At 66.7% G+C, this 113,904-nt stretch carries 109 protein-coding genes and 1 tRNA gene (1 of these 110 only partly in view); 73 read left to right on the top strand and 37 right to left on the bottom strand.

Features of this window, described 5'->3' with window-relative positions; genetic code table 11:
• From U5798_RS27090 to lpxC, 5 genes are all read left to right on the top strand, one after another.
• Nucleotides 1-471, top strand: partial view of a cell division protein FtsQ/DivIB gene (locus U5798_RS27090; protein ID WP_006477014.1) — the 3' portion only. Its footprint begins 282 nt before the window's first position; 471 of the gene's 753 nt are visible here — the last part of the coding sequence; its start codon lies off the left edge, out of view; it ends in the stop codon at nt 469-471.
• Between the two features lie 26 nt (nt 472-497).
• The gene (gene ftsA, locus U5798_RS27085; protein WP_006487138.1) at nt 498-1,730 is read left to right on the top strand and encodes a cell division protein FtsA; all 1,233 of its coding nucleotides are present in this window, start codon (nt 498-500) and stop codon (nt 1,728-1,730) included.
• A 111-nt stretch (nt 1,731-1,841) separates the two neighbouring features.
• Nucleotides 1,842-3,038: a cell division protein FtsZ gene (ftsZ, locus tag U5798_RS27080; RefSeq protein WP_021159911.1), complete on the top strand. Its 1,197-nt coding sequence runs from the start codon at nt 1,842-1,844 to the stop codon at nt 3,036-3,038.
• A 188-nt stretch (nt 3,039-3,226) separates the two neighbouring features.
• On the top strand, nt 3,227-3,733 hold the full coding sequence (locus U5798_RS27075; RefSeq protein WP_175876567.1) for a peroxiredoxin: 507 nt from the start codon (nt 3,227-3,229) through the stop codon (nt 3,731-3,733).
• A 240-nt stretch (nt 3,734-3,973) separates the two neighbouring features.
• Nucleotides 3,974-4,891, top strand: coding sequence for a UDP-3-O-acyl-N-acetylglucosamine deacetylase (gene lpxC, locus U5798_RS27070; protein WP_309290043.1), 918 nt, complete (start codon nt 3,974-3,976; stop codon nt 4,889-4,891).
• Between the two features lie 81 nt (nt 4,892-4,972).
• Here lpxC and U5798_RS27065 read toward each other — a convergent pair whose 3' ends face one another.
• Nucleotides 4,973-5,449, bottom strand: coding sequence for a DUF721 domain-containing protein (locus U5798_RS27065; protein WP_124455312.1), 477 nt, complete (start codon nt 5,447-5,449; stop codon nt 4,973-4,975).
• A gap of 256 nt (nt 5,450-5,705) precedes the next feature.
• Here U5798_RS27065 and secA point away from each other — a divergent pair, with 256 nt between their 5' ends.
• The 4 genes from secA to U5798_RS27045 all read left to right on the top strand — a co-directional run bounded on the left by secA (nt 5,706) and on the right by U5798_RS27045 (nt 11,221).
• Nucleotides 5,706-8,507, top strand: coding sequence for a preprotein translocase subunit SecA (gene secA, locus U5798_RS27060; RefSeq protein ID WP_124455313.1), 2,802 nt, complete (start codon nt 5,706-5,708; stop codon nt 8,505-8,507).
• Between the two features lie 143 nt (nt 8,508-8,650).
• The gene (gene argJ, locus U5798_RS27055) at nt 8,651-9,892 is read left to right on the top strand and encodes a bifunctional glutamate N-acetyltransferase/amino-acid acetyltransferase ArgJ (RefSeq protein ID WP_124455314.1); all 1,242 of its coding nucleotides are present in this window, start codon (nt 8,651-8,653) and stop codon (nt 9,890-9,892) included.
• A gap of 19 nt (nt 9,893-9,911) precedes the next feature.
• Nucleotides 9,912-10,781, top strand: coding sequence for an ATP-binding protein (locus U5798_RS27050; RefSeq protein ID WP_124455315.1), 870 nt, complete (start codon nt 9,912-9,914; stop codon nt 10,779-10,781).
• Nucleotides 10,778-11,221 carry an NUDIX domain-containing protein gene (locus U5798_RS27045; RefSeq protein WP_039353126.1) on the top strand — a complete coding sequence of 148 codons (444 nt, stop codon included), beginning with the start codon at nt 10,778-10,780 and terminating at the stop codon, nt 11,219-11,221. Before U5798_RS27050 ends, U5798_RS27045 begins: the two co-directional genes overlap by 4 nt.
• Before the next feature lie 60 nt (nt 11,222-11,281).
• Here the strand turns inward: U5798_RS27045 and U5798_RS27040 are convergent, their stop codons facing one another.
• The 9 genes from U5798_RS27040 to U5798_RS27000 form a co-directional block, all read right to left on the bottom strand.
• Nucleotides 11,282-11,482, bottom strand: coding sequence for a DNA gyrase inhibitor YacG (locus U5798_RS27040; protein ID WP_059506884.1), 201 nt, complete (start codon nt 11,480-11,482; stop codon nt 11,282-11,284).
• A 28-nt stretch (nt 11,483-11,510) separates the two neighbouring features.
• On the bottom strand, nt 11,511-12,266 hold the full coding sequence (zapD, locus tag U5798_RS27035; RefSeq protein WP_034186363.1) for a cell division protein ZapD: 756 nt from the start codon (nt 12,264-12,266) through the stop codon (nt 11,511-11,513).
• Between the two features lie 109 nt (nt 12,267-12,375).
• On the bottom strand, nt 12,376-12,984 hold the full coding sequence (gene coaE, locus U5798_RS27030; RefSeq protein ID WP_124455316.1) for a dephospho-CoA kinase: 609 nt from the start codon (nt 12,982-12,984) through the stop codon (nt 12,376-12,378).
• 1 nt (nt 12,985) lies between these two features.
• Entirely contained in the window at nt 12,986-13,897 is a 912-nt protein-coding gene (locus U5798_RS27025) for a prepilin peptidase (RefSeq protein ID WP_124455317.1), read from the bottom strand.
• A gap of 46 nt (nt 13,898-13,943) precedes the next feature.
• Nucleotides 13,944-15,155, bottom strand: a complete 1,212-nt coding sequence (locus U5798_RS27020) for a type II secretion system F family protein (protein WP_322083771.1) — start codon at nt 15,153-15,155, stop codon at nt 13,944-13,946.
• Nucleotides 15,152-16,429, bottom strand: a complete 1,278-nt coding sequence (locus U5798_RS27015) for a GspE/PulE family protein (RefSeq protein ID WP_322083770.1) — start codon at nt 16,427-16,429, stop codon at nt 15,152-15,154. Before U5798_RS27015 ends, U5798_RS27020 begins: the two co-directional genes overlap by 4 nt.
• Nucleotides 16,430-16,512: 83 nt before the next feature.
• Nucleotides 16,513-17,805: an HlyC/CorC family transporter gene (locus tag U5798_RS27010; RefSeq protein ID WP_124455320.1), complete on the bottom strand. Its 1,293-nt coding sequence runs from the start codon at nt 17,803-17,805 to the stop codon at nt 16,513-16,515.
• Nucleotides 17,806-17,947: 142 nt separating this feature from the next.
• Nucleotides 17,948-18,024 (bottom strand) — tRNA-Pro (locus U5798_RS27005).
• 148 nt (nt 18,025-18,172) lie between these two features.
• Nucleotides 18,173-19,168, bottom strand: coding sequence for a polyprenyl synthetase family protein (locus U5798_RS27000; RefSeq protein ID WP_069247066.1), 996 nt, complete (start codon nt 19,166-19,168; stop codon nt 18,173-18,175).
• 210 nt (nt 19,169-19,378) lie between these two features.
• Between U5798_RS27000 and rplU the strand changes: the two genes are divergently transcribed.
• The 4 genes from rplU (at nt 19,379) to proB (ending at nt 22,487) form a co-directional block, all read left to right on the top strand.
• Nucleotides 19,379-19,690, top strand: a complete 312-nt coding sequence (gene rplU / locus U5798_RS26995; protein ID WP_006025184.1) for a 50S ribosomal protein L21 — start codon at nt 19,379-19,381, stop codon at nt 19,688-19,690.
• A gap of 24 nt (nt 19,691-19,714) precedes the next feature.
• Entirely contained in the window at nt 19,715-19,978 is a 264-nt protein-coding gene (gene rpmA, locus U5798_RS26990; protein ID WP_006476999.1) for a 50S ribosomal protein L27, read from the top strand.
• A 187-nt stretch (nt 19,979-20,165) separates the two neighbouring features.
• Nucleotides 20,166-21,278 (top strand): Obg family GTPase CgtA, encoded by a 1,113-nt coding sequence (obgE, locus tag U5798_RS26985; protein WP_124455321.1) that lies wholly within the window; start codon nt 20,166-20,168, stop codon nt 21,276-21,278.
• A 90-nt stretch (nt 21,279-21,368) separates the two neighbouring features.
• The gene (gene proB, locus U5798_RS26980) at nt 21,369-22,487 is read left to right on the top strand and encodes a glutamate 5-kinase (RefSeq protein ID WP_124455322.1); all 1,119 of its coding nucleotides are present in this window, start codon (nt 21,369-21,371) and stop codon (nt 22,485-22,487) included.
• A gap of 106 nt (nt 22,488-22,593) precedes the next feature.
• Here the strand turns inward: proB and U5798_RS26975 are convergent, their stop codons facing one another.
• Together U5798_RS26975 and U5798_RS26970 are read right to left on the bottom strand one after the other, a co-directional pair.
• The gene (locus U5798_RS26975; protein ID WP_124455323.1) at nt 22,594-23,202 is read right to left on the bottom strand and encodes a CNP1-like family protein; all 609 of its coding nucleotides are present in this window, start codon (nt 23,200-23,202) and stop codon (nt 22,594-22,596) included.
• 13 nt (nt 23,203-23,215) lie between these two features.
• Nucleotides 23,216-23,863 carry an RNA pyrophosphohydrolase gene (locus U5798_RS26970; protein ID WP_124455324.1) on the bottom strand — a complete coding sequence of 216 codons (648 nt, stop codon included), beginning with the start codon at nt 23,861-23,863 and terminating at the stop codon, nt 23,216-23,218.
• 228 nt (nt 23,864-24,091) lie between these two features.
• Here U5798_RS26970 and U5798_RS26965 point away from each other — a divergent pair, with 228 nt between their 5' ends.
• The gene (locus tag U5798_RS26965; protein WP_322083769.1) at nt 24,092-25,828 is read left to right on the top strand and encodes a proline--tRNA ligase; all 1,737 of its coding nucleotides are present in this window, start codon (nt 24,092-24,094) and stop codon (nt 25,826-25,828) included.
• A 21-nt stretch (nt 25,829-25,849) separates the two neighbouring features.
• On the top strand, nt 25,850-26,452 hold the full coding sequence (locus U5798_RS26960) for a MarC family protein (protein ID WP_047899741.1): 603 nt from the start codon (nt 25,850-25,852) through the stop codon (nt 26,450-26,452).
• 92 nt (nt 26,453-26,544) lie between these two features.
• Here the strand turns inward: U5798_RS26960 and U5798_RS26955 are convergent, their stop codons facing one another.
• Nucleotides 26,545-27,096, bottom strand: a complete 552-nt coding sequence (locus tag U5798_RS26955) for a hypoxanthine-guanine phosphoribosyltransferase (protein WP_124455326.1) — start codon at nt 27,094-27,096, stop codon at nt 26,545-26,547.
• Nucleotides 27,097-27,190: 94 nt separating this feature from the next.
• Nucleotides 27,191-28,558: a signal recognition particle protein gene (gene ffh, locus U5798_RS26950; RefSeq protein ID WP_322083768.1), complete on the bottom strand. Its 1,368-nt coding sequence runs from the start codon at nt 28,556-28,558 to the stop codon at nt 27,191-27,193.
• 89 nt (nt 28,559-28,647) lie between these two features.
• Between ffh and U5798_RS26945 the strand changes: the two genes are divergently transcribed.
• From U5798_RS26945 to U5798_RS26915, 7 genes are all read left to right on the top strand, one after another.
• A complete protein-coding gene (locus U5798_RS26945; RefSeq protein WP_059236271.1) occupies nt 28,648-29,541 on the top strand; it encodes an inner membrane protein YpjD in 894 nt (297 codons plus the stop codon).
• A 13-nt stretch (nt 29,542-29,554) separates the two neighbouring features.
• The gene (locus U5798_RS26940) at nt 29,555-29,872 is read left to right on the top strand and encodes a PP0621 family protein (protein WP_124455328.1); all 318 of its coding nucleotides are present in this window, start codon (nt 29,555-29,557) and stop codon (nt 29,870-29,872) included.
• Nucleotides 29,869-30,459, top strand: coding sequence for a 1,6-anhydro-N-acetylmuramyl-L-alanine amidase AmpD (gene ampD, locus U5798_RS26935; protein ID WP_124455329.1), 591 nt, complete (start codon nt 29,869-29,871; stop codon nt 30,457-30,459). The genes U5798_RS26940 and ampD overlap by 4 nt, the downstream gene beginning before the upstream one ends.
• Before the next feature lie 451 nt (nt 30,460-30,910).
• Nucleotides 30,911-33,907 carry a ribonucleoside-diphosphate reductase subunit alpha gene (locus tag U5798_RS26930; RefSeq protein ID WP_124455331.1) on the top strand — a complete coding sequence of 999 codons (2,997 nt, stop codon included), beginning with the start codon at nt 30,911-30,913 and terminating at the stop codon, nt 33,905-33,907.
• Between the two features lie 365 nt (nt 33,908-34,272).
• The gene (locus U5798_RS26925; protein ID WP_014898151.1) at nt 34,273-35,484 is read left to right on the top strand and encodes a ribonucleotide-diphosphate reductase subunit beta; all 1,212 of its coding nucleotides are present in this window, start codon (nt 34,273-34,275) and stop codon (nt 35,482-35,484) included.
• Nucleotides 35,485-35,567: 83 nt separating this feature from the next.
• Nucleotides 35,568-35,894: a hypothetical protein gene (locus U5798_RS26920; protein WP_124455333.1), complete on the top strand. Its 327-nt coding sequence runs from the start codon at nt 35,568-35,570 to the stop codon at nt 35,892-35,894.
• Nucleotides 35,895-35,922: 28 nt separating this feature from the next.
• Entirely contained in the window at nt 35,923-36,573 is a 651-nt protein-coding gene (locus U5798_RS26915) for a histone H1-like DNA-binding protein (protein WP_124455334.1), read from the top strand.
• A 214-nt stretch (nt 36,574-36,787) separates the two neighbouring features.
• Here the strand turns inward: U5798_RS26915 and U5798_RS26910 are convergent, their stop codons facing one another.
• The 10 genes from U5798_RS26910 to U5798_RS26865 form a co-directional block, all read right to left on the bottom strand.
• Nucleotides 36,788-37,261: a glycine zipper 2TM domain-containing protein gene (locus U5798_RS26910; RefSeq protein WP_006476977.1), complete on the bottom strand. Its 474-nt coding sequence runs from the start codon at nt 37,259-37,261 to the stop codon at nt 36,788-36,790.
• A gap of 19 nt (nt 37,262-37,280) precedes the next feature.
• Nucleotides 37,281-38,219, bottom strand: a complete 939-nt coding sequence (locus U5798_RS26905; protein WP_124455335.1) for a carbohydrate kinase family protein — start codon at nt 38,217-38,219, stop codon at nt 37,281-37,283.
• Nucleotides 38,220-38,304: 85 nt separating this feature from the next.
• Nucleotides 38,305-38,808 carry a thiol peroxidase gene (tpx, locus tag U5798_RS26900; RefSeq protein ID WP_034182673.1) on the bottom strand — a complete coding sequence of 168 codons (504 nt, stop codon included), beginning with the start codon at nt 38,806-38,808 and terminating at the stop codon, nt 38,305-38,307.
• Between the two features lie 71 nt (nt 38,809-38,879).
• Nucleotides 38,880-40,256 (bottom strand): DUF3426 domain-containing protein, encoded by a 1,377-nt coding sequence (locus tag U5798_RS26895; protein ID WP_322083767.1) that lies wholly within the window; start codon nt 40,254-40,256, stop codon nt 38,880-38,882.
• Between the two features lie 45 nt (nt 40,257-40,301).
• Nucleotides 40,302-41,204 carry a 50S ribosomal protein L11 methyltransferase gene (prmA, locus tag U5798_RS26890; RefSeq protein ID WP_124455337.1) on the bottom strand — a complete coding sequence of 301 codons (903 nt, stop codon included), beginning with the start codon at nt 41,202-41,204 and terminating at the stop codon, nt 40,302-40,304.
• Nucleotides 41,205-41,206: 2 nt separating this feature from the next.
• Complete coding sequence (accC, locus tag U5798_RS26885) at nt 41,207-42,574, bottom strand: acetyl-CoA carboxylase biotin carboxylase subunit (RefSeq protein WP_124455338.1); 1,368 nt, start codon at nt 42,572-42,574, stop codon at nt 41,207-41,209.
• Between the two features lie 85 nt (nt 42,575-42,659).
• Complete coding sequence (accB, locus tag U5798_RS26880; protein WP_124455339.1) at nt 42,660-43,133, bottom strand: acetyl-CoA carboxylase biotin carboxyl carrier protein; 474 nt, start codon at nt 43,131-43,133, stop codon at nt 42,660-42,662.
• A 66-nt stretch (nt 43,134-43,199) separates the two neighbouring features.
• Nucleotides 43,200-43,652: a type II 3-dehydroquinate dehydratase gene (gene aroQ, locus U5798_RS26875; protein ID WP_011350880.1), complete on the bottom strand. Its 453-nt coding sequence runs from the start codon at nt 43,650-43,652 to the stop codon at nt 43,200-43,202.
• Nucleotides 43,653-43,846: 194 nt separating this feature from the next.
• Nucleotides 43,847-44,398, bottom strand: coding sequence for a TlpA disulfide reductase family protein (locus U5798_RS26870; RefSeq protein WP_322083766.1), 552 nt, complete (start codon nt 44,396-44,398; stop codon nt 43,847-43,849).
• A gap of 7 nt (nt 44,399-44,405) precedes the next feature.
• The gene (locus U5798_RS26865) at nt 44,406-45,050 is read right to left on the bottom strand and encodes a UDP-N-acetylmuramate--alanine ligase (RefSeq protein WP_124455341.1); all 645 of its coding nucleotides are present in this window, start codon (nt 45,048-45,050) and stop codon (nt 44,406-44,408) included.
• Between the two features lie 247 nt (nt 45,051-45,297).
• On the opposite strand from U5798_RS26865, the gene mpl reads away from it, so the two are divergent.
• The 17 genes from mpl (at nt 45,298) to pyrF (ending at nt 63,906) form a co-directional block, all read left to right on the top strand.
• Nucleotides 45,298-46,683: a UDP-N-acetylmuramate:L-alanyl-gamma-D-glutamyl-meso-diaminopimelate ligase gene (gene mpl, locus U5798_RS26860; RefSeq protein ID WP_322083765.1), complete on the top strand. Its 1,386-nt coding sequence runs from the start codon at nt 45,298-45,300 to the stop codon at nt 46,681-46,683.
• Complete coding sequence (locus tag U5798_RS26855) at nt 46,680-47,249, top strand: YqiA/YcfP family alpha/beta fold hydrolase (RefSeq protein ID WP_043191364.1); 570 nt, start codon at nt 46,680-46,682, stop codon at nt 47,247-47,249. Before mpl ends, U5798_RS26855 begins: the two co-directional genes overlap by 4 nt.
• Before the next feature lie 80 nt (nt 47,250-47,329).
• Nucleotides 47,330-49,417 (top strand): RNB domain-containing ribonuclease, encoded by a 2,088-nt coding sequence (locus tag U5798_RS26850; RefSeq protein WP_124455343.1) that lies wholly within the window; start codon nt 47,330-47,332, stop codon nt 49,415-49,417.
• Complete coding sequence (gene aroE / locus U5798_RS26845; protein ID WP_124455344.1) at nt 49,414-50,280, top strand: shikimate dehydrogenase; 867 nt, start codon at nt 49,414-49,416, stop codon at nt 50,278-50,280. Before U5798_RS26850 ends, aroE begins: the two co-directional genes overlap by 4 nt.
• 14 nt (nt 50,281-50,294) lie before the next feature.
• The gene (mtgA, locus tag U5798_RS26840) at nt 50,295-51,032 is read left to right on the top strand and encodes a monofunctional biosynthetic peptidoglycan transglycosylase (protein WP_124455345.1); all 738 of its coding nucleotides are present in this window, start codon (nt 50,295-50,297) and stop codon (nt 51,030-51,032) included.
• 426 nt (nt 51,033-51,458) lie between these two features.
• Nucleotides 51,459-53,069: a S10 family serine carboxypeptidase-like protein gene (locus tag U5798_RS26835; RefSeq protein ID WP_322083764.1), complete on the top strand. Its 1,611-nt coding sequence runs from the start codon at nt 51,459-51,461 to the stop codon at nt 53,067-53,069.
• Between the two features lie 84 nt (nt 53,070-53,153).
• A complete protein-coding gene (locus U5798_RS26830) occupies nt 53,154-53,555 on the top strand; it encodes an EF-hand domain-containing protein (RefSeq protein WP_124455346.1) in 402 nt (133 codons plus the stop codon).
• Nucleotides 53,556-53,904: 349 nt separating this feature from the next.
• Entirely contained in the window at nt 53,905-54,804 is a 900-nt protein-coding gene (locus U5798_RS26825) for an IclR family transcriptional regulator (protein ID WP_124455347.1), read from the top strand.
• The gene (locus U5798_RS26820; RefSeq protein WP_322083763.1) at nt 54,801-55,826 is read left to right on the top strand and encodes a 2-dehydro-3-deoxygalactonokinase; all 1,026 of its coding nucleotides are present in this window, start codon (nt 54,801-54,803) and stop codon (nt 55,824-55,826) included. Before U5798_RS26825 ends, U5798_RS26820 begins: the two co-directional genes overlap by 4 nt.
• A gap of 22 nt (nt 55,827-55,848) precedes the next feature.
• On the top strand, nt 55,849-56,526 hold the full coding sequence (locus U5798_RS26815; protein ID WP_124455349.1) for a 2-dehydro-3-deoxy-6-phosphogalactonate aldolase: 678 nt from the start codon (nt 55,849-55,851) through the stop codon (nt 56,524-56,526).
• On the top strand, nt 56,526-57,305 hold the full coding sequence (locus U5798_RS26810; RefSeq protein WP_124455397.1) for an SDR family oxidoreductase: 780 nt from the start codon (nt 56,526-56,528) through the stop codon (nt 57,303-57,305). Before U5798_RS26815 ends, U5798_RS26810 begins: the two co-directional genes overlap by 1 nt.
• Before the next feature lie 103 nt (nt 57,306-57,408).
• Nucleotides 57,409-58,404, top strand: coding sequence for an arabinose ABC transporter substrate-binding protein (locus tag U5798_RS26805; RefSeq protein ID WP_124455350.1), 996 nt, complete (start codon nt 57,409-57,411; stop codon nt 58,402-58,404).
• 73 nt (nt 58,405-58,477) lie between these two features.
• Complete coding sequence (araG, locus tag U5798_RS26800) at nt 58,478-59,989, top strand: L-arabinose ABC transporter ATP-binding protein AraG (protein WP_124455351.1); 1,512 nt, start codon at nt 58,478-58,480, stop codon at nt 59,987-59,989.
• Between the two features lie 88 nt (nt 59,990-60,077).
• Entirely contained in the window at nt 60,078-61,094 is a 1,017-nt protein-coding gene (araH, locus tag U5798_RS26795) for an L-arabinose ABC transporter permease AraH (RefSeq protein ID WP_089434525.1), read from the top strand.
• Nucleotides 61,095-61,117: 23 nt separating this feature from the next.
• Nucleotides 61,118-61,927 (top strand): SDR family oxidoreductase, encoded by an 810-nt coding sequence (locus tag U5798_RS26790; RefSeq protein ID WP_322083762.1) that lies wholly within the window; start codon nt 61,118-61,120, stop codon nt 61,925-61,927.
• Between the two features lie 50 nt (nt 61,928-61,977).
• On the top strand, nt 61,978-63,039 hold the full coding sequence (locus U5798_RS26785; protein ID WP_124455353.1) for an aldose 1-epimerase: 1,062 nt from the start codon (nt 61,978-61,980) through the stop codon (nt 63,037-63,039).
• A 39-nt stretch (nt 63,040-63,078) separates the two neighbouring features.
• The gene (gene pyrF / locus U5798_RS26780; protein ID WP_322083761.1) at nt 63,079-63,906 is read left to right on the top strand and encodes an orotidine-5'-phosphate decarboxylase; all 828 of its coding nucleotides are present in this window, start codon (nt 63,079-63,081) and stop codon (nt 63,904-63,906) included.
• 161 nt (nt 63,907-64,067) lie between these two features.
• On the opposite strand, the gene U5798_RS26775 is transcribed toward pyrF, so the two are convergent.
• The 3 genes from U5798_RS26775 to thiL are packed head-to-tail and all read right to left on the bottom strand — an operon-like array spanning nt 64,068 to nt 66,133.
• Complete coding sequence (locus U5798_RS26775) at nt 64,068-64,568, bottom strand: CinA family protein (protein WP_124455354.1); 501 nt, start codon at nt 64,566-64,568, stop codon at nt 64,068-64,070.
• A gap of 31 nt (nt 64,569-64,599) precedes the next feature.
• On the bottom strand, nt 64,600-65,145 hold the full coding sequence (locus U5798_RS26770) for a phosphatidylglycerophosphatase A (protein WP_124455355.1): 546 nt from the start codon (nt 65,143-65,145) through the stop codon (nt 64,600-64,602).
• Nucleotides 65,135-66,133: a thiamine-phosphate kinase gene (gene thiL / locus U5798_RS26765; protein WP_322083760.1), complete on the bottom strand. Its 999-nt coding sequence runs from the start codon at nt 66,131-66,133 to the stop codon at nt 65,135-65,137. The genes U5798_RS26770 and thiL overlap by 11 nt, the downstream gene beginning before the upstream one ends.
• Before the next feature lie 134 nt (nt 66,134-66,267).
• Between thiL and U5798_RS26760 the strand changes: the two genes are divergently transcribed.
• The 5 genes from U5798_RS26760 to U5798_RS26740 all read left to right on the top strand — a co-directional run bounded on the left by U5798_RS26760 (nt 66,268) and on the right by U5798_RS26740 (nt 71,826).
• Nucleotides 66,268-68,610 carry an NADP-dependent malic enzyme gene (locus U5798_RS26760; protein ID WP_311767312.1) on the top strand — a complete coding sequence of 781 codons (2,343 nt, stop codon included), beginning with the start codon at nt 66,268-66,270 and terminating at the stop codon, nt 68,608-68,610.
• 375 nt (nt 68,611-68,985) lie between these two features.
• Nucleotides 68,986-69,417, top strand: coding sequence for a ribonuclease domain-containing protein (locus U5798_RS26755; RefSeq protein ID WP_124455358.1), 432 nt, complete (start codon nt 68,986-68,988; stop codon nt 69,415-69,417).
• Between the two features lie 16 nt (nt 69,418-69,433).
• Nucleotides 69,434-69,997, top strand: coding sequence for a barstar family protein (locus U5798_RS26750; RefSeq protein ID WP_124455359.1), 564 nt, complete (start codon nt 69,434-69,436; stop codon nt 69,995-69,997).
• A 198-nt stretch (nt 69,998-70,195) separates the two neighbouring features.
• On the top strand, nt 70,196-70,939 hold the full coding sequence (locus U5798_RS26745; RefSeq protein WP_322083759.1) for a hypothetical protein: 744 nt from the start codon (nt 70,196-70,198) through the stop codon (nt 70,937-70,939).
• A gap of 65 nt (nt 70,940-71,004) precedes the next feature.
• The gene (locus U5798_RS26740) at nt 71,005-71,826 is read left to right on the top strand and encodes a hypothetical protein (protein ID WP_322083758.1); all 822 of its coding nucleotides are present in this window, start codon (nt 71,005-71,007) and stop codon (nt 71,824-71,826) included.
• A gap of 6 nt (nt 71,827-71,832) precedes the next feature.
• On the opposite strand, the gene U5798_RS26735 is transcribed toward U5798_RS26740, so the two are convergent.
• The 3 genes from U5798_RS26735 to speE all read right to left on the bottom strand — a co-directional run bounded on the left by U5798_RS26735 (nt 71,833) and on the right by speE (nt 74,010).
• A complete protein-coding gene (locus U5798_RS26735) occupies nt 71,833-72,600 on the bottom strand; it encodes a 16S rRNA (uracil(1498)-N(3))-methyltransferase (protein ID WP_124455362.1) in 768 nt (255 codons plus the stop codon).
• A 17-nt stretch (nt 72,601-72,617) separates the two neighbouring features.
• On the bottom strand, nt 72,618-73,034 hold the full coding sequence (locus tag U5798_RS26730; RefSeq protein ID WP_124455363.1) for a VOC family protein: 417 nt from the start codon (nt 73,032-73,034) through the stop codon (nt 72,618-72,620).
• 118 nt (nt 73,035-73,152) lie between these two features.
• A complete protein-coding gene (speE, locus tag U5798_RS26725) occupies nt 73,153-74,010 on the bottom strand; it encodes a polyamine aminopropyltransferase (RefSeq protein WP_124455364.1) in 858 nt (285 codons plus the stop codon).
• A 217-nt stretch (nt 74,011-74,227) separates the two neighbouring features.
• Here speE and tkt point away from each other — a divergent pair, with 217 nt between their 5' ends.
• Entirely contained in the window at nt 74,228-76,300 is a 2,073-nt protein-coding gene (gene tkt, locus U5798_RS26720; RefSeq protein ID WP_124455365.1) for a transketolase, read from the top strand.
• 87 nt (nt 76,301-76,387) lie between these two features.
• A complete protein-coding gene (gap, locus tag U5798_RS26715; RefSeq protein WP_014898111.1) occupies nt 76,388-77,398 on the top strand; it encodes a type I glyceraldehyde-3-phosphate dehydrogenase in 1,011 nt (336 codons plus the stop codon).
• A 77-nt stretch (nt 77,399-77,475) separates the two neighbouring features.
• Here the strand turns inward: gap and U5798_RS26710 are convergent, their stop codons facing one another.
• Nucleotides 77,476-78,366, bottom strand: a complete 891-nt coding sequence (locus tag U5798_RS26710; protein WP_124455366.1) for a LysR family transcriptional regulator — start codon at nt 78,364-78,366, stop codon at nt 77,476-77,478.
• A 151-nt stretch (nt 78,367-78,517) separates the two neighbouring features.
• Here U5798_RS26710 and U5798_RS26705 point away from each other — a divergent pair, with 151 nt between their 5' ends.
• Both U5798_RS26705 and U5798_RS26700 read left to right on the top strand, forming a co-directional pair.
• Nucleotides 78,518-79,291: an SDR family NAD(P)-dependent oxidoreductase gene (locus U5798_RS26705; RefSeq protein WP_322083757.1), complete on the top strand. Its 774-nt coding sequence runs from the start codon at nt 78,518-78,520 to the stop codon at nt 79,289-79,291.
• A 13-nt stretch (nt 79,292-79,304) separates the two neighbouring features.
• Complete coding sequence (locus U5798_RS26700) at nt 79,305-80,363, top strand: L-idonate 5-dehydrogenase (protein WP_124455368.1); 1,059 nt, start codon at nt 79,305-79,307, stop codon at nt 80,361-80,363.
• Between the two features lie 108 nt (nt 80,364-80,471).
• Here U5798_RS26700 and U5798_RS26695 read toward each other — a convergent pair whose 3' ends face one another.
• Nucleotides 80,472-81,671, bottom strand: a complete 1,200-nt coding sequence (locus U5798_RS26695) for an MFS transporter (protein ID WP_322083756.1) — start codon at nt 81,669-81,671, stop codon at nt 80,472-80,474.
• 295 nt (nt 81,672-81,966) lie between these two features.
• Here U5798_RS26695 and cynR point away from each other — a divergent pair, with 295 nt between their 5' ends.
• Nucleotides 81,967-82,857, top strand: a complete 891-nt coding sequence (gene cynR, locus U5798_RS26690) for a transcriptional regulator CynR (RefSeq protein WP_124455370.1) — start codon at nt 81,967-81,969, stop codon at nt 82,855-82,857.
• 37 nt (nt 82,858-82,894) lie between these two features.
• Here the strand turns inward: cynR and U5798_RS26685 are convergent, their stop codons facing one another.
• Nucleotides 82,895-83,617, bottom strand: coding sequence for a FadR/GntR family transcriptional regulator (locus U5798_RS26685; RefSeq protein ID WP_185658227.1), 723 nt, complete (start codon nt 83,615-83,617; stop codon nt 82,895-82,897).
• A gap of 212 nt (nt 83,618-83,829) precedes the next feature.
• Here U5798_RS26685 and U5798_RS26680 point away from each other — a divergent pair, with 212 nt between their 5' ends.
• The 3 genes from U5798_RS26680 (at nt 83,830) to U5798_RS26670 (ending at nt 86,810) form a co-directional block, all read left to right on the top strand.
• On the top strand, nt 83,830-85,149 hold the full coding sequence (locus tag U5798_RS26680) for a C4-dicarboxylate transporter DctA (protein WP_124455372.1): 1,320 nt from the start codon (nt 83,830-83,832) through the stop codon (nt 85,147-85,149).
• 105 nt (nt 85,150-85,254) lie between these two features.
• Nucleotides 85,255-86,262, top strand: a complete 1,008-nt coding sequence (alc, locus tag U5798_RS26675) for an allantoicase (protein WP_124455373.1) — start codon at nt 85,255-85,257, stop codon at nt 86,260-86,262.
• Between the two features lie 14 nt (nt 86,263-86,276).
• The gene (locus U5798_RS26670; RefSeq protein ID WP_322083755.1) at nt 86,277-86,810 is read left to right on the top strand and encodes an ureidoglycolate lyase; all 534 of its coding nucleotides are present in this window, start codon (nt 86,277-86,279) and stop codon (nt 86,808-86,810) included.
• Between the two features lie 108 nt (nt 86,811-86,918).
• Here U5798_RS26670 and fur read toward each other — a convergent pair whose 3' ends face one another.
• A complete protein-coding gene (fur, locus tag U5798_RS26665; RefSeq protein ID WP_006400349.1) occupies nt 86,919-87,347 on the bottom strand; it encodes a ferric iron uptake transcriptional regulator in 429 nt (142 codons plus the stop codon).
• A 141-nt stretch (nt 87,348-87,488) separates the two neighbouring features.
• Here fur and U5798_RS26660 point away from each other — a divergent pair, with 141 nt between their 5' ends.
• The 11 genes from U5798_RS26660 (at nt 87,489) to U5798_RS26610 (ending at nt 98,709) form a co-directional block, all read left to right on the top strand.
• Nucleotides 87,489-88,289: an outer membrane protein assembly factor BamE gene (locus U5798_RS26660; RefSeq protein WP_124455375.1), complete on the top strand. Its 801-nt coding sequence runs from the start codon at nt 87,489-87,491 to the stop codon at nt 88,287-88,289.
• A 64-nt stretch (nt 88,290-88,353) separates the two neighbouring features.
• Nucleotides 88,354-89,151, top strand: a complete 798-nt coding sequence (dapB, locus tag U5798_RS26655) for a 4-hydroxy-tetrahydrodipicolinate reductase (RefSeq protein WP_124455376.1) — start codon at nt 88,354-88,356, stop codon at nt 89,149-89,151.
• 17 nt (nt 89,152-89,168) lie between these two features.
• A complete protein-coding gene (locus U5798_RS26650; RefSeq protein WP_124455377.1) occupies nt 89,169-89,837 on the top strand; it encodes a MotA/TolQ/ExbB proton channel family protein in 669 nt (222 codons plus the stop codon).
• Nucleotides 89,838-89,861: 24 nt separating this feature from the next.
• Nucleotides 89,862-90,320, top strand: coding sequence for a biopolymer transporter ExbD (locus U5798_RS26645; RefSeq protein WP_322083754.1), 459 nt, complete (start codon nt 89,862-89,864; stop codon nt 90,318-90,320).
• Between the two features lie 181 nt (nt 90,321-90,501).
• Nucleotides 90,502-93,096 (top strand): leucine--tRNA ligase, encoded by a 2,595-nt coding sequence (gene leuS / locus U5798_RS26640; protein ID WP_124455379.1) that lies wholly within the window; start codon nt 90,502-90,504, stop codon nt 93,094-93,096.
• Nucleotides 93,097-93,134: 38 nt separating this feature from the next.
• Nucleotides 93,135-93,686 carry an LPS assembly lipoprotein LptE gene (gene lptE / locus U5798_RS26635; protein ID WP_322083753.1) on the top strand — a complete coding sequence of 184 codons (552 nt, stop codon included), beginning with the start codon at nt 93,135-93,137 and terminating at the stop codon, nt 93,684-93,686.
• An 18-nt stretch (nt 93,687-93,704) separates the two neighbouring features.
• Nucleotides 93,705-94,799, top strand: coding sequence for a DNA polymerase III subunit delta (gene holA / locus U5798_RS26630; protein WP_124455381.1), 1,095 nt, complete (start codon nt 93,705-93,707; stop codon nt 94,797-94,799).
• A 167-nt stretch (nt 94,800-94,966) separates the two neighbouring features.
• Complete coding sequence (locus tag U5798_RS26625) at nt 94,967-96,238, top strand: glutamate-5-semialdehyde dehydrogenase (RefSeq protein ID WP_322083752.1); 1,272 nt, start codon at nt 94,967-94,969, stop codon at nt 96,236-96,238.
• Nucleotides 96,239-96,259: 21 nt separating this feature from the next.
• Nucleotides 96,260-97,657, top strand: a complete 1,398-nt coding sequence (locus tag U5798_RS26620) for an AAA family ATPase (RefSeq protein ID WP_322083751.1) — start codon at nt 96,260-96,262, stop codon at nt 97,655-97,657.
• Nucleotides 97,654-98,283, top strand: coding sequence for a hypothetical protein (locus U5798_RS26615; protein ID WP_124455384.1), 630 nt, complete (start codon nt 97,654-97,656; stop codon nt 98,281-98,283). Before U5798_RS26620 ends, U5798_RS26615 begins: the two co-directional genes overlap by 4 nt.
• 3 nt (nt 98,284-98,286) lie before the next feature.
• Nucleotides 98,287-98,709 (top strand): CopD family protein, encoded by a 423-nt coding sequence (locus U5798_RS26610; protein ID WP_014898091.1) that lies wholly within the window; start codon nt 98,287-98,289, stop codon nt 98,707-98,709.
• Between the two features lie 94 nt (nt 98,710-98,803).
• On the opposite strand, the gene U5798_RS26605 is transcribed toward U5798_RS26610, so the two are convergent.
• Nucleotides 98,804-99,652, bottom strand: a complete 849-nt coding sequence (locus U5798_RS26605) for a MurR/RpiR family transcriptional regulator (protein ID WP_059535300.1) — start codon at nt 99,650-99,652, stop codon at nt 98,804-98,806.
• A gap of 294 nt (nt 99,653-99,946) precedes the next feature.
• On the opposite strand from U5798_RS26605, the gene edd reads away from it, so the two are divergent.
• The 4 genes from edd (at nt 99,947) to U5798_RS26585 (ending at nt 104,546) form a co-directional block, all read left to right on the top strand.
• Nucleotides 99,947-101,803, top strand: a complete 1,857-nt coding sequence (edd, locus tag U5798_RS26600; protein WP_322083750.1) for a phosphogluconate dehydratase — start codon at nt 99,947-99,949, stop codon at nt 101,801-101,803.
• A 19-nt stretch (nt 101,804-101,822) separates the two neighbouring features.
• Complete coding sequence (gene eda, locus U5798_RS26595) at nt 101,823-102,449, top strand: bifunctional 4-hydroxy-2-oxoglutarate aldolase/2-dehydro-3-deoxy-phosphogluconate aldolase (protein WP_124455386.1); 627 nt, start codon at nt 101,823-101,825, stop codon at nt 102,447-102,449.
• A gap of 218 nt (nt 102,450-102,667) precedes the next feature.
• Nucleotides 102,668-104,029, top strand: a complete 1,362-nt coding sequence (locus tag U5798_RS26590; protein ID WP_124455387.1) for a GntP family permease — start codon at nt 102,668-102,670, stop codon at nt 104,027-104,029.
• A 13-nt stretch (nt 104,030-104,042) separates the two neighbouring features.
• Nucleotides 104,043-104,546 (top strand): gluconokinase, encoded by a 504-nt coding sequence (locus U5798_RS26585; protein WP_322083749.1) that lies wholly within the window; start codon nt 104,043-104,045, stop codon nt 104,544-104,546.
• A gap of 73 nt (nt 104,547-104,619) precedes the next feature.
• Here the strand turns inward: U5798_RS26585 and U5798_RS26580 are convergent, their stop codons facing one another.
• Nucleotides 104,620-105,267 carry a TetR/AcrR family transcriptional regulator gene (locus U5798_RS26580; protein ID WP_322083748.1) on the bottom strand — a complete coding sequence of 216 codons (648 nt, stop codon included), beginning with the start codon at nt 105,265-105,267 and terminating at the stop codon, nt 104,620-104,622.
• Nucleotides 105,268-105,544: 277 nt separating this feature from the next.
• Between U5798_RS26580 and U5798_RS26575 the strand changes: the two genes are divergently transcribed.
• Entirely contained in the window at nt 105,545-106,966 is a 1,422-nt protein-coding gene (locus U5798_RS26575; RefSeq protein WP_322083747.1) for an FAD-dependent oxidoreductase, read from the top strand.
• A 76-nt stretch (nt 106,967-107,042) separates the two neighbouring features.
• On the opposite strand, the gene purB is transcribed toward U5798_RS26575, so the two are convergent.
• On the bottom strand, nt 107,043-108,431 hold the full coding sequence (purB, locus tag U5798_RS26570) for an adenylosuccinate lyase (RefSeq protein ID WP_124455391.1): 1,389 nt from the start codon (nt 108,429-108,431) through the stop codon (nt 107,043-107,045).
• A gap of 251 nt (nt 108,432-108,682) precedes the next feature.
• Between purB and U5798_RS26565 the strand changes: the two genes are divergently transcribed.
• The 5 genes from U5798_RS26565 to gltK all read left to right on the top strand — a co-directional run bounded on the left by U5798_RS26565 (nt 108,683) and on the right by gltK (nt 113,834).
• Complete coding sequence (locus U5798_RS26565; protein WP_124455392.1) at nt 108,683-109,636, top strand: LysR substrate-binding domain-containing protein; 954 nt, start codon at nt 108,683-108,685, stop codon at nt 109,634-109,636.
• Nucleotides 109,637-109,918: 282 nt separating this feature from the next.
• Nucleotides 109,919-111,205, top strand: coding sequence for a Glu/Leu/Phe/Val family dehydrogenase (locus tag U5798_RS26560; RefSeq protein WP_124455393.1), 1,287 nt, complete (start codon nt 109,919-109,921; stop codon nt 111,203-111,205).
• 233 nt (nt 111,206-111,438) lie between these two features.
• Nucleotides 111,439-112,332, top strand: coding sequence for a glutamate/aspartate ABC transporter substrate-binding protein (locus U5798_RS26555; RefSeq protein ID WP_185658228.1), 894 nt, complete (start codon nt 111,439-111,441; stop codon nt 112,330-112,332).
• A gap of 84 nt (nt 112,333-112,416) precedes the next feature.
• Complete coding sequence (locus U5798_RS26550) at nt 112,417-113,157, top strand: amino acid ABC transporter permease (RefSeq protein ID WP_027788374.1); 741 nt, start codon at nt 112,417-112,419, stop codon at nt 113,155-113,157.
• Entirely contained in the window at nt 113,157-113,834 is a 678-nt protein-coding gene (gene gltK, locus U5798_RS26545) for a glutamate/aspartate ABC transporter permease GltK (RefSeq protein ID WP_006483854.1), read from the top strand. The genes U5798_RS26550 and gltK overlap by 1 nt, the downstream gene beginning before the upstream one ends.
• Nucleotides 113,835-113,904: the final 70 nt, after the last annotated feature.

Genomic DNA, 113,904 nt, shown 5'->3' with positions numbered 1-113,904 from the left:
TGGCCGAATGCGCTGGCTGTCACGCTGGAGGAGTACAAACCGCTCGGGACCTGGGGCAGCGATCAGCTGGTGAGCGTCGACGGCGAGCTGTTCACCGCGAACCAGGGCGAGCTGGAGCAGGAGCTGCCGGCGTTCGACGGCCCGGAAGGCAGTGCGAAGGAAGTCGTCACGCGGTATCGCGACTTCGGGAAATGGTTTGCGCCGCTGAAGGCGGCGCCGGAAGAAGTGACGCTGTCGGCGCGGTACGCGTGGACGGTGAAGCTGTCGAACGGCATGCAGGTCGAGCTGGGCAAGGAACGCAACAGCGACACGCTGCATGACCGGAGCCAGCGCCTGGTTGCCGCCTGGCCGGCCGTCACGGAGCGTTGGGGCAACGACATCGAGTACGCGGACCTGCGTTATCCGAACGGATTCGCGATTCGCGCGGCAGGCATGCGGTTCCTGACCGATACCGACAAGCGCAAGAAGTAACGAGAGATCACACGCAAGAGCACTTTATGAGCAAAGACTACAAGGATCTGCTGGTTTCCCTCGACATCGGCACGTCGAAGGTGGTGGCCATCGTCGCCGAGCTGAAGGGCGAGGGTCACTACGAGGTGATCGGTCTCGGCCAGAGCGAGTCGAAGGGTCTGAAGAAAGGTGTGGTGGTCAACATCGAGGCCACCGTGCAGTCGATCCAGCGCGCGCTCGAGGAAGCCGAGCTGATGGCCGACTGCAAGATCACCAACGTGTTCACGGGGATCGCGGGCAGCCACATCCGCAGCTTCAACTCGAGCGGGATGGTCGCGATCAAGGACAAGGAAGTCACGCAGACGGACGTCGCGCGCGTGATCGAGACCGCGAAGGCGATCAACATCCCGACCGACCAGCAGGTGCTGCACATCCTCACGCAGGAATTCATCATCGACGGCCAGGAAGACGTGCGCGAGCCGATCGGGATGAGCGGGATCCGCCTCGAAGTGAAGGTGCACATCGTGACGGGCGCGGTGAGCGCCGCGCAGAACATCGTCAAGTGCGTGCGCCGCTGCGGGCTGGAAGTGAACGACCTGATCCTGCAGCCGCTCGCGTCGTCGCTGGCGGTGCTGACCGAAGACGAGAAGGATCTCGGCGTGGTGCTGGTCGACATCGGCGGCGGCACGACGGACATCGCGATCTTCGCCGAAGGCGCGATCCGCCACACCGCGGTGATCCCGATCGCCGGCGACCAGATCACGAGCGACATCGCGATGGCGCTGCGCACGCCGACGCCGGATGCGGAAGACATCAAGGTCGGCTACGGGATCGCGAAGCAGGCGCTCGCCGATCCGGACGAAATGGTCGAAGTGCCGGGCCTCGGCGAACGCGGCCCGCGCACGCTGTCGCGCCAGGCGCTCGCGGCCGTGATCGAGCCGCGCGTCGAGGAACTGTTCTCGCTCGTGCAGCAGGTCGTGCGCGAGTCGGGTTACGAAGAACTCCTGAGCTCCGGCGTGGTCATTACCGGCGGCGCGTCGATGATGCCCGGCATGGTCGAGCTCGGCGAAGACATTTTCCTGAAACCGGTGCGCATCGGCGCGCCGGAATATGCAGGCGGCCTCTCCGACGTCGTGCGCAATCCGCGCTACTCGACGGCGATGGGGCTGCTCGTCGAAGGCAGTGCCCAGCGCATGCGCGGCCGCAAGGTCGCCGTGCAGTCCGGCAACGCGGGGCAGGTGTTCTCGCGGATGAAGGAATGGTTCCTGAGCAACTTCTGACGAATCGAATCGAAATTCGCGCTGGTGCCGGCGGCTGGCGCGCGACAGGGGGTTGCCCGATCTCCTGCCGAATAACGGCCGAGTAGCAGTTATTCTCTTGACGGAGGCAACATGGAATTCGAAATGCTGGAAACCGAAACCAACGGCACCATCATCAAGGTGGTCGGCGTTGGCGGCGCTGGCGGCAATGCCGTTCAGCACATGATCAACCGCGGCGTGCAGGGCGTCGACTTCATCGTGATGAACACGGACGCTCAAGCGCTGTCGCGTTCGCGTGCATCGTCGGTGATCCAGCTTGGCAACACGGGCCTCGGCGCCGGTGCGAAGCCGGAAATGGGGCGTGCGGCAGCGGAAGAAGCGCGTGAGCGCATCGCCGACGCACTGCGCGGCGCGCACATGGTGTTCATCACCGCCGGCATGGGCGGCGGCACGGGCACGGGCGCGGCACCGGTGGTCGCGCAGATCGCGAAGGAGATGGGCATCCTGACGGTGGGTGTCGTCAGCAAGCCGTTCGAGTTCGAAGGCGGCAAGCGCATGCGCGTCGCTGAAGCAGGCTCGCAGCAACTGGAGGATCACGTCGACTCGCTGATCGTCGTTCTGAACGACAAGCTGTTCGACGTGATGGGCGACGACGCCGAGATGGACAAGTGCTTCCAGTGCGCGGACGACGTGTTGAACAACGCGGTGGCAGGCATCGCGGAAATCATCAACGTCGACGGCCTCGTGAACGTCGACTTCGAAGACGTGAAGACGGTGATGGGCGAGCAGGGCAAGGCGATGATGGGCACGGCGACGGTTGCCGGCGTCGATCGCGCACGCCTCGCGGCGGAACAGGCCGTGGCGAGCCCGCTGCTCGAAGGCGTCGATCTGTCGGGCGCGCGCGGCGTGCTGGTCAACATCACGTCGAGCCGTTCGCTGCGCCTGTCGGAAACGCGCGAAGTGATGAACACGATCAAGAGCTACGCGGCGGAAGACGCGACGGTGATCTTCGGTGCGGTGTACGACGACGCAATGGGCGATGCGCTGCGCGTGACGGTCGTGGCAACGGGTCTGGGCCGTGCGGCGAAGAAGCAGCAGTCGGCACCGATGACGCTGCTGCGCACGGGTACGGACAACCAGCCGGTCAGCGCGGTGTCGCACGGCTATGCACCGGCTCATCACGTCAGCACGGCGGACTACGGCGCGCTCGATACGCCGGCAGTGTGGCGCAATTCGCGCGAAACCGCGGCATCGCACGTGCAGGCGCTGCAGGAGAAGGGTGTCGACACGTACGACATCCCGGCTTTCCTGCGCAAGCAGGCTGACTGACGCAAACACAGGCGAAGCCGCGGCGAAACTGCCGCGGTATCGCCGGCGTGACGGATGCTACGGACCACGACAGGCCGCGTCGGCTGCGACGCCGGGCCGGGAAACGTGCCCTCTTCGCTCAGGCGGGGCGGGATGGGCCGTGCTGTCCGCAACACGCTGAAAAACCGTATCGCTATGAGGGACCAGCCATGATTCAAGTGGGCGACGCGCTGCCCGACGCGCAATTGTTCGAGTTCATCGACGACGCGCGCGAAGGGTGCACGCTGGGGCCGAACGCCTTCAGCGTGCGCGACCAGGTTGCGGGAAAGCGGGTGGTGATCTTCGGATTGCCGGGCGCGTTCACGCCGACCTGCTCGGCGCAGCATGTACCGGGCTATGTCGAACACGCCGAGCAACTGCGCGCGGCGGGTATCGACGAGATCTGGTGCGTGTCCGTCAACGACGCATTCGTGATGGGCGCATGGGGACGTGATCTGCACACCGCGGGCAAGGTGCGCATGATGGCGGACGGCAGCGCGGCTTTCACTCATGCGCTGGGGCTGACACAGGATTTGTCCGCGCGTGGCATGGGAATTCGTTCCCTGCGCTACGCGATGGTGATTGACGGCGGTGTGGTCAAGACGCTGGCCGTCGAGGCGCCAGGCAAATTCGAAGTGAGCGATGCGGCGAGTGTTCTCGCGACGTTGACGTCCTGATCGTGCGGTGCGCCGTTGCCTGCCGGCAACGCTGCTCACCGGCCTCAGGGCAGTTGTAACACGGGCTGATGACCGGAAACGCCTCCGTTCCGGACATCGGCCCGTCCCGTATCGGCGCGGGTAAACTGTCGAAACAGATTGATACGCAGTTTCAAACAGCGTTGAATAGGGAATTACGCTATAATCCCGCCTATCGAATATAACTCCTGATTGATGTTTTCAATCAAGACGAAGAACACCATGTTGAAGCAGCGCACCATCAAGTCCATCGTCAAGACCGTGGGTATCGGTGTCCACTCGGGTCACAAGATCGAGTTGACGCTCCGTCCCGCCGCACCTGGCACGGGCATCGTCTTTTCACGTGTCGACCTGCCCACGCCGGTCGACATTCCCGCATCGGCGATGTCGATCGGCGATACGCGGCTCGCGTCGGTGCTGCAGAAGGATGGCGTGCGCGTGTCGACCGTCGAGCACCTGATGTCCGCGTGCGCGGGCCTCGGCATCGACAACCTGTACGTCGACGTGACGGCCGAGGAAATCCCGATCATGGACGGCAGCGCGGCCACGTTCGTGTTCCTGATCCAGTCCGCCGGCATCGAGGAGCAGAACGCGCCGAAGCGCTTCATCAAGGTGAAGAAGCCGGTCGAAATCCGTGACGGCGACAAGTTCGCGCGTCTCGATCCGTATTTCGGCTTCAAGCTGAAGTTCTCGATCGATTTCCGCCACCCGGCCGTCGACAAGACGGGCCAGGAGCTCGAAGTCGATTTCGCGACCACGTCGTACGTGCGCGAGATCGCGCGTGCGCGTACGTTCGGCTTCGCGCACGAAGCCGAGATGCTGCGCGAGATCGGCCTGGCGCGCGGCGGCAGCATGGACAACGCGATCGTGCTCGACGAGTACCGCATCCTGAACAACGACGGGCTGCGCTACGACGACGAATTCGTGAAGCACAAGATGCTCGACGCGATCGGCGACCTGTACGTGATCGGTCATCCGCTGCTGGCGTCGTACACCGCGTACAAGTCGGGCCACGGCCTGAACAACGCGTTGCTGCGCGAGCTGCTCGCGCACGAAGACGCGTACGAGATCGTGACGTTCGACGATCCGCAGGCTGCGCCGAAGGGCTTCGCGTTCGACGCGCAGACCGCCTTCGCGTGACCGGCGTTCAGCGCAAGCGATGAAGAAAGCGACCCTCGGGTCGCTTTTTTGTTGGCTGGCCGCCGCCTGCGGCCGGTGTCGTCAACGCGGCTTCGCGCCGTGCCGGGCGGCCATGCGCGCAAGCGCGTCCTGCAGCGGCGACGGTTCGAGGTGATCGGCGAGATCGCGCAACGCGGCGGCTCCGACCGAGGTCATCCGCGCCTGCTTCACGTGCGGCGGCTCCGGCGCGTCCTTCGGCCGCACGCGTACGCGCAGCGTCGCGACGGCCCAGCCGCGCTTCTGGAGATCGCCGAGCAGCCGCGGCTCGACCTGCCGCAACCGGGCAGCCAGTGCATTGTGCGCGGCAAAGAGGGTCAGGGTCCCATCCTTGATGAAGCCCGGTTCGACATGATTCGCGAGGTATTCGGGCAGGAGCGCGGCGAGGTCGCGCTGCAGCGACGCGATCTGCTCGACGCCGGCGCGCAACGCCGTGAACGCGTCGGTGCGGCCGAGCACTTCCGACACGGGTTGCGGGCGATAGGCGGCGAGCGGGCCGAAACGCTTGGAAAATCGGTTCATCGAGGCTTTCTTCGGGCGCGCACGCGCGCGGAGGTTGCTGCCGATTGTACCCGCGCCGGCCCGTGCCCGGGCGGCTTTCGCCCCGCCGGCCCAGCCCTCGCCGTGCAGCGCCGGTCCCGCCGAGACACGGGCGCATGCTTCCCCGCGTGCTAAAATTCACCGTTTGAGTCCACTAATTCGCTAAGCCGCCGAGGCTCGGGCGCCGGGGCGCGCAACACGCGCCGGGCGCCGGTGCTGCGACGCAGGATCCGATCCGATGACAACCGGTTTTCTCCAGAAAATTTTTGGCAGCCGCAACCAGCGGCTCGTCAAGCAATACCAAAAGACCGTCACGACGATCAATGCGCTCGAAACGCAGATCGAGAAGCTGACGGACGACCAGTTGCGCGGCAAGACGGACGAATTCCGCCAGCGGGTCGCGGCCGGCGAGTCGCTCGACAAGCTGTTGCCCGAGGCGTTCGCGGTCTGTCGCGAGGCCAGCCGTCGCGTGCTGAAGATGCGGCACTTCGACGTGCAGATGATCGGCGGCATGGTGCTCCACTACGGCAAGATCGCGGAAATGCGCACCGGCGAGGGCAAGACGCTCGTCGCGACGCTGCCCGTGTACCTGAATGCGCTGGCCGGCCGCGGCGTGCACGTCGTGACCGTCAACGACTACCTCGCGCAGCGTGACGCCGAATGGATGGCGCGCCTCTACAACTTCCTGGGTCTGTCGGTCGGCATCAACCTGTCCGGCATGGAGCATGACCAGAAGCAGCAGGCCTACGCGGCGGACATCACGTACGGCACGAACAACGAGTTCGGCTTCGACTACCTGCGCGACAACATGGTCTACGAGACCGACGCGCGCGTGCAGCGGGCACTGAATTTTGCAGTCGTCGACGAAGTGGACTCGATCCTGATCGACGAGGCGCGTACGCCGCTGATCATTTCGGGCCAGGCCGAGGATCACACCGAACTGTACGTGCGGATGAACGCACTGCCGCCGCTGCTCGAGCGCCAGATCGGCGAAGAGAAGGCCGACGGCACGGGTGTCGAGAAGCCGGGCGACTACACGCTCGACGAGAAGGCACGCCAGGTGTTCCTGACGGAATCGGGCCACGAGAAGGCCGAGCGCCTGCTCGCCGAATGGGGCCTGATCGGCGAGGGCGAGAGCCTGTACGCGCCGCAGAACATCACGCTGATGCACCACGTGTACGCGGCGCTGCGCGCACACACGCTGTTCCACAAGGATCAGCACTACGTCGTGCAGAACGGCGAAGTGGTCATCGTCGACGAATTCACGGGCCGCCTGATGGCCGGCCGCCGCTGGTCCGACGGCCTGCACCAGGCCGTCGAGGCGAAGGAACACGTGAAGATCCAGAGCGAGAACCAGACGCTCGCGTCGATCACGTTCCAGAACTACTTCCGGATGTACGCAAAGCTGGCCGGCATGACCGGTACCGCGGACACCGAGGCATACGAATTCAACGAGATCTACGGTCTCGAGACGGTCGTGATCCCGACCAACCGTCCGCCGAAGCGGATCGACAAGCAGGACCAGATCTACAAGACGGCCAAGGAGCGCTATGACGCGGTGATCCGCGACATCCGCGACTGCTACGAACGCGGCCAGCCGGTGCTGGTCGGCACGACGTCGATCGAGAACTCCGAGCTGCTGTCGCACCTGCTGAAGCAAGCAGGGCTGCCGCACGAAGTGCTGAACGCGAAGCAGCACGAGCGCGAAGCGGCGATCGTCGCGGAAGCCGGCCGTCCGAAACGCGTGACGATCGCGACCAACATGGCCGGTCGCGGTACCGACATCGTGCTCGGCGGCAACGCCGAGAAGCAGGCTGCGTTCATCGAGGCCGACGAGGCGATCCCGGCCGACGAAAAGGCGCGCCGCATCCAGCAGCTGCACGACGAGTGGGAAACGCTGCACGAGCAGGTGAAGGCCGCCGGCGGCCTGCACATCATCGGCACCGAGCGCCATGAATCGCGCCGGATCGACAACCAGCTGCGCGGCCGTGCGGGCCGCCAGGGCGATCCGGGCTCGTCGCGCTTCTACCTGTCGCTCGACGATCCGCTGCTGCGCATCTTCGCGGGCGACCGCGTGCGCTCGATCATGGATCGCCTGAAGATGCCGGAAGGCGAGGCGATCGAGGCCGGCATCGTCACGCGGTCGATCGAATCGGCGCAGCGCAAGGTCGAAGCGCGCAACTTCGACATCCGCAAGCAGCTGCTCGAATACGACGACGTGTCGAACGACCAGCGCAAGGTGATCTACCAGCAGCGCAACGAGCTGCTCGAAGCGCACGACATCACCGAGACGATCACGGCAATGCGTCACGGCGTGATCACCGAAGTCGTCCGCCAGTTCGTGCCGGAAGGCAGCATCGAAGAGCAGTGGGACGTGCCCGAGCTCGAAGAAGCGCTGCGCAACGACTGGCAGCTCGACCTCGCGATCCAGGAAATGGTGAACGAGTCGTCGTCGATCACGGCCGAGGAAATTCTCGATGCCGTGATGACGGCCGCCGACGAGCAGTACGAGAGCAAGGTCGCGATGGTCGGCCGCGAATCGTTCAGCGCGTTCGAGCGCTCGGTGATGCTGCAGACGGTCGACCGCCTGTGGCGCGAACACCTCGCGGCACTCGACCACCTGCGCCAGGGCATCCACCTGCGCGGTTATGCGCAGAAGAATCCGAAGCAGGAATACAAGCGCGAGGCGTTCGAACTGTTCGCCGCGATGCTCGAGGCGATCAAGCAGGAAGTCACGCGCGTCGTGATGAACGTGCAGATCCAGTCGCCGGAGCAGCTCGAGGAAGCCGCCGAGCAGATCGAGGAGCGCGGCGCCGGTCATCTCGAAAACGTCGAGTACCAGCATGCCGACTACGCGGAATCCGGTGCGCCGGTGGCGAACGTCGCGGCTGCCGCGGCGGCCACGGCAACGGCCGACATGGTCGGCAGCGCGATGACGCACAGCGGCCCCGGCGGCGAAATGCCGAAGGTCGGCCGCAACGACCCGTGCCCGTGCGGCAGCGGCAAGAAGTACAAGCAGTGTCACGGGAAGCTGTCATGATCGACGGCGGCGCGCGTCACGCGTGCCGCTTCGCTGCAGCTTCGAGTGACTGACGTGAGTTGCGGCGGCCCGCGCGTGCGGCCGCCGGTTCTTCCAATCGATGCCGGCACATGCCGGCATTTTCCATCCGGCAGGTGTGCCCCATGGCTGTCAATTTTCCGTCGATCGATCCCGCCCAACTGCATCCCGTCGCCGGCGTCACGCTCGGCTGGGCGGAAGCGAATATCCGCAAGCCGAATCGCAAGGACGTGCTGGTCATCTCCGTCGACGAAGGCGCGACGGTCGCGGGCGTGTTCACCGAAAACCGTTTCTGCGCCGCGCCTGTCACGGTTTGCCGCGAGCATCTGGCGAAGGTGCGCGCGGGCGGCGCGGGCATCCGCGCGCTCGTCGTGAATACGGGCAATGCGAACGCGGGCACCGGCGAGCCGGGCCTCGTGAACGCCCGTGAAACCTGCACGGGGCTTGCCCGCCTCGCAGGCATCGAGCCGGCGCAGGTGCTGCCGTTCTCGACCGGCGTGATCCTCGAGCCGCTGCCGATCGACCGCCTGAAGGCCGGCCTGCCTGCCGCGCTCGCGAACCGCAAGGCCGCGAACTGGTTCGATGCCGCGCAGGCGATCATGACGACCGACACGCTGCCGAAGGCCACGTCGCGTCAGGTGACGATCGACGGCCACACGGTCACGCTCACGGGCATCAGCAAGGGCGCGGGCATGATCAAGCCGAACATGGCGACGATGCTCGGCTTCCTCGCATTCGACGCGAACGTCGCGCAGCCGGTGCTCGACACGCTCGTGAAGGAAGTGGCCGACCGCTCGTTCAACTGCATCACGATCGACGGCGATACGTCGACGAACGACTCGTTCATCCTGATCGCATCGGGCAAGAGCTCGCTACCGGCCGTCACGTCGACCGATTCGCCGGCCTATGCGGCACTGCGCGACGCGGTGACCGAAGTCGCACAGGTGCTGTCGCAGCTGATCGTGCGCGACGGCGAAGGCGCGACGAAATTCATGACGGTGCAGGTCGAAGGCGGCAAGAGCGTTGCCGAATGCCGCCAGATCGCCTATGCGATCGGCCATTCGCCGCTCGTGAAGACGGCTTTCTACGCATCCGACCCCAACCTCGGCCGGATTCTCGCGGCGATCGGCTATGCGGGCGTCGCGGATCTCGACGTCGGCAAGATCGACCTCTATCTCGACGACGTGCTCGTCGCGAAGGCGGGCGGCCGTAACCCGGCCTACCAGGAAGAGGACGGCCAGCGCGTGATGAAGCAGAGCGAGATCACGATCCGCGTGCTGCTCGGCCGCGGCGACGCGCAGGCCACCATCTGGACGTGCGACCTGTCGCACGATTACGTGAGCATCAACGCGGACTACCGCTCCTGATCGGGAGCGTTCGAACGACATGGACAAGCTTGAACAGTTTCTGACGCGCGCCGAAGCGCTGCTCGGCCGTCTCGAGGGGATGCTGCCGCCCGCGCCGGCGGCCGTCGACTGGAACGCCGCCCACGCATTCCGCTGGCGCAAGCGCCAGGGGCGCGGCTACCTGCAGCCGGTGCCGGCCGTGTCGTCGATCACGCTCGGCGACCTGCACAACATCGATCGCCAGAAAGGGCTGATCGAGCAGAACACGCGGCAGTTCGTGCAGCGCAAGCCGGCCAACAACGTGCTGCTGACCGGCGCGCGCGGTACCGGCAAGTCGTCGCTGATCAAGGCATGCCTGAACGCGTATGCGCAGGACGGGCTGCGCCTGATCGAAGTCGACAAGGACGACCTGCACGATCTCGGCGACATCGTCGACCTGATCTCGCAGCGTCCCGAGCGGTTCATCGTGTTCTGCGACGACCTGTCGTTCGAGGACGGCGAATCGGGCTACAAGGCGCTGAAGGTCGCGCTCGACGGCTCGATCGCCGCGCAGTCGGACAACGTGCTGATCTACGCGACGTCGAACCGCCGCCATCTGCTGCCCGAGTACATGAGCGACAACGAGTCGTACAAGCATCTCCCGGACGGCGAGATTCACCCCGGCGAAGTCGTCGAGGAGAAGATCTCGCTGTCGGAGCGCTTCGGCCTGTGGGTCAGCTTCTATCCGTTCAAGCAGGACGACTATCTCGACATCGTCGCGCACTGGCTGCGCCATTTCGGCTGCCCCGACGTGGAGATCGAGACCGCGCGCGGCGACGCGCTCGTGTGGGCGCTCGAGCGCGGTTCGCGCTCGGGCCGCGTGGCGTGGCAGTTCGCGCGCGACTGGTCGGGCCGCAAGGAGCAGGCATGAGCGCGGATCTCGCACAAGGCGCCGTGCGCGCACCGGATGGCCGCAAGGTGACGGAAGTCGCGGTTGGCGTGATGGTTCAGCCGGACGGCAGTTACCTGCTCGCGCAACGCCTGCAGGGCAAGCCGTATGAAGGTTACTGGGAGTTCCCGGGCGGCAAGCTGGAGGCCGGCGAAAGCGTCGAGGACGCGCTCGCGCGCGAACTCCACGAGGAACTCGGCATCGAGGTCACGGCCAGCCATCGCTGGCACACGCTCGAGCACGATTATCCGCATGCGTACGTGCGGCTTTATTTCTGCAAGGTGACGGGCTGGACGGGCGAGCCGCACAGCAAGGAAGGGCAGGCGTTCGTGTGGCAGCAATTGCCGGTCGCCGTCGCGCCGCTGTTGCCGGCGGCGCTGCCGGTGCTCGAATTGCTCGAGAAGGAAGCGGCGTCGAACTGACGCCGTGGCGGCCTGCCGGAAAGGCGGGCCATATCGCCGGCGGGCGGTGCTACGCGCCGCTCAGCTGTCGCGACGGCCGTCCGTGCCGTCTTCTTCCGACGACGGGCCCTCGTCCGAGGCGCCGCCGATCCGGTACTTTTCCGCGGCCCATGCGCCGAGGTCGAGCTGCTTGCAGCGGGCCGAACAGAAGGGACGGAACTTGTTTTCAGGCGTCCAGCGCACTTCTGCGCCGCACGAAGGACATTTCACGACGGTAGTCATACGAAAGCGTTGAACCGGCACACGGCCGTTACAGATTGCACAGTGTCAGATGGAACGGCACGTCGATGTCCACCGCGCGCGGCCGCACATCGCCGTCCTGCATGGTGAACCGTACCCACAGCATGTATTTGTTGGCGCTCGCTTCGGGAATGACGCGCAGTTCCGGCGGCACGCGTACCTGCATCAGCTGGTAGGTGCGGCCCGACAGCATCTGCTGGTAGCTGCCCTGCATCGCCATCACCTTCGACGCCTGGCCCGATTCGCGCGCGAGCCGCAGCACGATCGACGCGGCGTCGCGCAGCGGCAGCATCGGCAGGATCCACTTCGCGATGTCCTGGCGCCGCTGCTCGGCGGGCCATTGCTGCCACGCGTAGTACGACGGCAGGTCGAACTTGCACGTGCCGCCGGGAATCACCGCGCGGCTGCGGATACTGGCGAGCCATTCGTTGTCGACGAGGTGCTGGCCGGTCTTGCCCTGCATCTGCGCGAGATTGGCCAGCGTCTGCTCGATTTCGCCGAGCACGGCTTCGAGCGCGTTCTGCTCGATGCCCGGATTGCCGCGAAAGGGGGCGAGCGTCTGGCGTTGACGTTCGAGCTCCTTCATCAGATCCGATTTCAGGTCCGCGCGGCCCGTTACCTCGGCGATTTCGAACAGCGTCGTCAGCGCGACGTGGTGTTCACGCGGGTCCTCCTGAGCCAAAAAGAACGCGAAGCGCTCGAAGAGATCTTCGAGGCGCAACAGCGTGCGAATTCGCTCGTTGAACGGATACTCGTAAAGAATCAAGCGCGCTCGCCTCTTGGGTAGGGATTGAAACAATGCAGGACATTCTAATGCTCACTCTCTACCCTAGCAACGCGCCAATTTCGTGCACCATCACGATTGCGCGCAATGCTCAGTGCGCGGCGGCCGCGAGCGCGACATAGCGTTGGTGCAGTGCATCGACCCGCGCGGCGAGTGCATCGGGCGTAACCGAGTCGTTGACGATCACGTCGTCGGCCGCCGCGAGACGGGCTTCGCGCGTCGCCTGTCGCGCGATGATCGCCTCGACCTGCTCGCGCGTGAAGCCGTTGCGCCGCATCACGCGTGCGATCTGCGTTTCGACCGGGCAGTCGACGACGAGCACGCGATCGCTGCGCGTTTTCCAGTTGCCTGACTCGACGAGCAGCGGCACGACGAACATCACGTACGGGCCCTGCGCTTCGCGTGCCTCGCGATCGGTTTCCGCACGGATCAGCGGATGCGTGATCGCTTCGAGGCGCCGGCGTGCGTCGTCGTCGCTGAAGATCAGCGTGCGCATCTTCGCGCGATCGAGCGAGCCGTCGGCGGCCACGAAGTCGCGGCCGAACGCTTGTTCGATCGCGGCCATCGCGAGGCCGCCGGGAGCCGTGATGCGGTGGGCGATCAGGTCGGTATCGACCAGCGACGCGCCGCGTGCGCCGAACAGGTCGGCGACGGTCGTCTTGCCGCTGCCGATGCCGCCCGTGAGTCCTACTGCAAACATGTCAGCCTCCGAGCGCGAAATAGAACGGCGTGCCGAAAAACAGCGTCGCAACGCCGCCGGCCGCGAGGAACGGGCCGAACGGAATCGGCTCCTCGAAGCGCATGCGGCCGCGCCAGGTCGCGACGAGCCCGACGATGGCGCCCGTTACCGCCGCGAACAGCACGACTTGCGGCAGCGCGGCCCAGCCCATCCACGCGCCGAGTGCGGCCAGCAGCTTCAGGTCGCCGAAGCCGATGCCCTCGATGCCGCGCAGCCATTTGAACAGCCAGTAGATCGACCACAGGAACAGGTAGCCGGCCATCGCACCGATCACGGCCGAGCGCAGCGACGTGAACGTCCCGCCGAGATTCAGCACGAGCCCGGCCCAGAGCAGCGGCAGCGTCATCGAGTCGGGCAGGTAGCCCGTGCGGATGTCGATCGCGCTCATCGCGAGCAGCGCCGCACACAGCGCAAACGCGGCAAGCCCGGCGACGGTCGGGCCGAATGCCGCGAGCGAGCCCGCGGCGAGCAGCGCACACACGAGCTCGACGAGCGGATAGCGGAGGCTGATCGCGTGGCCGCAGCGGCGGCAGCGCCCGCGCAGCATCAGATAGCTGACGAGCGGGATGTTTTCCCAGGCGCGCAGCACGTGGCCGCAATGCGGGCATGCGCTGCGCGGGCGCCACAGATCGTAGTGCGGCGGATAGCCGTCGTCGGGCGCGGCGCTCGCGTTGCCGGTCGCTTCGTCGATCTCGGCCTGCCACGCGCGCTGCATCATCACGGGCAGCCGGTGCACGACCACGTTCAGGAAGCTGCCGACGCACAGGCCGATGATGACCGCGAACGCATACTGCAGCGCGGGCGGCAGCATCGCCAGTGCGAGCAGCGTGCGCTCGGGCGAATCGGGAACGGCGGGCAGGGGCACGGGCGTCATGAGGCTCAAGGTTCGGGCTTAAAAGGCGACAGAATCGGTTGCGATGCTACACCACGTTGCCGAGCTGAAGGATGGGCAGGTACATCGCGATCACGAGGCCGCCGACGAGTGCGCCCAGGACGATCACGATCAGCGGTTCGCCGAGCGCCGCGAGCGCATCGAGACGCGCGTCGAGCTGGCGTTCGCACAGCGCGGCGATGTCGGCGAGCATCGTATCGAGCGCGCCGGTTTCCTCGGCGACGGCGATCGGCTGGACGACGTCGTCCGGAAAGCAGCCGGCCGACTGCATCGCATCGGCGAGACGCGCGCCGCGCAACACGCGTGCCGCGATGTGCGCGGTGGCGTGCGCGAACACCGGATGGCCGGCCGTCCGCTCGAGCGTGGCGAAGGCGTCGGCGAGCGGCACGCCGGCGCCGAGCAGCGTCGCGAGCGAACGGCACCAGCGTGCGGCCGCATACCGTTCGAGCGCGCTGCCTGCCAGCGGGGCATGCAGCAGGCGCCGCGCGACCGCATGGCGCAACGGCGCCGACCGTCGAAGCGCGTGATGCGCGGCAAGCGCTGCTGCCGCCGTGCCGGCGGTGAGCACGCCGCCCCACGCCGACAGCGCGGAGGAGAGCGCGAGCAGGGCGCGGGTCGGTGCCGGCAGGGCGGCACCGAAGCCGTCGAAGATCTGCCGGAGCGTCGGCACGACCCACACCATCAATGCCGCCGAGATCGCGAGCGCGAACAGGATGACGGCGGCCGGATACGCGAGGGCGGCCCGCAGCTTGCGCCATTGCGCATCGGCGCGCTCGCGGTGTTCCGCGACACGTGTCAGCACGATGCCGAGCGAGCCGGACGCCTCGCCGACTTCGATCAACTGGCGGTACAGCGTGCCGAACTGCGACGGATAGCGTGCGAGTGCCTCGGCGAAGCGCCGGCCGCCGACGATTTCCCGCGCGAGGCCCGCGGCGATGCGCGGCAGGCCGTCGTGCGACCGTGTACGCGAGAGCATTTCGAGCGACGGTGCAAGCGGCAGCCCGGCCTGCAACAGGCTCGCGAGCTGGCGCGTGAAACGCGTGATCTCCCGGGCGCCGGCCGCCGGCGGCCGGGCCGGCCCGCGGACGTCGAGCGACAGCACCGCGATGCCGTCACGCGCGAGTGTGGCACGCGCGGCTGCGGCGTCGAAGGCGATGACCGTGCCGCGGCGCGGTGTGCCGTCGCGACGGCGGCCGCGCCAGGCGAAGCGGGTTTCGCGCGGCGGCGTGGGCATGCTCATGCCGCGGGCGTGGCGGCGACGGCTTCCGCGATGCTCGTCGTGCCGTCCCGCACGCGGGCGAATGCCGCGTCTCGCAGGTTGCGCACGCCGTCGGCCGCCGCGCATTGCGCGAGCTCGCCGACGCTCGCCCGTGCGACGATGCGCTCCGCCAGTTCCGGCGAGACCGGCATCGTCTGATGCAGCCCGATGCGGCCGCGATAGCCGATCCCGTGACAGGCGGTGCAGCCGCGTGCGACGAACGGCCTCCATCCGCCTGCCAGGGCCGCCGGGTCGCAGCCGGCTTCCTGCAGCACGCGCGCCGATGCGTCCGAAGGGACACGGCACGCGGCGCACAGGCGCCGGACCAGGCGCTGCGCGGTGACGAGCTGCAGCGCGGCCGCGAGGTTGTACGGCGCGACGCCGATGTCGAGCATCCGCGCGATGGCGGCCGGCGCGTCGTTCGTGTGCAGCGTCGACAGCACGAGATGGCCGGTCTGCGCGGCCTTGATCGCGACGTCTGCCGTTTCCGCATCGCGTATCTCGCCGACCATGATGATGTCCGGATCCTGCCGCAACAGCGCACGCAGCGCCGTCGCGAACGTGAGCCCGGCCTTGTCGGCGACGCCGACCTGGTTGATCCCGTCGAGCTGGATCTCGGCGGGGTCCTCGACGGTGCAGACGTTGTGTGCGTCGCGATCGAGCATCTGCAGTGCGCAGTACAGCGACAGCGTCTTGCCGCTGCCGGTCGGGCCCGTGACGAGCACGAGGCCGTGCGGTGCGCGTATCGCGGCCTCCATCGCGGCGGCCTGCTGCGTGTCGAAGCCGAGACGGGCGAGCGTGAGATCGGCCGGCAGCGTTTCGAGGCGCCGCAGCACGAGCTTTTCGCCGAACAGCGTGGGCAGCGAACTGACGCGATAGTCGCCGCGCGTGCCGCCGTCGATCGCGATGCGTAGCCTGCCGTCCTGCGGGAGCCGCCGTTCGGCGATGTCCATGCGCGCGAGCACCTTGATTCGCGTGACGAGCGCGTCGCGCAGGTGCACGGGCGGTCGCGCATGCTCGTGCAGCACGCCGTCGATGCGCAGGCGGATGCGCCAGCCGGTTTCGAACGGTTCGACGTGGATGTCGGATGCGTCGCGCACGCGTGCCGCGTGCAGCGTGTCCGTCAGCAGTCGCACGGCCGGTGCATCGTCGAGCTGGGCCGCATCGAGTGCATGAGGCGCGGCGGCAGGCGGCGCGTCGGAGCGGGCGGGCGACGACTGCGTGTGCAGCGGCGCCCCGGGAGGAGGGAAATGCATGTGAGCCGGCACGCTGGCCGCCTGTTGACCGTGACATGCAGATGGTCGCGCGTCGCGGGCGGCGCCGGCAGTCGGCCGTTCGGCTATCGGCCGGTGGCGCGTGCGGTGCGCGAGCCGCGCGGCTTGAAGAGCTTGACCGTGCGCACGGCCTGGTCGTCGCTGCGCATCACCTCGAGCATCACGTCGCCGATCTTCAGGCACACGTCGTCTTCCGGAATTTCCTCGAGGATTTCGAGCACCAGTCCGTTCAGCGTCTTCGGCCCGTCGGTCGGCAGCTTCAGGTGCAGCCAGCGGTTCAGTTCGCGCAGCGGCATGCTGGCCGACACGATGCATTCGCCGTTCTCGTCCCAGCCGCCCGCGCGTTCGCTGCGCGGCATCGACGTCGTGAATTCGCCGATCAGTTCCTCGATGATGTCTTCGGGTGTGACGAGCCCTTCGAGCTCGCCGTACTCGTTGACGACGAGCGCCGTTCGCTGCCGCGTTTCCTGGAAGAACTGGAGCTGCTGGACCACCGGCGTGCCCGACGGCACGTAGTACGGCTCGGCGAGCAGCGTGCGCAGCGTCTCGCGGTCGAACTCCTGGTTGTGCAGCGCGGTGAGCGTCTTGCGTACATGCAGCACGCCGAGCACCTTGTCGATGTCGCCTTCGTAGACGACGAGCCGGTTGTGATAGCAGGTCTCGAGCTGGTGCAGGACGTCGTCGAGCGGCGCGTAGAAGTTGAGCGACTCGATCTGGCGGCGCGGCACCATCACGTCGTCGACCGTGATGTTCTCGAGATCGAACAGGTTGAGCAGGATGCTGCGATGCTTGGTCGGCATGAAGCTGCTCGACTCGAGCACGATGGCGCGCAGCTCGTCGGCAGACATCCGCTGGTCGCGGCCCTTCTTCGTGTTGATGCGCAGCACCCACAGCACGCCGTTCGCAAGCGCGTTGACGAACCAGACGACCGGCTTGAACACGCGCATCAACGGCGCGATCACGAGGCTCGCGGGCAGTGCGATGCGTTCGGGGAAGGTCGCGCCGACGATCTTCGGCGCGATTTCCGCGAACACGATGATCAGGAACGCGACGATGCCGGTCGCGATCGACAGCGCGACGTTGTTGCGGCCGAACGTATGCAGCGCGAGCGACGTCGTCAGGACCGGGATGATCGTGTTGAACAGGTTGTTGCCGATCAGGATCACGCTGAGCAGCAGGTCAGTGCGCGTGAGCAGCCCTTGCGTGGTTTTCGCGCCGAGTGCGCCCTGGCCGGCGAGATGCTTCAGCCGATGGCGGTTGAGCGCCATCATCGCGGTCTCGGAAATCGAAAAGAAGCTGGAACAGAGGAGAAGCAGGAAGACGGCGCCGATTTGCGCCCATAAGGGAATTTGGTCCACGCGTCGGAATGGGCAGTGAAGGACAGGGATGGAGGAAATATAGCAGAGGCCGGCGACGGCGATGTGTCGTGCGCGACACGAGGGGCCTGCGGCGGCCGGGCAAAAAAAAACCGCGCACAGGGTGCACGGTTTTTTAAAAATCTGGTCGGGGTGAGAGGATTCGAACCTCCGGCCTCTACGTCCCGAACGTAGCGCTCTACCAGGCTAAGCTACACCCCGATTTTTACTCTTCGGACTTCGCCGTCTTCGTGAAGATTTCTGCGTCGTCTCAAGCAAGAACGTAACTATAACGATGTTTTTTCTAAAAGGGAATACTTTGGTGAAGAAAATTTTCGGGACAAGGCATCGCTTCCTGTTTGCCGCGCGCTCACGACTGCCGCGACGTCGAGTACGAGCACAGCCCGAGCAGGCTTTCCTTGTAGATCGAATCGGGGAACGCGGCAATCGCCGCTGCTGCCGCCTGCGCTTCCTGGCGTGCGCATTCGAGCGTGTGGTCGAGCGCGCCTGAGCGCGTGATCGCCTCGAAGATCGTGTCGAAGCGATCGGTGCCGCCCTGTTCGATCGCCTCGCGCGCCAGCGCCGATTGCTCGGGCGTGCCGCGTTCGATCAAATAGATGAGCGGCAGCGTCGGCTTGCCTTCGCGCAGGTCGTCGCCGGCATTCTTGCCCATGGCCTCGACGGTGCCCGCGTAGTCGAGCCAGTCGTCCATGATCTGGAACGCGGTGCCGATCCGGCGGCCGTATTCGGCGGCGGCGGCTTCGGTCGGCGCATCGGCGCCCGCGAGCACCGCGCCCAGGCGGGCCGACGCTTCGAACAGCTTCGCCGTCTTGTAGCGGATCACCTGCATGTAGCGCGTTTCGTCGACGTCCGCGTCGTGCATGTTGAGGAGCTGCAGCACCTCGCCTTCCGAAATGATCGTCGTCGCTTCGGACAGGATCTCCATCACGCGCATCTTGCCGACACCGACCATCATCTCGAACGAGCGCGAGTAGAGGTAATCGCCTACCAGCACGCTCGCCGCGTTGCCGAACAGCGCATTGGCGGTCTGGCGGCCGCGGCGCAGCTCGGATTCGTCGACGACGTCGTCATGCAGCAGCGTGGCCGTGTGGATGAACTCGACGACGGCGGCCAGCACGTGCCGCTGGTGCGACGTTTCGCCGAGCGCGCCGGCGACGAGCAGCAGCAACGCCGGACGCAGCCGCTTGCCGCCCGCGCCGATGATGTACTCGGCGATCTGGTTGATCAGCAGCACGTCGGACGCGAGGCTTTGCCGGATAACGCGATTCACCTGCTCCATGTCGCTGGTGATCGGGGCGAGCAGGTGGGCGGCGCTGAGGGTGGGGGAGGCGGTGGACGACGACATGATGATGGAATTGGGTGATGCGGCGGATTATAAGTCGAATCCGCGAAATCCCGGTCTGTCAGACGTGCCGGCACTGCGATTTTGGCCGTCCGGCCAGGGCCCGCGCGCGGCAATCGTCGATCGGTTTTGACTTCGGTGCTAACCCCATGTATAATCACGTGTTTTCCGCGCGTGGTGTGCGGAAAAATTGGATCCAGAGTGAGGTTCTCAATGTACGCGGTCATAAAAACCGGCGGCAAGCAGTACAAGGTTGCCGTTGGCGAAAAACTCAAAGTAGAACAGATACCGGCTGACATTGACGCTGAAATCACGCTCGACCAGGTTCTCGCAGTGGGCGAAGGCGAATCGATTAAGTTCGGTACGCCGCTGGTCAGTGGGGCTTCCGTCAAGGCCACCGTTGTGTCGCACGGTCGTCATGCCAAGGTCACCATCTTCAAGATGCGTCGCCGGAAGCACTACCAAAAGCATGGCGGCCACCGCCAGAACTACACTGAGCTGCGCATCGACGCGATCAACGCGTAAGCGCCTCGGTTAAGGAGCAATCAGATGGCACACAAAAAGGCAGGCGGCTCTTCCCGGAACGGCCGCGACTCCGAGTCGAAACGTCTCGGCGTGAAAGTGTACGGCGGCCAGGCAATCAATGCCGGCGGCATCATCGTGCGTCAGCGCGGTACGCGTATGCACGCAGGCGAGAACGTCGGCATGGGCAAGGATCACACCCTGTTCGCGCTGGTCGACGGTCACGTCAAGTTCGCGACGAAGGGCGCGGACAAGAAGCATCTGGTCATCGTCGTCCCGGCGGCTGCCTAAGTCAGGCACCCACGGGCTTCGTAGCCGAAAGGCCCCGCAGTCTTCGCGGGGCCTTTTTTTATTTGGTCGCCGGGCGCAGGTGCGTGCCGGCGACCCTCGCGCAACCGGCGCACGATCGGCCGAATGGCAGATTGTTCAAGCGTGCCGGCGCGCGGCACAATAGCGGAAATACTGGGCGGAGTGACGAATGAAGTTCATTGACGAAGCACGAATCGAAGTCATCGCCGGCGACGGAGGCGATGGCAGCGCGTCGATGCGCCGCGAGAAGTTCGTCCCGTTCGGCGGGCCGGACGGCGGCGACGGCGGCCGGGGCGGTAGCGTCTACGCGATCGCCGACCGCAACATCAACACGCTGATCGACTACCGATACGCGAAGAAGCATCTCGCGCGCAACGGCGAAAACGGCCGCGGCTCGGATTGCTACGGCAAGGGCGGCGACGACGTCACGCTGCGCATGCCGGTCGGCACGATCATCACCGACATGGATACCGGCGAGCTGATCGCCGACCTGACCGAGCACGACCAGCAGGTGATGCTTGCCCAGGGCGGCTCCGGCGGCCTCGGCAACCTGCATTTCAAGTCGAGCACGAACCGTGCGCCGCGCCAGAAGACGGACGGCAAGCCGGGCGAGCGGCGCATGCTGAAGCTCGAGCTGAAGGTGCTCGCCGACGTCGGCCTGCTCGGCATGCCGAACGCAGGCAAGTCGACGTTCATCTCGTCGGTGTCGAATGCGCGGCCGAAGATCGCCGACTACCCGTTCACGACGCTCGCGCCGAATCTCGGCGTGGTGCGCGTCGGCCCGAGCAAGAGCTTCGTGATCGCCGACATCCCGGGGCTGATCGAGGGCGCGGCGGAAGGCGCGGGCCTTGGCCACCAGTTCCTGCGCCACCTGCAGCGGACCGGCGTGCTGCTGCATCTGGTCGATCTCGCACCGTTCGACGAAAGCGTCGATCCGGTCGCGGAAGCGACCGCGATCGTCGGCGAGCTGCGCAAGTACGACGAGGCGCTGTACGAGAAACCGCGCTGGCTCGTGCTCAACAAACTGGACATGGTGCCGGAAGACGAGCGCGAGGCGCGCGTCGCCGATTTCCTCGATCGTTTCGGCTGGGACGGCCCCGTGTTCGAGATTTCGGCGTTGACGGGCCAGGGCTGCGAAGCGCTGTGCTACGCGATCTACGATTACCTGTCCGAACATTCGGACGCTCACCGTGCGGCGGAGGCGGAAGATCTCGCGGCGGACGTGCGTTTCCGCGATGCGCCGCCGGCAGACGGCGGTGCGACGCCGGGCGACGACGCCTGAGCGGTTCCTGAACGCGCCGGGCGTGCCGTCCGGCGCCGGCGTTCAATCGCGCCCGGCCGGGCAGGCATCAGATACAGGAGACAGTGCAGGATGCGTTCGATCATCGCGGATTCGAAGCGATTGGTGGTGAAGGTGGGTTCCAGCCTCGTGACCAACGACGGCAAGGGGCTCGATCATGCTGCAATCGGCCGCTGGGCAGCCCAGATCGCCGCGTTGCGCGCGCAGGGCAAGGAAGTCGTGCTCGTCAGTTCGGGGGCGATTGCCGAAGGGATGCAGCGGCTCGGCTGGAGCAAGCGGCCGCGGGAAATCGACGAGTTGCAGGCTGCTGCGGCGGTCGGCCAGATGGGGCTCGCGCAGGTCTATGAGAGCCGCTTCACCGAGCACGACATCCGCACCGCGCAGATCCTGCTCACGCATGCCGACCTGGCCGATCGCGAGCGCTACCTGAATGCGCGTTCGACGCTGCTCACGCTGCTGCGGCTCGGTGTCGTTCCGATCATCAACGAGAACGACACGGTCGTCACCGACGAAATCAAGTTCGGCGACAACGACACGCTCGGCGCGCTCGTCGCGAACCTGATCGAAGGCGATGCGCTGATCATCCTGACCGACCAGACCGGGCTGTTCACGGCCGATCCCCGCAAGGACCCGAACGCGACGCTCGTCGCCGAGGCCAATGCCGGCGCGCCGGAGCTCGAGGCGATGGCTGGCGGCGCCGGTTCGAGCCTCGGTCGCGGCGGGATGCTGACGAAGATCCTCGCGGCGAAGCGCGCGGCACACAGCGGCGCGAATACCGTGATCGCGAGCGGCCGCGAGCCGGACGTGCTCGTTCGCCTGGCGGCCGGCGAGGCGATCGGCACGCAGCTGATCGCGCGCACCGCGCGGATGGCGGCACGCAAGCAATGGATGGCCGACCATCTGCAGGTGCGCGGCCATGTCGTGATCGATGCCGGCGCGGTCGAGAAGCTGACGGCCGGCGGCAAGAGCCTGCTGCCGATCGGCGTGATCGACGTGCAGGGCGCGTTCGCGCGCGGCGAGGTGATCGCGTGCGTCGGCCCTGACGGGCGCGAAGTGGCGCGCGGGCTCACGAACTACAGCAGCGCGGAAACGAAACTGATTCACCGCAAGCCGAGCGGTGAGATCGAGACGGTGCTTGGCTACATGCTGGAACCCGAACTGATCCACCGCGACAACCTCGTGCTCGTCTGATCGCCGGCCACGGTATCGGCAGTTCAGGCAGTCCGACAAAAAAGCCCGCGCGATGCGGGCTTTCTAATTGCGACGGGACGATGCGGGCCACCCGCATCGTGTGTCGTCAGCGCAGCTGCGTCATCGCGGTGCGATGGAACCGGATGTTTTCCAGGATCTGCCGGGTCGAGCCTTGCGGCATCTTGTTCGAGCAGAAGTAGTCCTGATAGAGCGCGGAGTGGTAGGCGTTCAGCTCGCCGTTCTCGATGCGCCGCCAGTCGTTCTCGACCGTACGATCCCAGCCGTCGTGGTCCGAGTTCAGGCCGGCGTACTGGCGCCATTCGTAGGTGTCGCAGCGGATGCCTTCGTAGTTCACGTTGCGTGCGCCGGCCGGGCTCGTGATGACGACCGCGTAGCGCACGACGCCATCGGTGCCGACGTCGAGCGATTTCGCATCGACGAAGAACTTGAGCGGCGTGTTCTGCGACACGTTGAACGGCAGCAGGTCGCCCGTTTGCGGCAGCGGCGGCAGCGTGTCGACCGTGTTTTCCTTCCAGGTCCCTTGGCGGTCGAGCAGGTACACGAATTCGCTGTCGTCCTTGTTGGACGGCGCTTTCGAATTCGCGCAGCCGGCCAGGGCAGCCATCGCGGCGATCGATGCGAGCGCGAGAGCAATCGCTTTCAATATGCATTCCTCGTAAAAAAAGGGCGCGACACCAAGGTCGCGCCCGGTCATGCAGTCCGACTCGTCATTTGCCGACGATCACGTGGGGCGGCATCTCGTCGAGCGTGCTCGCCTCCACTTCGATCTCCGAACAGACTACCGATGCGTCGACAATCGTCAGCGTCTGCTGGGCCTGTACGCCAATGACGCGTGGATAGCGCGACATTCGCGGCCCGCGCGGCTTCTCGGCTCGCTGCGCCGGGCGGCGCAGGAAGCGCGACAGTTCCGTCAGCGCCAACTGATAGACATCCCGCTTGAACTCGATCACCGCATCGAGCGGTACCCAGTACTCGTTCCAGCGCCACGCATCGAACTCCGGGTGGTCGGTCGCGCGCAAGCAAATGTCGCAATCGCGTCCAACCATCCGCAGCAGGAACCAGATCTGCTTCTGGCCGCGGTAATGACCGCGTACTTCGCGTTTGATGAACTTGTCAGGCACCTCGTAACGCAACCAGTCGCGAGTGCGGCCGATTATCTTGACGTGTTCCGGATGCAGGCCCGTCTCCTCGTGCAGTTCCCGGTACATCGCCTGCATGGGGGTCTCGCCGTACTTGATCCCACCTTGAGGAAACTGCCAGGAATGCTCGCGGAGCCGCTTGCCCCAAAACACCTCGTTGCGCGCGTTCAAGAGGATGATGCCGACGTTCGGGCGAAAGCCTTCACGATCCAGCATACAACCACCTTCGAATCCTTTAAAATTGCTTTGATTATAAACAGATAACGGGCGCTGCGCACCGTGACGGAGCGAATCCGCGCGGGGTGCACCGGCTGAATTGTCCCTGATTAGTCTGCTAAGTCATCTGCGCCATCGTCGTCCCTCGTTGTTCGCCGCGCGCAGCTTTTTCACCTTGAAACTTTTTCGGGCGCCCCGCCTGGGGGCGCCGTTTTTGGAACCGTCCGCATGAAAGCTTCCCGTTTCTTTATCGGCACCCTGAAAGAAGCTCCCGCCGACGCAGAGATCGTCAGCCACAAGCTGATGGTCCGCGCCGGCATGATCCGTCGCGTCGCCGGCGGCATCTATAACTACCTGCCGGTCGGCCTGCGTTCGATTCGCAAGGTCGAGGCGATCGTGCGCGAGGAAATGAACCGGGCGGGCGCCATCGAGCTGCTGATGCCGGCCGTGCAGCCGGCCGAGCTGTGGCAGGAGTCGGGCCGCTGGGAACAGTACGGCCCCGAGCTTCTGCGCTTCAAGGACCGCAAGGACAACGACTTCGTGATCGGGCCGACGCACGAGGAAGTCATCACCGACATCGCGCGCAACCAGATCAAGAGCTACCGGCAGATGCCGGTGAACTTCTACCAGATCCAGACGAAGTTCCGCGACGAGATCCGTCCGCGCTTCGGCGTGATGCGCGGCCGCGAATTCATCATGAAGGACGCGTATTCGTTCGACAAGGACGCAGCCGGCCTGAACGAGTCGTATCGCAAGATGTACGACGCGTACGTGCGCATCTTCACGCGCCTCGGCCTCGAGTTCCGTGCGGTCGCGGCCGACGGCGGCTCGATCGGCGGCAACTTCTCGCACGAATTCCACGTGATCGCCGATACCGGCGAGGACGCGATCGCCTACTGCCCGACTTCCGAGTTCGCGGCGAACATCGAGGCCGCCGAAGCGCTGCCGCTGACGCCTGAGCGCGCCGCGCCGGCCGAAGCGATGCAAAAGGTCGCGACGCCCGGCAAGGCGAAGTGCGAAGCCGTCGCCGAACTGCTGGCGATCCCGCTCGAGCGCACGATCAAGTCGATCGTGCTCGCGACCGACAACGAAGGCGCCGAGCCGACGATCTGGCTCGTGATGCTGCGCGGCGACCACGACCTGAACGAGATCAAGGTGTCGAAGCTGCCGGGGCTGAAGAACCACCGCTTCGCGACCGAGCAGGAAATCGTCGAGTGGTTCGGCACGCCGCCGGGCTATCTCGGCCCGGTCGGCACGAAGAAGCCGGTGAAGGTGATCGCGGACCGCACGGTCGCGAACATGAGCGATTTCGTCGTCGGCGCGAACGAGGTCGACTATCACATCGCCGGCGTGAACTGGGGCCGCGACCTGCCGGAACCGGACATCGCCGACGTGCGCAACGTGAAGAAGGGCGACGCGTCGCCGGACGGCAAGGGCGTGATCGACATCTGCCGCGGCATCGAAGTCGGCCACGTGTTCCAGCTCGGCACCAAGTACTCGGAAGCGATGGGTGCGACGTTCCTCGATGAGTCGGGCAAGCCGCAGCCGATGCTGATGGGCTGCTACGGCGTCGGCGTCACGCGCATTCTCGGCGCGGCGATCGAACAGAACTTCGACGACAAGGGCATCATCTGGCCCGAGTCGATCGCGCCGTTCGAAGTCGTGCTGTGCCCGATGGGCTACGACCGCAGCGAGATGGTGCGCGAAACGGCCGACAAGCTGTACGCGGAACTCGTCGCGGCCGGCATCGACGTGATCCTCGACGACCGCGGCGAGCGCCCGGGCGTGATGTTCGCCGACTGGGAGCTGATCGGCGTGCCGCACCGTCTCGTGATCGGCGAGCGCGGCCTGAAGGAAGGCAAGATCGAGTACCAGGGCCGCCGCGACGCCGAAGCGACGCTGCTGCCGGCCGACGCGGCTGCGGCGACGGTCGCGGAGAAGATCCGCGCCGCGCTCGCACGCTGAGCACGGCGACCGGGGGACACGATGGAATACACGTTCCTGTCGGCCACCGTGCTCCTGGTGTTGATCACCGATCCGCTCGGCAACATCCCGCTGTTCATTACGGCGATGCGGGATGTGCCGCGCGAGCGGCGCGTGAAGCTGATCCTGCGTGAAGTGGGGATCGCGTTCGTGATCCTGCTGTTCTTCATGGTGGTCGGCGACCGCTTCCTGCGGATGATGAACCTCACCGACCTGTCGTTGCGGCTCGGCGGCGGGATCGTGCTGTTCCTGATCGCGCTGCGGATGATCTTCCCGCACCCGGACGGTGCGCTCGGCAGCGATCCGCGCGCGGGCGGCGAACCGTTCATCGTGCCGCTCGCGATTCCGGCGCTGGCCGGGCCGTCCGCGCTGGCGACGGTCATGCTGCTGACGTCGCAGGCGCCCGGCAAGATGCTCGAATGGGTCGGCGCGCTGACCGTCACGATGATCGTCTGCGCGATCACGCTGGTACTGGCCGAACGGATCCAGCAGTGGCTCGGCGAGCGGACGGTCGCGGCGTTCGAGCGGCTGATGGGCCTCGTGCTCGTCGCGATCTCGGTCGAGATGCTGCTGGCCGGCATCCGCGCGTTCGTGCACCAGCTATAAGGCGGGCATAAGGCAGGCGGCACGCGCACGAAAAAAGCGGCGCTTCGGGAAACCGGAGCGCCGCTTTTCTTATGGGGCGGGCAGGGCGGCGATCAGACCTGGGCGGTCAGCGCGCGGATCGTCGGCAGGTTGCGCCAGTAGCCCTTGGCGTCCATCCCGCAGCCGAACACGTAGCGGTCCGGCACCGAGAAGCCGCAGAAGTCGGGGTGCAGCGGCTTCGCCTTCGCGAGCGTCTTCTCGCACAGCACGGCCGACATGAAGCGCTTCGCGCCCATGTCCAGGATGCGGTCGCGGATCGCGGCCATCGTCTCGCCTTCATCGAGGATGTCGTCGAGCACGAGCACGATGCGGTCCTTCACCGATTCGCGCGGCGCGACGCGCCAGTGCATCTCCGGGCTGCCCTGCGTCGTGTTGCGGTAGCGGGTCAGGTGGATGTAGTCGAATTCGAGCGGGAAATCGAGATGCGGCAGCAGCATCCCGGTAAACACCGCGGCGCCGCCCATCACCGAGAGAACGAGCGGGAACGCGTCGCCGATCTCGGCGCGGATCGCGTCGGCCATCTTGGAGATCGACGCGTTGACGGCATCGGCCGACACGATCTCTTCGGAGTGGTTGAAAATGTGGAGGGCTTCTTCGCGGTTCATGTGTTCTGGCGGGCAGTCGGTATACAAATAAGAATGAAGCAGAACGGCGGGCGCGCGCTACAGCAAAAACCCGCGCGCCGGCCGACGGGCGGAATCAGCGCATGCCGGGCATCATGCCCTTCAGGCCGCGCATCATCTTCTGCATGTTGCCGCCCTTCAGCTTCTTCATCATCGTACGCATCTGGTCGTACTGGTTCAGCATCCGGTTGACTTCCTGCACCGGCACGCCCGCGCCGGCTGCAATGCGGCGCTTGCGCGTCGCCTTGATGATTTCGGGTTTCGCGCGCTCGGCGGGCGTCATCGAGCTGATGATGCCTTCCATCCGGCGGATCGACTTCTCGGCCTGGCCCATGTCGGCGCCGGCGGCCGCCTGCTGGAACTGCGCGGGGAGTTTATCCATCAGCGACGACAGGCCGCCCATGTTCTTCATCTGCGAGATCTGCGCGCGGAAATCGTTCAGGTCGAAGTCGCCGCCTTTCTTGACCTTGTCGGCGAGCTTCTGCGCGGCCTGCATGTCGACGCCGCGCTGGGCTTCCTCGACGAGCGCGAGGATGTCGCCCATGCCGAGGATCCGGTTCGCCATCCGGTCGGGGTGGAACACTTCCAGGCCGTCGAGCTTCTCGGCGACACCGACGAACTTGATCGGCTTGCCCGTGATGTGACGCACCGACAGTGCGGCACCGCCGCGCGAGTCGCCGTCGAGCTTGGTCAGCACGACGCCGGTGAGCGGCAGCGTGTCGTTGAACGCCTTCGCGGTATTGACCGCATCCTGGCCGAGCATCGCGTCGACGACGAACAGCGTTTCGGCGGGCTTCAGCGTGCCGTGCAGCGCGGCGATTTCCTGCATCATCGCCTCGTCGATACCGAGGCGGCCGGCCGTGTCGACGATCAGCACGTCATGGTAGTGGCGCTTCGCCCAGTCGACGGCCGCGACCGCGATGTCGACGGGCTTCTGGTCGGGCGTGGACGGGAAGAAGTCGGCGCCGACCTGTTCGCTCACCGTTTTCAGCTGCATGATCGCGGCCGGGCGATACACGTCGCACGACACCGTCAGCACCTTCTTCTTGTACTTCTCGCGCAGCAGCTTCGCGAGCTTGCCGGCGGTCGTGGTCTTGCCCGCGCCCTGCAGGCCGGCCATCAGGATCACGGCGGGCGGCGTGACCGCGAGGTTCAGCTCGGCGGCCTTGCCTTCGTAGTCGCCGCCGATCACGGCGGTCAGTTCCTTCTGGACCACGCCGACGAGCGCCTGGCCCGGCGACAGGCTGCTGATCACTTCTTCGCCGAGCGCCTTTTCCTTGACCTTGGCGATGAATTCGCGGACGACCGGCAGCGAGACGTCGGCCTCCAGCAGCGCGAGACGCACCTCGCGGAGCATCTCCTGGGTGTTCGCCTCGGTGAGCCGGGCTTCGCCGCGCAGCGTCTTGACGACGCGCGCCATCCGTTGGGTGAGATTGTCGAGCATGGGGAGCGTTGGACAGTGGGGCCCGAAGGCGCGGCGGAACCGAACAAAGGGAGCCGTCGCGGGAAGGGGGCCTAGTGTAAACTTCGAACATGGATATTGTACTGTATGCCCTCACCGCATTCCTGTACGGCGGCCTCGCCGTCGCAGGCTGGCGCACGCATCGCCAGGGCGCGACGCCGCTCGTCGCGAGCGTGCCGGCCGTGCCGGTTCCCGCGTCCGCCGCGTCCGGGATGAGCGGGGCCGGCCGCGCGCTGCTGTTCGCCGCGCTCGTCGCGCACGGCGTGCTGCTCCACATGACGATCTTTCCGAACGACTCGATGGTGTTCGGCTTCGCGTTCGCGCTGTCTGCGATGTTCTGGCTCGGCGCCGGCATCTACTGGATCGAGAGTTTCTTCTTCCCGCTCGACAGCCTGCGCCTGCTGGTCCTGCCGCTCGCGTGCGGCGCGTCGCTGCTGCCGCTCGTGTTCGGCGGCGTGCGGGTGCTTCCTTATGCCGCAGCGCCGCTGTTCAAGCTGCACTTCCTGATCGCGAACATCGCGTACGGCCTGTTCGCGATCGCCGCGCTGCATGCGGTCCTGATGCTGATGGTCGAGCGGCGGCTGCAGTCGCTGAGGAGCGGCGGGCGCGACGGCTCGACGGGCTGGATCGCGAGCTGGCTCGAAACGCTGCCGCCGCTGCTCACGCTCGAGAAGCTGCTGTTCCGCCTGATCGGTGCCGGCTTCGTGCTGCTCACGCTGACGCTCGCGTCGGGCATCCTGTTCAGCGAGCAGGTCGACGCGCGCGCGCTGCGCCTCGACCACAAGACCGTGTTCGCGATCCTGTCGTGGCTGATGTTCGGCGGCCTGCTGGTCGCGCGCAAGACGTCGGGCTGGCGCGGCCGCGGCGCCGCGCGCTGGGTGCTCGTGTCGTTCGCCGCGCTGCTGCTCGCGTATGTCGGCAGCCGGTTCGTTTTCGAGGTGCTGCTGCACCGTTCCGTGGTTTGAACGCAGGTTTCCGATGCGACAGATTCTTCTCCTGATCCTTCTCTTCTTCGCGGGTTCGTGGCTCGCGCGCAAGCTGCGCCAGGCGCAGGAGCACGCGCAGGCGCGCACCGGCCGCGGCGCCGGCTACGACGGCGCGCCCGGCGCCGGCGGTCCCGGCGCGGCCCGTCCGAACGGCGAAGCGCGCTCGCTGCCCGAGCCGATGGTGCGCTGTGCCGAATGCGGCGTGCATGCGCCGAAGGGCGATGCGATCGCCGCGGGCGGCGACTACTTCTGCAGCGCCGAGCACGCGCAGCGCCACGCCGCGCGCGCAAGCGGTCACGACGCGCGATGAGCGACGCGCCGGTGCTGTCGGTCGATGCGAACGGCTGGGTGCGCGAAGCGCGCCATGCGCCGTCGCCGAACTTCGAGGTGCGGCCCGCGGGTGCGGTGCCGACGCTCGTGGTCGTCCACAACATCAGCCTGCCGCCCGGTGAATTCGGCGGCGACGCGATCGAGTCGCTGTTCCTCAATCGCCTCGACTGCGATGCGCACCCTTATTACCAGAGCCACCTGCGCGGCGTGCGTGTCTCCGCGCACTTCCTGATCCGCCGCGGCGGCGAACTCGTGCAGTTCGTGTCGTGCGACGAGCGCGCATGGCACGCGGGTTCGTCCGAGTTCTTCGGCCGCACGCGCTGCAACGACTTCTCGATCGGCATCGAGCTCGAAGGCGCGGACGACGTGCCGTTCGACGACGCGCAATACGCGGTCCTGGCCGCGCTCTCCCGCACGCTCGCCGAGCACTATCCGGTCGACGCGTTCGCCGGGCACTCGGACGTCGCGCCGGGCCGCAAGACCGACCCCGGCCCGCACTTCGATTGGCAACGCTTCGCGAGCGATGCCGGGTTTTCCGCCGAATACTTTCCTTTCCGTCAGCACTGATCGCGGGGTTTTTTGAGCGGAGAAAGTTTTTTCTCCGACCAATGCCTTGTCGTGTCTGCGCGTGCGCGATGTCAAGACCTTCATCGCAAATTATCCGTTTTGACCTCGTCCGAATGTCCACTATACTTGGTGCCAGTTGAGTAGTTCTGTACTAGATATAGTGTGTGCCGCAGGGGAAACCCGAGCGGCACCGGCCGGCGGGCAACGCCGGCGGACAGGGTTCTCAGGGCGGCGCGCCAGGCCGGGCGGTCCGGGCGTCGCGATCAGCGCAGCGAACATCGACGGGGCAGGGTAGACATGACGAAGCACACGACCGGCCAGGTTGTCGCGCATCGACCGAACCGGCTTCCCCGGCGCATCGCTCGCCTCTTACCGCTCGCGCACCGCATTGCGCAGCGTTCGTTTTAATCCGCGGTTCTCTCCGCACCATCCAACACCAGGAGCTTTGCACATGCAAACCACCGACAACGCGACGTCCCAGTACGAGAGCGCCTCGAGCCGTCCGCTCGGCGGGACCGAACAGGGCGCGAAGGCGCTCGCGCCGCAGGCCACGTTCGCCGACTACAAGGTGATCCGCCGCAACGGCAGCGTGGTGTCGTTCGAACCTTCGAAGATCGCGATCGCGGTGACCAAGGCTTTCCTGGCCGTCAACGGCGGGCAGGGCGCGGCATCGGCACGCGTGCGCGAGCAAGTCGAACAGCTGACGCACAACGTCGTGCGCGCACTCGTGCGCAGCCGCCCGAACGGCGGTACGTTCCATATCGAAGACATCCAGGACCAGGTCGAACTCGCGCTGATGCGCGGCGGCGAGCACAACGTCGCGCGTGCGTACGTGCTGTACCGCGAGAAGCGCCACCTCGAGCGCCAGCATGCGGGCGAGGAAGCAGCGGCAGCGGGCGGCGAGGCGAGCACCGGCATCAACGTCGTCGACAACGGCGTCACGCGCCCGCTCGACCTGAACGCGCTGCGTGCGTTGATCGTGTCGGCATGCGACGGCCTCGGCGCTGCGGTTAACCCTGACCCGATCGTCGCGGAAACGGTGAAGAACCTGTACGACGGCGTGCCGATGAGCCAGGTCTACGACTCGGCGATCCTCGCAGCGCGCACGATGATCGAAAAGGATCCGGCATACAGCCAGGTCACGGCCCGCATCCTGCTGCACACGATCCGTCGCGAGATCCTCGGCGAGGAAGTCGTGCAGGCCGAGATGCCGGCCCGCTACGCCGAATACTTCCCGCAGTTCCTGAAGCGCGGCGTCGACGCCGGCCTGCTCGACGACAAGCTGCTGCAGTTCGACCTGAAGCGCCTCGGCGAAGCGCTCGACGCGAACCGCGACCTGCAGTTCGGCTACCTCGGCCTGCAGACGCTGTACGACCGCTACTTCCTGCACGTCGAAGGCGCGCGCATCGAAATGCCGCAGGCATTCTTCATGCGCGTCGCGATGGGCCTGTCTCTGAACGAGATCGACCGCGAAACGCGCGCGATCGAGTTCTACAACGTGCTGTCGAGCTTCGACTTCATGAGCTCGACGCCGACGCTGTTCAATTCGGGCACGCACCGCTCGCAGCTGTCGTCGTGCTACCTGACGACGGTCGCGGACGATCTCGACGGCATCTATGAAGCGCTGAAGGAAAACGCGCTGCTGTCGAAGTTCGCCGGCGGCCTCGGCAACGACTGGACGCGCGTGCGTGCACTCGGCTCGCATATCAAGGGCACGAACGGCAAGTCGCAAGGCGTGGTCCCGTTCCTGAAGGTCGTGAACGACACGGCCGTCGCGGTGAACCAGGGCGGCAAGCGCAAGGGCGCGGTCTGCGCGTACCTCGAATCGTGGCACCTCGACATCGAGGAGTTCCTCGAGCTGCGCAAGAACACCGGTGACGACCGTCGCCGTACGCACGACATGAACACGGCGAACTGGATTCCCGACCTGTTCATGAAGCGCGTGATGGAAGGCGGCGACTGGACGCTGTTCTCGCCGTCGACCTGTCCGGACCTGCACGACAAGTTCGGCGCCGATTTCGAGAAGGCTTACACGGCTTACGAAGACAAGGTCGCGCGCGGCGAGATCAAGCTGTTCAAGAAGGTCCCGGCGGCGCAGCTCTGGCGCAAGATGCTCGGCATGCTGTTCGAGACGGGCCACCCGTGGATCACGTTCAAGGATCCGTGCAACGTGCGCTCGCCGCAGCAGCACGTCGGCGTCGTCCACTCGTCGAACCTGTGCACGGAAATCACGCTGAACACGAGCGACACCGAAATCGCGGTGTGCAACCTCGGCTCGGTGAACCTGGTCGCCCACCTGGTGAAGCAGGCCGACGGCAGCTACGCGCTCGACCACGACAAGCTGAAGCGCACGATCAGCGTCGCGATGCGCATGCTCGACAACGTGATCGACATCAACTACTACGCGGTGCCGAAGGCGCGTAACTCGAACCTGAAGCACCGCCCGGTCGGCATGGGCATCATGGGCTTCCAGGACTGCCTGCACCTGCTGCGTACGCCGTACGCGTCGGAAGCGGCGGTCGAGTTCGCCGACCGTTCGATGGAAGCCGTCTGCTACTACGCGTACCACGCGTCGACCGAACTGGCCGAGGAGCGCGGCCGCTACTCGAGCTACCGCGGCTCGCTGTGGGATCGCGGCATCCTCCCGCAGGACACGCTGAAGCTGCTGGCCGAAGCGCGTGGCGGCTACGTCGAGGTCGACACGTCGGAATCGCTCGACTGGACGACGCTGCGTGCGCGGATCGCCACGCACGGCATGCGCAACTCGAACTGCGTCGCGATCGCGCCGACGGCGACGATCTCGAACATCATCGGCGTGTCGGCATGCATCGAGCCGACCTTCCAGAACCTGTACGTGAAGTCGAACCTGTCGGGCGAATTCACGGTGGTGAACGAGTACCTCGTTCGCGACCTGAAGGAACGCGGCCTGTGGGACGAAGTGATGGTCGCCGACCTGAAGTACTTCGACGGCATGCTGTCGCGCATCGACCGCATCCCGGCCGACCTGCGTGCGATCTACGCGACCGCGTTCGAAGTCGACCCGACGTGGCTGGTCGAAGCGGCATCGCGTCGCCAGAAGTGGATCGACCAGGCGCAGTCGCTGAACATCTACATGGGCGGCGCGTCGGGCAAGAAGCTCGACGAGGTCTACAAGCTCGCATGGCTGCGCGGCCTGAAGACGACCTACTACCTCCGCACGATGGCGGCGACGCACGTCGAGAAGTCGACGGTCGCACACGGCGCGCTGAACGCAGTGCCGACGGGTGGCGGCTCGAGCAGCGGCGGCGCGCAAGGCGCAGCCGGCGGCTTCGGCGCGGCAGGCGGTGCGGCATCGTCGTCGGGTGCAGTCGACGCGGCATCGGCGCTCGCGCCGGTCGAGGCCGACGGTCCGGTGTGCACGATGCGTCCGGGCGATCCGGGCTTCGACGAGTGCGAAGCGTGCCAGTAACGCAGTGCGCCTGACCTGAGAAGCAGGCAACGGCGGCGCACACGACGACCGATCGAGGTTGAAGTGTGCGCCGCTCTCAACTAAAAAAATGATAAGGAATCTGTAACGCGGCACCTGCGTTGCAGGCAGTGACAAGCGATCGAAACATCCCCGACGACGTCGCGTTTCGATCAGCGTTCGATGCGTCGAGCGCACCTCGCGATACAAGCGCGACTCACATCGCGCGCTGCATGAACGACGATGCGTTGCTCAAAGTGTTGTATCGAGGTCGCAACGCGAATCGAAAAAAGGATTTTTCGTGAGCGAACCCTTTTATCGCTCAGGAAAAGATGGTACAAACCGTTCTAAATTGATGGTGAGAATTTATGCTCAACTGGGATGACGAGAAGACTGCCGTAACCCCCGCGAGCGGAGCGCAGCAAAACGCGATGCGCACCTCCGCCGGGATGGCTGTCGGAATGCAGGCGGCAACGCCTGCCGCCCATCAGGTCCGTGACATTTTCGAAGGCGATCTTGCGGTGCCGCCGCAAGCATCGGCTGTTCCCGCCGGCGGTTCGGAAGCGCGGGTCAATGTCGCCGACAAGCGCATCATCAACGGCCAGACTGACGTCAATCAGCTGGTGCCGTTCAAGTACAAGTGGGCGTGGGAAAAGTATCTGGCCGGTTGCGCGAACCACTGGATGCCGCAGGAAATCAACATGTCCCGCGACATCGCACTGTGGAAGGACCCGAACGGTCTGACCGAGGACGAGCGCCGCATCGTGAAGCGCAACCTCGGCTTCTTCGTGACGGCCGATTCGCTCGCGGCGAACAACATCGTGCTCGGCACGTACCGCCACATCACGGCGCCCGAGTGCCGGCAGTTCCTGCTGCGCCAGGCGTTCGAGGAAGCGATCCACACGCACGCGTACCAATATATTGTCGAATCGCTCGGTCTCGACGAAGGCGAGATCTTCAACGCGTACCACGAGGTCACGTCGATCCGCGCGAAGGACGAATTCCTGATCCCGTTCATCCACACGCTGACGGATCCGGCCTTCAAGACCGGCACGCTCGAAGCGGACCAGAAGCTGCTGAAGTCGCTGATCGTGTTCGCCTGCATCATGGAAGGCCTGTTCTTCTATGTCGGGTTCACGCAGATCCTCGCACTCGGCCGCCAGAACAAGATGACGGGTGCTGCAGAGCAATATCAGTACATCCTGCGCGACGAGTCGATGCACTGCAATTTCGGCATCGACCTGATCAACCAGATCAAGCTCGAGAATCCGCATCTCTGGACCGCGGAATTCCGCGCCGAGATCCGCGAGCTGTTCAAGCAGGCTGTCGAACTCGAGTACCGCTACGCCGAGGACACGATGCCGCGCGGCGTGCTGGGCCTGAACGCGTCGATGTTCAAGAGCTATCTGCGCTTCATCAGCAACCGCCGTTGCCAGCAGATCGGCCTCGACCCGCTGTATCCGAACGAGGAAAACCCGTTCCCGTGGATGAGCGAGATGATCGACCTGAAGAAGGAACGCAACTTCTTCGAGACGCGTGTGATCGAGTATCAGACGGGGGGCGCGCTGTCCTGGGAATAACCCGCAGCAGCGAACCCGTCACATGATGTGAGCAGCCGGTGGCCTCTCGGCCCCGGCCCAAGGTTTAGGAGCAAGAACGCCTGATGCAAAGCATGCCCGGTGCCTTAACGGCCCAACGATACGACAGGCACTTTGCGAACCCTTCAGTGGGATGGGCAAACTTCCCTCCGGATAAAGCGGACGGCCGTGTGGCGGTCCGCTTGATCAAGCGATTAGGGGTAGCGGCGCGAGGTGCGCCGGCTACCGACTTGATTTGGCGCGCGAGGCCAAGTGGTCACGCGCGCCATACCGTATTCATTAGCGTAAGCGCGTGGTATCCGCGTACGCCGATGAATAGCCCGCTTCGAAGCGCACGTCCTGAACAGCGTCCGCGGGAAGCGGGTTTTGACGAAGGGTGTAGTTTGAACTGACTCTCATCTGAACCTGAAGGAGAACAACATGGCTACTGCCAAGAAGAAACCGGCTGCTAAGAAGGTTGCTGCCAAGAAGACCGTTGCGAAGAAGGCTGCTGCTCCGGCGAAGAAGGCCGCTGCAGTGAAGAAGGTCGCAGCGAAGAAAGTCGCCGTGAAGAAGGTTGCTGCGAAGAAGGCAGCACCGGCGAAGAAGGCAGCTGCAAAGAAGGTCGCAGCGAAGAAGGTCGCGGTGAAGAAGGTTGCTGCAAAGAAGGTCGCAGCGAAGAAAGTCGCGGTGAAGAAGGTTGCTGCAAAGAAGGCAGCACCGGCTAAGAAGGCCGCTGCGAAGAAGGTTGCAGCCAAGAAAGTCGCAGTGAAGAAGGTTGCTGCGAAGAAGGCAGCACCGGCGAAGAAGGCAGCTGCGAAGAAGGCTGCGCCTGCGAAGAAGGCTGCTGCGAAGAAGGCCGCGCCTGCGAAGAAGGCTGCCGCGAAGAAGGCTGCGCCTGCCAAGAAGGCTGCCCCTGCGAAGGCGGCTGCTGCTCCGGCGAAGAAGGCTGCTGCTCCGAAGAAGGCCGTCGTGAAGAAGGCTGCGCCGGCAACGACCGCGTCGACTGCATCGGTTGCGCCGGCATCGGGCGTGAAGACCGCGCTCAACCCGGCAGCTGCGTGGCCGTTCCCGACCGGCAGCCGTCCGTAATCTCGGCTGGCCAGCACCACCCGGACACTCACGTGGTGTCCGTGGGTTGAGTAGCGCTACTCAATCAGTCCCGCCATCTGGCTCAGGTGGCGGGATTTTTTTTCGTCCGGACTCACCGAACGGGAGGTTGCCGCGAGTCCGGACGAAAAAAAACGCATGTGCAGCTTCGCACATGCGTTCGACCGCGGCTTGCGCCGCGTGCTGAGGATGCCGGTTAGTGCGTGACGCGCGTGACGCCGCCGCTCGACAGCAGCCGCACGCGCTCGCCGGCGCGGAACGCTTCGCCGCTCGCTGCCTGCGTGATCGAGCGAAGATCGCCGTTGTCGAGGCGCACGGTGATTTCGACACCGTTCGCCGTGCTGAGGTTTTCGCCGACCGCGTTACCCGCGACCGCGCCGACGAGGCCGCCGGCGATTGCCGTCAGGATCGAGCCCTTGCCGCCGCCGATCGCACTGCCTGCGACCGCGCCGAGGGCGCCGCCGCCGAGCGTGCCGATCGCGCTGCCGCCGCCGTCGGACTGGATGCGTACCGCGCGGACGCTTTCGACCGTGCCCATGCGGACCGTCTGTTCGCGCTGCGCCTGGCCGACGCTATAGACATCGGCCGAACCGGGTGCCGTGAAGCAGCCGGCGAGCGTCAGCGTGGCCGTCAGCATGGCCGCGAGCGTGAGGGTTTTTTTCGTCAACATTTTTGCGCTCCCACAATATTCATTTGAGGCTGTAACCGAATGCAGTCTCGAAGCGCGCGTCGATTTCGGCGCGCGTCAGTGCGTAAGTCTGGGGCCCCTGGTGGGCGATCTTGATCGAGCCCATCAGGCTCGCGAGGCGCCCCGTGGTTGCCCAGTCGAGGCCATGCTCGATGCCGTACAGCAGGCCGCCGCGGAAGGCATCGCCACAGCCGGTCGGATCGGCGATACGCTCGGCCGGCACGACGGGAATCTGCTCCGTGCCCTGCTTGTGGCGGATGGTCGCGCCGTGCTCGCCACGCGTAATGACGAGAGCGTCGACCCGGCTGGCGATTTCATCTTCGGACCATCCCGTCTTGTCGCTCACCAGCTTGGCCTCGTAGTCGTTGACCGCTACATAGGTCGCAAGTTCAATGCTGCGGCGCAGCGTCGCACCGTCGAACAGCGGCAGACCCTGGCCCGGGTCGAACACGAACGGCACACCGGCCTTGGCGAGCTCTTCCACGTGCTGCACCATCCCGTCGAAGCCGTCCGGGCCGACGATCGCGAGCTTGATGTCCGGCGCGTCGCCCGCATGGTTCAGGTGCGACTGCATCATCGCGCCCGGGTGGAACGCGGTGATCTGGTTGTTGTCGAGATCGGTCGTGATCATCGCCTGCGCCGTATACGTTTCGGGCAACACGCGAACGTGGTCGCGGCGCAGGCCGAGCTGGTCGAGCCGGTCGAGATACGGCTGCGCGTCGAGCGCGCCCACCGTCCCCATCACGCGTGCGTCGCCGCCGAGCAGGTGAAGCGCGTACGCGATGTTGCCCGCGCAGCCGCCGAATTCGCGACGCATCGTCGGCACGAGGAAGCTCAGGTTGATGAGGTGCACCTGGTCGGGCAGGATGTGCTCGCGGAACCGCCCTTCGAAGGTCATGATGGAGTCGTAGGCGATCGAGCCGCAAATCAGCGTAGCCAAGGTGTGCGTTCCTGTAGAAATGAGGGACCCTGCGCGACAACGCCGCGCGAAGGGCGCGGCGCGGCAGGGGAAAGCGGTAGAAAGCTTACTTCAGTGCGGCGAGCGCTGCATCGTAGTTCGGCTCGTCCTTGATTTCGCCGACGAGTTCCGCGTGGATCACCTTGTCCTGCGCGTCGAGCACGACGACCGCGCGTGCGGTCAGGCCGTTCAGCGGGCCGCTCGTCACGTCGACGCCGTACGCGTTCGCGAACGCGCGGCCGGTGCGGAACGTCGAGGCCGTCACGACGTTGGCGAGGCCTTCGGTCGTGCAGAAGCGCGTGGCGGCGAACGGCAGGTCGGCGGACACGACCACCACGACCGTGTTGTCGAGCGACGACGCGGCTTCGTTGAACTTGCGGGTCGACGTCGCGCAGGTCGGCGTGTCGAGGCTCGGCACGATGTTCAGCACCTTGCGCTTGCCCGCGAAGCTGGCGAGCGACAGGTCGGCGAGGTCCTTGCCGACCAGCTTGAAATCGGCGGCTTGGGCGCCGACGGCCGGGAACGTGCCGGCGAGATCGATCGGGTTGCCACCCAGCGTAACTTTGCTCATGTTCGTGCTCCGAAATAGCGCGCCGGAGGCGCGCGGGTTGAGACGGGCGCGCATGCGCGCGCCGCGGCGCGTCACGGATAGAAGATCTGGACGCGGAAATTCGACGCAGGCTTGCCGTTCGTTTCGAGGCGGACGACCATCGTCTGCGTGGTGCCGGGCGGCAGCCCGGCGTCGATCGGCGTGCCCGGGCGCACGTAGTCGCGCGGCGCGAGCACGCGGCGCACGGTCACGTGATTGGTGTCGTCGAGCAGCGTGAGTTCGAGCGACGGGTACGCGAGCGCGACGCGGTAGCGGTTCGTCAGCGGCACCTTCAGTTCGAGCTCGCGCGGGCCGTCGAGCTGGCGCAGGTCGGTCGCGTCGAGCCTCAGCCCGTCGATCGCGCGCGGCGGCGTGACCGTGCAGCCGAGCGGCGCGCACGCCTGCCGGAACCAGCCCTGCGTGACGGGCCAGTAGATCATTAGCGTTTCGCGTTGCCACCACGCCAGTTGCGCGACGAGCAGCCCGACCAGCGCGGCCGCGACGAGGCCGCCGAAAAAGCCGCCGAGCATCCCGCGCTGCTGCGGCGCGCGCGTCTCGCGCGTGACCGCGAAGTGCGGGCGGTCGTCGTCGGTCAGTGCGGCCGGGAACGGGACGGCCGGTTGGACGACCGGTTGGGCGGCCGGCTCGGCTGCCGCTGCTGCGGACGCGGCGTTGTCATGCCGGGCGAACGCGTCGGGTTCGGATCCGGTTTCGGGTTCAGGTTCGGAGACGGCCGGTGCCGGCGTGAACGCGAAACGCGGCTCGCGCGGCGCGCGATCGTCGTCCGGCACGGGGAAGCGCGCGTGGCCGACGGGTTCGGCCGCATCGGGCGCTGCTTCCGGTTTCGGCGGAACGTGGGCGACGAAGCGCGGCTCGCGCGGGTCGTGCTCGACCGGCGCGGGCGATGCTTCGGTGTCGGTTTCCGTCTGCCGTGAATGCGGTTCGGCCGGATGCGCGACATCGGTCGATGTCGCATCGAGTTCGGTCGGGGCCGGGAAGGGCGCTGGCGTACCCGACAGGTGAACGATGCCGGCTTCCGTGGCTGGGAGTGCGAGCGGAATCAGCGGCCCGGTGCGGACGGTCTCGACGCTGTGCTGCAGCGACGGATCGACGCCGGCGTCGAGCCACGGCGCCCACATGTCCCAGCCTTCGGGCTTGTAATCGGACTCGGATGGCGACCCGGCCGGAGCGTCGGCGGTGAACAGCCGTGCGGGCGGGGCCTGATGGTGTGCGTGGGTGTCGTCCTGCGCAGCCGCCGCCTCGGTCAGTGCCGGTTCGGGCTGCTGCGCGTGCTCGGGAACGAGCGATTCGGACGCGTTGAAGACTTCGTGGCAATGGCCGCAGCGCACGAGCCCTTCATGCAGCGAGAGCTGTTCCTGCTGCAGCCGGAAGACGGTTTCGCAATGAGGGCAGCGCGTCGCAAGAAGCATGTCGAGCCGGGCGGCCTGCTGGCCAGAGTGAAGGACAGCGCTATTCTAATGGCTTTCGCGCCGGGTTCCGGCGAGGCATACCCAACCTTCGTGTTCGCGCCAGACCGAGATGTCGACGTAGCGCGCATAAACGGCCGCGACTTCGTCCGCCTGGCGCGCGAGCACGCCCGACAGCGCGATGCGCCCGCCCGGTTTGACCTTCGATGCGAGCATCGACGCCATCAGCTTCAGCGGGTTCGACAGGATGTTCGCGACGACGATGTCGAATTCGCCGTCCGGGCATGCGTCGGGCAGCCCGTACGTGACTTCCGCACGGTTGCGCTCGCTGTTCTGGCGCGCCGACTCGACGGCCTGCGGATCGATGTCGATGCCGATCACGGGGTTCGCCCCGCATTTCTTCGCGAGGATCGCGAGGATGCCCGAGCCGCAGCCGTAGTCGAGCACCGACTGGCCGGGCTTCACCGACTGCTCGAGCCACTCCATGCACAGGCGCGTAGTGGGGTGGCTGCCGGTGCCGAATGCGAGGCCCGGATCGAGTTCGAGGACGAGCGCGTCGGGATCGGGTGCATCGTGCCACGACGGCACGACCCAGATCCGCTCGCCGATCGGGATCGGCTCGAACTGCGATTGCGTGAGCCGCACCCAGTCCTGCTCCTCGACTTCGCGGACGACGAACGTCGGCGTGTCGGCGATGCCGATCTCGTTTGCAGCCGCGGCGAGCAGCACGGCCGGCTCATGGTCGGCCGACAGCAGCGCGACCACGCGCGAGTGCTGCCACGCGGTGCGGTCGGGCACGAGGCCCGGCTCGCCGAAGAGCGGCTGTTCGTCGGGCGTGTCGGCGTCGGCGTCCTCGACGGACACCGACAGCGCGCCGAGGTCGAGCAGTGCGTCGGACAGCGCCTCCGCATGCTCACGGGCCAGTTCGACGACGAGTTCGCGATAGCTCATGCTTACGCTTCTTCCGGTGCGACCTGCTGCTTTTGCGCGAGCCGGTTTTCGAGGTAGTGGATGCTGGTGCCGCCTTCGACGAACTTCGAGTCGATCATCAGCTCTCGGTGCAGCGGGATGTTGGTCTGGATGCCTTCGACGACCATTTCCGACAGCGCGATGCGCATCCGGCGGATCGCCTGCTCGCGCGTCGCGCCGTAGGTGATCAGCTTGCCGATCATCGAATCATAGTTCGGCGGCACGAAATAGCCATTGTAGGCATGCGAATCGACGCGCACGCCGGGGCCGCCCGGCGTATGCCACGACGTGATCCGGCCCGGCGACGGCGTGAACTTGAACGGATCTTCGGCGTTGATCCGGCATTCGATCGCATGTCCGCGGAACTGGATGTCGCGCTGGCGCAGCGTGAGCTTCTCGCCGGCCGCGATGCGGATCTGTTCCTGCACGATGTCGACGCCCGTGATCAGCTCCGATACCGGGTGCTCGACCTGCACGCGCGTGTTCATCTCGATGAAGTAGAACTCGCCGTTTTCGTACAGGAATTCGAACGTGCCCGCACCGAGGTAGCCCATCTTCTTGCATGCGTCGGCGCAGCGGTCGCCGATGCGGTCGATCAGGCGGCGCGGAATGCCGGGCGCCGGCGCTTCCTCGATCACCTTCTGGTGGCGGCGCTGCATCGAGCAATCGCGTTCGCCGAGCCAGATCGCGTTCTTGTACGCGTCCGACAGCACCTGGATCTCGATGTGGCGCGGGTTCTCGAGGAACTTCTCCATGTACACCTGCGGGTTGCCGAACGCACGGCCGGCTTCCTCGCGGGTCATGTTGACCGCGTTGACGAGCGCAGCCTCGGTGTGCACGACGCGCATCCCGCGCCCGCCACCGCCGCCTGCCGCCTTGATGATGACCGGATAGCCGATCGCGCGCGCAATCTTGACGATCTCCTTCGGATCGTCCGGCAACGCGCCTTCCGAGCCCGGCACGCACGGCACGCCGGTCTTGATCATCGTCTGCTTCGCGGTGACCTTGTCGCCCATCATCCGGATCGTTTCCGGGCGCGGGCCGATGAACGTGAAGCCGGACTGCTCGACGCGTTCCGCGAAATCGGCATTTTCCGACAGGAAGCCGTAGCCGGGGTGGATCGCTTCGGCGTCGGTGACTTCCGCGGCGCTGATCAGCGCCGGCATGTTCAGGTAGCTCAGGTTCGACGGGGCCGGGCCGATACAGACGGCTTCGTCCGCGAGGCGCACGTACTTGGCTTCCTTGTCGGCTTCCGAGTAGACGACCACCGTCTTGACGCCGAGCTCGCGGCACGCGCGCTGGATGCGCAGCGCGATTTCACCGCGGTTGGCAATGAGGATTTTTTCAAACATAGCGAGTATTCGTCTCTTCGAGGGGCGCGCGAACGGCGCCTGGCGAGCATCGGCGGCGCGCGGCCGGCAGGGCCGCGCGGCGGGCTTAGCCGATCACGAAAAGCGGCTGGCCGTATTCGACGGCCTGGCCGTTCTCGACGAGGATTTCCTTGATCACGCCGGCTTTGTCCGACTCGATCTCGTTGAGCAGCTTCATCGCTTCGATGATGCAGATCGTCTGGCCTTCCTTGACCGTGTCGCCGACCTGGACGAACGGGTCCGCGCCCGGCGACGGCGCGCGATAGAACGTGCCGACCATCGGCGACGTCACGACGTGGCCCTGCGGGACGGCCGGTGCGGCAGCGCCGCCTGCGGCCGGCGCGGCAGCGCCTTCGGCCGGCAGCGCGGCCGACGGAGCGGGCGCGCTGACTTGCGGGGCATACCCAGCCGTCGGCTGCACATAGACCGGCGGTGCGTTCTTGACGATGCGCACCTTGCCTTCGCCTTCCGTCACTTCCAGCTCGGAGATGCCGGATTCGGAAACGAGGTCGATCAGAGTTTTCAGCTTACGAAGATCCATCGGGAATTCCCCTTTCAATACGTGAAAGCGCCGGTTAGGGGCCGGCGCTGAATCTAGATCGCGAAATCAGCCGCGCGACGTGCCTTGCAGCTTGTCCAGCGCGTACTCGAGCGCGTACAGATAACCTTTCCAGCCGAGCCCGCAGATCACGCCTTCGGCCTGGTCGGAAAAGTAGGAGTGGTGCCTGAACGCTTCGCGGCGATGCACGTTCGACAGGTGAACCTCGACGAACGGGATGCCAACGCCGGCGATCGCGTCCCGGATCGCGACGCTCGTGTGCGTATACGCGGCCGGATTGATCAGGATGAAATCGGTCTGTTCCTCCCGCGCGGCCTGGATGCGGTCGACCAGCGCACCTTCATGGTTGCTCTGGAACGACGACAGCTCGGCGCCGGCTTCCCGGGCACGTGCGGCAAGCGCCTGATCGATCTGCGCGAGCGTGACGCGGCCGTACACCTCCGGTTCCCGGGTGCCGAGAAGGTTCAGGTTGGGGCCGTGCAGCACCAGCAATCGTGTCATGGTCGCTTCTATTTCTGCGGAATTGCGCGAACTTTAGCGCTATTTAGAGAAATTTGTCTAGTTTTGCCGAACGGCCGGGCGCGCCGGACCTGCAAGAATTACCGGCATGGGCGCAAAGTATCAGCGAATTCACGCGAAATTGCGGCGATCGACAGGCAAATCGCCGCCAACGTGCGGGCCGCCGTTCGGGCCGGTTACAGCGCGTCGAGCGTCTTTTTCAGCTCGGCCGGTTGGATTTGTCCCAATTTTGTCTCGCGAATCTTGCCGGTTTCGTCGATCACGACTGTAAACGGCAACGCGCCGGCGGTATTTCCAAAATTGCGGGCCAGATCGGCGCCCGCATAACCGCTGACGAAGACCGGATAGTCGACCTTCACTTTCTGCAGAAAGTTCTTCACGTTCTGCTCGGAATCGACGCCGATCCCGATGAAACGGATGCCTTTCTGCTTGTACTGGTGTGACAGCGCGACGAGCTCGGGCATCTCCTCGACGCACGGGCCGCACCACGACGCCCAGAAATTGACGACGACCTTCTGGCCCTTGAAGGCCGCGAGCGTGGCCGGCTTGCCGTCGGTGCCCGTCAACGACGACGCCCACAACTGGTCGACCGGGTTGCCGTGCACGGTGGGCGCGGCGACGGCGACGCCGTCGTCGGCACTGCCGCGGAACCAGTGGCCGGCGGTGAGCCCGCCGGCAACGGCGGCGGCCGCGACGACCGCGAGCGCCAACATGCGTTTCATCATCATCGTTGAATCATTCCGGTTCGGAAGGGGCCTTGCCTGCTTCGATCAGCGCGCGCAGCGCGGCGGCATCCGCACGGGCGACGCGGCCGCGCGCGTCGGCCTTGACCGCGCCGCGCAGGTCGTCGCTCGCATAGAGCGCGAGGTGGATGCCGATCGCATCCACGTCGCGCCGCGGGCGCCACAGGAAACTGAGCGTCTCGACGTCGGCGCGGCCCGCGAAGTGCCGCGTCTCCGACACGTCATACTGGACATTCTGGTTCAGCAGGTAGATGGCGACGTCCTTCGGGTTGTCGGTGAATGCCTGCAAATGGATATCCGAATGGGCGTTCGCGGTGCCGTTCAGCACGGCGCCCGTCACATAAGGATGGAACTCGGCGAGCCGGCGCATCCAGTCGAGCGCGATCTCGCGCAGGCGGCGCAGTTCGTCCGGCTGCGTGTCGCTCTGGAACAGTGCGAGGTACTCGCGCAGTTCTTCCTCGATCTGGTCGTTATCCGGCAGCCATTCGCCGGCAACGCGCGTATCGCCCAGCAACTGGCGCGCGGCCTTGCGTTTCGCGCCGGCGTAGTCGAGGCCGTCCTCCGCGATCAGGCGGGCGGCGGACTGGGCGATTTCCTCGCGGACGCGCCGCGGGTCGAGAAGGGATTTGCGAGACATGATCCGGCAATCATACTCGATCGCCGAAGCGCCAGAGCGCGGGTGCGGCGGGCTGCCGCCTGGCGTACGGGCGGCGTTCGCTCGCATCGTTCGGGCCGCCGGGCAGTGCAGGCCGTCAGTTACAATAGCCATCTTTGTGTCGCGGCAAAAGTCGTTGGCCAGGCGCCGGTCGCGCGGCCCGTCCGGCGCGCCGCACACGCATCCTTTCCGAATCGACGGCGCCCGGCGGCGCGAAAGCATTCACTCTATGCACATCCACATTCTTGGCATCTGCGGCACCTTCATGGGCGGTCTCGCCGTACTCGCGCGCGAGGCGGGCCACACGGTGACGGGTTGCGACGCGGGCGTCTATCCGCCGATGAGCACGCAGCTCGAGGCGCAGGGCATCACGCTGATCGAGGGCTACGGCGCCGAGCAGATCGACCTGAAACCGGACCTGTTCGTGATCGGCAACGTCGTCACACGCGGCAATCCGCTGATGGAGGCGATCCTCGATCGCGGCCTGCCGTACGTGTCGGGCCCGCAGTGGCTCGGCGAGCACGTACTGGCCGGCAAATGGGTGCTCGCGGTCGCGGGTACGCACGGCAAGACGACCACGTCGTCGATGCTTGCGTGGCTGCTCGAGGACGCGGGCCTGAACCCGGGTTTCCTGATCGGTGGCGTGCCGCTGAACTTCGGCATATCGGCGCGGCTCACCGATTCGAGCTTCTTCGTGATCGAGGCCGACGAATACGACACCGCGTTCTTCGACAAGCGCTCGAAGTTCGTCCACTACCGGCCGCGCACCGCGGTGCTGAACAACCTTGAATTCGATCACGCGGACATCTTCCCGGATCTCGCCGCGATCGAGACGCAATTCCACCACCTCGTGCGCACCGTGCCGGGCGTTGGCCGGATCGTGACGAACGGCCGCTCGGACGCACTCGAGCGCGTGCTGGCGCGCGGTTGCTGGAGCGAGGTCGAGCGCTTCGGCGTCGACGGCGGCTGGCAGGCGCTGCCGGCCGAGGACGGCGTGCCTGTCGACGAGCGCTTCGCGGTGTATTCGCAGGCCGAGCGCGTCGGCGAAGTCGCGTGGCAGGTGCAGGGCGATCACAACCGGATGAACGCGCTGGCAGCGATTGCCGCTGCACGCCATGTCGGCGTACCGCCCGCGCAGGCGGCCGTTTCGCTCGCGTCGTTCCGCAACGTGAAGCGCCGGATGGAAGTGCGCGGCAGCGTCGACGGCGTGACCGTCTACGACGATTTCGCGCACCATCCGACCGCGATCGAAACCACGATCGCCGGCCTTCGTGCACGCATCGGCCGCCAGAATGCCCGCATCCTCGCCGTGCTCGAGCCGCGCTCGAACACGATGAAGCTTGGCGTGATGAAGTCGCAATTGCCGGCGAGCCTCGCCGATGCCGATCTCGTGTTCGGCTACGGCGCACCGACCGGGCGCGACGCGCTCGGCTGGAATCTCGCCGAAGCGCTGGCGCCGCTCGGCGATCACGCGCGCGCGTTCGACGACCTGCACCTGCTGGTGAAGGGGGTGGTCGAGGCCGCGCGCCCGGGCGACCACGTGCTCGTGATGAGCAACGGCGGTTTCGGCGGCGTGCACCAGAAGCTGCTCGACGCGCTCGGGAGCCGCACGTGATCCTGTATCTGCACGGCTTCCGGTCGTCGCCGGAATCGCAGAAGTCGCGGCAGCTCGCCGCGCGCATGGCCGAACTCGGGCGCACCGACGAGTGGCGGTGCCCGTCGCTGTCGGTGTCGCCGCTGGAGGCGATCGCGGTCGCGGAAGCCGAGGTGGCCGGTGCGCGCGACGTCACCGTCGTCGGCAGCTCGCTCGGCGGCTATTACGCGACGTGGCTGGCCGAAAAGCACGGCTGGAAGGCCGTGCTGCTGAATCCGGCCATCGTGCCGCAGCGCGATCTCGAGCAGCACCTGGGCGAACAGCCGCTGTACCACGGCGGTGGCACGATCGTCGTCGAGCGTCGCCACCTGCATGAGCTCGATGCGCTGCGCGTGCCGGCGATCACGCGTGCCGAACGCTACTATCTGTTCGCGGCGACCGGCGACGAAGTGCTCGACTACCGCGAGATGCTGGCCCATTACCCAGGTGCGAAAACGCGCGTGATCGAAGGCAGCGATCACGGAATCAGCGAATTTGCCGACTATGTCGACGACGTTCTCGCCTTTTGCGACGGAAAGACGTCATAAACCGGCCGTGTGCCGATCGAATCCCCATCATCATGCGGTGCCGCCGATGCGGCGCCGGGCAGTCTGAACGAGAGTACTGAGTGAACGTTTTCTTCGAGGAATCGGGCAGTTTCAAGGCGGGCAGCGTGCTGTCGCGCCAGGGCGATGCATTTCAGGTCGAGTTGCCGGGCGGGCGGCGGGCGAAGGTGCGCGCGAAAGACGTGCTGATCGAGTTCGAGAAGCCGGCCGCGGGCGAGCTGATGCAGGAGGCCGACACGGCCGCGCAGCAGATCGACCTGGATTTCCTGTGGGAATGCGCGCCGGCCGACGAGTTTGCGTATACGGCGCTGGCCGCCGAGTACTTCGGCGCGACGTACGGCCCGGTCGAGCGCGCGGCGCTGGTGCTGCGGCTGCATGGTTCGCCCGTCTACTTCCGCCGCAAGGGGCGCGGCCAGTACCAGCGCGCGCCGGAAGAGCAGCTCAAGATGGCGCTCGCGTCGCTCGAGCGCAAGCGCCAGCAGGCGCTGGTCCAGGCGCAGTATGAAGAGGAGCTGAAGGCCGGCAAGCTGCCGGAAGCATTCGCGGGCAAGGTGCTCGGGCTGCTGACGCGGCCGGACAAGAACGCGATCGAATACAAGGCGATGGAAGCGGCGGCCGGCGCGCGTGGCGTGTCGCCGGCGCGGCTGATGCTCGACTGCGGCGGCATCGCGTCGCCGCGCGCGCTGCACGAGGCGCGCTTCCTCGCCGAATTCTTCCCGCACGGCACGGGCTTTCCGCCCGTCACGGTCGGCGCGCTGCCGGACGACCTGCCGCGCGCGAACGTCGAGGCGTTCTCGATCGACGACATCACGACGACCGAAATCGACGACGCATTCTCGGTCGAGCACCTGTCGGACGGCCGTGTGCGGATCGGCGTGCACATCGCGGCGCCGGCGCTCGGCATCGTGCGCGGCGACGCGGTCGACGCGATCGCGCGCACGCGCCTGTCGACCGTCTACATGCCGGGCGACAAGATCACGATGCTGCCGGACAACGTCGTCGACGTGTTCACGCTGAAGGAAGGCGATTACCGTCCGGCGCTGTCGCTGTACATCATCGTCAACCGCGAAACGCAGGAGATCGTCGCGAACGAGACGCGCGCCGAGCTCGTGTTCGTGAAGAACAACCTGCGCCACAACACGCTCGACGAGCTCGTCAACGAAGAGACGCTCGCGGCCGGCACCGGCGACTATCCGCACAAGGACGACATCGCCGTGCTGTGGCCGCTCGCGCAGGCGCTGTTCGAGAAGCGCCAGGTCGCGCGCGCGGGCTACGGCCTGAAGCGCGAGGTGCAGCGCAACACCGACTACAACTTCTACGTCGAAGGCGAGCACGTGTCGATCACGCCGCGCCGCCGCGGGTCGCCGCTCGACCTGATCGTGTCGGAGCTCGCGATCCTCGCGAACTCGACCTGGGGCGCGTTCCTGCACGACCACACGGTGCCGGGCATCTACCGCTCGCAGCGCGGCTTCGGCGCGCCGGGCCCGAAGCGCACGCGGATGCAGACGACGGCCGCGCCGCACGAGGGCCTCGGCGTCGCGCAGTACGCGTGGAGCACGTCGCCGCTGCGCCGCTACGTCGACCTCGTAAACCAGTGGCAGCTGCTCGCGTGCGTGCAGCACGGCGTCACCGCGAAGCTTGCCGCGCCGTTCAAGCCGAAGGACGCCGACCTGTACGCAGTCGTGCAGGGCTTCGACGATACGTACACGGCCTACGCCGACTACCAGCGCCGGATGGAGTACTTCTGGTGCCTGCGCTGGCTCGCGCAGGAGCAGAAGAAGCAGGTCGTCGCGAGCGTCGTGAAGGGCGATCTCGTGCGCCTCGAGGAAATTCCGCTGCTGCTGCACGTGCCGGGGCTCGGCGTGCATGCGCGCGGCACGCGTGTGCTGCTCGATGTGATGTCGCTCGACGAACTGACGATCGAGGCGTCGGTACGCCTCCTGAACGTGCTGGACGCGCCGACCGTGACGAGCGGCGACGCGGCCGAGGAAGAGGATGACGCCGAAGGCGGCGACGACACGCTGGTCGACGCGGAAGACGCATCGGCGGAAGCCGAGGCGGAAGCGCTGGCCGAAGCCGACGGCGCGGCGGCAGAAGCCGGCGGCGAAGCCGCTGGCGGCAACGACGGCGAAGAGGGGCGCGCATCATGAACGCGATGGCGTCGACGAGCGGCGCCGACCGCTATGTCGTGTTCGGCAACCCGGTGGCGCACAGCAAGTCGCCGTTCATCCACGCGCAGTTCGCCGCGCAGACGGGTGAGCCGATCGAGTACGCGCACCGGCTCGCGCCGGTCGACGGCTTCGAGGCGGCCGTGCGCGCGTTCGTCGCCGAAGGCGGCCGCGGTGCGAACGTGACGGTGCCGTTCAAGCTCGACGCACATGCGCTGGCCGACTCGCTGTCGCCGCGCGCGGCGGCGGCCGGCGCGGTGAACACGTTGCGCATCGATGCCGACGGCCATATCCACGGCGACAACACCGACGGCGTCGGCCTTGTGCGCGACATCGAACAAAATCTCGGCGTGTCGCTCGCGGGCGCACGCATCCTGCTGCTCGGCGCGGGCGGTGCGGCGCGCGGCGTCGTGCTGCCGCTGCTCGACCGTGCGCCGCTCGCGATCGCGATCGTGAACCGTACCGCGAGCAAGGCCGAAGCGCTCGTCGGCCAGTTCATGCAGGCCGCGCACGACGCGGGCTGCACGCTCGCGGGCGGTGGTCCCGACGTGGTGCGCGCGGAGCCGTACGACGTGGTGATCAACGCGACGGCCGGCAGCCTCGATGCCGCGCTGCCGGAATGCGACGCGGCCGCGTTCGGCGCGGGCACGCTCGCGTACGACATGATGTACGGCGCGCAGCCGACCGTGTTCATGCAGCACGCGGCGTCGCTCGGCGCGCGCACGGCCGATGGGCTCGGGATGCTGGTCGAGCAGGCGGCCGAATCGTTCTACATCTGGCGCGGCGTGCGGCCGGACGGTGCACCGGTGCTGGCCGCGCTGCGCCAGGCGCTCGCGGCGAGCTGACCGGAGCGCGGCCCGTGGTGGCGGTGAGCAGCACGCAGCGCACGCAATCGGTGAGCCTCGCTCGCTGGATTGCCTATGCGGGATCGGTGTTCGCGGGCGCGTGGCTCGCGACGCAGCTGTTCTATCTCGCGCAGATCGCGCTGTGGTCGTTCGTGAACCCGGGCTCGACCGCGTTCATGCGCACCGATGCGTGGTGGCTGTCGCGCGCGACGCCGCCCGCGCAGATCCAGCACCAGTGGGTGCCGTATGACCAGATCTCGCGCAACCTGAAGCGCGCGCTGATCGCCTCCGAAGACTCGACCTTCGCGACCAACAACGGCTACGACGTCGACGCGATCCTGCAGGCGTGGGAGAAGAACAAGGCGCGCGGCAAGATCGTCGCGGGCGGCTCGACGATCACGCAGCAGCTCGCGCGCAACCTGTTCCTGTCGCGCGAGAAGAGCTACATCCGCAAGGGGCAGGAGCTCATCATCACGTGGATGCTCGAAGCGGTGCTCGACAAGGAGCGCATCTTCGAGATCTACCTGAATTCGGTCGAATGGGGCCGCGGCGTGTACGGCGCCGAGGCGGCCGCACGCTATTACTACAAGGTCCCCGCGAGCCGGCTCGGCGCGTGGCAGTCGGCGCGCCTCGCGGTGATGCTGCCGAAGCCGCGCTGGTTCGACGCGCATCGCGGCTCGGCCTACCAGGCGCAGCGCGCGGCGGTCATCGCGCGCCGGATGGGCACGGCCGAACTGCCGCAATCGGAGTGAGCGGCGCGAGCGCGCCGCCGCGTTGTCCGTTCCGATGCCCATGCGCCATTGGTGCACTGCAGCGCATTCGTGTCACGCGCATTTCGGGCCACATCCATTAGACGAATCCGTCTATTTCGTCTTGCTGATCAATTCTCGCGACCGTGCGAGTTTGTTCGCCGATATGGCACGAAATCCGCCCTTTTTTAGTCGTCGCGGGTAAACGCGAAAGTCATTGAAAGCGACGTGAAATGCAACGTTTCACGATTCGAAGCATTCCTGAAAGGTGTGCGCCGCACCCTCCGCCAGCCAAATATTTCAAAATTTTTCAAAGCTGACGGGCTCGCGTATATTGGCCAGCGCCTCGGCTTATCGGCCGCAATCGAGGCGGGGGGCGGCTTATCCGGCTGCTCGACACAAAAAACATCCGAGAGAAGGAAAGCAACGATGCCAGCGAGCAAAGCGAAGCTGTTGTTGGGGGTGGTGTTTTCTTCGCTGATTCTGACGGCCTGCAACGACGACGTGACATCGTCCGCTGCTGCGAGCGCCGACAATTCAGCCGATCCCGCCGCTCAGGTGGACAAGGCGTACAACGATCCCAATAGTTATTCGTCGAGCGCGACTGCGTCGCTCGATGCCTCCGCCGCGGTCGAAAAAGCGGCCGTCACGCATCATCAGATCACGCTGAACGGCAAGACGATCCGGTACACGGCCACGGCCGGCCACCTCGTCGCGCGCAACCCGCAGACGGGCGCGCCCGAAGCGTCGTTCTTCTACGTCGCCTACACGGCCGACAACCAGCCGGCGGCGAAGCGGCCCGTGACGTTCCTGTACAACGGCGGCCCGGGCTCGGCCTCGGTGTGGCTGCACCTCGGCTCGTTCGGCCCGCGCCGGATCCAGACGGGCGACCCGAACGCGAACACGTCGACGTTCCCGTTCGTCGACAACCAGGAAAGCCTGCTCGACACGACCGACCTCGTGTTCGTCGATGCGATCGGCACGGGCTTCTCCGAAGCGATCGCGCCGAACACGAACCAGACGTTCTGGGGCGTCGACCAGGACGGCGGCGCGTTCCGTGATTTCGTCACGCGCTACCTGGCCGTGAACCAGCGCAGCGCTTCGCCGAAATACCTGTTCGGCGAATCGTACGGCACGCCGCGTACCGACGTGCTCGCGAACCTGCTCGAGACGGCCGGCGTGAAGCTCGACGGCATCGTGCTGCAGTCGTCGATCCTAAACTACAACACGAACTGCGACATGGCGAGCGACTACATCGGCAACTCGAACAACGGATCGAGCCCGGTGAGCTGCGCGGGCTTCGTGCCGTCGTACGGAACCGTCGGCGCGTACTACCAGCTCGACAATCCGAACCCGTCGAACCTGCCGCAGTATGCGGACCAGATGCGCCTGCTGACGGCCGGCAGCTACGCGCCCGCCGTGAACGCGTATCTCGCGAGCCATACGCCGCCGCCGCCGAACCTCGTCACGACGATGGTGAATGCGACGGGCGTGAAGCAGTCGCTGTGGAATGCGGACTTCAACGTGGTCCCGACCTTCTTCGACAACAGCTTCCAGCTGTCGCTGGTCCCGGGCACGCTGATCGGCCGCTACGACGCGCGCGTGAACGTGCCGGTGTCGAGCCCGCTCGCGGCCGACGGCGATCCGTCGAGCTCGTTCATCACGAAGCCGTTCACCGACACGATCGGCAAGTACCTGCCGAACGAGCTGAAGTACACCGCGCAGTCGGCCTACTCGGTGAGCAGCAATGCGATCAACACGTGGGACTGGACGCACGACGGGCTCGCGATGCCCGACACGATCCCCGACCTCGCCGCGGCGCTGACGCTGAATCCGCAACTGAAGGTGCTGTCGCTGAACGGGTATCACGACATCGCGACGCCGTTCTACCAGACCGAGCTCGACCTCGCGCGGCTCGGGACGCAGCCGAACCTGACGATCAAGGACTATCAGGGCGGACACATGGTCTATCTCGACGATACGTCGCGTCCGCAGGAGAAAGCCGACCTCGTGACCTTCTACAACGCGGCCGCGCACTGATGCGATGTGCGAGGCCGGCGACGCGCGCCCGTGACGGCGCCGCTCGCCGGCCGTCGACGACCTCATTCCAGACTGGAGCCTGATATGAAGAAACGTTTCATCGTCGCTGCCGCGGCGCTTGCATGCGCCGGCGCCACAGCATCCGTATCCGCGTTCGCGCAGGCGAGCGACGCCGCCGCACCGGCGCGTGCGCGCCAGGCGCAGCTCGGCGATCCGTACGTGCCGCCGGCCGCGCGCAAGGCGACCGCCGGCACGCAGACGACGGGCGCCGCGCTGCACGCGCAGGTCGTGCGCAAGCTCGCGAGCCAGTTCAGCGCGGCCGACACGCAGAACACGGGTGCGATCACCGAGTCGCAGGCGCGGGCGGCCGGCCTCGGCTATGTCGCGAACCACTTCCGGCAGATCGATGCGGGCGGCAGCGGCCGCGTGTCGTTCGCGGACGTGCAGCGCTACATGCAGGCACGCAGCACGAGCACCCAGCAGTAAGCGCGGCGCGTCGTGAACAAACGGGGGCGGAACCTGCGGCACGGCGGGTTCCGCCCCCGTGCTCATGGCGCGGCCGTTGCGTCGCGCTCCTGGCCGGTTTTCGCCGAATTCTCATTATCTGGACAACGCACTCAAATATTGGAGACGAGTGCGTGCGCTCCTACAATCCGAAGCACATCGACAGCTTCGGACCCACGCATCGCGCGGCGCCCGTCGCACACGGAGACACCTTCCATGAAGTTCGCCGGGCGCTTTACTCGGTGCATCGACCGCCGCCACGCCGCAGCACGGGACCTCGTTCCGGCGCCGCGCGGATGGCTTCACCGATTCCGTTGAAGAAGCCCGTTCCATGACCAAGATGCCCGATTCCCTTGCCCTCGACGCCCGGCGCGCGACGCCGGACGATGTATCGCTGACCGACAGCATCGGCGCGACCAGCACGCCGCTCGATCTCGCCGCGCAGCAGGCCGGCACGCAGACGCTGCTGCGCGGCCTCGCGATCCTCGAGGCGATCGCGAACGGCGCGCGCGACATGCGGGCGATCGGCGCGGCGCTCGGCACGACGCGCAGCACGACGCACCGTCTCGTCAGCAGCCTCGTGCAGGCGCGCTACCTGCGCCAGGTGCAGGGCGGCTACCTGCTCGGCCCGAAGCTGATCGAGCTCGGCACGATCGCGCTGGAGCAGATGCCGCTCACCGCGGTGGCGCGGCCGCATCTCGAAGCGCTCGCGGAAGCGACGCTCGACACGATCCACCTCGGCGTGCGCGACGGCGACGACGTGCTGTACATCGACAAGATTCCCGGCACGCGCGGCCTCGAGATGCGCTCGCGCGTCGGCCACCGGATGCCGCTCGCGTCGACCGGCATCGGCAAGGCGATGATGCTCGACCTCGATCCCGACCTGTGGCGCTCGCTGTTCGAAGCCGCGCGGCGCGCACTGGCCGGCGTCAATTTCAAGCCCGACAACCGGCCCGAGACGAACGCGTTCCTGCAGCGCATGGCCCATTACGCGGCCGGCGGCTATACGTTCGACCTCGAGGAGAACGAGGCGTCGATCCGCTGCGTGGCCGCACCGATCCGCGATGCGTCGGGTGCGGTCGTCGCGGCCGTGTCGGTCGCCAGCACCATTCCGTACATGCCGCACGACCGGATGGACGAACTGATTCCGCTCGTGCAGCGCGAAGCGCGAGCCATTTCCGCGGAACTGGGCTGGAGCCCGCCGCAGGGTACCCGCAGGATCAAACGATGACCACTTCGACCCGGCCCGTTCCGGTTGCCAGCACCGCCGCCCCGTCGCTGATCGCGCTCGACTGGGGTACGACGTCGTTGCGCGCTTACCTGTACGACGCGCACGGCGCGCTGCTCGACACGCGCAGCCGCGCGGCGGGCGTCATGCATGTGCCGGGCGGCGGCGCGCGCGCGTTCGACGCCGTGTTCGAGGAAGCATGCGGCGACTGGCTCGACCGCACACCCGGCCTGCCGGTGCTCGCCGCCGGGATGGTCGGCAGCGCGCAGGGCTGGCGCGAGGCGCCGTACGTCGCGGTGCCGGCCGGTGCCGACGCACTCGTCGCGGGCCTCATCACGGTGACGACGTCGCGCGGCGCGACGGTCTCGATCGTGCCGGGCGTGATCGCGACGGGCGAACTGCCCGACGTGATGCGCGGCGAAGAAACGCAGATATTCGGTGCACTCGCGAGCGATCCCACGCTTGGCGCCGATCGTTCAGGGGTACTGATCGGCTTGCCGGGCACGCATGCGAAATGGGCGTGGGTGAAGGACGGGTTGATCGAGCGTTTCCAGACCTTCATGACGGGCGAGCTGTTCGCGGTGCTGCGCGACCACACGATCCTCGGCCGCACGATGCGCGCGGGCGCTTCGCCGGATCGCGACGCGTTCGTGCGCGGCGTGTCGGTCGCGCGCGGCGCGCAGCGCACGGGGCTGCTCGCGACGATCTTCAGCACGCGCACGCTGGGGCTGACCGACCGGCTTGCGCCCGACGCGCAGGGCGACTACCTGTCCGGCCTGCTGATCGGCCATGAGCTCAACGCGCTCGACGCGATGCTCGCGGAGCGCGGCATCGCGCTCGCGGACCAGCCGCTGCTGCTGATCGGCGACGACGGCTTGTGTTCGCGCTACGTCGATGCGCTCCAGGTATTCGGCCATGCGCATGCGCGTGTCGCCGCGCATGCGACCGAGCTCGGCCTGTGGCGGATCGCGTCGCGCGCCGGGCTCGTGCGCGCGGACGGCGAGCCCGTCTGCGCCGACCAATGAACTGCTTGCAAAGGAAACTTCGATGCCGTCCGACCTGACATTGCCCGCGCCGTACACGCCCCACGCCGCATTGATGCGTGCGTTCGATGCGTGTCCGCTGATCGCGATCATGCGCGGCATCACGCCCGCCGAAGCGGCCGACCATGGCCGTGCGCTGTATGAAGCCGGGTTCCGGATCGTCGAGGTGCCGCTCAACTCGCCGGATCCGTTCGACAGCATCGCGGCGCTGCGGCGCGCATTGCCCGACGACATGATCGTCGGCGCGGGCACCGTGCTGCGTGCCGAGTATGTCGACCGCGTGCAGGATGCGGGCGGCGCGCTGATCGTGATGCCGCACAGCGACGCAGCCGTGATCCGCCGCGCGCGCGAGCGCGGCCTCGCGAGCGCACCGGGCGTCGCGACGCCGACCGAAGCGTTCGCGGCACTCGCGAACGGTGCCGACGTGTTGAAGATGTTCCCTGCCGAACAGCTCGGCGTGGTGGTCGTGAAGGCGTGGCGCGCGGTGATCGACCGTGCGGTGCCGCTGATCCCGGTCGGCGGGATTTCGCCCGACAACATGGAGCCGTTCCTCAGCGCCGGCGCGAACGGCTTCGGGCTCGGCTCGGCGCTGTACCGGCCCGGCCAGTCGGCCGACACGACGGCGGCGAACGCACGCGCGTTCCAGGCCGGCCTGCGCGTCGCGCGCGGCGGAGCGGCATGATGGGCCGCCTCGCGGGCAAGGTCGCGATGGTGACGGGCGCGGGCCGCGGCATCGGCGCCGCGATCGCCCGCGCGTTCGTTCGCGAGGGCGCGGCCGTCGCGCTCGTCGATCTCGACTTCCCGCAGGCGCAGCACACGGCCGCCGCGATTGCACGCGAATTCGACGGCGCGCGCGTGCTGCCGCTGCAGGCCGACGTCGCGCGGCAGGATGCGGTGCGCGATGCGCTCGCCCAGGCCGAAGCGGCGTTCGGCCCGCTCGACGTGCTCGTGAACAACGCGGGCATCAACGTGTTCGCCGATCCGCTGACGATGACCGACGACGACTGGCGCCGCTGCTTCGCGGTCGATCTCGACGGCGTGTGGCACGGCTGCCGCGCGGCGCTGGAAGGCATGGTCGAGCGCGGTCGCGGCAGCATCGTCAACATCGCGTCGACGCATGCATTCAGGATCATCCCGGGCTGCTTTCCGTACCCGGTCGCGAAGCACGGCGTGCTTGGTCTCACGCGTGCGCTCGGCATCGAATACGCGGCGCGCAACGTGCGCGTGAACGCGATCGCGCCGGGCTACATCGAGACGCAGCTCACGCGCGACTGGTGGGACGCGCAGCCCGACCCGGCTGCCGCGCGCGCCGAGACGCTCGCGCTGCAGCCGATGAAGCGGATCGGCAGGCCGGAGGAGGTCGCGATGACGGCCGTGTTTCTGGCGTCCGACGAGGCGCCGTTCATCAATGCCGCATGCATCACCGTCGACGGCGGGCGTGCGGCGCTGTACCACGACTGACGCAACGATTCGAAAGACCGCAACGTGCGACGGCCGCGCGCACGCTGCGTCGAAACCAACAAGCGGCTGCATCCTGTTCGATGAAAACAAGGAGACACTGGAGATGAAACGCAGAACGTTCGTAACGCTGGCCGCTGCGGCGGCGGTGGTGATGGGCAGCCCGGTCGCGCATGCGGCCGACCCGGTCAAGATCGGCTTCCTGGTGAAGCAGCCGGAAGAGCCGTGGTTCCAGGACGAGTGGAAATTCGCCGAGATCGCCGCGAAGCAGAAGGGCTTCACGCTCGTGAAGATCGGCGCGCCGTCCGGCGAGAAGGTGATGAGCGCGATCGACAACCTGTCCGCGCAGAAGGCGCAGGGCTTCATCATCTGCACGCCCGACGTGAAGCTCGGGCCGGGCATCGTCGCGAAGGCGAAGTCGCACAACCTGAAGATGATGACGGTCGACGACCGCCTCGTCGACGGCGCGGGCAAGCCGATCGAGTCGGTGCCGCACATGGGGATCTCCGCATACAACATCGGCAAGCAGGTCGGCGACGGCATCGCGGCCGAGATCAAGAAGCGCGGCTGGGACATGAAGGACGTCGGCGCGATCGACATCACCTACGAGCAGCTGCCGACCGCACACGACCGCACGAGCGGCGCGACCGACGCGCTGGTGGCCGCCGGCTTCCCGAAGGCGAACGTGATCGCGGCGCCGCAGGCGAAGACCGACACGGAAAACGCGTTCAACGCGGCGAACATCGCGCTCACGAAGAACCCGCAGTTCAAGCACTGGGTGGCGTACGGCCTGAACGACGAGGCCGTGCTCGGCGCGGTGCGCGCGGCCGAAGGGCGCGGCTTCAAGGCCGACAACATGATCGGCATCGGCATCGGCGGTTCCGATTCGGCGCTGAACGAGTTCAAGAAGCCGCAGCCGACGGGCTTCTACGGCACCGTGATCATCAGCCCGAAGCGCCACGGCGAGGAAACCTCGGACCTGATGTACGCGTGGATCACGCAGGGCAAGGCACCGCCGGCGCTGACGCTGACGACCGGCATGCTCGCGACGCGCGACAACGTGTCGAAGGTGCGCGACGAGATGGGGCTCGCGTCGAAGTAAGCGGCCCGCCGGCTGCCGCGGCGATGCGGCGGCCGGCGGTCGATCGATTCGGAAGCAGGGAGAGGGAGACGACGTGTCAGCGGCACTGCGTTTTGACAATATCGGCAAGGTATTCCCCGGCGTGCGCGCACTCGACGGCATTTCGTTCGACGTGCATGCGGGCGAGGTGCATGGCCTGATGGGCGAGAACGGCGCGGGCAAATCAACGCTGCTGAAGATTCTCGGCGGCGAATACCAGCCCGATGCGGGCAGCGTGCTGGTCGACGGCCAGCCCGTGCAGTTCGCGAATGCGGCCGCGTCGATCGCGGCCGGCATCGCGGTGATTCACCAGGAGCTGCAGTACGTGCCCGACCTGACGGTCGCGGAAAACCTGCTGCTCGGCCGCCTGCCGAACGCGTTCGGCTGGGTGAGGAAGCGCGAGGCGAAGCGCTACGTGCGCGAGCGGCTCGCGGCGATGGGCGTCGATCTCGATCCCGACGCGAAGCTCGGGCGGCTGTCGATCGCGCAGCGGCAGATGGTCGAGATCTGCAAGGCGCTGATGCGCAATGCGCGCGTGATCGCGCTCGACGAACCGACGAGCTCGCTGTCGCATCGCGAGACCGAGGTGCTGTTCAAGCTCGTCGACGACCTGCGTGCGCAGGGCCGCGCGCTGATCTACATCTCGCACCGGATGGACGAGATCTACCGGCTCTGCAACGCGTGCACGATCTTCCGCGACGGGCGCAAGATCGCGTCGCACGAGTCGCTCGCCGACGTGCCGCGCGAACGGCTCGTCGCCGAGATGGTCGGGCGCGAGATTTCGGATATCTATCATTACGCGCCGCGCACGCTCGGCGACGTGCGATTCTCCGCCGAAGGCATCGACGGCCATGCACTGCGCGAACCCGCGAGCTTCTCGGTGCGCGCGGGCGAGATCGTCGGCTTCTTCGGGCTGGTGGGCGCGGGCCGCAGCGAGCTGATGCGGCTCGTATACGGCGCGGACCACCGGCGCGCGGGCGTGCTGACGCTCGACGGCGCGCGCATCGACGTGAAGCGCACCGGCGACGCGATCCGCCACGGCATCGTGCTGTGCCCCGAGGACCGCAAGGAAGAGGGGATCATCGCGATCGCGTCGGTCGCGGAGAACATCAACATCAGCTGCCGCCGCCATTCGCTGCGCGCGGGGCTGTTCATCAACCGCAAGGCCGAAAGCGAAACGGCCGACCGCTTCATCCAGCGGCTGAAGATCAAGACGCCGAACCGGCGCCAGAAGATCCGCTTCCTGTCGGGCGGCAACCAGCAGAAGGCGATCCTGTCGCGCTGGCTCGCCGAGCCCGACCTGAAGGTCGTGATCCTCGACGAGCCGACGCGCGGGATCGACGTCGGTGCGAAGCACGAGATCTACGACGTGATCTACCGGCTCGCGGAGCGCGGCTGCGCGATCGTGATGGTGTCGTCGGAACTCCCGGAAGTGCTCGGCGTGTCCGACCGCATCGTCGTGATGCGCGAAGGCCGGATCGCCGGCGAGCTGCCGCGCGAACAGGCGAACGAACACGCGGTGCTGAACCTCGCGCTGCCGCAGACGAGCGCGGTCGAGGCGGCCTGACGCGACCGCCTACGTCCGGATAAGCCCGGGACATTCGAATCGAACACGCGCGGCGCGGGCCGCGCGATGCAGGAGCAGGAGACACACCATGCAAGCCAACGAAAACCTTGCCAGCGCCGCCGTGAAGCCATCGGCCGACGCGCTGGTTCCACAGCAGAGCGACCGCCAGAAGTGGTGGCAGCACCTGACCGAATACAGCCTGATCGCGATCTTCGCGGTGATGTTCATCACGATGTCGCTGACCGTCGATCACTTCTTCTCGATCGACAACATGCTCGGCCTCGCGCTGTCGATCTCGCAGATCGGCATGGTCGCGTGCACGATGATGTTCTGCCTCGCGTCGCGCGACTTCGACCTGTCGATCGGCTCGACCGTCGCGTTCTCCGGCGTGCTGTGCGCGATGGTGCTGAACGCGACCGACAACACGTTCGTCGCGATCGTCGCGGCAGTGGCGGCCGGTGCCGCGATCGGCTTCGTGAATGGCGCGGTGATCGCGTACCTGCGCATCAACGCGCTGATCACGACGCTTGCGACGATGGAGATCGTGCGCGGGCTCGGCTTCATCGTGTCGAAAGGTCAGGCGGTCGGCGTGTCGTCGGATACCTTCATCGCGCTCGGCGGGCTGTCGATGTTCGGCGTGTCGCTGCCGATCTGGGTCACGCTGCTGTGCTTCATCGGATTCGGCGTGCTGCTGAACCAGACCGTGTACGGCCGCAACACGCTCGCGATCGGCGGCAACCCCGAGGCGTCGCGGCTCGCGGGGATCAACGTCGAACGCACGCGCGTCTACATCTTCCTGATCCAGGGCGCGGTCACGGCGCTGGCCGGCGTGATCCTCGCTTCGCGCATCACGTCGGGCCAGCCGAACGCCGCGCAAGGCTTCGAGCTGAACGTGATCTCCGCGTGCGTGCTCGGCGGCGTGTCGCTGATGGGCGGCCGTGCGACGATCTCGGGCGTCGTGATCGGCGTGCTGATCATGGGCACCGTCGAGAACGTGATGAACCTGCTGAACATCGACGCGTTCTACCAGTACCTCGTGCGCGGCGCGATCCTGCTCGCGGCCGTGCTGCTCGACCAGCTGAAGAACCGCGGCGTACGCGACTGACCGAATCCACGGAGACGAACCGCATGACCATCGACACATCAGTGAACGGCGCGCACGCGGCGGCGAGCGACGCGCGCTACGCCCGCTATCCGAGTCTCGAGGATCGCGCGGTGCTGATCACGGGCGGCGCGACCGGCATCGGCGCGGCGTTCGTCGAGCACTTCGCCGAACAGGGCGCGCGCGTCGCGTTCGTGGACCTCGACGCGGCCGCCGGCGCCGCGCTGGCCGAACGCCTCGCGCACGTGCGCCATGCGCCGTTGTTCCTGTCCTGCGACCTGACCGACGTCGACGCGCTGCGCCGCGCGATCGACGCGATCCGCGCACGCATCGGCGCGATCGCGGTACTCGTGAACAACGCGGCGAACGACACGCGCCACGCGATCGGCGACGTGACGCCCGATTCGTTCGACGCGGGCATCGCGGTGAACCTGCGCCACCAGTTCTTCGCCGCGCAGGCGGTGATCGACGACATGAAGCGGCAGGGCGGCGGCGCGATCATCAATCTCGGCTCGATCAGCTGGATGCTGAAGAACGGCGGCTATCCCGTCTACGTGATGGCGAAGGCGGCCGTGCAGGGCCTGACGCGCGGCCTCGCGCGCGACCTCGGCCCGTTCGGCATCCGCGTGAATTCGCTGGTGCCCGGCTGGGTGATGACCGACAAGCAGCGCCGGCTGTGGCTCGACGACGCCGGCCGCGCGGCGATCAAGGCCGGCCAGTGCATCGACGCGGAGCTGCTGCCGGCCGACCTCGCGCGGATGGCGCTGTTTCTCGCGGCCGACGACAGCCGGATGATCACCGCGCAGGACGTGATCGTCGACGGCGGCTGGGCCTGACCGTTCGCATCGACCTGCATCGTTTCTTCGACGAAGGAAAGGAGTTCACCATGACCGCCACGTCCTCGCGCGCATCGTCGTCCACCAGCCAGTCGCGCCGCGCGCGCCTGGCCGCCGCCGCGCAGCCGGTCAGCCCCGGCCCGCAGACGGCCGCGTTCGCGCAGGGCGTCGGCGCCGCGCATGCGGCGGCCGTCTCGCTGTCGAACGCGTCGCTGCGGCTCGACGTGCTGCCGCACCTCGGCGGCGGCATCGCGCGCTTCGACTGGCGCGGCGACAACGGCGCGCTGGTGCCGGTGTTCCGCCGCTGCGAGCATCCGGAGGCGGCGACGGACCCGAACGAGCTCGCGTGCTATCCGCTGCTGCCTTACTCGAACCGGATCGGCGACGGGCGCTTCGAATGCGACGGGCGCAAGGTCGCGGTGCCGCGCAACCGCCGCGACGAGGCGCTGCCGATCCACGGCGACGGCTGGCTCGCGCCGTGGCAGGTGGACGATGCGACCGACACGACGCTGCAGTTGTCGCTCGACCGCACGGCCGGCGCGCCGTATGCGTTTCGCGCGATCCAGTCGTTCGAACTCGACGATGCGACACTGTCGATCGCGCTGACGATCGAGAACGCGGGGCGCGCGCGGCTGCCGTTCGGGCTCGGCGTGCATCCGTTCCTCGTGCGCGACACGGTGACCGAGCTGGCCGCGGCGGCCGGCGGGCTGTGGCTGTCGGGCGCCGATTTCCTGCCGGTGCGGCACGTGAGCGTGCCGCCGGCCTGGCAGTTCGGCGTCGCGTATCCGTTGCCGGCCGCACTCGTCAATCACGCGTTCACCGGCTGGGGCGGCCACGCGACGGTGAGCTGGCCGCGCCGCGGGCTGTCGCTGACCGTCGCGGCCGATGCCGACGCGTACGTGCTCTACACGCCGCCGGGCGAGGATTTCTTCTGCTTCGAGCCGGTCGATCATCCGATCAATGCGGTGAACCTGCCGGGCGGCGCGACCGCGCACGGGATGACGCTGCTCGCGCCCGGCGAGCGGCTGACGCGGCGGTTCGCGTTCACCGTCGAGCGCGTCGATGCACGCAGTAATGCCGCGACCCGCGAGGGACGCCGGCGACGCGGGTAAAATACGCGGTCTACCAACGGTTTGCCGCGAGTACCCGCCATGTCTTCCCCGCTTACTTTCATTGAATCGCTGCGCGCCGCGTGGCAGCGCACGAATTCGCTGCTGTGCGTCGGCCTCGATCCCGAGCCGTCGCGCTTTCCCGTGCAGTTCGACGGCCAGCCCGACGCGATCTTCGAATTCTGCAGGCAGATCGTCGACGCGACCGCGCCGTACGCGAGCGCGTTCAAGCCGCAGATCGCCTACTTCGCCGCGCATCGCGCGGAAGACCAGCTCGAGCGCCTGATCGCGCACATCCACCTCCAGCATCCGGGCCTGCCCGTGATCCTCGACGCGAAGCGCGGCGACATCGGCAGCACGGCCGAGCAGTACGCGCGCGAAGCGTTCGAGCGCTATCGTGCGGACGCCGTCACGGTGAATCCGTACATGGGCTACGACTCGGTCGAGCCGTACTTCGAGCACGAAGGCAAGGGCGTGATCGTGCTGTGCCGCACGTCGAACCCGGGCGGTTCGGATCTGCAGTTCCTCGACACGAACGGCCGGCCGCTGTACCAGGTCGTCGCCGACCTCGCGGCGAACAAGTGGAACGCGAAGAACGGCCAGCTCGGCCTCGTGGTCGGTGCGACGTTCCCGAAGGAAATCGAGATCGTGCGCGGGATCGTCGGCGACATGCCGTTGCTGATCCCCGGCATCGGCGCGCAGGGCGGCGACGTGCAGGCGACCGTCAACGCGGGCCGCACGGCCGACGGCACCGGCATGATGATCAACTCGTCGCGCGCAATTCTGTACGCGAGCAAGGGTGAGGATTTCACCGAAGCCGCGGCGCTCGCCGCGCAGAAGACGCGCGACACGATCAACGCGCATCGCTGACATACCGGCCGCCCGGCCGGGTGGCCTTGCTTCGCCGGGCCCGCATTCGCGGGCCGCGCACCTGCCTTCCCCGACGTCCGCCGCATTGACGCGCGCGGACAACCTCCCGTCGCTTCCGTATCGCAGGCCCGCGAGCGGGCGGGGCGCGCCACGCGCCCCGGTCAGCCTTCGCGCTCGTCGAGCAGCTTCAGCAGCCCGCGCAGCGCATGCGCGGCCGCCTGCGTGCGGATCTGCTCGCGGTCGCCCTTGAACACGAGCGTCTCGACGTCGGTATGCAGCCGGTTGCTCCAGCCGAACGACACGGTGCCGACCGGCTTCTTCTCGCTGCCGCCGGCCGGGCCCGCGATGCCCGTGACGGACAGCGCGACCTGCGCGCGGCTGTTGCGCAGCGCGCCTTCGGCCATCGCACGCGCGACGGGCTCGCTGACGGCGCCGTGCTTGTCGATCAGGTCGGGCGGCACGCCGATCATCTCGATCTTGGCCTGGTTCGAATACGTGACGAAGCCGCGCTCGAACCACTGGCTGCTGCCGGAAATGTCGGTGATCGCCGTGGCGATCATCCCGCCGGTGCAGGATTCGGCGGTGGCGAGCGTGAGGTGCTCGTCACGCAGCTTGTTGCCTGCGCGGATCGCAAGCTGATGGACGACGGAATCGGTTGGCATGCGCGTCGGGAAACGGGAGTCGGGAAATCGGTCAGCCGACGACGGAGCGCCACAGGGCGATCACGAGCAGCGTCATGAACGCGGCGACCAGGTCGTCGACCATGATGCCGGGCCCGCCTGTCAGGCGGCGGTCGAAATAGCGGATCGGCGGCGGCTTGATCATGTCGAAGCAGCGGAACGCGACGAACGCCCACAGCTGGCCGATGAACGTCGCGGGCGTGACGAACAGCATCACGAGCCAGATCGCGACGATTTCGTCCCAGACGACGGCGCCTGGATCGGACGTGCCCATCTGCTTCGCGGTGAAACCGGTGATCCACGTGCCCGCCACGAAGCCGACGGCGATCAGCGCCCACCATTCGGGCACCGTCAGGTAGCGGTTGAGCGCGACGAAACTGAGCCAGCCGAACAGCGAGCCGAACGTGCCGGGCATGATCGGCGCGAGCCCGCTGCCGAAGCCGAGCGACACGATGTGCGCCGGGTGCGACAGCATGAAGCGCACGGTCGCGCGCTTCGGCGCGTGGTGCGCGGCACCGGTCTCGGCCGCGGCGTGCGCGGGCGTCGGGTCAGTCTGCATGGAAGTGGTCGAAGCCGCGCAACGTGAGAGCGAGGGGCGCGCCGGCGGCGTCGTGCCACGCGATCGCGGGTTGCGCCGACGGCGCGGACAACGCGCGTATTGTACCGATTCGCGTGACCGGCACACCGGCCGTTGCGCCGGCCGCCTCGACCGCCGCGCGGGCCGCGGCCGGCGCGGTGAAGCACAGCTCGTAGTCGTCGCCGCCCGCCAGCGTGCAGCGGCGCTGCACGTCGGGCGGCAGCGTCGCGAGCGCGGCCGAACGCGGTACCGCGTCGGCGTCGATCTCGGCGCGCACGTTCGAGCGCGTCAGGATGTGCTGCAGGTCGCCGGCGAGGCCGTCGGACAGGTCGAGCGCCGCGTGCGCGACGCCGGCCAGCGCCAGGCCGAGCGCGACGCGCGGCTCGGGCCGCTCGAGCGCGCGCCGGAACGCGGCCGCTTCGTCCGCGCCGGCCGCCCATTCGCCGCGCGCGACGCCGAGGCCTGCGCGTGCATCGCCGAGCGTGCCGGACACCCACACGTCGTCGCCGTCGCGCGCGGCGTCGCGCCGCAGCGCCGCGTCGGGCGCGACTTCGCCGAACACGGTCACGCACAGGTTCAGCGGCCCGCTCGTCGTGTCGCCGCCGATCAGCTCGCAGCCGTAGCGCTCGGCGAGCGCGAACAGCCCGTTGCTGAAGGCCTCGAGCCACGCCGCGTCGGCGCGCGGCAGCGCGCACGCGAGCGTGAACGCGCGCGGCTCGGCGCCCATCGCCGCGAGGTCGGACAAGTTGACCGCGAGCGTCTTGTGGCCGAGTGCGTCGGGTGCGACATCGGGGAAGAAATGGCGGCCTTCCACCAGCATGTCCGTCGAAATGGCCAGCAATTTCCCGGATCGCGGCGTGATCAGCGCGCAATCGTCACCAATGCCGAGCGTCGACGCGCGGGCGCCCTGCGCGGCACGGCGCGTGAAGAAGCGTTCGATCAGCGAAAACTCGGAAAGGGCGGCTGGCACGGCGGGTAATCCGAAACGATTGGAGGAACGGCATTGTACGAGGCGAGCGGCAGCGTTCCTTCACCGTTCGGTTCATTTTTGTCGCGGCTGTTGCACCCGAATCGCCGGTCTGGCGGCCGATGATTGGCGCTACAATGCCGTCGAACAGTTATTCTAATCCGCCCGCCACGAGACACATGTCTACTCAAGCCTCCTCCAAAGCCAAACTCCGTGAAGCCGCGCTCGACTATCACGAATTCCCGACCCCCGGGAAAATCGCGATCGCCCCGACCAAGCAGATGATCAACCAGCGCGACCTCGCGCTCGCGTACTCGCCGGGTGTGGCGTACGCGTGCGAGGAGATCGTCGAGAATCCGCTCAACGCGGCGCGTTTCACCGCGCGCAGCAATCTGGTCGGCGTCGTCACGAACGGCACGGCAGTGCTCGGCCTCGGCAATATCGGCCCGCTCGCATCGAAGCCGGTGATGGAAGGCAAGGCCGTGCTGTTCAAGAAGTTCGCGGGCATCGACGTGTTCGACATCGAGCTGAACGAATCGGACCCGCACAAGCTGGTCGACGTGATCGCCGCGCTCGAGCCGACCTTCGGCGGGATCAACCTGGAAGACATCAAGGCGCCGGATTGCTTCATCGTCGAGCGCGAGGCGCGCAAGCGGATGAAGATCCCGGTGTTCCACGACGACCAGCACGGCACCGCGATCGTCGTGGCCGCGGCCGTCACGAACGGCCTGAAGGTCGTCAACAAGGACATCAAGAAGGTCAAGCTCGTCGCGTCCGGCGCCGGCGCGGCCGCGCTCGCATGCCTGGACCTGCTGGTCGACATCGGCCTGCCGCTCGAGAACATCACGGTGACCGACCTGGCCGGCGTGGTCTACAAGGGCCGCACCGAGCTGATGGATCCGGACAAGGAGCGTTTCGCGCGCGAAACGGAAGCGCGGACGCTGGCCGAAGTGATCGACGGCGCGGACATCTTCCTCGGCCTGTCGGCCGCGGGCGTGCTGAAGCAGGAGATGGTGAAGGGCATGGCCGAGCGCCCGCTGATCCTCGCGCTCGCGAACCCGACGCCGGAAATCCTGCCGGAAGCGGCGCTCGAAGTGCGCCCCGACGCGATTCTCGCGACCGGCCGCACCGACTACCCGAACCAGGTCAACAACGTCCTGTGCTTCCCGTTCATCTTCCGCGGCGCGCTCGACGTCGGCGCGACGACGATCACGCGTGAAATGGAGATCGCGGCCGTCAATGCGATCGCCGAACTCGCACAGCACGAGCAGAGCGACATCGTCGCGACCGCGTACGGCATCCAGGACCTGTCGTTCGGGCCCGAATACCTGATCCCGAAGCCGTTCGATCCGCGCCTGATCGTGAAGATCGCGCCGGCCGTCGCGCAGGCCGCGATGGACGGCGGCGTCGCGACGCGCCCGATCGAGGACATGGAGGCGTACCGCGTCCACCTGCAGCAGTTCGTGTATCACAGCGGCACGACGATGAAGCCGATCTTCCAGATCGCGCGCGCGGCGCCGGAAGAGAAGAAGCGCGTCGTGTTCGCGGAAGGCGAAGAAGAGCGCGTGTTGCGCGCCGTTCAGATCATCGTCGACGAGAAACTGGCCAAGCCGATCCTGATCGGCCGCCCGTCGGTGATCGAGCACCGTATCCAGCGCTATGGCCTGCGCCTCACGCCGGGCACCGATTTCACGGTCGTCAACACCGAGCACGACGAGCGCTACCGCGACTTCTGGCAGACGTACCACAAGATGATGGCGCGCAAGGGCATCAGCGAGCAGCTCGCGCGCGTCGAAATGCGTCGCCGCACGACGCTGATCGGCTCGATGCTGGTGAAGAAGGGCGAAGCGGACGGGATGATCTGCGGCACGATCAGCACCACGCACCGCCACCTGCACTTCATCGACCAGGTGATCGGCAAGCGCCCGGGTTGCAGCGTGTACGCGGCGATGAACGGCCTCGTGCTGCCGGGCCGCCAGATTTTCCTCGTCGATACGCACGTGAACGTCGATCCGACCCCGGAGCAGCTGGCCGAGATCACGATCATGGCGGCGGAAGAAGTGCGCCGGTTCGGCATCGAGCCGAAGGTCGCGCTGCTGTCGCATTCGAATTTCGGCACGAGCAATGCACCTTCGGCGAAGAAGATGCGCGATACGCTCGCGATCCTGCAGGAAACCGCGCCGGAACTGAAGGTCGACGGCGAAATGCACGGCGACGTCGCGCTCGACGCGGCGCTGCGCAAGGAAATCCTGCCGGAATCGACGCTGGAAGGCGACGCGAACCTGCTGATCCTGCCGAACATCGACGCCGCGAACATCGCGTACAACCTGCTGAAGACGGCCGCCGGCAACAACATCGCGATCGGGCCGATCCTGCTGGGCGCCGCACAGCCGGTCCACGTGCTGACCGAATCGGCGACCGTTCGCCGCATCGTCAACATGGCGGCGCTGCTGGTGGCCGACGTGAACGCCGCGCGCTGAGCCAAAACGAACGCGCCAGGCCGGTCGAACCGGCGTGGCGCGTCGGGAAAATTGTAAACAAAAGCAAAAAGAGGCGTGCCCGCAATGGGCACGCCGCCGGGCAGGGCGCACACGCGCTTCCCGCAAGCAACAAGCAGCATCTCTCCCTCCGGACAGCGAGCGAGGCAGGGAGGCAGTTCCTGCCATTGGCGAGATGCCGTCTGGATTTTATCCTATGCAAGATAAATGTAGTGTAATTTCGGTAAGAAATGCGTCATTCCGGATATCACGACGCTTTCGATTCCCAAACGGACATTGATTCGCGCGGCCAATAACGCTACGCTAACGCCTTTGTTGGTCGTCAACTACTTGATTTAACAGCGGGAACCCTGGTTCATGGCACGCAAGTGGCTCCGCAACGGCGCGCTCGCGTCCGTCTTCGCGATGTTCGCGATGGGTATCGTCGGCACGCCGGCGGGTAGTCTGGTTTCCGCCGCTTACGCACGGGAGGCCGTTCCGGCCGACGTGGCCGCCAGCGGGCTCGACACGATTCCGGCTGCCAGTCTTCCGCGCGAGGCCGTGACCACGCTGGGCCTGATCGGCGCGGGCGGCCCCTATCCGTACGAGAAAGACGGCGTCGTGTTCGGCAACCGCGAGCGGATCCTGCCGAAGGCGAAGCGCGGCTACTACCATGAATACACGGTGCCGACGCCGCGTGCCCGCAATCGCGGCGCGCGCCGGATCGTCTGTGGCGGGCCCTTGCGCCGGATCGACAACTGTTATTACACGGGCGACCACTACAACAGTTTTAAACGTATTGTTGAATGACTTCGGGACGAATGGCATGAGCGACTCCATCTACGCGCACGATACGGCGGCGGCGGAACTGTTCGCAGCCGGCGACGGCAATCTGTTTCAGCGCGTGATTCAACTGCACGCGGCGGCGCAGGCTGGCGGCACGCCGGAGCAACAGGAAGCCGAGCCCGGGCTTTCATCGAACGAGGAGCCTATGAGCCTTTTCACGACCGTGCGACCCAATCTCGTGCAGTCGATCCGCGCGTTCCGCGTGCAGGATCTCGCCGACGAAGCCAGCCGGCTCGGCCAGCACTTCCTGTTCGCGTATTGCGGCGCCGCGCAGTCGAAGCAGGAAGTGATGGAAACGATCGCGACGTCGTTCCTGTTCCCGAAGCATTTCGGGAAGAACTACGACGCGCTGTACGACTGCTTGACCGACCTCGTCGCGAAGGCCGGCGCGCAGCCCGGTTTCGTGATCGTCCTCGAGGGGCTGCCGATCGCGCAGAAATTCGACAAGGAAGGGCGCGAGACGCTGCTCGACGTGTTCCGCGAGGCGGCGGAGTTCTGGGCCGAGCGCAAGGTTGCGTTCCGCGTGTTCTACTCGTTCGCGTAAGCACGCATCGGCCCGCGGCCGATCCGGCAAGAAGCCCGCCTCGAGCGGGCTTTTTTGCGCCTGCGCGATGCGCGCATGCCTGACCTGGCCCGACAAACGCCTTTCATCGCGCACTTTTTTCCGCGACAATCGCTCGGCCCGATCGCAGTCACTGCGACGGGCGCACAACACAATCATTCGAGAGAGGGCCGCTTTCCCATGACCGCTACCCGATTCGCGGCGCGCGCCGGTGCGCGCCGTCCGCTCGCGTACGCGCTGGCCGCGTGCGTACTGTCGCTCGGCATCCCGCTGGCCGCGCAGGCCGCGGTGCTGACGCCCGAGCAAACCACCGACCTGTATCTCGGCGCATTCGTCAATGGCGACGTATCGAAGGCCGAGCAGTTCAACGAGGCAACCCGCACGCACTTCGACGGCAAGGGTGTGCTCGACGTGGCGGCCGTGGCGAAGCTCGCCGACAAGGTGAGCGAGGCTATCGTCGCCTCGATCCTGAACAAGGTGCCGGCGACGGTGCGCGCAACGGTGAGTGGGCCGGCCACCGCGGCGATCGAGTCATTTCAGCATGCACTCGCGCGCTCCGAGTGCAAGGCCACCGGCTCGACCCGGAAACCGAACGAATCCGTGGAAGGCGAATCGATCGCGACGGTCGAATTCGCGTGCCGCGTCGCCGAGGTGGAGCCTGGCTTGAGGGCGCTGCAGGAGAAGATCGACGAGCCGCGCTCGGAGGACGACAACGCGCGCGCGGCATACCTCGCGACGTTCTTGAAGGGCTTGGTACCCGTGTTCGACCACGCGTCGACGAGCCGGCCGATGACAGGCCGGATCGACCTGCATGGCACGGACGGCAAGGGCTGGATCATGGATGCCCCCGCCCAGGTGCTGCGACCCGTCGCCAACGCGCTGATGAGCCAGATACGGGACGCGAACGGCGACGCCGACAAGTAATCGGCAGCACGCTGGCCGTCGTGCACGTTGCCGGCGCGCCGGACATTCGAACCAGGGAGTCAACGATGAACGTTTTCGCACGAGGGCTGCTGGTTGCCGTAACTGTGGCGTCGATGGCCGGCGTGGCGACTGCGGATGCCGTCGCTGCCGACCCGGCGCCGATGCCGGCGTCGCAGGCCGCGTATCCGGCCGTCGAGCGCCTGCTTGCCGACCTGCGCACGCGCTCGACACCGGACCAGTATGCGGCGGTGGCCGGCGCGATTCACGCATCGTCGGCGCTGGCCGGCCAGATGAACGAACTGGTCGATGCGCGGCTGCTGACACGCATCGTGGTGGATAGCGGCGAGCCCGCGCTCGGCAGGACGACCGGCGCGTTGCGCAACGGGAGCGTCTGGATCCTGACGCCGGAGTTCGTCGCGAACCAGGCGCCGCGGCGGCTGTTCGACGTCGTGCAGGAAGACGACATCCTGCCGGACAACATGGTGTTCGCGCTCGGTTACATGGCATGGCGCACGCAGCACGATGCCGAAGTGAACCGCGCGGCCGACGCGATGCAGGCGTCGGCCGACGGCGTCGACGCGAAGAAGCAGCGATGGATCGACCTGAACACGCGGATCGATGCCGGCGGCTTCATCCAGGGCTGGAACGATACGGTGGATGCCGCGACGTTCTGGCACGACGGTCGGCCGATCAGCGTCGTGCAGGCCGTCCAGATGATGATGAACCTGCGCTACCGCGGGCCGCTGATCCAGGCGATCCGGGCGACGCCGCCGTTGCGGGTTGCCGCGCCGACATTCGAACCCGATGCGGCCAGCATCGACGCGCTGGCGTCGGTGCTCAAGGGTTCCGGCGTCATCGACATCGAGCCGTTGAACGCGGTTCGCTGACGCGCTTTACCACCCGCCCCAGCGCGCTGCCAACGCCGCGAGCACGGCCGCGCCGGCCGTCTCGGTGCGCAGTACGCGCGGCCCGAGCGACAACGCGGTGAACCCGCGGGCGCGCGCCGCGCTTTCCTCGTCGGGCGACAGCCCGCCTTCGGGGCCGATCAGCAGCGTGATGGTAGCCGCAGGCGGCGCGTCGGGCAGCGACGCGAACGGGATGCTCGCACGCGGCGACAGCAGCAGTCGCAACTCGCCGTCGGCCGGCGCAGCCGGCAACGTATCGAGCCACGCGTGGAAGCCGGCGACCGGCGCGACGTCGGGTACACGGTTGCGCCCGCACTGTTCGCACGACGCACGCACGACGCCGCGCCAGTGCGCGACGCGCTTGTCCGCGCGTTCACCGGACAGCTTCACGACGCCGCGCGCGGTCGACAGCGGCACGACCGCCGCGACGCCGAGCTCGACGGCCTTCTCGATCACCCAGTCCATCTTGTCGCCGCCGGCGATCCCTTGCGCAAGCGTCACGCGGTAGGGCGGCTCGGCTTCGGCCGCCTCGAATGCCTCGATCTGCACGATCGCGCTGCGCTTGTCGATCTCGACGAGCCGCGCGCGGTACTGGCCGCCGCTGCCGTCGAACAGCGCGAGCATGTCGCCGGGTTGCAGGCGCAGCACCTGGGCGTGGCGCGCGACATCGGCCGGCAACGCGAGCGTGGCGTCGGCGCGCAATGCGGCGTCGACGAAAAAGCGCGGCACGGCCGCGGTAGTGGTGGCTTCGTTCATGCGTGTTGCGGTGTCGGTCATGCGTCGAGACGGCGTCCAAGCGCCCATCGGTAGCCGTCGAGATCCTCGATCTGCGCGAAGCGGTCGCCCCAGAACTGGTCCTGCGGCGCGCTCAGCGACTTCGCGCCTGCGTCGAGCGCGCGCTGCCAGGTGGCGTCGACGTCGTCGACATACAGATAGAACGATTGCGGTGCGGTCGAGTTCGAGCTCTTCGGCGTGAGCGCGGTCGAGCCGAACGCGCCTTCGGGCGCGAACATCACGATCAGCTGGCCGCGGTAGCTCATCTCGACGTGCATGATCGCGCCGTCCTCGTCGTGCACGTCGCGCAGCGCGAAGCCGAAGGCGGCCTTGAAGAAATCGATGGCCGCGCGCGCGTTGCGTACGGCCAGGTAGGGCGTCAACCAAGGCACGTTGGCCGGACGTGGATCGGTCATGAAAATCTCCTGTGGGACCAGGGTGGCGCGGCGTCCGGGTCGCTCCGGTTCCGTGTTTCGCACGGCGAACCATGCAGGACCTCGACGGAATGGCGGAACGATACGGCCGACCGGACGCTCAGCGGCGAACGCCCAGTGTATCGCGCAGCGCGCGCGGCAGGGCAAAGAGGGACGCATGCAGCCGCGCATCGTAGTAGCGCAGGCCGTGGACGCGACGGGCCGCGAGCCGTTCGTCGATGTCGTGCGCGAACAGCGCGGCCGCGTCGAGCGTGTCGCTCGCGATCGCCATCAGCCACTGCGAACCGTACAGCGGCACGTGCGCGGACAGCGGATCGACGACCGCGAAGCTCGCGCGCAGGTCGTCGAGCAGCGCGGCGATGCGCGTGGCGTGGAACACCGGCGAGCCGAGATGCAACGAGATCGCGCCGCACGGCGTGAGAATGCGCTTGAGCCGCGCGTAGAACGCGCGCGTATAGAGGCCGGCCGCCGGAGAATCGGGCGGCGTGAGGTCGAACACGACGAGATCGAAATGCTCGACGGTCGAGTCGACGAAATGCGCGGCGTCGCCGATCACGACCTCGACGCGCGGGTCGTCGAGCGCGCCCTGGTGCACGTCGTCGAGATAGCGGCGCGCCATCCCGATCACTTCGTCGTCGAGCTCCGCGATCACGATCCGCTCGAGGCACGCGTGCTTGAGCAACTGGCGTGCCGCGCCGCCGTCGCCGCCGCCGAGCACGAGCGCCTTCTTCGGCGACGGGTGCGCGAGCGCGGCCGGGTGCGTCATGCACTCGTGATAGACGTACTCGTCGCCGACCGACGTCATCGGCCGGCCGTCCAGCGTGAACAGGCGGCCGAGCTGCGGCGTTTCCCAGACTTCGATCTGCTGGTGCGGGGACGCGACGTGCGCGAGCCGCCGGGCATTCGGGAAGCCGTAGGTGGCGTGGGGCGTAGGGTGAAAGAGAAGGGTGGTGCTCACGGGCGGGCCACTCGGGGGCAGGCAGTTCCGACGTCTGAATTATAGGAGGCCGGCGCTTTGACGGAAAACCGTGCCGGAACACTACGCGCCGACAAGGGAAATGTCAGCCCATCTGTTAAAATGACGAGCTTTGCAGCCCCGTCCGTAGGCTCCGTCCGCTTCGCGTCCGTCAGGCGCCGCACCGCGCGCCGGGAACGATTGACGCTCGAGCTTCCGGATGCCGCCGTGCCCCCGTTTCCTCGACTCGTTCTCCGGACTCGACATGACGACTTCGTCTCCCGCCTCCACCACCCTGATGGCCAACGCGATCCGTGCGCTCGCGATGGACGCCGTCCAGCAAGCGAACTCCGGCCACCCCGGCATGCCGATGGGCATGGCCGAAATCGGCGTCGCGCTCTGGTCGCGCCACCTGAAGCACAACCCGACGAACCCGCACTGGGCCGACCGCGACCGCTTCGTGCTGTCGAACGGCCATGGCTCGATGCTGCTGTACTCGCTGCTGCACCTGACCGGCTACGACCTGCCGATCGAAGAGCTGAAGAACTTCCGCCAGCTGCACTCGAAGACGCCGGGTCACCCGGAATACGGGATCACGCCGGGCGTCGAGACGACCACCGGCCCGCTCGGCCAGGGCCTCGCGAACGCGGTCGGCATGGCGCTCGGCGAAGCGCTGATGGCCGACGAGTTCAACCGCGACGGCGCGAAGATCGTCGATCACCACACGTACGTGTTCCTCGGCGACGGCTGCCTGATGGAAGGCATCTCGCACGAAGCCTGCTCGCTCGCGGGCACGCTGAAGCTGAACAAGCTGATCGCGCTGTACGACGACAACGGCATCTCGATCGACGGCGACGTCGTGAACTGGTTCCACGACGACACGCCGAAGCGCTTCGAGGCGTACGGCTGGAACGTGATCCCGAACGTGAACGGCCATGACGTCGACGCGGTCGACGCGGCCATCGCGAAGGCGAAGCTGTCGGACAAGCCGACGCTGATCTGCTGCAAGACGGTGATCGGCCAGGGCGCGGCAACCAAGGCCGGCGGCCACGACGTGCACGGCGCGGCGCTCGGCGCGGAAGAAATCGCGAAGACGCGCGAAGCGCTCGGCTGGAAGTGGGAGCCGTTCGTGATTCCGCAGGAAGTCTACGCGGCATGGGATGCGAAGGAAGCCGGCAAGCGCGCCGAAACCGAATGGGACGCGACGTTCGCTGCTTATCGCGCCAAGTTCCCGGCAGAAGCCGCCGAATTCGAGCGCCGGATGGCCAACCAGCTGCCGGCCGACTGGGCCGAGAAGGCGGCAGCGATCATCGCCGGCGCGAACGAGCGCGGCGAGACGGTGGCGACCCGCAAGGCGTCGCAGCAGGCGATCGAAGGCCTGGCTGCCGCGCTGCCCGAACTGCTCGGCGGCTCGGCCGACCTGACCGGCTCGAACCTGACCAACTGGAAGGCGTCGAAGGCGGTCCGCGCGAATCCGGAAGGCCCGGGCGTCGCGCTGGGCAACCACATCAACTACGGCGTGCGCGAATTCGGCATGAGCGCCGCGATCAACGGCCTCGCGCTGCACGGCGGCCACAAGCCGTTCGGCGGTACGTTCCTGACGTTCTCCGACTACAGCCGCAACGCGCTGCGCGTCGCCGCGCTGATGAAGGTGCCGTCGATCTTCGTGTTCACGCACGATTCGATCGGCCTCGGCGAAGACGGCCCGACGCACCAGTCGATCGAGCACGTGTCGAGCCTGCGCCTGATCCCGAACCACGACGTGTGGCGTCCGGCCGACACGGTCGAGACGGCCGTCGCGTGGACGCACGCGGTCGCCGCGGATCGTCCGTCGAGCCTGATCTTCAGCCGCCAGAACCTCGCGTTCAACCCGCGTACCGACGCGCAGATCGCGAACATCGCGAAGGGCGGCTACGTGCTGAAGGACTGGGACGAGGAGATCGTCGCGCGCAAGATCATCCTGATCGCGACGGGCTCGGAAGTCGAACTCGCGATGAAGGCCGTCGAGCCGCTCGCGCAGCAGGGCATCGCGGCCCGCGTCGTGTCGATGCCGTCGACCAACGTGTTCGACCGCCAGGACGCCGAATACCGCGAACGCGTGCTGCCGCACGGCGTGCGCCGCGTCGCGATCGAAGCGGGCGTGACGAGCTTCTGGCACAAGTACGTCGGCCTCGAAGGCGGCGTCGTCGGGATCGACACGTTCGGCGAATCGGCACCGGCCGGCGTGCTGTTCAAGTACTTCGGCTTCACCGTCGAACACGTCGTCGAGACCGCGAAGGCCGTACTGGCCTAAGACCATAAGCGACGCGCGCCACCCCGCGCGCGCGTCGCACCGTGAAGCTGCACGAAACGAATTTTTTCAGCCATCAGGAGATAGACCATGACGATTCGCGTCGCAATCAACGGCTACGGCCGTATCGGCCGCAACACGCTGCGCGCGTTCTATGAAAACGGCAAGAAGCACGATCTCGAGATCGTCGCGATCAACGACCTGGGTGATGCGAAGACCAACGCGCACCTGACCCAGTACGACACCGCGCACGGCAAGTTCCCGGGCGAAGTGTCGGTCGACGGCGACTACCTCGTCGTGAACGGCGACAAGATCCGCGTGCTGGCGAACCGCAACCCGGCCGAACTGCCGTGGGGCGAACTGGGCGTCGACGTCGTGATGGAATGCACGGGCTTCTTCACGACGAAGGAAAAGGCGAGCGCGCACCTGAAGGGCGGCGCGAAGAAGGTGATCATCTCGGCGCCGGGCGGCAAGGACGTCGACGCGACGATCGTCTACGGCGTGAACCACAACGTGCTGAAGGCCGAGCACACGGTCATCTCGAACGCATCGTGCACGACGAACTGCCTCGCGCCGCTCGTCAAGCCGCTGAACGACAAGATCGGCCTCGAAACCGGCCTGATGACGACGATCCACGCGTACACGAACGACCAGGTGCTGACGGACGTCTATCACGAAGACCTGCGCCGCGCGCGTTCGGCGACGCACAGCCAGATCCCGACGAAGACGGGCGCGGCTTCGGCCGTCGGCCTCGTGCTGCCGGAACTGAACGGCAAGCTCGACGGTTACGCGATCCGCGTCCCGACGATCAACGTGTCGGTCGTCGACCTGTCGTTCATCGCGAAGCGCGACACGACGGTCGAGGAAGTCAACGCGATCATGAAGGAAGCATCGGAAGGCGCGCTGAAGGGCATCCTCGGCTACAACGACGCACCGCTGGTGTCGATCGACTTCAACCACAACCCGGCTTCGTCGACGTTCGACGCGACGCTGACCAAGGTGTCGGGCCGCCTCGTCAAGGTGTCGAGCTGGTACGACAACGAGTGGGGTTTCTCGAACCGCATGCTGGATACGGCAGTCGCATTCGCGAACGCGAAGTAATCCCGCACGTTGCGCGGCCGCCGCAACGCGGCTTGCGCAGCGAACGAGCCCGGCCCGGGGTTTCCCGGCCGGGTTTTTTATTGCCCGGCGTTCGCCGTCACCTGCTCGATCGCATCGACGAACGCACGTTTCAACGGGCTGTCGAGATCGGTCCACGCGAGGCCGATGCCGGTGCGATGTCCGGCCAGGTCGAGCGGCCGCGCGAGCACGTTCGGCGGCAGCGCGCTCGCGGCTTCCGCCGGGATCAGCCCGATCCCCATTCCGGCCGCGACGAGTGCGAGCATCGTCGTGAATTCCCCGAACTCCTGCGCAATCTCGAGCGTCGTGCCCGCGCGGCTCAGCGCGAGCAGCATGTCGTCGTGAAAGCCGGGCGCGTAGCGGCGCGCGAGCACGAACGCCGGCTGGCCGCGCAACGCGGCCGGCGCGATCGCATCATGCACGGCCAGCGGATGGCCGAGCGGCAGCGCGACGACGAATCCCTCCTCGAGCACCACGCGCGTGTCGATGCCCGCATACGCGGCCGGCAGCCGGATCATCCCGAAATCGATGCGCCGGTCGCGCAGCGCGGCGATCTGGTCGGGCGTCGGCATGTCCTTCAGTTCGAGCGCGATCAGCGGATAGCGCTCACGCATCGTGCGCAGCACGGCCGGCAGCAGCGCGGGCAGCACCGACGACACGAACGCGATCCGCAGCGTGCCGATTTCGCCGCGGCTCGACAGCCGCGCCAGCTGCTCCGCGCGCGCGGCCTGCTGCAGCGTGGCGCGCGCCTCGGGCAGGAACACGCGCCCCGTGTCGCTCAGTTCGACCTTGTGCCGGTCGCGCTCGAACAGGCGCGCGCCCAGCTCTTCCTCGAGTGCCTTGATCTGCATGCTCAGCGCGGGCTGCACGATGAACAGGCGCTGCGCGGCACGCCCGAAATGCAGCTCTTCCGCGAGCGTGACGAAGGCGCGCAATTGCTTGAGTTCCATGGGCGGCAGGCTCGGGAAGGCGGTAATCAGATTTCATGATAACCGGATCAAAAAAGACCATTGGCGCGGGTTCCGTCCGGCGGCGGAAGATAGCGTCGACGCGAGACCGGCCGCGATGGGCCGCCGGCTCGACTGGCACGAGGAGACATCCATGACCCATGCGCTTGACCGGTTCCGCCTTGACGGCCGCCGCGCACTGATTACCGGCTCCGGACGCGGAATCGGGCTCACGCTCGCCCGCGGGCTCGCGGAAGCCGGCGCCGCGATCGTCATCAACGATCGCAATGAGGAGAAGGCCGCGACGCTCGCGCGCCGTTTCCGCGACGAAGGTTTTGCTGCCGACCATGCGGTGTTCGACGTCGTCGAGCACGCGCAGGTGCGCGCGGCGATCGACGCTTTCGAGGCGCGCGTCGGCGCGATCGACATCCTCGTGAACAACGCCGGCATCCAGCGCCGCGCGCCGCTCGACACCTTCGAACCGGACGACTGGCAGGCGCTGATGCGCGTGAACCTCGACGGCGTGTTCAACGTCGCGCAGGCCGTCGCGCGGCACATGATCGCGCGCGGCCACGGGAAGATCATCAACATCTGCTCGGTGCAGAGCGAACTCGCGCGGCCGACGATCGCGCCGTATGCGGCGACCAAGGGCGCGGTGCGGATGCTGACGAAAGGGATGTGCGCCGACTGGGCACGCCACGGCATCCAGGCGAACGGCCTCGCGCCGGGCTACTTCGAAACCGAACTGAATCGCGCGCTGGTCGACGACGCGGCGTTCTCGGACTGGCTGTGCAAGCGCACGCCGGCCGGCCGCTGGGGGCGCGTCGACGAGCTGTGCGGCGCGGCGATCTTCCTCGCATCGGCCGCATCCGATTTCGTGAACGGCCAGACGCTGTTCGTGGATGGCGGGCTGACCAGTGCCGTCTGACAAGGAGCGTGTCATGCGTATGCGTTGCATGTGTGTGGTGATCCACGGGCCGAACGACCTGCGGGTCGAGGAGCAGGACGCGGGCGAGATCGGCCCGGGCCAGGTGCGCGTCGATGTCGCGATGGGCGGCATCTGCGGCTCCGACCTGCATTACTTCCGGCATGGCGGCTTCGGCGCGATCCGGCTGCAGCAGCCGATGGTGCTCGGCCACGAGGTGGCCGGCACGGTCGCGGAAGTCGCGCCGGACGTCACGTCGGTGAAAGTCGGCGACCGTGTCGCGGTCAACCCGAGCCGGCCGTGCGGCGCGTGCCGCTACTGCCTCGAAGGGCTGCCGAACCAGTGTCTCGACATGCGCTTCTACGGCAGCGCGATGCGCATGCCGCACGTGCAGGGCGCGTTCCGCAACGCGCTCGTGTGCGACGCGGTGCAGTGCGTGAAGGTTGCCGACCACGTGCCGCTGTCGCTCGCGGCGCTCGCCGAGCCGTTCGCGGTCGGACTGCATGCGGTGTCGCGCGCGGGCCCGCTGATCGGCAAGCGCGTGCTCGTGTCGGGCTGCGGGCCGATCGGCGTGCTCGCGGTCGCGGCGGCGCGCGTGCACGGTGCGACGGAGATCGTCGCGACCGACGTCGTCGAGGCGCCGCTGGCAGTGGCGAGCGCGCTCGGCGCCGACCGCACGATCAATGCGGCGGCCGATGCCGGCTGGGTCGAGCGTTACGCCGCCGACAAGGGCACGTTCGACGTGATGATCGAGTGTTCGGGCAATGCGCGCGCGTTGCGCGACGGGCTGGACGTGATGCGGCCGCGCGGCGTCGTCGTGCAGCTGGGGCTCGGCGGCGACGTCAGCCTGCCGCAGAACGTCGTGGTCGCGAAGGAGCTGTCGATCTGCGGATCGTTCCGCTTCCACGCGGAATTCGCGCTCGCGGTGCAGCTGATCAATGCGGGGCGCGTCGACCTGCGGCCGGCCGTCACGCGCGTGTTCCCGATGCGCGACGCGAACCTCGCGTTCGAATTGGCCGGCGACCGGCAGCGCGCGATGAAGGTGCTGATCGATTTCGCGGACGCGGCCGCGTGAGCGGCCGGCGCCAGCGCGTCACGCACGGTATCGACGTCGTCAAACAGGCACGCCCGCGATTCGCGCGGCGTGCCTTTGTTCGTCAGGCGGCGGAAGCGGACGGCCGCATTACTGCGTGACATGCCGCGTGCCGGCGCGCTGCGAGGCGAGCCACAGCGCGAGCAGCACGCCCGACAGCGCCGCGCCGGCAATGCATACGCCGCGCCAGCCGTCGATGCGGTACGCGACGCTCGCCGCGAACGACCCGAACGCGCCGCCGATGAAGTAGCTCGTCAGGTAGATCGTCGTCACGCGGCTGCGCGCGTTGCCGGCCAGCGCATAGATCACGCTCTGGTTCGAGATGTGCGTGCCCTGCACGCCGATGTCGAGCAGCAGGATGCCGGCGATCAGCGCCGCGAGCGAGTGCGAGCCGGTCGCGATCAGCGCGAACGACGCGAGCACGGCCGCCGCGAACAATCCCGTCGCGGCATTGCCGTGGCCGCGATCGACGAGCCGGCCGGCCGACGTCGCCGCGAGCGCGCCCACCGCGCCGACGACGCCGAACAGCCCGATCCTGCCTTCGGAATAGCCGTACGGCGGCTGGCTCAGCAGGAACGTGAGGCCCGTCCACAGCAGGCTGAAGCACGCGAACACGAGCGCGCCGTAGGACGAGCGCAGCGCGATCAGCGGTTGTGCGCGCACCAGCGCGACGAGCGACTTCATCAGGGCTGCATAGTCGACGCGCGTGTCGCGGCGATCCTTCGGCAGCTTCGCGGCGAGCACGACGGTCAGTGCCGCCACCATCACCGCGGCGACGCCGTACACCGCGCGCCAGCCGAACCAGTCGGCGATCGCGCCGGCCGCGACGCGCGCGAGCAGGATGCCGAGCAACAGCCCGCTCATCACGGTGCCGACCGCGCGGCCGCGCGAGCGCGCGTCGGCAAGCGATGCCGCGAACGGCACGAGCAGCTGCGTCGAGCAGGTGACGAAGCCGACCGCGACGTTCGCGACGACGAACATCGTGAAGTTCGTGCTGAACGTGACCGCGGCCAGCGCGACGACGTTGAGCATCAGCAGCCGCACGATCAGCGTATGGCGGTTGACCGCGTCGCCGAGCGGGACGATCAGCAGCAGGCTCGCCGCATAGCCGAGCTGCGTCAGCGTGACGAGATAGCCGAGTTCGGTCGGCGCGCGGCCGAAGCTGTGCGCGATCGCGGCGAGCAGCGGCTGCGCGTAGTAGATGTTGCCGATGACGATGCCGCACGCGCAGGCAAACAGCAGCGTCATGCCGCGGGTCAGGGGAGGATGGTTGTCTTGATGCAGTTCCATGGTCGCGAAAAACAGCGGCGCCGGCCGGCGGCACGGGACCGTCGGCTGCGCGGGGTGATGGAAATCGGGGCTGGCGTCAACGGATCGGCGGTGAACCGATGCGCGCCGGGCGAAACGCGGCCGGGCCCCGATCGGGCGGGCGGCGGATCGTCGTGCGGCGGGCCCGGGCAGGCCGCTTCGGTGCGGTGACAGGCGAGGCACGGGAGCGGATGTGCGTATGATGCGGGAGTCGTCCCATAGCGTCCAAGACTGGATCGTTATGGTATCCATTGGTGAAACCAATACATTGGCCGCGATGCTTCTCCGCCACATACGCTATTTCCTGGCCGTCGCCGAGGAGCGCAGTTTCACGCGCGCGGCCGACGCGCTGCACGTGTCGCAGCCGACTTTGTCGCAGCAGGTGCGCCAGCTCGAGGACACGCTCGGCGTGCAGCTGTTCGACCGCTCGGGCCGCGCGGTGCGGCTCACCGAATTCGGCGAGGTCTATGCGCGCCATGCGCGCGCCGCGCTGCACGAGCTCGAAACGGGCGAGCGCGCGCTGCACGACGTCGCCGATCTCGGCAGCGGGTCGCTGCGGCTCGCGATGATGCCGACCTTCGCGGCCTACCTGAGCGGCTCGCTGATCGACGGCTTCCACGCCGATTATCCGAACGTCGCGCTGACGATCGACGCGATGCCGCAGGAGCGCATCGAGGCCATGCTCGCCGACGACCGGCTCGACGCGGGTTTTGCGTTCATGCCGCCGCGCGCGCCGGACATCGATGCGCTGCCGCTGTGGGACGAGCCGCTCGCGCTCGTGACGGGCCGCATGCACCGTCTCGCGCGGCGCCGCCGCGCGCTGACGCCGGGCGAGCTCGGCGGCGAGCCGCTGGTGTTGCTGAGCCGCGCGTTCGCGACGCGCGAGCGCATCGACCGGTATTTCATCGAGCATGGCGCACGGCCGAAGATCGCGATCGAGACGAACACGATCAGCGCGGTGCTGGAGCTCGTGCGATGCGGGCGGCTCGCGACGGTGCTGCCCGACGCGATCGCCCGCGCGAGCGGCGACCTGTGCGCGCTGGAGATCGATCCGCCGCTGCCGACGCGTACGGCCGCGCTGCTCACGCGCAAGGGTGCGTACCGCAGTGTCGCGGCACGCGCGTTCATCGAGCGCGCGCTCGCGTATCGCGATCCGTCGGAAGGGTGACTGGGGACGACCGCGCGGCTGGGGCGCCGGCGGCGCGTTACGCGCCCGGCGTCGGGAAGAAGATGCCTGCGCGCTGCGCGGCGTTCGCGATGTGCGTTTCGATCGCGGTGCCCGCGGCGGCCGCGTCGCGCGCGATCAGCGCGTCGACGATCGCGCGGTGCTCGTGCCACGTCGACAGCAGCAGCTCGCGCCGGTAGAACGGCATGCGCTGGCTTTCCTTCATGATGTCCGCGCTGCTGCGCAGGATCGACTCGATCGCCGCGTTGCCAGCGAGATGGATGATCCGCATGTGGAAGTCGAAGTCGAGCTGCGACGCTTCGTCGATCGCGTTGTCGGTCAGCGCGACGTGCAGGTCGGCGAGGTTGTCCTCGAACCATGCGATGTCGTCGTCGCTGACGACGTGCGCAGCCATCCGCGCGGCGAATCCTTCGAGCGCATAGCGCATCTGGTACGTGTCGGGTGGCGACGACTGTTCGGCGAACTGCCACGGATGCGCGGCCGATGCCTGCGCGCTTTCGACGTAGACGCCCTTGCCCGCGCGGATGCGCAGCATCCCGAGCGCCTCGAGCGTCGACAGCGCCTCGCGCAGCGACGCGCGGCTGATCTCCAGCTCCTCGGAGAGCTGGCGCTGGGCCGGCAGCAGGCTGCCGACCGGATAAACGCCTGCCTCGATCCGTTCGCGGATCGTCGCGATGGCGGCGTCGGTCACGGTATGCGGAACGTTTTTCATGATGTGAACGATGGCCGGTCTGACCGGCATTGTAATCCGCACGCAGGCGGTGCACGACCGTCCTACGGGAAAGCCACGATCCGCCCCTTTCCATTACGCAGGAACCGGGCGGGGAGGGGCGGGAAATCCCTATTTTGTCCGTCCTTGACGTCACTATATCGGCTTCCTACTATCCACCATAACATCACTGGTCTTACCAGTATGAACAGACGAAACTGCAACCGTTGGATCGGGAGAGCGCCGTGTCGAAATTCCTCAATTCGCTGTTTGGCCGGGTAGTCGTCGCATTGATCCTGGGGGTCGCGCTAGGCGCGTTCTTCCCGCACTTCGCCGAGTCGCTGCGCCCGCTCGGCGACGGCTTCCTGAAGCTTATCAAGATGGTCATCGGCCCGATCGTGTTCTGCGTCGTGGTGAGCGGGATGGCCAATGCGGGCGACCTGAAGAAGGTCGGCCGGGTCGGCCTGAAGGCCGTCGTCTACTTCGAGGTGATGACGACGCTCGCGCTCGGCATCGGGCTCGTCCTCGCATGGCTCACGCGCCCGGGCGTCGGGATGAACATCGACCTGCGCTCGCTCGACGCGGCGTCGCTCGCGACGTACGCGAAGAACGCCGAAGGCCTGAAGGACACGGCCGGCTACCTGATGAAGATCATCCCCGAGACCGCGATCGACGCGTTCGCGAAGGGCGACATCCTGCAGATCCTCGTGTTCGCGGTGCTGTTCGGCTCCGCGCTGTCGCTGCTCGGCGACAAGGCGCAGCGCGTCAATTCGCTGATCGAGGAACTGTCGCACGTGTTCTTCCGGATCATCGGCTTCATCATCAAGCTCGCGCCGCTCGGCGTGCTCGGCGCGATCGCGTTCACGACCGGCAAGTACGGTGTCGCGTCGCTCAAGCAGCTCGGCTACCTCGTCGCGGTGTTCTACCTGAGCTGCTTCGTGTTCGTCACGGTCGTGCTCGGCGCGGTGATGCGGCTCGCGGGCTTCTCGGTGTTCAAGCTGATCCGCTACCTGCGCGAGGAACTGTCGATCGTGCTCGGCACGGCGTCGTCGGACGCGGTGCTGCCGCAGGTGATGAGCAAGCTCGAATACATGGGCATCAAGGATTCGACGGTCGGCCTCGTGATCCCGACCGGCTATTCGTTCAACCTCGACGGCTTCTCGATCTACCTGACGCTCGCGGTGCTGTTCATCGCGCAGGCCACCAACACGCCGCTGTCGACGCATGACCTGATCGTCGTGCTGCTCGTGTCGCTCGTCACGTCGAAGGGCGCGCACGGCATCCCCGGTTCGGCGATCGTGATCCTCGCGGCGACGCTGTCGGCGATTCCCGCGATTCCCGTGCTCGGCCTCGTGCTGATCCTGCCGGTCGACTGGTTCGTCGGCATCGCCCGCGCGCTGACCAACCTGATCGGCAACTGCGTCGCGACGGTCGTCGTCGCGGTGTGGGAGAACGACATCGACCGCGCACGTGCGAAACGCGTGCTGGACCGCGAGCTGCGTTACGTGGCCGACGCGCCGGGCAGCGCCGCACCGGTCGCCGGCGACCAGGCCCACGCGCTCTGAGCGCGACACTCGCGCGGCGCGGCGCCCCTGGCCGCACCGCCGCGAACGAATTTCCCGTGACCGGCGCGCCGACGCGCTGGCGCTTCTCAAAATAATGGAGACGACATGGCAGCCCCCATCCTCGATCCGAACGCGCCGGCTTTCACGCGGCGCTACATGAACCTCGCCGACCCGCGCCTCGGTGCGCAGGCGCTGCTCGCCAGCGACGAATTCTTCGCGCCGAAGGAGCGCATGCTGAATCCGGAGCCGGCCGTGTTCATTCCCGGCAAGTACGACGACCACGGCAAATGGATGGACGGCTGGGAAACGCGCCGCAAGCGCACGACCGGCCACGATTTCTGCGTGGTGCGCCTCGCGCGGCCGGGCGTGATTTACGGCGTCGATCTCGATACGAGCCACTTCACCGGCAACTTCCCGCCGGCCGCGTCGATCGACGCGTGCGCGGTCGACGGCGACACGCCGCCCGACGGCACCGAATGGCGCACGATCGTCCCCGCGACGACGCTGCAGGGCAATTCGCATCATTACGTGAGCGTCGACGACGCGCGGCCGGTCACGCACCTGCGCGTGAACCTGTATCCGGACGGCGGGCTCGCGCGCTTGCGCGTGTACGGCCAGCCGCAGCGCGACTGGCGTCACGTGCCGGCCGGCGAGCTCGTCGATCTCGCGGCGATCGAGAACGGCGGCTATCTGGTGGCCGCGAACAACCAGCACTTCGGGCCGGCATCGCAGATGCTGATGCCGGGGCGCGGCGCGAACATGGGCGACGGCTGGGAAACGCGGCGGCGCCGCGAGCCCGGCAACGACTGGGCGATCGTCGCGCTCGCGCGGCCGGGCATCATCCGGCGCGTCGAGGTCGACACGGCATTCTTCAAGGGCAACTTCCCCGACCGCTGCTCGCTGCAGGCCGCGCACGTGACGGGCGGCACCGACGATTCGCTCGTCACGCAGGCGATGTTCTGGGCCGAATTGCTCGGCGAACAGAAGCTGCAGATGGATCACGTGCACACGTTCGATCAGCTCGCCGCGCTCGGCCCGGTCACGCACGTGCGCTTCAACATCTTCCCGGACGGCGGCGTGTCGCGCCTGCGTCTGTGGGGCGAGCCGGCCTGAAGGAGGGCGACGTCATGACCGGATCCCGCATCCTGCGCGTCGAGCGCCTGACCCGCGAGGCGTTCGCGCCGTTCGGCGACGTGATCGCGCTCGAAGGCGCGCGGCACTTCCCGATCAACGGCGGCACGACCGAGCGCTTTCACGATCTCGCAACGATCGACGTGTGCGCGGACGGCGGCCGGCCGCTCGTCAGCGTGTTTCGCGCGCAGCCGCGCGCGTTGCCGGTCGAGGTCACGCTGATGGAGCGCCATCCGCACGGCAGCCAGGCGTTCATCCCGCTCGCGGCCGTGTCGCGCTATGCGATCGTCGTCGCGCCGGCCGGCGACTTCCGGCCCGACGCGATGCGCGCTTTCCTCGCCGAGGGCTGGCAGGGCGTGAACTATGCGAAGGGCGTCTGGCACCATCCGCTGCTCGCGCTCGACGCGGTCAGCGATTTCGTGATCGTCGATCGCGGCGGCCCGCAACCAAACTGCGACGAGATCCCGCTCGAGGTCGCCTGGGCGCTCGAGTTCGAGCCGGCCTGCGCGAGCGTCGAAGGGCATTCGTAAGCGTTGCGGCCGGCCCGCGCGACGCGACCCGACCCGAAAAGAACAACGGCCCGGGCGGCGAGATGCCGGCCGGGCCGTGCTGCGTGCGTGACGCGCGCGAATCAGCGATCAGTGCTTGCGGTGCGGGCAGTTCTCGGTCGTGCACGAACCGTACATCGCGAGCGAGTGCTCCTGGAGCCGGAAGCCGCGCTCCTTCGCGATCGCCTGCTGGCGGCTTTCGATCTCGGCATCGAAGAATTCCTCGACGCGGCCGCAATCGAGGCACACGAGGTGGTCGTGGTGCGAGCCTTCGTTCAGCTCGAACACGGCCTTGCCGGATTCGAAGTTGCTGCGCGACAGCAGGCCGGCCTGCTCGAACTGCGTGAGCACGCGGTAGACGGTGGCGAGCCCGATGTCGAGCTGCTCGTTGAGCAGGTTGCGGTAGACGTCTTCTGCGGTCAGGTGGCGTACCGGGCTCTGCTGGAAGATCTCGAGAATCTTGAGGCGCGGTAGGGTGGCCTTTAGCCCGATATTCTTGAGATCCGTCGGATTGGTCATGGCTAGGCGTCCCTAGAGTACAATGCAGGGCTTCAATGTTACCGGCTTTTCGCCGTTCCAGAAACACGCGCGGCCTGTTCGCGGGCCAGCACGGTGAAGGAAATGATCCCAGAATCGCTTTCGCACTTTCAGAGGAGTCGCATGCGGAGTGCCATCATCGCTGCCGCCGCCGTCGTCGCGCTGGCGGGTTGTTCGTCGTACGACAGCGTGACGCAGCGCATTGCGCAGAGCATCACGCCCTATCGGATCACCGTCGTGCAGGGCAACTTCGTGTCGCAGGAGAAAGCCGCGCAGTTGCAGGCCGGCATGACGCGCGAGCAAGTCCGCGCGCTGCTCGGCACTCCGCTGCTCGCGGACATGTTCCACGCGGATCGCTGGGATTACCTCTTCTACTTCAAGCGCGGCTCGACGTCGATCGTCCAGCAGCGCGACCTCGTGGTGACTTTCTCGGGTGACCGTCTCGCGAGCTGGAGCGGCGCCGACAACCTGCCGTCCGAGCTCGACCTGCTGGCCGACATCGACGGCGACCGCGGCGGCAAGAAGGCGAAGGCGGCCGCAGCGGCGAAGAAGGCGTCCGAAGCCGCCGCCGCGAGCGCTGCGCAAGCGGCGAACGCGCCGGCGCCCGAGGCTGTCGCCAGCCCGGCGGCCAGCGCAGTGGTCGACCAGGATGCGAACGCACAGGCTGCCCGCGCGGCGAACCGCGCGACCAACCAGGTGTCGGGGCAGGGTTCGGGGTCGCGCCGGTTCACGCCGGCCGCGCAGGCTTCGGGCGGCGCGCCGGTGCCGGGCGGCCAGCCGCCGGGCGCCGCGCCGGCGATCCAGCCGCAGTTCCAGTTCCATCGTCCGCCGCAGCCGAACGTGTCGAACGAGGCGTCGCCGCCGGTCGGCCCGCAAGGCTCCGACAACCTGCAGAACCAGCCGCTCACCGCGCCGGCGCAGTAACCCCGGCTTTGCGGAACCAGGGCGGCTCGCGCCGCCCGCCTTTAGACCTGTCGTGTAGAAAGCCATGAAGATTGCGATTGCCGGCGCATCGGGCCGAATGGGCCGGATGCTGATCGAAGCCGTTCTCAACGAACCCGACGCGCAGCTCGTCGGCGCGCTCGACCGCGCCGATTCGCCGTTCCTCGGCCAGGACGCCGGTGCGTTCCTCGGCAAGGAAACCGGGATCAAGCTGACCGACGACCTCGACGCCGTGTTCGCGCAGGCCGACTATCTGATCGACTTCACGCGCCCGGAAGGCACGATGGCCCACATCGCGGCCGCGCTGCGCCACGACGTGAAGCTCGTGATCGGCACGACCGGCTTCACCGCCGAGCAGAAGGCCGAGCTGCAGGCTGCTGCGGGCAAGATCGGCATCGTGTTCGCGGCGAACATGAGCGTCGGCGTGAACGTCACGCTGAAGCTGCTCGAATTCGCGGCGCAGCATTTCTCGCACGGCTACGACATCGAGATCATCGAGGCGCACCACCGCCACAAGGTCGATGCGCCGTCGGGCACCGCGCTGATGATGGGCGAAGCCGTTGCCGGCGCGCTCGGCCGCTCGCTCGACGAGTGCGCGGTCTACGGCCGTCACGGCGTGACGGGCGAGCGCGATCCGTCGTCGATCGGCTTCGCGGCCGTGCGCGGCGGCGACATCGTCGGCGACCACACCGTGCTGTTCGCCGGCGTCGGCGAGCGCATCGAGATCACGCACAAGTCGTCCAGCCGCGTGTCGTACGCGCAGGGCGCGCTGCGCGCGGTCCGCTTCCTGTCGGCGCGCGGCGCCGGCCTGTTCGACATGCAGGACGTGCTCGGCCTGCGCTGACCCACGGGGAAACTCCGATGGCGATACCCACCGGCGTTGTCCACTACCTCGAAAGCGGCGATGCGATCACGCATGCGGTCGCCTATGTCCTGCTGGCGATGTCCGTCGCCAGCTGGTGCTTCCTTTTCATGAAAGCCTGGCTCCTGGTCCGCGCGAAGCGGCAGGGGCCGCGTGCGCTCGCCGCGTTCTGGCGCGCGCCGTCGCTCGACGCGGGCATCGCCGCGCTCGCCGGCGCCGATCGCGAGCGCGTGTTCGTGCCGCTCGCCGAAGCCGCGCGCGACGCCGCCGGCGACCACGACCCGGCCGCGCTGGCCGCGCGCGTCGAGCGCGGCGAACGCGTGCTGCGTGCGCTGCGCCACGCGATGCTGCGCTCGCAGCGGCGTCTCGAATTCGGCCAGGTGCTGCTCGCGTCGATCGGTAGCACCGCGCCGTTCGTCGGGCTGCTCGGCACCGTGTGGGGCATCTATCACGCGCTCGGCAGCATCGCCGCGAGCGGGCAGGCGCAGATCGAGAACGTCGCGGGGCCGGTCGGCGAGGCGCTGATCATGACCGCGTTCGGGCTCGTCGTCGCGATTCCGGCGGTGCTGGCCTACAACATCCTCGGGCGGCTCGTCCGGCAGCTCGCCGAGGAACTCGACGGTTTCGCGCGCGACCTGCACGTGTTCGTGTGCGCGGAAGGCGCCTGACTCAAGGCCCCGGGAGGAGCGACCATGGCATTCGGCGGGCTCGAGCACCACAAGACGTCCGCGCCGATGGCGGAGATCAACATGACGCCGCTGATCGACGTGATGCTCGTGCTGCTCGTCATCTTCATCATCACCGCGCCGCTGATGACGCACGCGATCCGGCTCGACCTGCCGAAGGTCGCGGCCAGCGTCGCGCGCGACACGCCGCAATCCGTCACCTTGTCGATCGACGACGCCGGCAAGCTGTACTGGGACGACACGCCCGTCGCGCTCGACGCACTGCCCGCGCGCTTCCGGGCCGCCGCCGAGGGCGGCGCGCCGCCCGAACTGCGGCTGCGCGCATCGCGCGCGACGCGCTACGACGTGATCGCGCAGGTGATGGGCGCCGCGCAGGCCGCGGGCCTCACGCGGATCGGCTTCGTGACCGACGTGCCGCCGCAGGCCGGTGCTGCCGCCCCGGCCGCCGCCGCGCCGAAACCCTGACACGCCGTCGTTGCGGGCTCCGGCCCGCGAGACCGGCCGTGCGGGCCGGCGCGGGCGGTATAATCGACGTTTTTCCCGGCCCGGAAGCAGCCCGCCTGTTCCTGCGGCGGGCAAGCACGCCTTTCGATCCACTTCTGCGCGCGAGCCGTCGCGCCGCTTAAAGCCTAGCCCGAACCACACCATGCACGAAAGATACGTACCCGCCGACGTCGAAGCCGCCGCCCAGGGCGACTGGCGCGCAGCCGATGCCTACAAGACGCAGGAAGATTCGCAGAAGCCGAAGTTCTACTGCGTGTCGATGCTGCCTTACCCGTCCGGCAAGCTGCACATGGGTCACGTGCGGAACTACACGATCAACGACGTGATGTACCGCTATCTGCGGATGAACGGCTACAACACGCTGATGCCGATGGGCTGGGACGCGTTCGGGATGCCGGCCGAAAACGCCGCGATGGCGAACGGCGTGCCGCCCGCGAAGTGGACCTACGACAACATCGACTACATGAAGGGCCAGATGCAGTCGATGGGCCTCGCGATCGACTGGTCGCGCGAGATCGCGACGTGCAAGCCCGACTACTACAAGTGGAACCAGTGGCTGTTCCTGAAGATGCTCGAGAAGGGCATCGCGTACAAGAAGACGGGCACCGTGAACTGGGACCCGGTCGACCAGACCGTGCTCGCGAACGAGCAGGTGATCGACGGCCGCGGCTGGCGCTCGGGCGCGCTCGTCGAAAAGCGCGAGATCCCGATGTACTACCTGCGGATCACGCAGTACGCCGATGAGCTGCTGAACGACCTCGACGGCCTCGGCTGGCCCGAGCGCGTGAAGATCATGCAGCAGAACTGGATCGGCAAGAGCTTCGGCGTGAACTTCGGCTTCCCGTACGAACTCGACGGCGAGCAGGCGCTGCTGCGCGTGTTCACGACGCGCGCCGACACGATCATGGGCGTCACGTTCTGCGCGATCGCGGCCGAGCACCCGCTCGCCACGCGCCTCGCGCAGGGCAAGCCGGAACTGCAGGCGTTCATCGACGAATGCAAGCGCGGCGGCGTCGCCGAAGCCGACGTCGCGACGATGGAGAAGAAGGGCGTCGCGACGGGCTTCTCGGTCAAGCACCCGCTCACCGGCGAGCCGGTCGAGGTGTGGATCGGCAACTACGTGCTGATGAGCTATGGCGAAGGCGCGGTGATGGGCGTGCCGGGCCACGACGAGCGCGATTTCGCGTTCGCGAAGAAGTACGGCCTGCCGATCAAGCAGGTGATCTCGGCCGAAGGCCAGGCGTACTCGCTCGACGCATGGCAGGAGTGGTACGGCGACAAGGAAACCGCGGTCTGCGTGAACAGCGGCAAGTACGACGGCCTGCGCTACGCGGAAGCGGTCGATGCGGTCGCGGCCGACCTGAACGCCGGCGGCTTCGGCGACAAGCAGGTCACGTGGCGCCTGCGCGACTGGGGCGTATCGCGCCAGCGCTACTGGGGCACGCCGATCCCGATCATCCACTGCCCGTCGTGCGGCGACGTGCCGGTGCCGGAGCAGGACCTGCCGGTCGTGCTGCCGGAAGACCTCGTGCCGGACGGCTCGGGCAACCCGCTCGCGAAGTCGGAAGCGTTCCTGAACTGTTCGTGCCCGAAGTGCGGCGCGGCCGCGAAGCGCGAAACCGACACGATGGACACGTTCGTCGATTCGTCGTGGTACTTCTCGCGCTACACGGCGCCGGACGCCGACACGATGGTCGACGCGCGCACCGATTACTGGATGCCGATGGACCAGTACATCGGCGGCATCGAGCACGCGATCCTGCACCTGCTGTATTCGCGCTTCTGGACCAAGGTGATGCGCGACCTCGGCCTCGTGAAGTTCGGCGAGCCGGCGAAGAACCTGCTCACGCAGGGGATGGTGCTGAACGAGACGTTCTACCGCGAAGACGCATCGGGCAAGAAGACCTGGTACAACCCGGCCGACGTGACGGTCACGCACGACGACAAGGGCCGCCCGGTCGGCGCGACGCTGAACGCGGACGGCGAGCCGGTCGTGCTCGGCGGCATCGAGAAGATGTCGAAGTCGAAGAACAACGGGGTCGATCCGCAGGTGCTGATCGACCTGTACGGCGCCGATACCGCGCGCCTGTTCGTGATGTTCGCCGCGCCGCCCGAGCAGCAGCTCGAGTGGTCGGGCTCGGGCGTCGAAGGCGCGAGCCGCTTCCTGCGCCGCGTGTGGAGCTTCGGCTACGGCAACCGCGAAGCGCTCGCCGCCCGTGCGGGCTTCGATGCAGCCGCGCTCGGCGAAGCCGACAAGGCGCTGCGCCGCGAGATCTACAGCGTGCTGAAGCAGGCCGATTTCGACTACCAGCGCCTGCAGTACAACACGGTCGTGTCGGCCACGATGAAGATGCTGAACGCGATCGACGGCGCGAAGGGCGCGACGCCCGGCGTGCTGCGCGAAGCGTACGGCGTGCTGCTGCGCGTGCTGTACCCGGTCGTGCCGCACGTCACGTTCGAGCTGTGGAAGGCACTCGGCTATGCTGACGAATTCGGCCCGCTGCTCGACGCGCCGTGGCCGAAGGTCGACGAGGCCGCGCTCGAGCAGGCCGAGATCGAACTCGTGCTGCAGGTGAACGGCAAGGTGCGCGGCGCGCTGAAGGTCGCGAAGGACGCGAGCCGCGAGGCGATCGAAGCCGCGGCAGTGGCCGACGAGGCATTCGCGAAGTTCAGCGACGGCAAGCCGGCGAAGAAGATCGTCGTCGTGCCGGGCCGCCTCGTGAACATCGTCGTCTGACGGCCGCCGGCCATCGGACGTACCCAGAAGGAGCGAAGGTGATCCGCAGATCGTTTTTGATGCTCGTCGGCAGCGCGGTCGCGCTGTCGGCATGCGGCTTCCAGTTGCGCGGCCAGCAGGACTACGCGTTCAAGCACCTGCTGGTGGCCGGCGCGCCGGCGCCCGTCGAGGCGCGCCTCGTGCGCCTCGTCGAGGCCGGCAGCGACACGAAGATCGTCAAGTCGGCGGACGACGCCGACGCCGTGCTTCGCATGTGGGAGTCGCGTGGCCAGAACACGCTGACGCTCAACAAGTACGGCTCGGCGCAGGAATACGCACTGTTCTATACGCTGAACTACACGCTGACGAGCAAGGACGGCACCGTGCTGATCCCGCCGAGCGCGATCGCGCTGAACCGCGCGATGACGTACAGCGACCAGTACACGAACGCGAAGGCGCAGGAAGCCGACATCCTGTACGGCGACATGCAGAACGATGCGGTCGACCAGCTGATGCGGCGTCTCGCGATCGTCCACTCGCTGACGCCGGCGCCGGAGGACGTGGTGCCGGGCGTGGCGCCGCGCGCGCCGCTGCCGCCGCCGCCGCTCTGATCGACGGCGCACGTAGCGATGCAATTGCGACTTGATGCGCTGGAGCCGCACCTCGCGAAGGGGTTGGCCGGGCTCTATACCGTCTTCGGCGACGAGCCGCTGCTCGCGCAGGAAGCGTGCGACCGCATTCGTGCGGCCGCGCGCGCGGCCGGCTTCACCGAGCGTTCGGTGCATACGGTCGAGCGCGGTTTCGACTGGAGCGTGCTGCTCGGCGCGACCCAGGCGATGTCGCTGTTCGGCGAGCGTCAGCTGATCGAGCTGCGCATTCCGTCGGGCAAGCCCGGCAAGGAAGGCGCCGATGCGCTGAAGACGCTCGCGGCCACGCCCAATCCCGACGCGCTGATGCTCGTCACGTTGCCGCGTCTCGATGCGGCCACGCAGAAATCCGCGTGGTTTACCGCGCTGCAGAACGGCGGCGTCGCGCTGAAGATCGATCCGGTCGACCGCGCGCAACTGCCGAACTGGATCGGCCAGCGTCTCGCGATGCAGGGCCAGCGTGCCGCACCCGGCGACGACGGGCGGCGTGCGCTGCAGTTCATCGCCGAGCGCGTCGAGGGCAACCTGCTCGCCGCGCACCAGGAAATCCAGAAGCTCGGGCTGCTGTATCCGCAAGGCGCGCTGTCGTTCGAGCAGGTGCACGACGCGGTGCTGAACGTCGCGCGCTACGACGTCTTCAAGCTGAACGAAGCGATGCTCGCCGGCGACGCCGCGCGGCTCGCGCGGATGATCGACGGGCTGAAGGGCGAGGGCGAGGCGATCGTGCTCGTGATGTGGGCCGTCGTCGAGGAATTGCGCACGTTGCTGCGGATCAAGCGCGGCGCGACGGCCGGCAAGCCGCTGGCGACGCTGCTGCGCGAGAACCGCGTGTGGGGGCCGCGCGAGCGGCTGATCGGCCCCGCGCTGAACCGCGTGTCGGAAGGCGTGCTCGAGAAGGCGCTCGCGTTCGCCGCGAAGCTCGACCGGCAGGTCAAGGGGCTCACGGCCGTCGCGCCGGGCCGCCGCACGCAGGACGAACCACCGCCCGATCCGTGGGACGGGCTGTTCCAGCTCGCGATGACGGTCGCGGGCGCGCGCGGCGAGCGACCGCCGACCGCGGGTCGCGTGCGACGCTAAGTCCCGTCGGGGCCTCCAGCGCGCGCTGCGCAACCCGCTTACAATGTTTTGATTGCTGGCGCGGCCTCCCGGCCGCTGCTTCGCCGGATGGCCGTCCCGCCGATGGCCATGCCACGCTTCCCCACGAATTCATGCCGCCCCGCGCGGCTCGCTTCTCGAGTCACACGATGGATATCGATCAGTACATGACCGACCTGGGCCGTCGCGCCCGGCACGCTTCCCGCGCGATGGCGCGCGCCAGCACGGCCGCGAAGAACGCGGCGCTCGACGCGGTGGCCCGCGCGATCGAACGCGACGCGCAGGTGCTGAAGGACGCAAACGCGCGTGACGTCGCCCGCGCCCGTGAAAAGGGGCTCGATGCAGCGTTCGTCGACCGCCTGACGCTGTCGGACAAGGCGCTGAAGACGATGGTCGAAGGGCTGCGCCAGGTCGCGTCGCTGGCCGATCCGATCGGCGAGATCGGCAACCTCAAGTACCGCCCGAGCGGGATCCAGGTCGGCCAGATGCGCGTGCCGCTCGGCGTGATCGGCATCATCTACGAATCGCGCCCGAACGTGACGATCGACGCGGCCGCGCTGTGCCTGAAGTCGGGCAACGCGACGATTCTGCGCGGCGGCTCCGAAGCGCTCGAATCGAATGCGGCGCTCGCGAAGCTGATCGGCGAAGGGCTCGAGGCGGCCGGGCTGCCGCAGGAGGCGGTGCAGGTCGTCGCGACGGCCGATCGCGCGGCGGTCGGCAAGCTGATCACGATGACCGAATACGTCGACGTGATCGTGCCGCGCGGCGGCAAGAGCCTGATCGAGCGCCTGATCAACGAGGCACGCGTGCCGATGATCAAGCACCTCGACGGCATCTGCCACGTGTACGTCGACGATCGCGCCGATCTCGCCAAGGCGCTGACCGTCTGCGACAACGCGAAGACGCATCGCTACGGCACCTGCAACACGATGGAGACGCTGCTCGTGTCGAGCGGCATCGCGGCCGCGCTGCTGCCGCCGCTCGGCAAGCTGTATCGCGACAAGCAGGTCGAGCTGCGCGTCGACGCGGCTGCGCGCGCGGTCCTCGCCGATGCGGGCGTCGGCCCGCTCGTCGATGCGACCGAGGAAGACTGGCACACCGAATATCTCGCGCCGGTGCTCGCGATCAAGGTCGTCGACGGGCTCGACGCCGCGATCGAGCACATCAACCATTACGGCTCGCATCACACCGATGCGATCGTCACCGAGGATCACGACCGCGCGATGCGTTTCCTGCGCGAAGTCGATTCGGCGAGCGTGATGGTCAACGCGTCGACGCGCTTCGCGGACGGTTTCGAATTCGGCCTCGGCGCGGAAATCGGCATCTCGAACGACAAGCTGCACGCACGCGGCCCCGTCGGCCTGGAAGGGCTGACGTCGCTGAAGTATGTCGTGCTCGGGCACGGCGAAGGCCGTCAATAAAGCACTTTCTAAGGATCTGGGATGCTTACTAAGTTGCGAGTCAAAGGATTTAAGAGCCTCAACGATATAACCGTTAACTTTGGTCCGTTCACTTGCGTTGCAGGGGTCAACGGGGCTGGGAAATCCAATCTTTTTGATGCGATAGTTTTTCTGCGTGATTTGGCTGATATGCCAATAATAGCCGCGGCGAATCGTGTTAGAGATAGGGATGGAAAGCGCTTTGGGTCGGTAGGCTCAATTTTTACGCGCTACAAGGATGGTAGTGCGAGCCAAATGGAGTTGGAGGCGGAATTTTTAATTCCAAATGCTGTGGTTGACGATTTCGGACGCCATGGGGCACCTCGCGTAACGCACCTGCGATATCGGATCGTTCTCGGGTACGTGCTGGATGAGACATCGGGAAGCGAGCGTATTTTTTTGCTCGATGAATCGCTTAAATATATTCCGAAGCGTGATTTCAGACGCGGTCTTTTCCCTCACTCGGATGCGTTCTGGGATACGGTTAAGGGGGGAACTAAGACGTCGGATTTCATATCGACGGACAGAGATGGTGAAGATGAACGTGTAATTGTAAACATTCACCAGGATTCCGGTAGTGGACGCCCGGAGCGGATTCCAGCTTTTGGTATGGAAAGAACGGCGTTGAGTGGAATTAATACGATTGATCGGCCAACCGCGTTGGCGGCTCGACGCGAAATGCGTTCGTGGGCACTTTTGCAACTTGAGCCGTCAGCTTTGCGTCGACCCGACGATTTCTCAACGCCGTCAGATATTCACGTCGCCCCGTCCGGCGCCCACATGCCGGCTACGCTTAAATCGCTGGATAAGGACGCAGAGGTCGCTAATCGACTTTCCGAACTGCTTCCAGACGTGGCAGAACTTTCCGTTGAGGTGGATGATAAGCGGGAATTGAAAACTCTCTATCTCACCAATAGAGACGGAATTCAGTACCCCGCGAAAGCGTTGTCGGATGGTACGCTCAGATTTTTGGCGCTAGCAATTATTCATGCGGATCCACGGGCGGGTGGTTTGATATGTCTGGAAGAACCGGAAAACGGAATTCATCCGTCGAGAGTGAGGGCGATGACGAGTTTGCTTAGAGATATGGCGGTTGATCCAAATAGTGCGATAGGTGAATATAATCCGCTTCGGCAGGTGATTATTAATACTCACTCTCCTTTGGTTGTTCAGGAGTTGTTGGCGGATGATCTTGTTGTTTGCCAACAGTATAGGTATAAGGGGGCTACTTTTAGCACGTTTGGATTTTTGGCAAAAACTTGGCGTGCTGATATGTCGAGTGAGAAACCAACATCATTAAGCACTTTGTTGGCGTATCTCAATGCGGATGAGGCCGGAGTAGAGCGAGGATCGGCAACGGTTGGGACGCTGTTGCGGGAGCAGTTGGAACTCTTTCATTGATCGAGGGGATCGTGCAATTTGTTCGTTACACGCTCCTCGCAGACGGGAGCTCTGATTCGGCACTACTGCCAATTATCCAATGGGTAATTGAGCAAAATTTTCCCAGTCTTGCGACGATGCCAGAATTTGCGCGAAATGGAATTCCGGCTCCTTCCGAGGGGCTCCGGAGGCGAGTTGATGCAGCATTAGGGCTCTATGCCTGTGACGTTCTCTTCGTGCATCGAGATGCTGAACGAGATGATCCTGATGATCGACGAACGGAACTCACCGACGAGTTGGGCGATCTTGAGACAGCGTGGATACCCGTTATTCCTGTCCGTATGACGGAGGCTTGGTTACTGGGTGATGAGCCGGCGATTAGGAAGGCGGCAGAGAATCCAAATGGGAGAGTCCAACTCGCGATTCCTCCTCGAGCCAAATGGGAAGCACTTCCAGACCCGAAGAGAGAGTTATTCCGGCTGCTTCATTTGGCAGCAGACCGGCCAGCGAGGCGCGCGATTAACGAAGGGCAATGTCGCAGCCGAGTTGCGGCCCTTACTGCCGATTTTTCGCATCTACGTGCGCTTCGGTCATTTCAAGTATTTGAGGCGGATGTTACTCGTGTATTCGGCGCATTTGAGGATTGAACAATGGCAATGCTCTGGGTCAAGACGTTCCATATCGTTCTGATCGCCGCGTGGTTCGCGGGGCTCTTCTACCTGCCGCGCATCTACGTGAACCTGGCCATGGAGACCGATCCGGCCGCGGTACGGCGCCTGCTGCTGATGGCGCGCAAGCTGTTCCGCTTCATGACGATGATCGCGGTGCCGGCGCTCGCCTGCGGGCTGTGGCTCTGGCTCGTGATCGGCATCGGGCAGGGGCAGGGCTGGATCCATGCGAAGGTGACGGTCGTGCTGCTGCTCGTCATCTACCACGCGTACTGCGGGCACCTGCTGCGCGTGTTCGAGCGCGGCGAGAACCGCCGCACCGACAAGTGGTATCGCGTGTTCAACGAGCTGCCGGTGCTCGGCATGCTCGTGGCCGTCGCGCTGGTCGTGATCAAGCCGTTCTGAACGGCGCGGCCGGCGAATACGTCGCCGTCGAATCATGCACAACGGCGCCCCTCGGGGCGCCGTTGTTACGTTTACGCGCGGCGTTCCGCGACGGCTATTCCTTCGTCGGATCGTCGATCCGGCGGCGCGTGATCGCTTCCTTCGCACGGCCGACCCGTTCCATCAGCGCGGGGCCGCGCGACAGCGCGACGCCGACCGCGAGGATGTCGCCGATCGCGAGATGCGACATCCGCGACGTCATCGGCGAGAACACGTCCGTTTCCTCTGCGACGTTCGACGCAAGGCTCACGGTTGCGAGCTTCGCGAGCGGCGAATGGCTCTGCGTGATCGCGACGACTTTCGCGCCGCATGCGAGCGCGGAGCGTGCGGCGTCGACGATGTCGCGCGTGCGGCCGGTGTTCGAGATCGCGACGACGACGTCGTGCGGCCCGAGCAGCGCCGACGACATCGAGAAGGTGTGCGGATCCGAGTACGCGACGCTCGGCACGCCGAGCCGGAAGAACTTGTGCTGGATGTCCTGCGCGGCGATGCCCGAGCCGCCGGCGCCGTAGAACTCGATCCGCGACGCGTTCGACAGCAGCGCGATCGCCTCGGCGACGCTGCCGGCAGACAGGCTGTTGCGCACTTCGATCAGTGCGCCGATCGTGCGGTCGAACACCTTGCCGATGATGCCGGGCGCCGGTTCGTCGGGCTCGACGTCGCGGTAGACCGACGACACGCCCGGCGCGACGCTCTGCGCGAGCCGGATCTTGAATTCGCGAAAGCCGCTGCAGCCGAGCGCCTGGCAGAAGCGTGCGATGGTCGGCTGGCTGACGCCCGCGCGCGTCGACAGCTCGGTCATCGCGAGGTCGAGCACCTCGCGCGGCGCGGCGAGGATGTAGTCGGCGAGCTTGCGCTCGGAGGGGCGCAGGTCGGCGCGGATCGCTTCAATGCGAGGCAGCATGGGACGGCATGTGGAAATCGGGTTCGGATGAGCGAGTGTATCGCAATCGAATTGTAGAAAATCTACAAGAAAATACTAGCGCCATCGTCGCGCTTTCGATGTGGTTGCGACACGCGTAATTAGGGTTTTCACTAGTTAATGCCTTGCTGGTAGCGGGAATAAGGGTTGCGTGTCGTTCGATCCACATTGCGTGCTTGTAGTTTTTCTACTAGACTGGCTTCGTTCGATCGACGAAGCTCGACCGTCCCCACGATTCCAACCGCCGGTGTCGGCCGGCATACAGGAGCGCCCAGCATGACGTCGCTGCACCCCACTCTGGCGAAGGTCACCGAACGCGTGATCGCCCGCAGCCAATCGACCCGTTCCGCCTATCTGCAGCGCATCGACGGCGCGCAGGGCAAGTTCCCGGCACGCGGCGCGCTGTCGTGTGCGAACCTCGCGCACGGCTTCGCGGGCCTCGAAGGCAACGACAAGTTCTCGATCAAGGCGATCCGCGAGCCGAACATCGGCATCGTGTCCTCGTACAACGAGATGCTGTCCGCGCATGCGCCGTACAAGGATTTCCCCGAGATCATCAAGGCCGCCGCGCGCGAGAACGGCGGCGTCGCCCAGTTCGCGGGCGGCGTGCCGGCGATGTGCGACGGCGTCACGCAGGGCAACCCGGGGATGGAGCTGTCGCTGTTCTCGCGCGAAGCGATCGCGATGGGCACGGCGATCGCGCTCACTCACAACATGTTCGACGCGGCGCTCTGCCTCGGCATCTGCGACAAGATCGTGCCGGGCCTCCTGATCGGCGCGCTGCAGTTCGGCCACCTGCCGACGATCTTCGTGCCGGCCGGCCCGATGACGAGCGGCCTGTCGAACGACGACAAGGCGAAGATCCGCCAGCAGTTCGCGACCGGCCAGGTCGGCCGCGACGCGCTGCTCGAAGCCGAATCGGCCGCGTATCACGGCCACGGCACCTGCACGTTCTACGGCACCGCGAACAGCAACCAGATGCTGATGGAGCTGATGGGGCTGCACCTGCCGGGCTCGGCATTCGTTCATCCGCACACGCCGCTGCGCACTGCGCTGACGGCCGAGGCCGCGCGCCGCGTGCTCGACCTGACCGTCGAGCGCGGCCACTACACGCCGATCGGCCATGTGATCGACGAGAAGGCGATCGTCAACGGGATCGTCGCGCTGCTCGCGACGGGCGGCTCGACCAACCATACGCTGCACCTCGTCGCGATCGCCCGCGCGGCCGGCATCCTGATCGACTGGAACGACTTCGACGAGCTGTCGGCCGTCGTGCCGCTGCTCGCGAAGATCTACCCGAACGGCAAGGCCGACGTGAACCATTTCCATGCGGCGGGCGGCGTCGCGTTCCTGGTGCGCAACCTGCTCGAAGGCGGGCTGCTGCACGAGGACGTGACGACGGTCGCCGGCAAGGGGCTCACGCACTACACGAAGGAGCCGAAGCTGATCGACGGCAAGCTGACGTGGGTCGACGGCGCGGCCGAGAGCTACGACACGAAGGTGCTGCGCGGCATTCGCGACCCGTTCCAGCCGGACGGCGGCCTGCGCCTGATGCAGGGCCGGCTCGGCCGCGGCGTGATCAAGATCTCGGCGGTCGCGCCCGAGCACCGCAAGGTGACGGCGCCGGCGATCGTGTTCGACTCGCAGGAAGCCGTGCAGGAAGCGTTCGATCGTGGCGAGCTGAAGCGCGATTTCGTCGCGGTCGTGCGCTTCCAGGGCGCGCGTGCGAACGGGATGCCCGAGCTGCACCGTTTGACGCCGCTGCTCGGCGTGCTGCAGGATCAGGGCTTCCATGTCGCGCTGGTTACCGACGGCCGCATGTCGGGCGCGTCGGGCAAGGTGCCGGCCGTGATCCACGTATCGCCGGAAGCGCTGCTGGCCGGCCCGCTCGGCAAGGTGAAGACGGGCGATACGCTCGTGATCGACGCGGAAGCCGGCGTGCTCGACATCGAGGTCGACGACGCCGAGTGGCGTGCGCGCCCGGTCGCGCAGCCGCAGCACCAGGCCGAGAACGAGGTCGGGTTCGGGCGCGAACTGTTCGGCGTGTTCCGCGCGGCCGCAGCGCCGGCCGAGCAGGGCGCATCGGTTTTCGGGACGCTGGTCGGCGAAACGGCCGCCCACGTCGCCGCATGAATTTCAAGGAGCCAATTCAATGAAGACGATTGCTGAAATCGTGAAGCTGGGCCCGGTCATTCCGGTGCTCGCGTTCGACTCGGTCGAGCAGGGTGAAAACGTGTCGCGCGCGTTGCACGCGGGCGGCGTGAAGGTGCTCGAGATCACGCTGCGCACGCCGGCCGGCCTGGAGGCGATCCAGCGCGCGAGCCAGCTCGCGGACGACATCGTCGTCGGCGTCGGCACGATCACGAAGCCCGAGCACTGCGCGCAGGCGAAGCGCGCGGGCGCCACGTTCGGCGTGTCGCCGGGCCTGACGAAGGAACTGCACCTCGCGGCGCTCGACGCGGGCCTGCCGCTGCTGCCGGGCGTGATGACGCCGAGCGACATCATCCAGGCACTCGAATTCGGCTACGAGATCGTGAAGTTCTTCCCCGCGCAGCAGGCGGGCGGCGTGCCGATGCTGCAGGCGTTCCACGGCCCGTTCCCGGCGCTGAAGTTCTGCCCGACCGGCGGCATCACGGTCGACACCGCGCCGAATTTCCTGAAACTGCCGAACGTCGTGTGCGTCGGCGGCTCGTGGCTCACGCCGAAGGCCGCGCTCGCCGCGCAGGACTGGGCCGAAGTCACGCGCCTCGCGCAAGCCGCGAGCCAGTTGCCCCGTTAATACTTGTATGAAATGAAGAATCGACCCTCGGGAACAAGCGTTAGTGCTTGTTTTTCCGAGGGTTTTTGCTGATGGAACCGGTTCTATCCGCAGGCCGCAAAGATAAGTAAAATTCAGCGTCCTGACGGGGTGGGTACCCCCCGTGTTTCGGAGACCTGCATAGCCGGGCATACTCGCTACAACTCGCCCGGTTCGAACAATTCTAGGAGGAGTGCCACATGGGGGCTGTCCAAGGCAGCATGCTGCTCGTATTCACGCTGATCGCGATTGCCGCGCTGATCCTGATGATCGCGCGCTTCAAGATCTACCCGTTCCTGGTGCTGATCATCGTGTCGCTCGGCCTCGGTCTCGTCGTCGGCATGCCGATGGACAAGATCGTCAAGTCGTTCGAGACGGGCACCGGCGGCACGCTCGGCCACATCGCGATCGTCGTCGGCCTCGGCACGATGCTCGGCAAGATGATGGCCGAATCGGGCGGCGCCGAACGGATCGCGACCACGCTGATCGACTGGTTCGGTGAAAAGAACATCCACTGGGCGATGATGTTCGTCGCGATCATCGTCGGCCTGCCGGTGTTCTTCGAAGTCGGCTTCGTGCTGCTGATCCCGATCGCATTCAACGTCGCGAAGCGCACCGGCAAGTCGCTGCTCGTCGTCGGCCTGCCGATGGTGGCCGGCCTGTCCGTCGTGCACGGCCTGATCCCGCCGCACCCGGCCGCGCTGCTGGCCGTCCAGCAATACGGCGCCGATATCGGCAAGACGATCGCGTTCGGCCTGCTCGTCGGCGTGCCGACCGCGATCATCGCGGGCCCGCTGTTCGCGCTGACGATCTCGAAGTTCGTGAAGCTGCCGGAAAACAACCCGCTCGCCGCGCAGTTCGTCGATTCGCGTGCGGATGGCAGCAAGCGCGAACTGCCGAGCTTCGGCATCACGCTGTTCACGATCCTGCTGCCCGTCGTGCTGATGCTCGTCGGCAGCTGGGCCGACCTGGTGTTCACGCCGAAGTCGCTGCCGAACAACCTGCTGCGCTTCGCCGGCAACTCGGACGTCGCGCTGCTGATCGCCGTGCTCGTGAGCTTCTTCACGTTCGGCAAGCTGCAGGGTTTCAACCGCGACCAGATCCAGAAGTTCTGCAGCGAGTGCCTGGCGCCGATCGCCGGGATCACGCTGATCGTCGGCGCGGGCGGCGGCTTCGGCGGCGTCCTGCGCGACAGCGGGATCTCGCAGCAGATCGTCGAGACCGCGAAGCACGCGCACCTGTCGCCGCTGCTGCTCGGCTGGTTCGTCGCGGCGCTGATGCGTCTCGCGACGGGTTCGGCGACGGTCGCGATGACGACGGCCTGCGGCATCGTCGCGCCGATCGCGGCGGCGTCGGGCGCGGCGGTTCGGCCGGAGCTGCTGGTGCTCGCGACGGGCTCGGGCTCGCTGATCTTCTCGCACGTGAACGACGGCGGCTTCTGGCTGATCAAGGAATATTTCGGGATGACGGTCGGCCAGACGTTCAAGACCTGGTCGTTGCTCGAAACCATCATTTCAGTGCTTGGTCTGGGCTTTACGCTGCTGCTGAGCGTGGTTTTGTAACAAGGGGTAGTCAATGATTCTGATCGCAATGGGCGTGTCGGGCGCAGGCAAGTCGCTGATCGGCGAAATGCTGGCGGAACGCCTGTCGTGCAGCTATACCGATGGCGACGCGTTTCACAGCGCGGCGAACAAGGAGAAGATGCACAACGGCATTCCGCTGACCGACGACGACCGCTGGCCGTGGCTGCGCACGATCCGCGCGGCCATCGAGGAAAAGCAGCGTGCCGGCGAAACGGCCGTGTTCACGTGCTCGTCGCTGAAGCGGTCGTACCGCGACGTGCTGCGCGGCACCGACACCGACGTGCGGTTCGTGTATCTGAAGGGTTCGTTCGAGGTGTTGCACGAGCGCCTGAAGAGCCGCACCGGCCATTTCTTCGATCCGTCGCTGCTGAAGAGCCAGCTCGACACGCTCGAGGAGCCGGGCCCGGACGAAGCGATCGAGGTCAGCATCGAGCTGACGCCCGAGCAGATCGTCGATCAGGTCATGCTGAAGATCGGCACCGCGCAGCAGCACTGAGCGCGGCTCGCGGCAATCGTCATGAAGAAGGCGCCCCTCGGGGCGCCTTTTTCGTTGGCGGGAACCCAGCCGGTCAGGCCGCGTGCACGCGTTGCGCGATGCCGTCGAGCAGCACGTCGAGCATCGTGTCGTGCACGGCCGCCGGGTCGAGCTGCGCATAGAGCGGCGCGGCCGATCGGACGAGCGGATGCTCGGTGTCGGACAGTGCGTTCATCTCCGCGAGCTCGACGTCGTTCGCGGCACGCGTGAGGCCGCCGGCTTCGGCGGCGGCCAGGCCGATCACGCTTGCATACCAGCCGACGCACACCGACGGCAGCGCCGCGCGCGGGATGCCGGCGTCGGTCAGCGCGCGATGCACGGCCTCGATATGCGCTAGATCGGCCGGCCCGGTACTCATGTGCCGTTGCAGCAGAGCGAACGCGGCAGGGTAGCGCAGCGCGAGTGCGCGGTACTGGCGCGCGAGGTCGCGCAGCCGCTCGCGCCATGGCAGTGAAGGATCGACCGGCACGAGCGAGCGCGACAGCGCGTTCGCGATCGCGCGGCTCAGGCCGTCCTTCGACTTGAAGTGGTACAGCACGCTCATCGGGTCGCAGCCGACCGACTGCGCGAGCTTGCGCACGCTGAACGCGGCTTCGCCGACGTCTTCGAGCAGCGCGAGCGCGGCCGCGACGATCGCGTCCTTGTCGAGGCCGCGCGGGCCCTGGGCAGGTTTGTCTTTCATCGAGGCGGGCCGGCATGCCGGCGCGGCGCCGGCTGTAAACTTGACGAAAGCTTATTCTACACTGTAGAATTATTTCTGCGGTGTAGAAATTGGGTGTCCCGGCACCTTTCAATGCGTGCTTTCGCACGGTCCGGGATCCAGGCAGACACGAGCGTGCCTGCCGTCAACACGGGCCATCGCGCCCTTTATCTCGTTGACACCCAAGTGGAACCGGCTGCCCCACCCGCGAAGCCTCACGGCTCTTCGACAGGCGGCCCAAGACCATGCAAGTGCAATCATGACTTCCAACAACAAACCCCTGATCCAGGGCGAATCGCGTTTCGAACCCACGCAACTGAATATCGAGCAGGACAACTGGAACTGGTGCGACCCGGCCCGCTACGACGGCGAGCGTCCGGCCAACTGGTACGAGGCGTCGCTGTCGCGCCACGCGAACGGCGCGCCGCTTGCGCACGACGCCGTGTGCGACGTGCTCGTAATCGGTGCGGGGCTGCTCGGCGCATCGGCCGCGCTGCATCTCGCGGAAGCGGGCGTCGACACGATCCTCGTCGACAAGCATCACGTCGGCTCGGCTGCGTCCGGCCGCAACGGCGGGCAACTGACGCCCGGCCTCGCGCGCTGGGAAGCGGCCGACATGATCGACCACCTGTCGCACGACGACGCGAAGCGGCTGTGGCGCTTCGCGTCGACCGAATCGATGGACCTGATCGATGCGATCGGCGCGCGCTACGCGCTCGAGCTCGACCGCAAGCGCGGCCACGTCACGGCGGCCGTTCACCCGGGCCACATGAGCGCGCTGCTCGACGGCGCGGATGCGCGCCGCCATCTCGGCGACGCGGGCGTGACGCTCGTCGGCCGCCATCAGTTGCACGACGAATACGTGCGCTCGGGGCTTTATCACGGCGCGGCGATCGACGCGCTCGGCGGCCAGATCCATCCGCTCGCGCTGGTGCGCGGCCTCGTGCACGGCTTCCGGCTGAACGGCGGCGCGCTGTTCGAGGGCACCGAGGTGCTCGAACTCGACGAGACGCCGGCGGGCGTCGTCGCGACGACGCCGGGCGGCACGATCACCGCGCGCAAGGGCGTCGTGCTGGCGTTGCACAACACGACGTTCCGGCTGCTCGACGACGGCACGGCGACCACGGTGCCGTTCTTCACGTACGTGAGCGTGACGGCGCCGCTCGACGTCGATGTCGCGACGCTGATGCCGGCCGGCATGCCCGTGTACGACACGCAGTTCCAGATCGACTACTACCGGCCGGTGCGCGGCAACCGGCTGCTGTTCGGCGGGCAGGGTACCGGCAGCTGCTGGGCGCAGCCCGACGTCAACGCGTACCTGCTGACGCGGCTGAACACGGTGTTTCCGCAGGCCGACGGCTGCTTCGCGCTCGACTACTGCTGGAGCGGCGTCAGCGATTTCACGCTGAACGGCGCCACCGACAGCCGCAAGACCGACGGCCGCGTGCCGATGTACATGGTGCAGGGCTGGAGCGGCCACGGCGTCGCGCAGACGGTGCGGATCGGCAAGGCGATCTGCGACGATTTCGTCGGTCGCAACGACGATTTCTCGATGCTCACGGGCATCGATCACCGCGCGATTCCGCTCGGCCGGCAGTTGTCGCCGATCGCGATTCCCGCCGCGAAGGCCGCGATGAGCGTGATGAGCGCGCTCAACCCGGGCCGGATGATTTCGTTCTGACCGGCTGAGGCAGGCAACAAAAAGCCCGATGCGATCGCTCGCATCGGGCTTTTTTTACGTGCTGGGACGGCGGTGCTTACGCGATCCGCTTCGCGAGTTCGACGGCCTTGCCGATGTACGACGCGGGCGTCATCGCGAGCAGGAGATCCTTCGCGTCCTGCGGGATCGCGAGCGTGCCGACGAATTCCTGCAGCGCTTCGCGCGTGATGCCCTTGCCGCGCGTCAGTTCCTTCAGCTGCTCGTACGGGTTCTCGATGCCGTAGCGGCGCATCACCGTCTGCACCGGCTCGGCCAGCACTTCCCAGCAGTTGTCGAGATCTTCGTTCAGGCGCTGCGGGTTCACTTCGAGCTTGTCGAGGCCGCGGATCAGCGAATCGTACGCGAGCAGCGAGTAGCCGAGCGCGACGCCCATGTTGCGCAGCACCGTCGAGTCGGTCAGGTCGCGCTGCCAGCGCGACACCGGCAGCTTGTCAGCGAGGTGGCGCAGCGTCGCGTTCGCGAGGCCGAGGTTGCCTTCCGAGTTCTCGAAGTCGATCGGATTGACCTTGTGCGGCATCGTCGACGAGCCGATTTCGCCGGCCTTCGTCTTCTGCTTGAAGTAGCCGACCGAGATGTAGCCCCACACGTCGCGGTCGAGGTCGAGCAGGATCGTGTTCGCGCGTGCGACGGCGTCGAACAGCTCGGCCATGTAGTCGTGCGGCTCGATCTGGATCGTGTACGGGTTGAACGTGAGCTTCAGGCGGTTTTCGATCACGTCGCGCGAGAACGCTTCCCAGTCAAATTCCGGATACGCGGACAGGTGCGCGTTGAAGTTGCCGACCGCGCCGTTCATCTTGCCGAGGATCTCGACCTTCTCGATGCGCGTGATCGCACGGGCGAGACGCGCGGCGACGTTCGCGAGTTCCTTGCCGAGCGTCGTCGGGCTGGCCGGCTGGCCGTGCGTGCGCGACAGCATCGGCTGCTCGGCGTGCGCGTGCGCGAGCGCGACGAGGCGCTGGTAGACCGTGCGCAGCGCCGGCAGGATCACGTGTTCGCGCGCGCCGGCGAGCATCATCCCGTGCGACGTGTTGTTGATGTCCTCGGACGTGCACGCGAAGTGGATGAATTCGCTGGCCTTCTCGAGTTCGGCCTGGCCCTTCACGGATTCCTTCAGCCAGTATTCGACGGCCTTCACGTCGTGGTTCGTCACGCGCTCGATTTCCTTGATGCGGGCGGCATCGTGCGCGGTGAAGCGCTCGGCGAGCTGCAGCAGGAACTGCTCGGACGCATCGGAGAAGCGCGGGACTTCCGCGAAGCCGGCGCGCGACAGCGCGATCAGCCAGTGCACCTCGACGGTGACGCGGTGGCGCATGAAGGCGGCTTCGGAGAGCCAGTCGCGCAGCGCTTCGGTCTTGCTGGCGTAGCGGCCGTCGATGGGCGAGAGCGCGGTGAGGGCGAAAAGCGTATCGGGACGAGTGTCGGACATGATCGGGCGGGCCTTGGGGCCGGGTCGAGCGAGGGGGGAGAATCCGGCATTTTACCATTGGCGCGCGGCGATCCCGACCGAACCGGTCCGGCCGTGGCCGCCACGGGCGAGCGAGGCTCGGGCGGCGCGCGAATGGCGTGCCGGCGCTCGCCCGCGCAGGCGCGCCGGGCCGTGCGCGACGCCGCCCGCCGGGCCCGCCCGCCGGTAGAATGCAGGCTTCTTCCCGACCGCCGCCCGCCGCGCCCGCCTGCATGGAACTGAAATGGCTCGAAGACTTCGTCTCGCTCGCGGAAACGCGCAGCTTTAGCCGCTCCGCCGAACTGCGGCACGTGTCGCAGCCGGCGTTTTCGCGGCGGATCCAGGCGCTGGAAGCATGGCTCGCGACCGAACTGATCGACCGTTCGGTCTATCCGACGCGGCTCACGCAGGCCGGCCAGATCTTCTACGAGCAGGCGCTGACGATGCTGTCGCAGGCGCACGAGGCGCGCACGCTGCTGCGCGGCCACGTCGGCGCGCCGGTGCCGACGATCGAGTTCGCGGTGCCGCACACGCTGTCGCTCACATATTTCCCGCGCTGGCTGCAGCGGATCGAGGCGAAGATGGGCCAGGTCCACACGCGGCTGCGCGCGCTGAACGTGCACGACGCGGTGCTGTCGCTCGTCGAGGGCGGCTGCGATCTCGTGATGGGCTACCACCACCCGAGCCACCCCGTCGCGCTCGACCCGGCGCGCTACGACATGCTGATCCTCGGCAGCGAGCCGATCAGCCCGTTCTCGGCGCCCGGCCGCGCGGGCCGGCCGCGCTATACGCTGCCCGGCGCGGCCGATGCGCGCGTGCCGTACCTGTCGTATACGCCGAACGCGTATCTCGGCCGGATGACCGAAGTCATCATCGCGAACGCGCCGACGCGGCTGTTCCTCGATCGCGTCTACGAAACCGACATGGCCGAAGGGCTGAAGGCGATGGCGCTCGCGGGCCACGGCGTCGCGTTCCTGCCGCACAGCGCGGTCGAGGATGCGGTCGCGGGCGGCCGCCTGATCCGGCTCGACCGCTCGGTGCGCGGCGGCGCGCATCCGTTCACGCTGACAATGGAAATCCGGCTGTACTGCGACAAGCTCGCGCTGCAGGGCGACGATCCGCGCCAGAAGCTCGTGCGTGCGCTGTGGGACGTCGTGCGCGACGAGCTGCGCGACACCACGCATTAACCGCCGGCGGTTAATTTTCCGCGGCCGGTCGTGCGCGGCCGGCTGACGGCGCGCTTGCGGCGCCTGTCGGACGGCTGTCCGGTGGGCGGCCCGCGCGCATTCCATTCGATTTTTCGCCGACGCGATGCACGGCCGATCGCGGGCGTTCTTGCGCAAATCGACCGCAGATTTGCGAAAAATCGCGATCATGCAAGAAACGCATAATCGAATAAGCAAACGGCATTGGATAAAAAAAACGGGTTTTTCGACAATGTGCGCACTTCGTTGAACGTTGGAGCATCCATGTCTTCGCAACAGCAGTCCATCCCGTCCTACCTGCACGCCGACGATCTCGGCCCGTGGGGCAACTACCTCCAGCAGGTCGATCGCGTCGCGCCGTACCTCGGTTCGCTGTCGCGCTGGCTCGAAACGCTGAAGCGTCCGAAGCGCATCCTGATCGTCGACTGCCCCATCGAGCTCGACAACGGTACCGTCGCGCACTTCGAAGGCTATCGCGTGCAGCACAACGTGTCGCGCGGCCCGGGCAAGGGCGGCGTACGCTACCACCAGGACGTGACGCTGTCGGAAGTGATGGCGCTGTCGGCATGGATGTCCGTGAAGAACGCAGCAGTGAACGTGCCGTACGGCGGCGCGAAGGGCGGCATCCGCGTCGACCCGCGCAAGCTGTCGCGTGGTGAGCTCGAGCGCGTCACGCGCCGCTACACCAGCGAAATCGGCATCATCATCGGCCCGAACACCGACATTCCGGCACCGGACGTCAACACCAACGAACAGGTGATGGCGTGGATGATGGACACGTACTCGATGAACCAGGGCCAGACGTCGACCGGCGTCGTGACCGGCAAGCCGATCGCGCTCGGCGGTTCGCTCGGCCGCAAGGAAGCAACGGGCCGCGGCGTGTTCGTCGTCGGCTCCGAAGCGGCGAAGAAGAAGGGACTGGAAATCGAAGGCGCGCGCATCGCGGTGCAAGGCTTCGGCAACGTCGGCGGCATCGCGGCGAAGCTGTTCCAGGAAGCCGGTGCGAAGGTGATCGCGGTGCAGGATCACACGGGCACGATCTACCAGCCGGGCGGCCTCGATTCGAACAAGCTGCTCGACCACGTCGCCCGCACGGGCGGTGTCGCGGGCTTCGAAGGCGCGGAGCCGATGCCGAACGACGAGTTCTGGACGGTCGAGACCGACATCCTGATCCCGGCGGCACTGGAAAACCAGATCACCGAGAAGAACGCGGCGAAGATCCGCACGAAGATCATCGTCGAAGGCGCGAACGGCCCGACGACGACGGCGGCGGACGACATCCTGAGCGCGAACGGCGTGCTCGTGATCCCCGACGTGATCGCGAACGCGGGTGGCGTGACCGTGTCGTACTTCGAGTGGGTGCAGGATTTCTCGAGCTTCTTCTGGACGGAAGACGAGATCAACCACCGTCTCGAGCGCGTGATGCGCGAAGCGTTCGCCGGCGTGTGGGCGGTCGCGGAAGAGCACAAGGTGACGGTGCGTACGGCGGCGTTCATCGTCGCGTGCAAGCGCATCCTGATGGCGCGCGAAATGCGCGGCCTCTACCCCTAACCGGGCGTCCCTGATCATCGACGATGATCAATTCATGACGCAATCCATCCGATTGCGGAAATGAACCCTCGCGGGCGGTGCCGGATCCGGCATCGCCCGCGCGCGCATTCGGGGTGCCGGAAGCCGGGAGGACGGCTTCGTACAGGGCGATTCGTAGTGCGGTAAACAACCAGTACTTTCAAAAATATTACTTTGATACACTGGCGCGGGTTTTAGCCAAGGAGATGACCAAAATGAAATACCACAAGGCAGTCCTGATGGTCGCGGCGCTCTGCGCGTTCGCAAGCGGCGCGCATGCTCAGGAGACGGGCACGCTGAAGAAGATCAAGGACACGGGCGTGATCGCGCTGGGCCACCGCGAATCGTCGATTCCGTTCTCCTACTATGACCAGAACCAGCAGGTGGTCGGCTATTCGCGCGAGTTCCAGCTGAAGGTGGTCGACGCGGTGAAGAAGAAGCTGAGCCTGCCGAACCTGCAGGTGAAGAACATCCCCGTCACGTCGCAGAACCGCATCCCGCTGGTGCAGAACGGCACGGTCGACATCGAGTGCGGCTCGACGACCAACAATCTCGAGCGCCAGCAGCAGGCTGCATTCTCCGACACGATCTTCGTGATCGGCACGCGCCTGATGACGAAGAAGGATTCGGGCGTCAAGGATTTCGCCGACCTGAAGGGCAAGACGGTCGTGACGACTGCCGGCACGACGTCGGAGCGCCTGCTGCGCAAGATGAACAACGACAAGCAGCTCGGCATGAACATCATCAGCGCGAAGGATCACGGTGATTCCTTCAACACGCTGGAATCGGGCCGCGCGGTCGCGTTCATGATGGACGACGCGCTGCTCGCGGGCGAGCGCGCGAAGGCGAAGCAGCCGGGCGAATGGGTGATCGTCGGCACGCCGCAATCGGAAGAAGCCTACGGCTGCATGATGCGCAAGGGCGACGCCGACTTCAAGAAGGTCGTCGACGACGCGATCTCGCAAGTCGAGAAGTCGGGCGAAGCCGCGAAGATCTACGCGAAGTGGTTCGAGAACCCGATCCCGCCGAAGGGGCTGAACCTGAACTTCCCGCTGTCCGATTCGATGAAGAAGCTGTACGCGAACCCGAACGACAAGGCACTCGACTGACCACAAGGCCGTTGATGCAGAAATGACGCTAATGAGACGGAAGGAGCCACGCTTCTTCCGTCTCTTTTTGCTGGAGTCTTGCCCATGTCTTACCACTGGAACTGGGGCATCTTCCTGAGCCCCGTGTCGACCGGCGAGCCGACGACTTATTTCGGATGGCTGATGTCCGGCTTCTGGGTGACGATCGAAGTGTCGCTCGTCGCCTGGGTCATCGCGCTGATCGTCGGATCGCTGTTCGGCGTGCTGCGCACGGTGCCGAACAAATGGCTGTCCGCGATCGGCACCGTGTACGTGTCGATCTTCCGGAACATTCCGCTGATCGTGCAGTTCTTCGTCTGGTATCTCGTGATACCCGAGCTGCTGCCCGCATCGATCGGCACGTGGATCAAGCAGTTGCCGCCGACCACGCAGTTCTTCACCGCGTCGATCATCTGTCTCGGGCTGTTCACGGGCGCGCGCGTGTGCGAACAGGTGCGCTCGGGGATCAACGCGCTGCCGAAGGGCCAGCGCGCGGCCGGCCTCGCGATGGGTTTCACGCAATGGCAGACGTATCGCTACGTGCTGCTGCCCGTCGCCTACCGGATCATCGTGCCGCCGCTCACGTCGGAATTCCTGAACATCTTCAAGAACTCCGCCGTCGCGTCGACGATCGGCCTGCTCGACCTGTCCGCGCAGGCGCGCCAGCTCGTCGACTACACCGCGCAGACCTATGAGTCGTTCATCGCGGTCACGCTCGCGTACGTGATCATCAACCTCGTCGTGATGGCGTTCATGCGCTGGATCGAAGGCCGCACGCGGCTGCCCGGCTATATCGGAGGCAAGTGATGCATCAGTTCGACTGGAGTAGTATTCCCGGCGCGCTGCCGACGCTGTGGTCGGGGGCGGTCGTCACGTTCAAGATCACGCTGATCGCGATCGTGGTCGGGATCGTCTGGGGCACGCTGCTGGCGCTGCTGCGGCTGTCGGGCGTCAAGCCGCTCGCGTGGTTCGCGAAGGCGTACGTGACGGTGTTCCGCTCGATCCCGCTCGTGATGGTGCTGCTGTGGTTCTTCCTGATCGTGCCGCAGGTGCTGCAGGGCGTGCTCGGGCTGTCGCCGACGATCGACATCCGCCTCGCGTCGGCGATGGTCGCGTTCTCGCTGTTCGAAGCCGCGTATTATTCCGAGATCATCCGCGCCGGCATCCAGGCGGTGCCGCGCGGGCAGGTGAACGCCGCGTTCGCGCTCGGCATGAACTACGCGCAGGCGATGCGCCTCGTGATCCTGCCGCAGGCGTTCCGCGCGATGGTGCCGCTGCTGCTCACGCAGGCGATCGTCCTGTTCCAGGATACGTCGCTCGTGTACGTGATCAGTCTCGCGGACTTCTTCCGCACGGCGGCCAACATCGGCGATCGCGACGGCACGACCGTCGAGATGGTCCTGTTCGCCGGCGCATGCTATTTCGTGATTTGCTCGTTGGCGTCTGCTCTCGTCAAGGGTCTCCAGAAAAAGGTCACAAGATGATTTCCATCAAGAACGTTTCGAAGTGGTACGGCCAGTTTCAGGTCCTCACCGACTGCACGACCGAGGTCAA

Source organism: Burkholderia sp. BCC1972 (assembly GCF_905339605.1).
Lineage (GTDB): Bacteria > Pseudomonadota > Gammaproteobacteria > Burkholderiales > Burkholderiaceae > Burkholderia.
Note: the sequence above shows the minus strand (reverse complement) of the source record. Positions and strands in the feature narration are given on the sequence as shown.

Coding starts and splice junctions, on each gene's coding strand:
- ftsA (WP_006487138.1), top strand. CDS start 498: ATGAGCAAAGACTACAAGGATCTGCTGGTTTCCCTCGACATCGGCACG.
- ftsZ (WP_021159911.1), top strand. CDS start 1,842: ATGGAATTCGAAATGCTGGAAACCGAAACCAACGGCACCATCATCAAG.
- U5798_RS27075 (WP_175876567.1), top strand. CDS start 3,227: ATGATTCAAGTGGGCGACGCGCTGCCCGACGCGCAATTGTTCGAGTTC.
- lpxC (WP_309290043.1), top strand. CDS start 3,974: ATGTTGAAGCAGCGCACCATCAAGTCCATCGTCAAGACCGTGGGTATC.
- U5798_RS27065 (WP_124455312.1), bottom strand. CDS start 5,449: ATGAACCGATTTTCCAAGCGTTTCGGCCCGCTCGCCGCCTATCGCCCG.
- secA (WP_124455313.1), top strand. CDS start 5,706: ATGACAACCGGTTTTCTCCAGAAAATTTTTGGCAGCCGCAACCAGCGG.
- argJ (WP_124455314.1), top strand. CDS start 8,651: ATGGCTGTCAATTTTCCGTCGATCGATCCCGCCCAACTGCATCCCGTC.
- U5798_RS27050 (WP_124455315.1), top strand. CDS start 9,912: ATGGACAAGCTTGAACAGTTTCTGACGCGCGCCGAAGCGCTGCTCGGC.
- U5798_RS27045 (WP_039353126.1), top strand. CDS start 10,778: ATGAGCGCGGATCTCGCACAAGGCGCCGTGCGCGCACCGGATGGCCGC.
- U5798_RS27040 (WP_059506884.1), bottom strand. CDS start 11,482: ATGACTACCGTCGTGAAATGTCCTTCGTGCGGCGCAGAAGTGCGCTGG.
- coaE (WP_124455316.1), bottom strand. CDS start 12,984: ATGTTTGCAGTAGGACTCACGGGCGGCATCGGCAGCGGCAAGACGACC.
- U5798_RS27025 (WP_124455317.1), bottom strand. CDS start 13,897: ATGACGCCCGTGCCCCTGCCCGCCGTTCCCGATTCGCCCGAGCGCACG.
- U5798_RS27020 (WP_322083771.1), bottom strand. CDS start 15,155: ATGAGCATGCCCACGCCGCCGCGCGAAACCCGCTTCGCCTGGCGCGGC.
- U5798_RS27015 (WP_322083770.1), bottom strand. CDS start 16,429: ATGCATTTCCCTCCTCCCGGGGCGCCGCTGCACACGCAGTCGTCGCCC.
- U5798_RS27000 (WP_069247066.1), bottom strand. CDS start 19,168: ATGTCGTCGTCCACCGCCTCCCCCACCCTCAGCGCCGCCCACCTGCTC.
- rplU (WP_006025184.1), top strand. CDS start 19,379: ATGTACGCGGTCATAAAAACCGGCGGCAAGCAGTACAAGGTTGCCGTT.
- rpmA (WP_006476999.1), top strand. CDS start 19,715: ATGGCACACAAAAAGGCAGGCGGCTCTTCCCGGAACGGCCGCGACTCC.
- obgE (WP_124455321.1), top strand. CDS start 20,166: ATGAAGTTCATTGACGAAGCACGAATCGAAGTCATCGCCGGCGACGGA.
- proB (WP_124455322.1), top strand. CDS start 21,369: ATGCGTTCGATCATCGCGGATTCGAAGCGATTGGTGGTGAAGGTGGGT.
- U5798_RS26975 (WP_124455323.1), bottom strand. CDS start 23,202: ATGACCGGGCGCGACCTTGGTGTCGCGCCCTTTTTTTACGAGGAATGC.
- U5798_RS26970 (WP_124455324.1), bottom strand. CDS start 23,863: ATGCTGGATCGTGAAGGCTTTCGCCCGAACGTCGGCATCATCCTCTTG.
- U5798_RS26965 (WP_322083769.1), top strand. CDS start 24,092: ATGAAAGCTTCCCGTTTCTTTATCGGCACCCTGAAAGAAGCTCCCGCC.
- U5798_RS26960 (WP_047899741.1), top strand. CDS start 25,850: ATGGAATACACGTTCCTGTCGGCCACCGTGCTCCTGGTGTTGATCACC.
- U5798_RS26955 (WP_124455326.1), bottom strand. CDS start 27,096: ATGAACCGCGAAGAAGCCCTCCACATTTTCAACCACTCCGAAGAGATC.
- ffh (WP_322083768.1), bottom strand. CDS start 28,558: ATGCTCGACAATCTCACCCAACGGATGGCGCGCGTCGTCAAGACGCTG.
- U5798_RS26945 (WP_059236271.1), top strand. CDS start 28,648: ATGGATATTGTACTGTATGCCCTCACCGCATTCCTGTACGGCGGCCTC.
- U5798_RS26940 (WP_124455328.1), top strand. CDS start 29,555: ATGCGACAGATTCTTCTCCTGATCCTTCTCTTCTTCGCGGGTTCGTGG.
- ampD (WP_124455329.1), top strand. CDS start 29,869: ATGAGCGACGCGCCGGTGCTGTCGGTCGATGCGAACGGCTGGGTGCGC.
- U5798_RS26930 (WP_124455331.1), top strand. CDS start 30,911: ATGCAAACCACCGACAACGCGACGTCCCAGTACGAGAGCGCCTCGAGC.
- U5798_RS26925 (WP_014898151.1), top strand. CDS start 34,273: ATGCTCAACTGGGATGACGAGAAGACTGCCGTAACCCCCGCGAGCGGA.
- U5798_RS26920 (WP_124455333.1), top strand. CDS start 35,568: ATGCAAAGCATGCCCGGTGCCTTAACGGCCCAACGATACGACAGGCAC.
- U5798_RS26915 (WP_124455334.1), top strand. CDS start 35,923: ATGGCTACTGCCAAGAAGAAACCGGCTGCTAAGAAGGTTGCTGCCAAG.
- U5798_RS26910 (WP_006476977.1), bottom strand. CDS start 37,261: ATGTTGACGAAAAAAACCCTCACGCTCGCGGCCATGCTGACGGCCACG.
- tpx (WP_034182673.1), bottom strand. CDS start 38,808: ATGAGCAAAGTTACGCTGGGTGGCAACCCGATCGATCTCGCCGGCACG.
- U5798_RS26895 (WP_322083767.1), bottom strand. CDS start 40,256: ATGCTTCTTGCGACGCGCTGCCCTCATTGCGAAACCGTCTTCCGGCTG.
- prmA (WP_124455337.1), bottom strand. CDS start 41,204: ATGAGCTATCGCGAACTCGTCGTCGAACTGGCCCGTGAGCATGCGGAG.
- accC (WP_124455338.1), bottom strand. CDS start 42,574: ATGTTTGAAAAAATCCTCATTGCCAACCGCGGTGAAATCGCGCTGCGC.
- accB (WP_124455339.1), bottom strand. CDS start 43,133: ATGGATCTTCGTAAGCTGAAAACTCTGATCGACCTCGTTTCCGAATCC.
- aroQ (WP_011350880.1), bottom strand. CDS start 43,652: ATGACACGATTGCTGGTGCTGCACGGCCCCAACCTGAACCTTCTCGGC.
- U5798_RS26870 (WP_322083766.1), bottom strand. CDS start 44,398: ATGATGATGAAACGCATGTTGGCGCTCGCGGTCGTCGCGGCCGCCGCC.
- U5798_RS26865 (WP_124455341.1), bottom strand. CDS start 45,050: ATGTCTCGCAAATCCCTTCTCGACCCGCGGCGCGTCCGCGAGGAAATC.
- mpl (WP_322083765.1), top strand. CDS start 45,298: ATGCACATCCACATTCTTGGCATCTGCGGCACCTTCATGGGCGGTCTC.
- aroE (WP_124455344.1), top strand. CDS start 49,414: ATGAACGCGATGGCGTCGACGAGCGGCGCCGACCGCTATGTCGTGTTC.
- U5798_RS26835 (WP_322083764.1), top strand. CDS start 51,459: ATGCCAGCGAGCAAAGCGAAGCTGTTGTTGGGGGTGGTGTTTTCTTCG.
- U5798_RS26830 (WP_124455346.1), top strand. CDS start 53,154: ATGAAGAAACGTTTCATCGTCGCTGCCGCGGCGCTTGCATGCGCCGGC.
- U5798_RS26825 (WP_124455347.1), top strand. CDS start 53,905: ATGACCAAGATGCCCGATTCCCTTGCCCTCGACGCCCGGCGCGCGACG.
- U5798_RS26820 (WP_322083763.1), top strand. CDS start 54,801: ATGACCACTTCGACCCGGCCCGTTCCGGTTGCCAGCACCGCCGCCCCG.
- U5798_RS26815 (WP_124455349.1), top strand. CDS start 55,849: ATGCCGTCCGACCTGACATTGCCCGCGCCGTACACGCCCCACGCCGCA.
- U5798_RS26810 (WP_124455397.1), top strand. CDS start 56,526: ATGGGCCGCCTCGCGGGCAAGGTCGCGATGGTGACGGGCGCGGGCCGC.
- U5798_RS26805 (WP_124455350.1), top strand. CDS start 57,409: ATGAAACGCAGAACGTTCGTAACGCTGGCCGCTGCGGCGGCGGTGGTG.
- araH (WP_089434525.1), top strand. CDS start 60,078: ATGCAAGCCAACGAAAACCTTGCCAGCGCCGCCGTGAAGCCATCGGCC.
- U5798_RS26790 (WP_322083762.1), top strand. CDS start 61,118: ATGACCATCGACACATCAGTGAACGGCGCGCACGCGGCGGCGAGCGAC.
- U5798_RS26785 (WP_124455353.1), top strand. CDS start 61,978: ATGACCGCCACGTCCTCGCGCGCATCGTCGTCCACCAGCCAGTCGCGC.
- pyrF (WP_322083761.1), top strand. CDS start 63,079: ATGTCTTCCCCGCTTACTTTCATTGAATCGCTGCGCGCCGCGTGGCAG.
- U5798_RS26775 (WP_124455354.1), bottom strand. CDS start 64,568: ATGCCAACCGATTCCGTCGTCCATCAGCTTGCGATCCGCGCAGGCAAC.
- U5798_RS26770 (WP_124455355.1), bottom strand. CDS start 65,145: ATGCAGACTGACCCGACGCCCGCGCACGCCGCGGCCGAGACCGGTGCC.
- U5798_RS26760 (WP_311767312.1), top strand. CDS start 66,268: ATGCCGTCGAACAGTTATTCTAATCCGCCCGCCACGAGACACATGTCT.
- U5798_RS26755 (WP_124455358.1), top strand. CDS start 68,986: ATGGCACGCAAGTGGCTCCGCAACGGCGCGCTCGCGTCCGTCTTCGCG.
- U5798_RS26750 (WP_124455359.1), top strand. CDS start 69,434: ATGAGCGACTCCATCTACGCGCACGATACGGCGGCGGCGGAACTGTTC.
- U5798_RS26745 (WP_322083759.1), top strand. CDS start 70,196: ATGACCGCTACCCGATTCGCGGCGCGCGCCGGTGCGCGCCGTCCGCTC.
- U5798_RS26740 (WP_322083758.1), top strand. CDS start 71,005: ATGAACGTTTTCGCACGAGGGCTGCTGGTTGCCGTAACTGTGGCGTCG.
- U5798_RS26735 (WP_124455362.1), bottom strand. CDS start 72,600: ATGAACGAAGCCACCACTACCGCGGCCGTGCCGCGCTTTTTCGTCGAC.
- U5798_RS26730 (WP_124455363.1), bottom strand. CDS start 73,034: ATGACCGATCCACGTCCGGCCAACGTGCCTTGGTTGACGCCCTACCTG.
- tkt (WP_124455365.1), top strand. CDS start 74,228: ATGCCGCCGTGCCCCCGTTTCCTCGACTCGTTCTCCGGACTCGACATG.
- gap (WP_014898111.1), top strand. CDS start 76,388: ATGACGATTCGCGTCGCAATCAACGGCTACGGCCGTATCGGCCGCAAC.
- U5798_RS26710 (WP_124455366.1), bottom strand. CDS start 78,366: ATGGAACTCAAGCAATTGCGCGCCTTCGTCACGCTCGCGGAAGAGCTG.
- U5798_RS26705 (WP_322083757.1), top strand. CDS start 78,518: ATGACCCATGCGCTTGACCGGTTCCGCCTTGACGGCCGCCGCGCACTG.
- U5798_RS26700 (WP_124455368.1), top strand. CDS start 79,305: ATGCGTATGCGTTGCATGTGTGTGGTGATCCACGGGCCGAACGACCTG.
- U5798_RS26695 (WP_322083756.1), bottom strand. CDS start 81,671: ATGGAACTGCATCAAGACAACCATCCTCCCCTGACCCGCGGCATGACG.
- cynR (WP_124455370.1), top strand. CDS start 81,967: ATGCTTCTCCGCCACATACGCTATTTCCTGGCCGTCGCCGAGGAGCGC.
- U5798_RS26685 (WP_185658227.1), bottom strand. CDS start 83,617: ATGCCGGTCAGACCGGCCATCGTTCACATCATGAAAAACGTTCCGCAT.
- alc (WP_124455373.1), top strand. CDS start 85,255: ATGGCAGCCCCCATCCTCGATCCGAACGCGCCGGCTTTCACGCGGCGC.
- U5798_RS26670 (WP_322083755.1), top strand. CDS start 86,277: ATGACCGGATCCCGCATCCTGCGCGTCGAGCGCCTGACCCGCGAGGCG.
- fur (WP_006400349.1), bottom strand. CDS start 87,347: ATGACCAATCCGACGGATCTCAAGAATATCGGGCTAAAGGCCACCCTA.
- U5798_RS26660 (WP_124455375.1), top strand. CDS start 87,489: ATGCGGAGTGCCATCATCGCTGCCGCCGCCGTCGTCGCGCTGGCGGGT.
- dapB (WP_124455376.1), top strand. CDS start 88,354: ATGAAGATTGCGATTGCCGGCGCATCGGGCCGAATGGGCCGGATGCTG.
- U5798_RS26650 (WP_124455377.1), top strand. CDS start 89,169: ATGGCGATACCCACCGGCGTTGTCCACTACCTCGAAAGCGGCGATGCG.
- U5798_RS26645 (WP_322083754.1), top strand. CDS start 89,862: ATGGCATTCGGCGGGCTCGAGCACCACAAGACGTCCGCGCCGATGGCG.
- leuS (WP_124455379.1), top strand. CDS start 90,502: ATGCACGAAAGATACGTACCCGCCGACGTCGAAGCCGCCGCCCAGGGC.
- holA (WP_124455381.1), top strand. CDS start 93,705: ATGCAATTGCGACTTGATGCGCTGGAGCCGCACCTCGCGAAGGGGTTG.
- U5798_RS26625 (WP_322083752.1), top strand. CDS start 94,967: ATGGATATCGATCAGTACATGACCGACCTGGGCCGTCGCGCCCGGCAC.
- U5798_RS26620 (WP_322083751.1), top strand. CDS start 96,260: ATGCTTACTAAGTTGCGAGTCAAAGGATTTAAGAGCCTCAACGATATA.
- U5798_RS26610 (WP_014898091.1), top strand. CDS start 98,287: ATGGCAATGCTCTGGGTCAAGACGTTCCATATCGTTCTGATCGCCGCG.
- U5798_RS26605 (WP_059535300.1), bottom strand. CDS start 99,652: ATGCTGCCTCGCATTGAAGCGATCCGCGCCGACCTGCGCCCCTCCGAG.
- edd (WP_322083750.1), top strand. CDS start 99,947: ATGACGTCGCTGCACCCCACTCTGGCGAAGGTCACCGAACGCGTGATC.
- eda (WP_124455386.1), top strand. CDS start 101,823: ATGAAGACGATTGCTGAAATCGTGAAGCTGGGCCCGGTCATTCCGGTG.
- U5798_RS26590 (WP_124455387.1), top strand. CDS start 102,668: ATGGGGGCTGTCCAAGGCAGCATGCTGCTCGTATTCACGCTGATCGCG.
- U5798_RS26585 (WP_322083749.1), top strand. CDS start 104,043: ATGATTCTGATCGCAATGGGCGTGTCGGGCGCAGGCAAGTCGCTGATC.
- U5798_RS26580 (WP_322083748.1), bottom strand. CDS start 105,267: ATGAAAGACAAACCTGCCCAGGGCCCGCGCGGCCTCGACAAGGACGCG.
- U5798_RS26575 (WP_322083747.1), top strand. CDS start 105,545: ATGACTTCCAACAACAAACCCCTGATCCAGGGCGAATCGCGTTTCGAA.
- purB (WP_124455391.1), bottom strand. CDS start 108,431: ATGTCCGACACTCGTCCCGATACGCTTTTCGCCCTCACCGCGCTCTCG.
- U5798_RS26565 (WP_124455392.1), top strand. CDS start 108,683: ATGGAACTGAAATGGCTCGAAGACTTCGTCTCGCTCGCGGAAACGCGC.
- U5798_RS26560 (WP_124455393.1), top strand. CDS start 109,919: ATGTCTTCGCAACAGCAGTCCATCCCGTCCTACCTGCACGCCGACGAT.
- U5798_RS26555 (WP_185658228.1), top strand. CDS start 111,439: ATGAAATACCACAAGGCAGTCCTGATGGTCGCGGCGCTCTGCGCGTTC.
- U5798_RS26550 (WP_027788374.1), top strand. CDS start 112,417: ATGTCTTACCACTGGAACTGGGGCATCTTCCTGAGCCCCGTGTCGACC.
- gltK (WP_006483854.1), top strand. CDS start 113,157: ATGCATCAGTTCGACTGGAGTAGTATTCCCGGCGCGCTGCCGACGCTG.